Source organism: Enterococcus sp. DIV0546, assembly GCF_051712785.1.
Classification (GTDB): domain Bacteria; phylum Bacillota; class Bacilli; order Lactobacillales; family Enterococcaceae; genus Enterococcus; species Enterococcus faecalis.
In genome coordinates this window covers 952,844-1,068,186 of record NZ_JBIOPO010000001.1, presented here as the reverse complement: position 1 = coordinate 1,068,186, position 115,343 = coordinate 952,844, and the positions used below count along the sequence as shown (strand labels likewise).

Genomic DNA, 115,343 nt, shown 5'->3' with positions numbered 1-115,343 from the left:
AATATATTCATTCTCATTGTCGGTTAGTTCCACCCATTGCATTTCTGCAATAAATTCATTTTTAGGATCATCTAGCGGCATGGTAAAATCTAAACTGCCAATTTTGTTCTCTATTTTTTCATAACTGACTTGATAGGCATTGTCCAAAATTGCCGTATATGTTCTTTTCAAATCCAACGCCATTAACATTTAATCACCCTCCTACACAAATCGGTTAGGATAGCGAATCGTCAAGCGGAAGTCGCTATCTTTGGCTTGAATATACAGCGGTTCATTGGGATATAGATAAAAATCGTTCATTGGTCGAATCATCGGTGCACCATTTTTTGTCAGATAAAAATTTTCAGTATCGATAATAATTTCCGAACGATCAAAGTCTCCTAAGTTAATTGTATCGTTCCGTGTTTTAATCCAAACACCACGTCCGGTTCCTGTTAAAATAATGGTCGGTTTGACTTTTAATCCTTCGACCGTAGGATAAATTTCAATTGGCCGAACTTCTTTGCCTAAATCCCCCATCGTGTAGGTCCGATTTTGAAAGGTAATCATGGTTGATCCCCAATAAGCCCCGCCTTCAATTAAAATTGGAAAATCAACTGCACCTGAGCCTGTATTCCCCATTAAGTAATTTGCTTGAAATGTAATGGTTGGCGAACCCCACATCACACTAGTCGCATCACTCCGTGTGTATTTATACGGATCAGAAAACAATAAAGTAAAGGTGCCTGTTACTTGGTTAACACCTTCGGGTACATCACTCACTGAAGACTTACTGCCAAACCACAGCATTTCCGGTTCATCGTTAAACCAAATAGAAACGTCTTTTTCCGTAAACAAAGCAACATTTAAACGATTAAATGCATCTCGAAACGCTTCATTATTCACAGCTGAAAGCCGATATTTGACTGTTAATTCTCGTTCTGGAATCCGCGCATAAACGTGACGTTTGCCATCACGAATCCCTAATTGATAGCTTTCAATTTCGCTTGGAACTAATTCTCGTCCTGAAACTGATAATGTTTGATAACCAGGGATGACTTTTTCTAAAAATTGGCCGTTAAAATTCAACGCTTCTGAAGGAAGAGGCGTTGAATGAGTTGCTTGATTGGTATCAACAAATTTATACATGTTATCCTCTCCTTCCTAAGCGGTTATTTTGTTTCACTTGTTGTCGTTGTAACTCCGTTGCTAAATAAGGCGCCGTAGTAGCTGCGACAACTTTTCCATCTAACGTTGACTCTACTGTCACAAATAATGGTCGATTGTATGCATCATTTTCTAAACGATGGTCAATCGTTGCCGTGAAGTTTCCTCGACCAGCTAAGTCCAAGGCAAAATCATTTAACAGCGGTAAGTCTAAAATAGAAGCCATTGCTCTACTAACGGCTGTTTCGCCTGCATAAATCCCCGTGGCAATCGTGCCACCGAAATTCAATTTATGCAAATCAGATAAGGGACCTTCTTTTGCTGGTGAAAATGGTAAAAAGTTACGAATTTTACTGACGACCCCATCGATTGCTTCTTTGGCTTTTCCAATTGCGCCTGTAATTCCATCAGCAATCATGCCGACAATATTCGCACCGGCATCGGTGAATTTTGAAAACCAACCTTGGATTGCTTGCCAAGCACCTTCAATTACAGAACCAATGGCATTTTTTACCTGATCGGCTGCATTGGTAACCCCATTTTTGATATTTTCAACTAACTGTCCGCCCGAAGCTAACAGTTGACCAAAATAAGAACCAATCTTCGTGATCATTTGTGAGATTAATGTTCCTGCTGCGGACAGCAAGGCACCCAATAGACTGAGTACACCATTAATTAAGGCTTGAATCAGTTGAATCCCAGCACTTAACAACTGTGGCAACGCATTGATTAACGCACCCATTAAAGCGGTAATTAGCGTAATTGCTGCAGTAACCAGTTGCGGTAAAATTGAAATAATCCCTTGGATCAAAGCCATTAGCAATTTGACGCCTGCGCTGATGATTTGTGGCAAGGCACCAATTAAGGCATTTACCAATGTCAAAATTAAGGTAATAGCTGCCGCAACTAAGGTTGGTAAAATCGAAATAATTCCTTGAATTAACGCCATTAACAATTTGACACCTGCGCTGATAATCTGTGGTAAGGCACCTATCAACGCTGTCACTAACGCTAGAATAATCGTCAGCGCTGATTGAATTAACTGAGGTAAAATCGTCATAATCCCAGTGATTAATGCCATCAAAATTTGTAAACCAGCAGTCAAAATCAACGGTAACATAGTAACAAATGCATTGACTAAGGCCGTGATAATTGAAACACCTGCTGTAACTAGCATTGGTAACGCTGTGACAAAAGCTGTCACTAATGTAGTGATGATATTAATCGCTGCAGTTGTAATTGTTGGCAAGGCGGTGACAATCGCATTAACTAAAGTCATTAATAAGCTCAAACCAACTTCTATCAACATTGGTAAGACTGTTGTAATCCCCTGAATCAACGTAGTAATAATTTGTGTTGCCGCTTCAATTAAGACTGGCAAATTGGCAACAATCGCACCAACAATTAACGTAATTAAACTAGATAACGCGGTTACGATGCTTGGAATAGCTTCTGTTATTTTCCCGAGAATACTGGTTAAGACGGTTGTAAAAAGTTGTATAACTTTCGGTAGATTAGCCGCAAGCATTGTTGTAACAGATGTAATCGTGTTACCTAGATTATCAAAGACTTGGGTAATACCACCCGCACTCAAATCACCGGTTTTCATCCAGGCCGTCACGAATGAAACAATCAAGGAAATAATTAGACCAAACGGCCCAGAAATTCCTAATGCAGCCAGTGCAACTTTTGTCAGAACTTTTACCAAAAGACCAACCGCTAAACCAGCTTTGTCAAAGGTGCCACCAAATTGCCCTAATAAGTTACTACCTAATTGCAAACCGCTGGCAAAAACGCCTGCTAGCACACGACCAATTGTTGAAAAAATAGTCGCCATTTTCTCTAACCCTACTGCAAAAAATTGTTTAAAAACTGCCATTACTTGCTGAAAGGCCGGCTGGATCTGTTGTAGCAATCCTACCAATTTGCCAAACGCCGCTGAAACAGCTCCTTGAATGGCACTAGCTAAGCTATTGATACTATTTCTAAATGTTTCATTGGTTTTATAGAAATAAATAAACGCTGCTACCGCTGCTAAAACGGCTGCTACAATTAAAATTAATGGTCCTCCACCTAAGGCACTAAAACTAGCACTTAGTTTTGATAAGCCACCACCTAACTTCCCAATGTTTCCTTGTACAAGAGCCAAGCCCGCACTAAACTGTTGAAATTTTTGCTGAGCCATCGTTACCATAATCAACATGGGCCCAATGGCGGCTAAAATGCCCATAATGGCAACAATAAAAACTTGGACGGGTTTTGGTAATTTGATAAATAAATTCACCAAAGCTGTAATGCCTTTGACGACTGTGATAACCACTTGAACCAAAATTTCCATTCCTGGAGCCATCACGCTTTGAATCACTTGTGCTGCCGCTTCAAATGATTGATTCATCTGAGTCAATGCCCCTTGCAACTCGCCTTGCAATGAATCAGAAATCCCTCCTGCACTGGCCATAATCAGTCCTTGCATTCCTTGAAATTCGCCACTGACCCCAGCACCGACGCCCATAGCTGTTTTTAAAACGTTCAGCATAGGTAAGGAAACGGCACTAGTCATGGCCGTCCCAAAGCTCAGCATATTATTTTGTGCATTAGTAAAGCCATCAGAGGTTTCTTTCCCCGCTTTTTTAGCTGCTTCACCGGCTTGTTCAGCAGAATCTGTTAACGCTGTGTTCATTTGATCTGCTGCCTTTGCTGTTTCGTCTCCTGTTTTTTTCACTGTTTCTCCAGATTGTTGCATGACGGTTTTAAATGTGTTCATGACCGTGGCTGACTGATTGACACCCGCACTAATTTTCCCTAAATATCCACTTAATAAGGCATACTCACCGCTCATACTTTTTAATGCTTGTTGGACGCCTGCAAGGCTTTTCTTTGCCTCCGATAACGGCGTTTTTTCTTTGTCATTCTCCATCTACTCTCCTCCCTTCTCGATAGCGGCGTAGACGCTCTGCCACAGTGGCAAGTTGCGTTTTTTTCCGCTCATTTAATTTTGTTCGTTGTGGCTGGTTAGCTGCCAGAACTTCAGCAACTCGTTTTTCATAATCATAAAAACTTTTAAAGCTTTCAAAAACGGGTTTTCCTTTTTTGTTTGTCGCTTGCGCTTTAACATTTAAGTAGGCAAGCTCGTGCCTTTTCCGCTCTTCATCTACTTCTGCTAAATTAAAAGCAATCATTCGTAATTCAAATTCAGACATGGTCATCCGATCCACTTCTTCAAATGAACGACAGCCTAAGTAGCGAAAAGCAGAAAGAGCGATGTCGTGATACACGTCATCGCTCGTTTTAATTAGTTGGTCGCTTGCGCTTCTGCTTTCTTCGCTTCTTTGCTGAACTGATCGATCATTGGTTTTGTAAGAGGTTGCTTTCCCATTTCTTTAAGCAAATCATCTGAAAGTTTTTTGACATCTTGGGTCATTAACCATGCTTCAATTTCCGACTTGCCTATTTTTAATTGCCCACTTTGTAAAGCTTCCATGATGTCAACTAAGATTACTGGATTGTATTGGCGTAAATAAATCATTGCTGAACTGATGCCCATACCGAATTTGGCAGCGCCATTTTCAATTTGGTAACGTTTATCTAATTCGCGAATCGCGCCAATCGTAAATTTCACTTCAATTGTTTTTCCGTTAATCTCTAAATTCATTTTTTATCCTCCTAAAATTCAACACTTTTTGATTATTCGCCAGGTTGTGGTGCTTTCTCTGGAACGGTATCTTGGAACGCATATTGTGCTTCTGCAATAATATCTGCTTCTACTGTTGCAAAACCATCTTGTGGTTTGCCATTAATAGAGGCTTCTGTTTCAATTTCTACTAATTCTTCTACATTGGCTGGTAAACTCCATGAATTTACATAACCTTGGGCATAAATTGCTGGATATTTACCTTCCGCATTTTTTTCACCTTTTAAATCAACATCCCAAAATTCCATTAAGATGCCATCTTCAACTGCGTCTTTCATGTATAAATTTTCATCATCTCGAGAGGCTAAACCGCTTAACGATAACGTAACTTCTAAACCAGAAACAGCATTCGCAACGCCATCTTTTGTTTGCGTACCGCTCGATTCACGTGAGAATTCCCATTCATGTTCAATTTGAAATAAGGGTTTCATTGCTTTCTTTGTCGCTGCTTCATCCAAGCGACGAACTAATAAAATACGGTCTTTTCCTTGCATAACTTCTCCCATTGATAATTCCTCCTAGTAAAATTGCATGTGTAATGGTAGTACAGCATGCCAAATTGTTTTTTTCATTTGTTTGGTATCTTTTACCATTTGTGCTTTGACTTCTTGATGTTTGATACCCCAATTAAAATGAGCCGTTCGTTTTAAGTTACTGGTTGCCTGCCGTAAAATCGTTCCTTTAATTGTAGAAATTTGTTGTCGTTCAGATAACGCACCATAAACATGCATTATTAATTCAATTTCACCCAAAATAGCTGATTTAGTTGGCTTAGATAATTCTTTACTATCACCTAAGTAAACAAATGGCTGATCTGGTAAATCTGTCGGCAGTTCCTCTAGCAACAAAAATCCTGACGTCTGGCAGATTGCAACAAGGGCTTCATATAACTCTTGTTCCGCTTCATTCATTTTTAGCGCCACCTTTCCATTCAAAAAATTCAGGATTGGTTAACAAATTGGCTCTCTTCTAGTCAAAATGAAGGATCTTGAAAGTAGCCGGCATTTTCTGCTCCTTCATAGCTGACACAAGAAAGCAGTCAAAATCATAGAATTCCGTGTCTTCATTTTTTTGGTTGCCTCACGTTTATCTATCTCTTTCGACACTATTAATTTACCATGTTGACACCTGAAAAAATTCCACGCTTTTTCCATGTTTACATGCCTAGTTCATCCGCCACCGCTTCAAAGAAATGATTTCTTAATTTATAGGCTTGGCTTTTACTAATAAATAATTGCTGGGCAAGTCCAATTAATGTTAAAGAGGGCCGTTTTTTCATATATAGTTCTTCAATAATCACGCGCGTTTGTTCATCCGCTTCAGCTAAACAATTTTTGATAATGTCTCGATTTCTCTCTAAGTTCCACAGACGACGATCCATAGCTATCGTAATCGCCATTCGTTCGGTCACTACAGAGTGAAGTCCTTGTCCTCTAATACCAGCATTTAAATCTGCTTCTTGATAAGGGTGCCGTAATTCTTCTTCCCGTTGACGGATATACTCATCTGTTTTATAAAAGTCTGCTAAAATATCTTTGATATAATTAAATGTTGACGTACGCATTGGTTAATCTCCTTTACTTTTATTCATTTAAAAGTGTTAATCTATAAATAAAATAACACTCTTTCGACATGTCTAAGCCGTGACGAATCGCTTCATCTGAATAACCGAGCCAGATTAAATAGAGATACTCGCTTTTTGTAAACGATGCGGCCTTGATGGATTGGATGGGTCTTGATTGATCCATCGACCAATTACCGATTGCTTGTCCTAATTCTTGAATTTCCTGCATAATAAGTTTATTTTTTTGACTTGCCCAATCGGGATATTGATTCATTAGTTGTAAGAGTCGTTTTCTTTTTTGTGCTTTTTCGCTTTGTTGCTTTGAAATATCTTTAAATACAACGCTTTTCATTTCAAATAAATCTTTTTTACGTTTTGTTAAATTACTCATGTTTACGGCCTTCTCTTTCACCAATTAGATAACCTAACATTAGTGTCATTGTCCAAAAGATAAACCCAATAATAATTGTTAACATATTTATTTCACACTCCTCATTCGTTTGTCTGTTGTGTCTTTATATTGGAAAACATAGCCACTGGCGTGCTTCATTAGACGAGAAATAATGCGTGTTCCATAGGCCTCCACCAGTTGTTTTCCAGAAAAATTAGTAGTAAAAATAGTTGCTTTATTCTGTCTAGCTTCTAAAATTCGGTTTAAGATGTCATTGTTAAAATCCGTACTAACTTTATTTTTAATTCCTAATTCAGCACCTAAATCATCTAAGACCAAAACGTCTGCTTTTTTCATTCTAGTAATATACGCTTGAGCCTTTGCTTGGCTTTTGGCCGATTCATTCATGGACATTTTTAGTTTTTCTAATAACTCAGAGTAGCTGACAAATAAACAATACTTTTGATATGCAGAGCGTTCTAAGACTTCAACTAAAATACTGATAGCCAAATGACTTTTACCGACACCAGGTTTCCCTGAAAAAATAACGTGGATTGGCTTTCCTTCAACAATCGCTGAAACTGCTGCTAAGGCCCGTTCTTTTGCTTGTCTTGTTTCTAATTCAGTGGTTTGGTAATTGGTTAAACGACATTGCCGTAGCGCATCATCAGCAATTAAGGACCCTTGATGAAAAAATTTTTGTGTACGTGCCATAAAACTCTCTTGAGAACGTTGTTGATTGGCTTGTTGTTCATGTTTTTTTAGCATTTTATACCCACACGACCAACAAGTTGGGGCACAACGTTCTGTGCCATCTTTATTTTTTTGTTGCCAAACATATTGTTCACTGCCACATTCAGGACAACGGTCTTCAACTTTTTCTAACAATTGACTCAATAGTATTTGAAAAGTTTGATCTGTCGCATGCATACTGATTTCCTCCTTTCTTTAAAAACCTAACTCTTGATATTCTTCTGTCATTTGCAGCGCATGCTCCAACACTTGTTTTTTATCATTTACCAGAACTTCATGTACGGATAAATAATTTTGTTGCTCCCAACTTTTCAAAATAGCATTTACATAGCCGTAATTCCGTTTATTTCGATCGACGGCAATTCCTAAAGCATGCAAGATTAATTGGCATGCTTCCTCTTGGCTAGCCCCTTTTTGTATAAAATCTTGCAACCAATACTTAAAATCTTGGCTTGTTTTTGAGGCCAGTGTACCAAAGCCGTTTTCCTCATAAAAATGATAAATCATCTTTAAACAATCGTTTTCTGAACTACTACCTTGACTCTGACCTAAATTAGACTGGCCTATGCTTTCCTGTGGTAACCGTTGGTAGTCAGCTGGTTGACCACCGACAGACGATTCTGCTTTAAACGTATAAGCTTTGCTATTTTTTTCAACAATCTGATTTTTCTCTTCTTGATACAAGGTTGGTTTGTAACGATCACTGCGAATATAATTATGAATTTTCCAATGTTTGATAACGATCACACCACTTTCAAATACTAGAATAAATTTTTTAACCATTAGCAATTTTAGATCGTCTTCCCCACAACCAACCATTCGCTGCAATTTTTTGGGATTATTGATAAATCCATCATCATCGGTACGCATCGCTAAATGAAAATACAGAGCCTGACTTGATAAGGGCATATCTAAAAATGCATCACTATCAATAATCGTTTTTGCAAACATGCGTCGTTCTGCCAATCCTCTTCTCTCCTTTTGACTAAATTATTGTTACTCTGTTAGTAATTCCATGAGGCCAATCATACCAATCACGATGGCCCCAATTTTTATTGAGACACTGCTTATTAATAAAATAATTGCTAAAAGTAACATATCCGACAACGTTTTTTTATAGTTCTGACTCATTTCTTCACCCTTTCTACAAAAATACGGTTTTCCGAACAAAGTGTTCAAAAAAATAGTTCAGTTAACCGAACATTTGAATGGCTCTATCTTAGCATCAAATATTTTCACTGTCAACTCATAAGTTCGGTTTTATGAACCTCTAATTTTAATTGCGATTGTTACTTGCCTTCTCTAAACAGATATAGTATACTTTGAGGCAATAGGAGGTTCGGAAATATGAACATTTTTGCTGTCCGTTTAAAAGAGGCTTTAACAGCCAAGAACATCAAACCTAGTGATTTAGCGAAAAAAACTGGCATCGGTAAATCTTCGATCAGCGATTGGCTAGCTGGTCGTTACGAAGCAAAACAAGACAAAGTTTATCGCATTGCAGATGCATTAGACATTAATGAGGCCTGGTTGATGGGACAAGAGGTTCCCATGGAAAAAAATGCCTCAACTATCGACCGCATTTATAAAAAATTAGAACCCCAACGACAAGCCATCGTTTATCAATTTGCCGAACAACAATTACACGAACAACAAACGCAAGCAGAAATTCTCTCATTCCCTCGCCGTGACGAAATGACACTGGCTGCCCACGCTGGGGATCCAGAAAAGATATTTTCAAAAGAAGAAATCGAGAAAATTCACGATTACTTGGATGAAATTGATGCCAAATATCAACAATCGATTTCTTCTGACAAAAAAGAGGATTAACTTCCCATCTACTCTTTTTATTAAGTAATGGCAGGTGAATGGTAAAGTGAATGATTATGAAAAACTCGTCAGTTCCATTCAAAAGGATGTGACGGTTTTAGAAATTGATTTATACAATCAAACAGGTTGTTATGGGTTGTATCGAAATGGCAAAATTTATATTGAAAAAACATTGAGTACCCGTCAAAAGAAGAATATTTTAGCCGAGGAATACGGGCATTATCAAACATCCGTTGGCACTATTTTAAATCAAAATTGTACAGAAAATCGGAAGCAAGAGTTGAAAGCCCGCAATGTGGCCTTAGAGCAATTAGTTACATTAGACGATTTAATTCGTTGCTCTGAAGCTGGCTTAAGTAACCATTATTCTTGTGCTGAATTTTTGGAAATCGATGTTGAAACATTAAAAAATGTGATTACGTACTATCGACAAAAGTATGGCGCCACTTATCTTTATAAAGGACGAATTTTTGAATTTAGGGATTATTCTGTGATGGTATTAAATACCGGGTTAACTTAAAAAGCATGGAACAAAATCCTTATTGATTTTGTTCCATGCTTAAAAGTATTCTGGAAAATTCAAGAGCGGTTTTTGTACCAATGGTTAATATGTCCGACGCCAAGCATAAGATTTGGGACAAGTATGAGGACGAATATAAATGACGGCCAAAATCCGATGAACTGAATAATATGTTACCGCATACTATGTAGTACAAATAAGAAAAGAAAAAAGTACAGGGAACTCTTGCCTGAACCCATTTCTTTTAAATAACGATCTCCATTTTTATAGAAAGCAACAATTCTTTTCATCTTTGCACCTCCATGACTATTTTATCAAGAAGTAAATATCCACCCGCATAGCGGGTGGCTATTTAATAGCCCTAGAAGGGCTCGCTACCTGCTGCTCCCTTTAAGGGAGCTTTTTTAGAGACCGCCAACCGCTACCTTTCTATTCTTATCTAGCTGTTACTTCCTAAATGGATCTTTATACTCTCTTTTGTTTATACTATCCCTTACTCGATCTTCTGCTTCTTGTTCTCGTATACACTTTGCTATCGTTTTTTGGTTCAGTCCTACAGTGTTCACATAATAACCTTTTGACCAAAAGGATCGATTTCCATAATTGTATTTTAAATTCGCATGACGTTCATGAATGATTACTGCACTTCTTCCTTTTAAGAAACCCATAAAACCTGATACACTCAACTTCGGTGGAATTCTTACCAACATATGGATATGGTCGGGCATTGCATGCGCTTCAATGATTTCGACTTCTTTCATCTCACACAATTTTCTTAGTATTTTCCCTATATCTCGCTTCAATTGACCATAGATTACTTTTCTTCTATATTTTGGTGTAAACACAAGATGATACTTACAATTCCAACGAGTATGTGCTAAACTTTTATCGTCGTTCGACATTCAAAAACTCCTTTCGATTTGATAACGGTTGGTAGCCTTTATCTATTATATCGAAAGGAGTTTTTATCGCTAAAGTTCTGACCTCCACGCGCAGTACGCGTGGTTTTTTTGTCGAAATCTCTTTAGAGATTTCAACTGACTAAAGTCATTAATCATGAAAAGAAAAAGCACACCATTCGTCTGGTGTGCTTTTTCTTTTTAATTATTCACCTTGATTCAACTTACGAATCAACTCATCAATGTGATTTCCGTATTGGACAGATTCGTCTCTTTCAAAAATCAACTCTGGTGTTTTATACAAGGTTAACCGTTGTCCTAATTCTTTACGAATCAGTCCTTTGGCTTTGTCTAATCCTTGTTGAGCTTTTTGTTGTTCGGAAGCTAAATCAGATAACAAGCTGTAATAAATCGTTGCTTGTTGTAAATCACCGGTCACACGAACATCTGTAATAGTGATGCCTTGGACGCGTGGATCTCTGATGCGTTTGTTCAAGATATCATTCACTTCACGCATGATTTCTTGACCTACACGACGGTCACGATAATTTGCCATAGTGTCTTCCTCCAATTACTAAAATTATTGTTTGATTTCTTCCATAATGAAGCCTTCAATCGCATCATCTACACGTAAATCATTGAAGTTTTCAATCATAGCGCCACATTCAAAACCAAGTTTGACTTCTTTCACGTCATCTTTAAAGCGTTTCAAGCTTGCTAATTTACCTTCATAAATAACAATACCATCACGAATGACACGCACGCCACTATCGCGGCGAATAAAGCCTTCTGTAACATAACAGCCAGCGATTGTGCCAACTTTAGATACTTTGTACAATTCACGAACCGTCATTTGACCCGTAATTTTTTCTTCAAATTCTGGATCTAATAACCCTTTCATCGCTGTTTCGATTTCTTCTAGGGCTTTATAGATAATACGGTGTAAACGAATATCAACTTCTTCTTGTTCTGCTTGTTGTTTCGCTTGTGGTGTTGGGCGAACGTTAAAGCCGATAATAATCGCATTACTTGCTGCGGCTAAAGTTACGTCGCTTTCATTGATGGCCCCAACTGCCGCGTGAACAATTTTCACACGAACACCTTCTACATCAATTTTTTGTAAACTTGCTGAAACAGCTTCGGCAGATCCTTGTACGTCTGCTTTGACAATAATATTAACTTCTTTTAATTCGCCTTCTTTTAGACTTTCAAATAAGTTATCCAATGTCACACGGCTACTTGCTGAACGTTGTTCAAGTAACGCACGTTTAGCTCGTTCTTCCCCTGCTTGACGTGCTGTTTTTTCATCTTCAAAGACTACAAAACGATCACCCGCTTGAGGAACATCATTTAATCCGGTAATTTCCACAGGAGTTGCTGGTCCTGCTTCTTTATCACGGCGGCCCATGTCATTGGTCATCACACGAACACGTCCGTAAGTATTACCAACAACGATTGGATCACCAACATGTAAAGTTCCTTGTTGAACGAGTAATGTCGCAACCGGACCTTTACCTTTATCTAAGCGCGCTTCAATCACTGTTCCAATTGCTTTTTGCGTTGGATCAGCTTTTAAGTCTTCTACTTCAGCAATCAGTAAAATATTTTCCAATAGTTCATCAATGTTTTGATTGAATTTCGCTGAAATATTGACGAAAATCGTATCTCCGCCCCATTCTTCAGGAATTAATTCATGTTCACTTAATTCTTGTTTCACATGATCAGGGTTCGCACCAGGCTTATCAATTTTGTTAACTGCTACAATAATCGGCACTTTTGCCGCTTTGGCATGGTTAATCGCCTCGATTGTTTGTGGCATTACTCCATCGTCCGCTGCAACAACTAAGATGGTAATATCAGTGATGCTGGCACCACGCGCGCGCATACTTGTAAAGGCCGCATGTCCTGGTGTATCTAAGAACGTAATTGGTTTGCCATCAATATCTAACTGATAGGCCCCAATATGCTGCGTGATTCCGCCCGCTTCACCTGAAGTCACACGAGAATGGCGCAATGTATCTAATAATGTTGTTTTCCCGTGGTCTACGTGTCCCATGATTGTGACAACAGGGGGACGTGTAGTTAAGTTTTCTTCAACAACTGCTTCTGGTTCGAAGAATTTATCAATGTCCGCAATATCAACTTGGACTTTTTCTTGCGGTTCCATGCCATAGTCCACAGCTAATAATTCAATTGTATCTTTATCTAGGGCTTGGTTTTGGTTAACCATGACACCCATCATAAATAATTTTTTGATGATTTCCGCTGGTTCGCGGTGGATTTTTTTCGCAATATCCGCCACGTTCATACCTTCTGTATATTCTAAAACATCTGGTAATTCACGGAATTTACGTGCTGGTACTGCTGGCTTCGCTGATTCTTGTTGATGTTTGCCTTTTTTCCCTTTTTTATTGAAACGATTGCGGTTTTGGTTATTAAAGTTATTCCGGTTATTACGATTTTGACCGCCACCAAAATTGTTGTTGCGGTTTTGGCCGCCACGGTTTTGGTTGTTCCCGCCATTGTTATTTTGGCTGGTCCGATTTTGATTCGTTGTAGAACCGTTATTGTTTTGGGTATTGCGGTTTTGATTGTTTGTATTTGTTTGATTGCTACGGTTTTGTGTGTTGCTTTGGCCGTGACGATTTTGGTTGTTGTTGTTTCTTTGTTGTCCATTCGTTGATTGATTGTTTGGACGATTTTGGTTATTTCTTTGTTCACCAGGTTTATTGTTCATTGGTTTCTTATTGGCTGGTTTATTTTGTGTTGTTTGTTGCTTTTGGTTGTTTGTTGCTTTTGATTGAGTATTTACGGTACTTCCTCCTCCGAATGCTTGACGAAGCTTTGTTTCTTGCTCGGAACTAATTGCGCCCATATGGTTTTTAACATCCATACCTAATTGATGCGCTTTATCGACAACGTCTTTGCTTGCTTTATTCATTTCTTTTGCTAGTTCATAAATTCTTTTTTTTCCCATGCAATCACCTTCCTAACCTTTTAGTAATTCCTTGATTTTGGTGGCAAATCCTGCATCAGTTACTCCGATAACCATTCGTGGTCGCCCAATCGCTTGGCTGAGCTCGAATTGACTGAACAGTTCGCTAACAGGAACATTATAATAAGAACTTTTGTCCTTGATTTTCTTTCTAGTATTCTCACTGGCATCTTGCGCAACAAACACAAATTTCGCTTTGTTTGCACGAATATCTTTAAGGGTTAATTCCTCGCCTGTGACTAATTTACCGGCGCGCATTGCTAAACCTAAAAGGTTCAAAATTTTGGTTTTATTTTCCATCGCCAAACAACTCTTTGCGGGCTTTTTGATGTGTTACATAATCCAATAGTTCTTGATAAAATTCATCACTTAATTTTGTTTCTAAGACACGATCAAGAATTTTTTTATCCCAAGCTTTTTGGACTTCCGCAGGATCCAAATCAACGTAAGCGCCACGTCCAGGCAATTTACCAGTTGGATCTAAGGCCACTTCGCCTTCTTTGGAGCGAGTAATTCTGACTAATTCTTTTTTCGGTTTCATTTCGCCTGAAACAACCGATTTACGCATTGGAATTTTTCTCTTTTTCATTTTTTCACCCTCCAAAAACGTTATTCTTGTTCAGGTAATTCTTCTGTAATTTCTGCTTCAACAACTGCTTCTTCAGCAGCCAAGTTTTCGTAATCATCTGCCGTCATATCTGAATGGATAATTGCTTCATCCATTTCTTCTGCTACTTCAGCAACTTCTTGATTGGCTTGTTGTTCATAAAATTCAGCCATATCAGATTCTGATTTGATATCAATTTTATGGCCCGTTAATTTAGCAGCTAAGCGCGCATTTTGACCACGTTTACCAATTGCTAATGACAATTGATAATCAGGTACAACGACTGTACATGCTTTGCTATTTTCTGGATCAAAAATAACATCTAATACTTGAGCTGGATTCAAGGCATTACTAATATAAATAGCTGGATCTTCGTTCCATTCCACAATATCCATATTTTCGCCTTTTAATTCATTCACAATCGCTTGGACACGTTGGCCTTTTGGACCAACACAGGTACCCACTGGATCAATATTAGGATCTGTTGAACGAACGGCTACTTTTGAACGATCGCCAGCTTCACGAGCGACGCTTACGATTTCAACAATTCCATCATAAACTTCTGGAATTTCTTGTTCAAAAAGACGTTTTAGTAAATCTGGATGACTACGGCTTACAAAAACTTGTGGGCCTTTTGATGTGTTTTCAACACGTGATACGTAAACTTTAATCCGATCATGCGGTTGGTAAAATTCATTTGGCATTTGATCTTGTTTTGATAAGACTGCTTCGATTTTACCTAAGTTTACATAGATATAACGACGATCTTGACGTTCAACAATTCCTTGCATGATGTCATTTTCGTATTCGCTAAATTCATTATAAATAATTGTTCTTTCTGCTTCACGGACACGTTGTAAAATTACTTGCTTTGCTGTTTGGGCAGCAATGCGGCCAAAGTCTTTTGGTGTAACTTCAAAACGAATTTTGTCGCCGATTTCATATGCCCCATTTAATGCAACGGCATCTTTTAATGAAACTTCCAATTGTGAATCAAATACTTCTTCTGTTACTTCTTTGACAGCATACACGTGAATATTGCCTTTTTTTGGTTCAAATTCAACTTCGACGTTGCTTGCTTGTCCATAATGTCTTTTATATGCAGAAACTAAAGCTGCTTGTAACGCTTCAATCACCGTATCTTTAGGAATCCCTTTTTCAGCTTCTAATACGTCTAATGCATTTAACATTTCTTTGCTCATTGTTTTTCTTTTCCTCCTATGGATTCGTTAAAGCTGAACGAGTGGTTCTTCTTCCAAGGGAAAAACTTCTCGTTAAAACTTGTCACAGGCCCGGCTAAAAGTAAAACTTTTAGTGGACCCTTTTTTACATTCGAGTCTGTTGATTAAAATTGAATGGCTAAACGAGCTTTTGCGATATTTTTACGTTCAAAAGTCATTTCCTTCACTCTGGTTTTAATTTTTACACTTAATGTTAATTGTTCTGAATCAAGATGGACTAAGGTACCCTCAATCTGTTTTTCTCCATCAACTGCTTGATAAAGAGAAATATGAATGTACTTACCTACCGCTTGTTCATAATCGCTTTCTTTCTTTAACGGACGTTCTGCTCCCGGAGAAGAAACTTCCAGAAAGTACGCTTGCGGAATTGGATCTGGATCCATTGCATCTAGTTTTTCACTTAATTTTTCGCTGACAAAGGCACATTCCTCAATATCAATGCCACCTTCTTTATCGATAAATACTCGTAAAAACCAATTTTTTCCTTCCTTAACAAACTCTACTTCCACAAGTTCAAAATTTTGTTCTTCTAAGATTGGTGTGACTAACTTTGTTACAGTTTCCACAGCACTACTCAAAATTTTCGCCTCCTTCGAGATTGATGTAACGAACCGTGTCCTGATGACTTTTCCATCAAAAAGAGTGAGCAGAAATCCGCTCACTCCCAACTAGTATCATTACGCTAAAGATAGTATAGCACAGAACCATTCCAAACTCAAATGAACAAGCTAAATCTCTCGAAATTTGCACATTTTGTCTCGATTACTGAAACTATCTAAGCGATTATTTTTTCGTTTTAAAATAGATAAATAATCCTTGAATCAAAAGAAGGCTACCTAAGAAAAGAAACGCGTTTTCTTTTGTTTCTCCTGTTTTTGGCAATTCCTTATTACGAATCGCCTGTTTTTCAATGGTTATTGAAGTAGTTTCTGTGGTTGAATTCGTGGTAGTATCTGTTGTCCCACTCGTTGGTGGCGTGGTACTTTCTATAGGTTTTTCTGGCGTATAGTGATTAGTAAATACTTGACCTCCATCATACTGAATAGTCGCCACGAGATTTCCTAAAAGCGCCTCGACGGTTACTTGAACTTGAAGGTTGTGCGTATCGTAGGAAACACCTGCCTGTCGCGTGTTTACTTCCCGAATGGTGTATTGATAGTTTCCGGGAGTTTCAAAGGTTAATGGTGAAAATTGAATTTTCCCTAAAGTATCGTTACTAACCGTTTCTAGTACTGTGCCTTTCTCATCTAACAATTCAAATTGAAATTCAGCATCCTTCAGTGGTTTTCCTAAAAGAACTTTTCCAGCTAAAAATGAAGCAGCGACTGGTTGATATGAAATCTTATGATTCACAACAGTTTTCAGTGCAACTAAGTTTTTACCAAAGTCTTCAGGTGTTATTGGAATCTTGTTTTGCGAAAGTTGGTAACCGGTAGGTGCTTTGGTTTCTACTAAAGTATAGTTATCTTTTAACAAGCCTTTAACAATCGCTGTTCCGTTTTGATCTGTTGTGATTTTAGCCACTGTTTGATTGGTTGAGTTTCGAATGAGTTCAAATTCTGCACCTGCTAAACGCTGGCCCGCTTCATCTTCTTTATGAATTTCGACAACATATTGTTCACCATTGGCTTCTCCACCACCCGTTTGTGAGACACGACTCACTTCGACTTCTTCCACCACCGTTTGATTTTCTGTTAATTTTGCATAATTTGTGAAGGTTTCACCTTTTTCGGGAAGATGATCGATTTTGGTTTTATAGGTGATACGATATTCGTTAGTCCCAATATTGCCAAAATGCACCGAAAAATTGCGGTCACCAGGACCATACTGGACAGCCAACTGACCAGTTATATCTTCCTCTGGCGTGAACTGCCAAATAGCATTTCCATCCAGTGTCCATTGTCCTCGTTCAATTTTCATAGTGTCTTTGATATAACTTAAACTTGCTGTTTTTAGCACATCTTCCACTTCTAAATCAGTATACGTTTGCCCTGTTGGATTAATCCGTAGTACATTGTAAATTTCGGTTGGATCGTCTTCGATAAACCATGAATACTTGCTAAATTTTTCGTTAACATCATCGCCTTCACCTTGGTAATCAAGATCGCCAGCAAATATTTTTTCCCCTTCAACAGTGACGTAAATAGGAATCTTGGATTCATTTTCCACATTTTCGAAATCAATCAAACTTGTAAAATATAAAGACCCACTAATATTGGCATGGTTTTCTACGTAATCTGTATACGTTAACGTGACCGTTTTATTTGCTACATCGGTCTGTGCGATTGCAACCACAGCACCTGTATCATCTACTACATTAAAGGTCATATTTTTCTCGAGACGTAGCTCTTCGGGCAAAGTAATCACACTCGTATCCCCACTATTAACGGTATTATCCGGTAAGTTGAACTCAATTCGGAGGTAGATGTCGGTATATTGATTAATGGTCCCAAGTGGGTTTCCCTCTTTGTCCGTTAGTTGAATCGCTGTCACAATGTTGCCCACTTGTTTACGCGGTACTACGTTTGGCGTAGCAGAAATTTGATTGGTTTCACTGGTACTAGTTGGTTCCGTTTGCGCATATCCTGTTTCAAGTTTCAGAAAAGGCGTTATCAGCGTCGACAAAAGAATGAAAAACATTCCCCAATAGACAAAACTTCTTTTTTTCATTTTTATTCAATCCTTCCTATCTAAAATAATTGGTTAGGTTTATACTATCAAGGATTAACTAGGTACAAGTGTTTTTATTTTTCCCAACAATAAAAAACAAAAAACACCGAACCAAAATAATTTTGGCTCGGTGTTTTGCTCCTAATGTCTTTTCTTATAAAACCATAATTGAACTTTTTCAGAAATAGTTGATAAATGTTGGAAAGTTGAGTCTGCTGCAAAGAAAAGAATGGCTAAAAGTAACAAGGCTGTTGGCGATACCGAAGTTAACGAGAACAAGTTTTTCATGGAAATACTTGTAATAACCATTCCGATTAAACAGCCAATCATTACGCGCTTGCGGTAACGATTCATTGGTGAACTAATTTTATAAAGAACCATAAAGCCGACTGAAACTAGCAACAATGTTGCAGTCGTTGAAATGTCCGTTTTTTGAAGTGCAAGAATATCACCACAAATTAGTAAGGCACCGACTACTAACATATCCGTTAACCCACCAGGAATTGCTTTTGATAACACATTGAAAAGAAATTTCCCTTCAATGCGACGATGATTTGGTTCCAAAGCTAGAAATGTCGAAGGAATCCCAATTGTAAATAAACTAATCAATGTGACTTGTGTCGGTTGTAAAGGATATGTCACGGCAAAAATCATAGCAAAGACAGACATTAGCAAGGAGAAAATATTTTTTACAAGGAATAAACTTGAAGAGCGTTCAATGTTATTAACTACTTGGCGGCCTTCAAAGACAACCTCCGGCATCGTTGAAAAATCAGAATCTAACAACACAACTTGCGAGGCTTGTGCTGTAGCTTGATTTCCTGAAGCCATGGCAATACTACAATCTGCTTCTTTCATGGCTAAAATATCATTGACTCCATCCCCTGTCATCGCCACTGTATGATCTAATTTTTTCAACAATAGTACAAATTGTTTCTTTTGTTCTGGCGTGACACGACCAAAAACGGTGTATTTTTCTAAAGCTTCTGTCTGGGCTTCCATTGTAGTTAATGTTCGCGCGTCCACATAATTTTCAGCACCAATAATGCCTGCCGCTTGTGCTACATTGGATACTGTTAAAGGATTATCACCAGAAATGACCTTAATAGCCACATTTTGTTCAGCGAAATATTCAAAAGTTGCTTTGGCTTCTTTACGAATCGGATTCCAAAGAAGAATGTAGCCTAGAGGTTGAACCTCTGCTGCCAACGTTTCCTGAAATTCTCCTAAATACTTTCCGAACACCAATAAGCGATAGCCTTGACTTGTATAATGTTCCACTTCAGATTGATACATTTCATAATTGTCTCTCAAAATCATCTCTGGCGCCCCAAGAATATACGTCGCTTCTGGGAAAGTCACGCTACTAAATTTTTCGACAGACGAAAACGAGGTGTAGCTAACGGCTTCCCTCTGATTATTAGTAACAAAAAATTCTTTCATCGCTTTCATCGTATCGTTGTCAGCTGACATTGTTCGGCAAAAATCGCCAATTAATTTTTCGACATTGGTTAAGTCTGTACCATCATTTTCGATACTCACCACAGGAACCAACTCTTGGACTTCCATCGTGTTTTCAGTAATTGTTCCTGTTTTATCTACACATAACACATCAACACGTGCTAAGGATTCGATACTTTTCATGTTGTGCAATAAAACGCCGCGCTTCGCTAAGCGCATTGTGCTGGCAGCTAATGCAACGGTTGTTAAAAGGTACAACCCTTCTGGAATCATCCCAATCAAGGCAGCTTCCATGGAGACAATGCTGTCATGAAGCCCTTGATGGTTGATGAAATAACTTTGGAAAAATAGAACACAGCCGATCGGGATAATAATAATCCCTACCCATTTCACCAAACGGTTAATGGAACCAACCATCTCTGATTGTTCCCCTTTTTTAATTGACTTCGCTTCAAGCGTTAATTGATGAACATAGGCCTCAGCGCCAATTTTATCAATTCTTGCATAACAAGAACCTGACACAATAAAGCTACCTGACAAAAGTTGGCTATCTGCTACTTTGGTAATCTCATCAGATTCCCCAGTTAACAAGGATTCATTCACACGGACTTCACCAGATAAGACAATTGCATCCCCAGAAATCTGTTCACCCGATTTAAAGAGCACCACATCATCCAAAACCAGTTCATCTGGCGAAATTTCTTGTTCTTGGCCATCCCTTACAACGGTTACTTTTGTAGCGTTTAGAATATTTAAGCTATCTAATACTTTCTTCGACTTAATTTCTTGGTAAATTCCAATGACCGTATTAATGATTACTACTGGCAAAAAGGTCATATTTTTATAAGATTGTACCAGCATTAATAACACACCTAGTACCACAAAAATTAAGTTGAAATACGTAAATACGTTATTAATAACAATCTGTTTCGTTGTGATAAACTCTGTATCGACGGCGGCATTGACTAAGCCTTTTCGCTGTCTTTCTTCAACTTGTGCGGCCGTCAAGCCTTGTTTATCTTCTGGATAATAGCGTTCCGCGTTAGCAGTCACTGCTATTGGTTCATTTTCTTGCATTTCTTTTTTTCTTCTCAAACACATCACCCCTTGTTCTAGTCGACTCTTTCATCGTCTCCTTCTCTCCCACAGTATAGCACTGAATAAAAATTTAGATAACAACTAGCGCCCAACTATAGAAAAAAATTATACATTTCCTAAACATTATCATTTTCAGGAACAAGCTAACGCAAAACCTTTTCATTTACTTGTTTTTCCTTTACTATAGTAAAGAAGAAATATCAAGAAATGAGGAACAATTGATGGCACAGAATCACGTAATTAAAGTTAGTAAAAAAACATTAGCAGAGATGACCACTGTTTATCAACCCAATCGTTTAAATAAAACGGTCCCTTATACTGTCTTTGTGGCCAAGGTTGGTACCACTACCATCACTGCTTATCAATCAGGTAAAGTCATGTTTCAGGGACCTCAAGCTGAAAAAGAGGCCGCTCGTTGGGAAGGAACGAATACCACACCAAAGAAAAAAATTTCTCCCCAGACTACTACACTGCCTGCTGATTTTGGCAACTGGTCTGTGATAGGTTCCGATGAAGTCGGTAATGGTAGCTATTTTGGTCCAGTAACTGTCTGTGCTGCCTATGTTGACAAAAGCATGATTAGCAAACTAAAAGCATTGGGTGTTCGTGATTCCAAAGAATTAACCGACCCACAAATTATTCAATTGTCACATGTCATTAAAGAACTGATTCCTTACAAGTTATTAATCGTTGAACCAAAAAAATACAATGAGATCCAACCAAACTACAATGCTGTACACATGAAAGTCGCTTTGCATAACCAAGCGATTTATCTGTTGCTACAAGAATTGGCTCCCACAAAGCCAGAAGGGATTTTAATTGACCAGTTCACCCCTGAAAATAATTATCGGAAATATGTTCGTAATGAAAAAAATCAAGTCACTGAAAAATTGTTCTTCGTCACTAAAGGAGAGCAGTATCATGTTGCCGTTGCTGCCGCCTCTATTATTAGCCGCGCTGCTTTTTTAGAAGAGTTAGACAAAGAATCTGCAGAATTGGGTTTCTCTGTGCCCTCTGGTGCTGGCAGCAAATCAGACCAAGTAGCCGCCCGTATTTTGAAAAAAGGCGGCCTAGACTTATTAGCAAACTACGCGAAGCTGCATTTTGCAAACACTCAAAAAGCCCAAAAGTTACTATAAAATAAACACCAAGCAAAAGTCCCAATACCGATTAGCGGCGCTGGGACTTTTGCTTGGTGTAAAAAATTATTTTTCAATTTCGATAAACAGGACTTTTAAGTAATTACCTTCTGGAAAATTAGGATTCACTTGAAAGTCTGCCGGTAATTGATACGTGTCCGTAATCTTGTAACGGACATTTTTCTCTTGCAAGGCAGTAATCACCATTTTTTGATATTTGGCTAAGGATAAATTTGCCGCATTGGTTGAGGCAATAAGCGTTCCCTTATCCGTTAAAATATCAATAGAATCTTTCACTAGCTCCCCATAATTTTTAGCAACGGAAAAAACTTTCTTTTTGTTGCGAGCAAAACTTGGCGGATCCAAAATGATCATGTCATAACTCAAGCCTTTACGTGAAGCATATTTAAAGTAGTCAAAAACATCCATGACAATAATCTTTTGCGCGGCAAGATTTAAATGATTGACTTCAAATTGCTCAGTCGTTTTCGGTAAGCTTCGTTTAGCTAAATCCACACTAGTGGTGGCCACGGCACCCCCCATAGCGGCAGCTACTGAAAAAGCACCTGTGTAACTAAACATATTTAAGACTGTTTTACCTACTGCAAAACCATCTACTAATCGACCACGAACTTCTTTTTGATCTAAAAAGATGCCTGTCATTAATCCTTCGTTTAAATAGGTAGCAAATTGAACGCCATTTTCAGTGACAAGTAATGGCTCGGGTGCTTGTTCGCCATACAAAAACTGTGATTCGGGTAAATTTTTTGTGGAAAAGCGAATCTTTTCGTAGGCACCAATAATGTCAGGGTAAACTGTGCGAAACGCCGTCAAAAGTTCGGCTTTTTTCTGATAAAGGGTTTCATTATACCATGAAAAAACGGCGTAATCTGCATAGCGATCGATGATTAGACCCCCAATGCCATCCCCTTCTCCATTAAATAATCGATACGCGGTTGTTAGCGAATCCTTTTCAAAAGACGTCCGCTTCTCACGACTTATTTCAAAGAGTTGTTGAAAAAAAGATTGATTAATTGGTCCATGCCATGACAGCAACCAACCAATTCCTTTATTTTGTTCGCCTAAATATCCTTCAGCTAAACGCTGGCCTTTACTATCAATCAAAGTAAGCCAATCTGTTGGCAACGGTGCTGGCACTTGTTGCAAATCTTCTTTTTGAATTAAAGGATATCCTTTTTTAAATTTATGTTCTGCTTTTTTAGTTACTTGAAGTTTCATTCTGTACACCTACTTTTCAAAGTCCTATCTAGTATAGCAAAAAAAGGTCCATCTGTCTTTAAAGGATTCAAGCTTCACGTCATTTAACGAACTAAAAAGTTTAAGGAAATAGTAAGTTTTCTTTAACATCACCATTCCTCACTTCGGTAAGAATTGACATAAAATTTGTGAAAGAGTAAAATTAAAGCGATATTGTAAAATACGAAATTTACCTAATTTTACTTTTATAGAATCATCGTTTAGAAAGGACGTTTATTTTGAAAAAATTATTTAAAACAAATATTTTGAACACGCGACTGGGGTTATTCTCGCTAATCGCCATCTTACTGTGGCTAAAAAACCTCTTTGCGTACGCCGTTGATTTCCATTTACGTTTGGAAAATATTAACGAGTATTTCATACTCTTAATTAATCCAATTGCTACAACGGTCTTTTTATTAGCCATCGCTTTGTATGTTCGCCGTAAAAAAGCTTCTTATATTACAATGATGATTATTTACTTCTTGATGAGTTTACTGCTCTTCTCAAATGTCGTGTATTATCGAGAATTTACTGACTTCATCACAGTTAATACGATGCTTGGTGCTGGCAAAGTAGCTAGCGGTCTTGGCGAAAGTGCCTTACGTCTCTTTAGACCTTATGACGTCATTTATTTCTTAGACTTCATTATTATTGGCGTATTATTATTAACGAAAAAAATTAAAACAGATGCGCGTCCAGTCCGCGCACGTGTAGCAGTCTCTGTCACACTCCTTTCTGTTGTCTTTTTCTTATTCAATCTATTTATGGCTGAAACAGAACGTCCCCAATTATTAGGACGTCAATTCTCTCGTGACTATATCGTGAAATTCTTAGGCTTAAATGCCTTTACCGTATACGATGGCATTACAACTTACCAAACAAACCAAGTCCGTGCCGAAGCTAGTGCTAACGATATGAAACAAGTTGAAGATTACGTGAAACAACAATATGCGGCACCCGATGATAGTAAGTTTGGTATTGCAAAAGGCAAAAATGTAATTTATATCCATTTAGAAAGTTTCCAACAATTTTTAGTTAATTACAAATTAAAAGATGAAAATGGCGTAGAACACGAAGTCACACCATTTATCAATAGTCTTTACAATAGTAAAAGTACCTTTAGCTTTGATAACTTCTTCCACCAAGTTGGTCAAGGAAAAACAAGTGATGCCGAAACATTACTTGAAAATTCACTATTTGGTTTAGACCAAGGTTCACTCTTTACACAAGTTGGTGGGAAAAATACGTTTGAAGCAGCACCCGATATTTTAAAACAAACGCAAGGTTACACTAGCGCTGCTTTCCACGGAAATGCCGGTAACTTCTGGAATCGAAATGAAACCTATAAACGTTTAGGCTATGACTATTTCTTTGATGCTAGTTATTATGATGTTAATTCAGATAACTCATTCCAATATGGGTTACACGATAAACCATTCTTTAATCAATCCGTTCAATATTTAGAACATTTACAACAACCGTTCTATTCTAAATTTATTGCTGTATCCAATCATTATCCTTATTCTCAATTTACAAACGATGAAGCAGGATTCCCAATTGCAAAAACCTCTGATGAAACAATTAATGGTTATTTCGCAACAGCGAATTATTTAGATAAAGCGGTCGAAGAATTCTTTAACTACTTGAAATCTTCAGGTCTCTATGAAAACTCAGTCATTGTTCTTTATGGCGATCACTATGGGGTTTCTAATTCAAGAAACCAAAACTTAGCAGAGTTAGTAGGTAAAACCAAAGCAGATTGGAACGATTTTGACAACGCCAATATGCAACGTGTTCCTTATATGATTCACGTTCCTGGTCAAGAAAATGGCGGTGTGAACCATACGTATGGCGGCCAAGTTGATGCCTTACCAACCCTTCTACACTTGCTTGGTGTCGATACGAAAAACTACATTCAGCTAGGCCAAGATTTATTCTCTAAACAACACAATCAAATCGTTGCTTTCCGCAACGGCAATGTTGTAACACCTAAATATACTATTTTAGGTTCTAGCATTTACGATACTAAAACAGGCACTTTAATTACAGAACCAACCGAAGAAGTTAAGAAAGAAGTCGCTGATTTAAAAGCCAAAGCGACGAAACAATTAGAAACGTCTGACCAAATTACTAACGGTGACTTGCTTCGTTTCTATACCAATAGCGGCTTAAAACCAGTTAACCCAGAAGACTATGATTACAAGAACCAATTGCAACAACTGGAAGCAATTGAAAAAGAAAAAGGTGAAAAATCAACGAGTGTTTACAGTAAAAACAATAATAAATCAACCGTTGATGAATATCATACTGACAGTTATCAAGGCTATCAAAAAACTGGTAAATAAATCTTCAAAAAGCTTGAGCAATTTGCTCAAGCTTTTTTGCTACTTTTTCATAATTAATTCATATTATTTCACTATACTAAAGATAGTTTAGAGAGGTGAAAGTTGATGAGAAGTGTCCGTTACGCTACAGCTAGTAGTTTTTATCATAAAAAAATCACGTTAATCACTGCACTCTTCTTCTTCCTGTTCTCTTTCTTATTGACTGGGCTGTTTAACTTAATTGATTTTGAAAAAGAGTTTTTACGAACGATGCCAGACTTTGTCGATATTGAAAAACAAACTAGTTACCATTACCAACTGATCCAATACTATTGGCACCTCTATCTAGGTAGTGTCATTTTCTTTGGTGTTACTTTTCTTCTGTTGATGTATGTGACATTACGCATAAAAAAGGAAGAAATACATACATGGTATCACATGCACTTTTCAAATATGTATGTCACCAAACAGCTCTTACTAGAGTTATGTTTACCGGCTCTATTAGGAATTTTCAGTTTTTTACTTTTCACTTTAATGTTTCAAGAAACGTATAATACTGTTCTTTGGGCTGCTCGTGATGCTATTTTACAGTGGTCTCATTTGGAAACTCCAGCATTTTTTGCTAAAAGTACCGACCAGGATGTCACGATTACAAATATCCAGCATTTAGGGATTCAAACGATCCAAGCGTTTTCTTTTGATTTTAAAAGTATGCAGTCGCTTTATACAATCCGTAACTGCTTTGTTAACTGCTTAATCTTGCTTGGTATTCCTCTTGTTTGCGGGACTCCTTTCACATTGATTTATTTACGCACACATCAGAAATAAGGGAGGGATTTTCTATGAATGTCACACCATCATTCAAAAAAACAACCGAAAAAAAATCCTCATTCGACGCGTTAGCTTTGCGAGAAGTTTATGGAATCATTTATTCTGCTCCAGAACAAGAACTCGCATTGGCCGATTTTTTCCAAACAAACCAATTAACCATTACTAGGCTTTCTTCTAGTGAAACCTTTTTGCCCTACTTGCCATTAGAAGAAAATTTATTTATCGCTAGTACAATCAAAGAACGGGATCGAAAAGTAGTTCTAGCCGAAGCTTTCCAGTTGTTCCAATTAGAACCTGCCTTACTTGGTCGTTCCTTTACTTCTTTTACGACTTTTGAAAAAATTAAAATGCGCATAATACAACTTTTGCTTTCAAAAACAAGTACGTTAGTGATTGATGACATCTTTTCTTCATTAACGATTGGACAACGTCAAGAAATTTTACCTCAATTAAAAACAGCAGTTCAAAAAAGAAACAAGCGCTTGCTATTTCTGACAAAAGAGCCACAAATTATTGATAGTCCCTATGTGCACCCCCTGTCTCTACATGCGTTATTAAACTAAAAAAACGTCTGGCACTGATTGTGACCAGACGTTTTCTTTAGTTTTCAGTAATTTCAACGTCAGGAAATGAAATAATAAATGTGGTGCCTTTACCAGGTTCACTTTCAACATTGATTTTTCCTTTATGCAAGCGGACCAATTGTTGAACGATTGGTAAGCCTAATCCTGATTCTCCATATTTCGTATTTTTACGGGATGGATCTACTTTGTAATAACGATCCCAGATATTCAGAATTTGCTCTTCCGTCATGCCGATTCCTGTATCAGAAATACGGACAATGGTTTCTAAATAGCCTTTTTCTAAAGCAATATGAATTTCGCCATTTTCAGTAAATTGGATAGCATTTTGAACAATATTGACAACCACTTGAACGAAACGATCATAATCGGCATACACATCAATTGGTTCGGTGGTGTCTAAATACAATTGATTACCTGCGGCTTCAGCTTTGGCCGTTAGTTGAGTCACAATATTTTCTAAAGCTTCTGTTCCGTTGAACTTCTTCACAACAATTTGAATCTGGTTGGTCCGAATTTTTTCATAATCAAGATTTTCATTGACTAAGCGAATCAAGCGAGCGGTCTCATTTTGCATCAGTTTAATCGCATTCTCTTTTTGATTTTCAGGAATAGCATTATACTGCAATCCCTCTAATAAGCCATTAATAGTTGTTAAAGGCGTCCGCATTTCATGAGAGGCATCCGCCATAAATTGACGACGACGCTCTTCTTGCCGATTGATTTCTTCTTGTGATTCTTTTAAAGACGCAGCCATTTTATTAAAATCTTCTGCTAGGTCATCAAATTCATCTTTGTCATGAACCGGTAATTGAATATCAAAATTTCCACTAGTAATTTCTTTGGTGGCTTTACGCATCCGATTAATTCGTTTCACTTGGAAAGTCGCAAATAGATAACTTAGTAACAAGGCAATCACACCAGAAAAAATAAAGCCTTTAATCAAGTTTTGTGTCACTGACTGAACACTTCGGTCAACGTTTTTGGCAGGTTGTGTAATAACGAGTGAACCAATAATCACTTTTTTATCAGAAGACTGATTTGATGCATACACCGGTAACATTACATAGGACGAAGTATTTCGGGCCCCGTAAATATCAATGTTTTCTGTTGCATAAACACGATTGCCTTTCATGATTTGATCCCAATTTTTATCGATTAAGGAAAAGTCTAATTTTTTTGTGCTATCAACTGGTGGGTACTGCACTTCGCGGTCCTTGTTAATAAACACAAATTGCACATCTTGCTTCTGGAGTACGCGCTCAGTCAACTGAAATGAATAGGATAAAACATCTCGATCTGAAACACCTGCAACATTAATAAAAAAGTCACGTGTTTCTAAAGCCGATTCTGCATAACCATACAGCTGTTCATAGTTATTTTCTTGCATTGTGCGCTTGGTCAATTGTGTGAAAGACGTTCCGACAATGAGAATAATCAGAGCAATCACACCTATAAAAGCAAGTAATTGTTGATACAAATACTTCATTAAGCAACACCTGAATCGTCGAATTTATACCCTACGCCCCAAACCGTTTGGATGACTTGAGGACCCACTTTTTCAATTTTTTGTCGTAATTTTTTGATATGGGCATCAACTGTCCGTTCATCGCCAAAGTATTGATAGTCCCAAACCAATTCTAGTAGTTGTTCGCGTGAAAAGACTTGGCGTGGTTTTTTTGCTAAAGTGTATAGCAAATCAAATTCTTTAGGTGTTAAGCCTTCAATTAATTGATTATCTAAATATGTTTCTCGTGTTTTCGTATTCATTTTAAAATGATCCGTAATCACATCAAACGTTTCATCTGTATTCTCAGACGTATCATGCGCAGCCTCTGCCACCTCGGCACGACGATGTAGAGCTTTCATCCGTGCAATCAAAGTTAATGGACTAAATGGTTTTGTCACATAATCATCCGCACCCATTTCAAGGCCAATTACTTGGTCACTTTCAGAATCACGAGCGGTCAACATAATAATGGGAACATTGGCTGAAACTTTGCGAATTTCACGACAAACAGCCATCCCATCCATACTAGGTAAGTTTAAATCTAACGTAATCATGTCCCATTTTTCTGGCGAAGCAAGAAAAGTCGCCAATCCTTCTTTGCCATCATCTTTAAAGGTAGCTTCCCACCCTTCATTTAAGAAAAACATTTGCATCATTTCTGAGACGGATTCATTGTCTTCAATCATTAATATATTCATTTCATTCACTCCTTATTCACTTTTCATAAAAACTGCTCTATTGTAGTATACTCTAAAATTGAATTTGTACCAACCGATTCTATATTTCTTCAAAAATCCTTTACAGAAGCATCAAAAATCACTTTTTTTCCTGCTCTTTTAAAGAAAACGAAGGGAACCCATTGTCTTTTCAGAAAAGTTTGTTAAAATAACAAGCGTAGAGAGGATGTTAGGGTATGGATAAAATGAAAGCTATTACTTTTTTTGATTTAGATGGAACTTTGTTAGATGGAACCTCACAAATAACTCCTGAGATTACCGCAGCAGTGGCGGCCTTGAAAGACAATCAAATTTTACCTTTGATTGCGACAGGTCGGACCTTGTGTGAGATTCAACCAATTATGAAAGCCAGTGGCATTGACTCAGCGATTGTAATGAACGGGCAATTTATTCATTATGAAGGAAAAACGATTTATTCAGATGAATTTACAACAGAGGAATGTGTTTCACTGCATGAACATGTCAAACAGCGTGGTCATGAATTGGCTTTTTACAATGAGCGCCGTATTTTTTGTACAGGGCATACTGGCACAGTGAAACAAGCCTATGATTATATTCATTCAGCTGTTCCAGAAATTGATCCCACAGGTTATGAGAATGATGCCGTCAACATGATGTTGGTCTTAAGTCAACATGGCGATGATGATGAATATTACTATGAGCGGTTTCCTGAATTGACCTTTTATCGCAATGGTCCTTTTTCAATTGATATTGTTCGTAAAGGGGTCTCTAAAGGCTCTGGTGTCAAAAATCTTTTTAACACCTTGGGATTAAACGGCATTCCCACTTATGCCTTTGGTGATGGCATCAATGATTTGGCGCTGTTTGAGGCCTGTGATTATGGAATTGCCATGGGTAATGCGCGAGAAGAACTAAAAGAAAAAGCCACCTTTATTTCAACTAAAAATACTGAGAATGGCATTGTTAATGGCTTGAAAAAATTTGATTTACTATAAGAGAAAACTACCTTCTTCTATTGATGTACTTTAGAAGAAGGTAGTTCTTTTGTATGTTCATTTTTCTTTTTCTGCTGTGCACAGAGAGCTACTCCCACTACTTGAATCAGCAAAATCGCTCCCAACAAACAACTTAATACGATGTTTCCTGATAGGATTGTTCTTCTGATTAAAATAATTAATACAACACTGCTAATTCCGTAGAGTAACCATTGGTTGTCCATTTTTATTGACCCCTTTGTTTTTCTATGTTTAGGATAGGATGTTTCCTACTAAAATGCAAGGAAAGATCCTAGATTCTTACAACTAACCCATAATTTTTACTAATTCCTTATTTGTTTTCATTTATTCTTAAGATTCGTTTCATTTTTGTAAAAAATCACACTTTTTTTCTATCTCTGTTTTAAATTGCGTACAGTTCTTAAAAAAAATGATACACTAAAAGTGAACTCGAAATGAAAGGAGCCATTCCTTTGGTTAATAGCGAAAAAAGAAAACAATTAATTATTGATACATGCATTTTAGCTGGAAAAATTATGCTGGAAAGCGGATCTGAAGTATATAGAACCGAAGATACAATTACTCGGATTGCAGCAAATGCTGGCGAGCCAGAGAGCGTTTGTTACACGACGGCTACAGGGATTTTCGTGGGCTTTCGTTCCAGTAATTATACGCAATTAGAAAACATCCCCCAGCGCTCGATTAATTTGGAAAAAGTTAGCCTTGTCAATCAGTTATCAAGAGAATTTGCGCAAAAAGAGATTACTTTACCAGAGCTTTATCAGCGCTTAACTCTATTAGAAACAGATACCCCCACTTTTTCAATCTCGTTACGCTTGTTAGCAGCTGGGATTGTTAGTTGTACGTTAATGTACATTTTTGGTGGCACTTGGCAAGATTTTATTGCAACTTTTTTTGTTGGCGTGATTGGGTATGCTAGTTATCTTTTTACCCAAAAGTTATTCCAAGTTCCTTACCTCGATTCATTCGCAGCCGCTTTTGTCATTGGTTTGTTGGCCTATTTGGCTGTGCATTTTCACTTAGCGGTCAACATCGATAATATTATTATTGGTGCGGTGATGCCGTTAGTTCCAGGTGTGGCGATTACGAACTCTTTTCGCGACATTTTAGCCGGCCACCTCATCAGCGGGACGGCGCGAGGGACAGAAGCTATTTTTATTGCTGGGTCTGTTGGCCTGGGAATTGCCTTGATTTTTAAATTATTTATGTAAGGAGTGTTCAAATGGAACTAATTTTTCATCTTCTCTTTAGTTTTTTAGCGACTGTGACGTTTGGTATTATTACGAACATTCCTCGTAAAGCACTGGTGGCTTGTGGCATTACTGGCATGACAGGCTGGATGATTTATTATGTCTTAACGCAAACTTTTGATGCTAGTCAAACCTTTGCAAACTTTTTAGGAACGGTCGGGTTAGGGATCGCTAGTATCTTTTTTTCTCGTTACAAAAAAATGCCGATGATTATTTTTTACATTCCGAGTTTGGTTCCTTTAGTGCCAGGAGGCCCTGCCTATCAAGCGGTTCGGAGCATTTTGTTAGGAAATATTGATGACGGTTTGCAGTTGATTTTAAAAGTTGTCTTTACTGCTGCAGCTATCGCAGCGGGCTTTATGGTGACATCGCTACTGGAACGAATTGTCAAACGTTTTTTCCCAAAGCGACTCTTCCGATTGGTCAAAAAATAAAAAAACAAGCTCATTTTCTGAGCTTGTTTTTTTACTCTACTTCTTCAAAGAACAGCAACAAATCTTGTAGCGTTAATTGTGCTTTTTCAGCAGCGTTTAAATCTTGAACAATTTTACCTTTTTGTAAAACAATTAAACGATTGCCATATCGTAAAGCATCTTCCATTCGATGGGTAATCATTAAACAAGTTAAGTTCCCTTCTTCAATCCGTTGTTCCGTTAAGTGCATCAACTGCTTGGATGTTTTGGGATCTAAGGCAGCAGTATGTTCATCTAAAAGTAATAATTCTGGTTTTGTGATAGTGGCCATTAATAAACTTAAGGCTTGGCGTTGACCGCCAGAAAGGTTACCTGTCGGTGTATCCAGATGATTTTCCAAGCCATTGCCAACTTCTTGGCAGATTTTTGTAAACAAGGCGCGTTGCTCATTTATCTTCCGTAATGTTAAGGGACGTTTTTGTCCGCGTTTCATGGCAAGCAATAAATTTTCTGCCACAGTCATTCTTGGTGCTGTCCCCATTTTAGGATCTTGAAAAACACGCGCTAGAGATTTGGCCCGTTTGACTTCAGAAAGATTGGTGCGATTGACTCCTTCAATTAAAAATTGTCCTTCTGTTAGTGTCAAAGTTCCTGCTAAACTATTGAATAGAGTACTCTTGCCTGCGCCATTTCCACCTAAAACAGTAATGAAGTCCCCAGGATAAATGGCTAAGTTCACATGATCCAAAATCACTTTTTTTTCATTCATCCCATTATCAATGATTTTTGTCGCATTTTTTAATTCAACAACTGGTTTCATTTCGTTTCCCCCTTATCAGAAAAGCCGTGTAGTCGTAATGCTTTTTTCAATTGTGGGATCATTAAACAGATTGCTAAAATCACTGCTGAGAAGATTTTCAAATACGTCGTATCAAAGCCTAATTTAATCACTAATAAAATCAATAGTTGATAAATAATACTCCCTACAACAATCGCCATCAACCGTTCACCAAACGTTAATTCTCCAAACAGTACTTCACCAATAATGAGTGAAGCCAAGCCAATCACAATGACACCGGTTCCTTTACTTACATCCGCATATCCATCATTTTGAGCAATCAAAGCGCCAGATAAGCCAATCAAGCCATTCGATAAAACCAATCCTAAAATTTTCATGCGATCCGTTTGAATGCCAATCGAGCGAGCCATTTCTTCATTGTCACCTGTCGCAATATAGGCTTGTCCTAAACTAGTGTTAAAGAAAAATAACAGTAAAATCATTACCACAGCCAAAACACTAATCCCTAAAAAAATAGTATCATAATAATCTGGTAAGGCCATTTTTTGAAAAACATCTTGAATCTTCGGTTGGTTTAATAAAGACTTATTTGGCGATTTCATCACAAATAAAATCACGGAATTTAAACCAGACATCACTAAAATTCCTGCTAAAATAATTGGAATTTTTCCTTTTGTAAATAGTAAACCAGTCACTAAACCGGCAAGCATTCCTGCTCCGACCCCTAAAAGAGTCGCTACAAATGGTGAAACCCCTGTTGTAATGGCAGTTACACAAACCGCCCCTCCTAACGGAAATGAACCTTCTGTGGTCATATCTGGAAAATTTAAAATACGATAAGTCATAAAAATACCTAGTCCTAACAAGGCCCATAACATTCCTTGTCCAATTGCTGAAACAATCATCGCTTCTCCTACTTTCTTTGATAATTAGTTAATCAATTTCGATTTTTTTGCTAACTCTGCGGGAATCGTAATCCCTAACTTTTGAGCTTGTTTTTCATTGATAATTGTGTCGCCTGTATTAAAGGTATAAATGGGTGTAGTTGCTGGTTGACTTTTCCCAGACAGAACCTCTGCTGCCATTTTGCCGGCTTGTACCCCCAATGCATGTTGATTAATCCCTACAGTTGCTAAACCGCCTTGTTCTACCATTGTATCCACCGAAGGAATAATCGGCGTCTTGGTTCGATTTGCTTCTCCGACTACCGTTTGCATGGCATTAGCAATCGTATTATCAGTTGGTATATAAATCACATCTGTTTCCTTAGTCATCACTTGAACCGTTTGTGCAATTTCATTACTTGATGGCACAGCATATGTTTTCACTGTCAATCCTTTGGCTTCAGCTGCTTTCTGCGCTTCAGCTACTTGGTATCGAGAGTTTTCTTCTGAGGAAGCATAGAGAATACCTATTTTTTTGGCAGCTGGTATCAATTCTTTTAGTAAATCCATCTGGGCTGACAAAGGTGATTGATCACTAACACCCGTGATGTTACCGCCTGGCTTTTGATTGTCTTTCACCAATCCAGCACTAACAGGGTCCGTAATGGCGCCTAAAATGATTGGGATTTCTTGGGTAGTGTTGGCTAACGCTTGCGCAGCTGGCGTGGCGATGCCAATTAAAACGTCTGCCTTTTTTTGTACTAATTGTTGACTCATGATTGCTAACTTACTCTGGTCGGCTTGACCATTTTGAAAAATAATTTCTAAGTTTTTGCCTTTGTCATAGCCATTTTCCTTTAACCCTTCCTCAACACCTTTATAAATTTCATCCAATGCGGGGTGACTGACAAACTGCAAAACCCCTACAGTAACTGTTTCTTTCTTTGAATTCGTCACTTTTTGATTCACAAAAAAAGCACCAATTAAATAAATAGCTAATAAAGACACGACAAACGTTAAACGTTTATTTTTCATTTTGCATTCTCCTAACTGCCCTTTTGTTTGGCAACTTTTTCTTTTTAATAATAAAACCATTATCTATAGGGCGTTTCTTCCGTTGAAAGTGAAACTGAGATTCGTAATCCTCTGCTTAGTCAAAATCCTAGGAACACTTTTTTACAAATGTCAGGATTTAGCTGCGACGAGGCTCGCAATTTTGGTGAGAATCGCAGGAGCACTTTTTCTACGAATGTGACAACGTTCTCTTCGTTCACCTTGTGCTACTCATCACTCTTGAAGGCCAAACTGCGGCGAGTATACGCAGCCTGCATCTACTCTGTCACTTTGTGCCAATCGTAGTGCTTGTCAGGATTTAACTGCGACGAGGATCGCAACTTTGGTGAGAATCGCAGGAGCACTTTTTCTACGATTGGGACAACGTTCTCTTCATTCTCCTTGTACTACTCATCACTCTTGAAGGCCAAACTGCGGCGAGTATGCGCAGCCTGCATCTACTCTGTCACTTCGTGCCAATCGTAGTGATTCGTAGCAAAAAAACAACGACTTATCCTAAGTGTTTAGGAGTGGTCGTTGTTTTTATGCAAAACAAAAACCACATAGATGGGTCCTCTATGTGGTCGTTTTTTCTTCTTGAATATAACCAGCATAGATACACTTTTTAGAATAAGTCTTCTAAAGTTGTATCTATGAAAGAATCATACATACAACTATCTACGCCAGTTTTGCCATGATTGGTGCATTTCTTTTACGTTAGATAATTGTGTCATGTATTTTCCCTCCTAGTTATGTTGTTAAAGGTAGTCTACACTATATTGATTTTGTTCGTCAAGAAAAAGTTTTTATTTTCTTGCATTTCTTTTACTTCTAAAAACGAGCCACTCTTATGAGAGGCTCGTTTTTCTTTATTTCAGCATATTTACCACTTAATTGTTTCGGTTTCTTTCAATTTTCACGGGAACTTTAACTGCTTGTTTTTGCGATTGAATCAGCCATAAACTTACTAAAATCGTCATTGAAATTACTAATGCCATCGAAAATCCCCTCTTTCTAATTCCTTAAAACTTTCTACAATCTAAGTTTAACATAGCTAGCTATTATTCACCAGTTTCTGGTACTGTATCAGTGCTTTCTGTCGTCGTTTCAGTAGATTGAGCAACGCCAGTCGTGCTGGTCGTCGTCTGTGTTTCAGCGGTCTTTGCTGCTTCTTTTTCAGCTTCTTGCGCCGCTTTTTGCTGGTCTTTCAAAACGCCAGCCATTGGTAATCGATTTAATTCTGGTATTAATTGTGTTTTTAAATCCATAGATTTTTCGACAACCGTCCGTGTCTTTTCTTTGCCGTTTTCAAAGAAAACAAGCGTGATCTCATCGCCGCTAACATTGTATTGCTCTTGTGCTTTGCCAGCATTATAAATTAACGGATAGATATACAGCGATCGATGAAATTCATTCATTTTATCTGAATTAAACAGCTTCACCATTTGATCGTATTGCTTGCCAGATGGTTTAGCAAACATGACTGACATGGCTCCTGTTTCTTGGATTTTCTTGTCTGCTGTTTTGTAATCTAAGACACTGACTTTCTCTGATTTGATGGGTCCTGCGACTAACGATTCAACTTGAGCAGCTCGAATATTTTTTTGCATCGTTGGAATAAAAATGATTGAGCCAATTATTAATACTAATGCTACAATAGCGGTAATCATTAACAGTTTTCTTTGTCTTAATTCATAAAGTGCCTCTTTTAGTTCTTCCATAAAATTATTCAACTTCTAATCGCTCCTCGCTTTTAGTTCTTATCTATTATACTAATCATTTTCTTTCTTGCCTACCCTTGCGCTTTAATTACTAAAAAAACCAGCAAACTTCCCCAGCTTTCTAAGGAAAACCCAACTCCTTTTTAACAAGCTTCTTTCTTAAATTCAAAAACTCCGCTATAATAAAGCTATTAGTCGGAAAGAAACGAGGGATTTATTATGTCATTTGATGGCGTATTTACTCATAGCATGGTTCATGAGTTGACAGAAACACTCGTAAGTGGCCGGATTTCAAAAATCCATCAGCCTTATGAAAACGAAGTCGTTTTAGTCATTCGTGCGAAAGGTAAAAACCATAAATTATTATTATCAGCACATCCTAGTTATGCGCGCATACAACTATCTACAATTACCTATAGCAATCCGGAAACACCTCCTAATTTTGTGATGATGTTACGAAAATTTCTGGACGGTGCCATTTTAGAAACGATTCAACAAATAGAAAATGATCGCGTGATTCACTTCACCTTTTCAAAAAGAGATGAACTAGGTGACTTACAAAATATTGTTTTGATTGTTGAATTAATGGGACGTCACAGTACAATCGTTTTAGTTAACCAATCTTCTGGAAAAATCTTAGATGCGATAAAACACATTGGAATGAGCCAAAATAGTTATCGTTCGTTGCTTCCTGGAGCAACTTATATTGAACCGCCAAAACCAATGGGACTTAATCCGCTCACGGCCTCAAAAGAAGAAGTCTTTGCGCTTCTTTCTACAGCTCCTGAATTAAACGGACGCTATTTACAACAACATTTCCAGGGTCTAGGCAAAGATACAGCAGACGAATTAAGTGCCCGTTTACTTGCACAACCAAATGAAAAAATGGCCATCTGGACAGAATTTTGGTCCTCAGTCACTGAAGCTGTTGTACCGACATTAACCGTCACTGAAAAAAAAGAATATTTTACGCCCATTCCTTATCAATCATTAGTTGGTGAACAAACAACGTATCCGACACTCAGTGAATTACTAGATGCCTTTTATTCTGGTAAAGCAGAGAAAGACCGTGTCAAACAACAAGGCGGCGAACTAATTCGCAAAATTGAAAATGAACTAAAAAGAAATCAAAAGAAACTTAAAAAATTACAACAAACCTTAGCCGATACAGAAAACGCTGAAAATTACCGTCGCGACGGAGAACTATTAACAACCTTCATGGCACAAGTCCCAAAAGGAGCCACCGAGGTGGAATTACCAAATTATTATGAAGAAAATGCACCGTTGCGTATCTCGCTAAATCCTGCACTTTCACCTAATCAAAATGCACAAAAATATTTTCAAAAATATCAAAAATTGAAAAATGCTGTCCGAGTTGTTAAGACACAAATTCAGCAAACGCAACAAGAAATTTCTTATTTAGAGTCAGTTGTGGCACAACTTGAAATTGCGACACCAATGGACATTGAAGTGATTCGTGAAGAACTGATTGAGCAAGGCTATTTAAAACGTAAAAAAAATAAAAAACAAAAACAGCCGAAAAAAAGCCAACCCGATCTTTTTTATGCCACAGATGGCACACCTATTCTCGTTGGAAAAAACAATTTGCAAAATGATCAATTAACTTTACGAACCGCTAAAAAAACTGATTATTGGCTCCATGCCAAAGATATTCCTGGATCTCATGTAATTATTCGTGACGCACATCCTAGCGAAGAAACCCTTACTGAAGCCGCACTTCTAGCAGCTTATTTTTCAAAATATCGACTTTCTTCACAAGTGCCTGTTGACTATGTCCAAGTAAAACATGTGCATAAACCCAATGGAGCAAAACCAGGTTATGTGATTTATGAAAACCAACGAACGTTATATGTGACGCCAACAGAAGAATCGATCAAAAAAATCCAGCAAAATAAGGCTTCTGCTTCCTAATTATATTAAACTAAAAAACAACGTACTGCCGATTGATCGTACGTTGTTTTTTTGCATTTGCAAAGACATTTATCAAGTGATAAATAACACAAGTAAGCTCAATTAGTTTACAAACTAGCTATTTCTCTCTATACTGACTGTTGGAGGTGAAATTCATGGTCTTTTTACACATTATTTTTGGGATGTTTGCCTTTATTGGCGCTTTAGGTTTAGGTGTCGCCTTCCGCGATAGCTTTACAGAACTTTCAACACCAAAGAAAGCAGCGATTATTTTATCTTACGTAGGTGCGATTGGTTCAACAGTCCTAGGGTTCACATCAGCAACAAAAAATCCATTTGTTTTAGCTGCAACAGTTGTCTTAGTTGTCGCCTTTTCTATTGCTCTTTTCAAAAAAAGCAGTAAAGAAACAAGCAAATAACAAAACCTTTGAAGAGCGGCATAGCGACAAGCTACCCTCTTCCTTTTACATACTATTTAAAGGAGTGAGGCAAATGTCTCTGACTATTTCTGAAGAAGTAAAACAACGTTTAGCCCCTTTCTTAACTGAAACGAACACCTTCTTATTGGTAGCAAATGACGGCTCTAATCCTTATTCTTCCGCAGAAGGTTGTTGTATGATTGGCGATCGTTTCATTATCGTTCCTGTTGATCAAGCAGAAGCGCCTTATACCGAAACAATTGCTAATGATTCTTTTCACGTCTATACTTCGACGTATGACCAAATGTTTTTAACAGGGCATTTACAGCTAGTGATTCATCCGAATGCGGGAACCATTACTTTAAAAAATGAAAGTGGCATATTAGATAGTAATGTGGACATTTATCAACACTAAAAAAGCAAACAAAACGTTTACGCGTTGTAGTGACCCCAAAAAGTTAGACTTTTATAGAGTGGATTTTTCCACTCTATTTTTTATGCAGTTTTTTGATTGAATTGTCGAAATTCTACTGGGCTTTTCCAGTTAAGTTTTTCCTTGATTCGGTGATGATTGTAATAATAAATGTAGTTCTCAATTGCTTCTCTCAATTCATTTTGACTTTGATAGATTTTTCCATAGTACACTTCTTGTTTTAGGATACTGAAGAAATTCTCCATAGGAGAATTATCTAAACAGGTTCCTTTTCGAGACATACTTTGAAAGATATTGTTGTCCTTTAATGTTTGTATATAGACATTCATTTGATAAGCCCAGCCTTGATCAGAGTGAAAGGTGCGCCGATAGGGACAATCATTTGTTTGAGAAATTGCTTCTTTCAGACCTCCCATAACTGTTTTACCATTTGGTTGAGTAGAAAGGCTATAGCTTAGAATTTCACTATTATACATATCCATAAATGGATCTAAGTATAGTTTTTTCTGACGAAAGATGCCTGCGTTATCTGCTTCAAAGTACTTAAATTCAGTTGTATCAGTTGTAATTTTTTGATGAGGAACAGAAGTTTTAAATCGGCGACGAATCAAATTTTTAGCGATTTTACCAACGGTTCCTTTATAGGAATTATATTTTCTGGATTTCTTAGTAAAAGCTTTGACTTGTAACTTTAACTTTTGTATTAATCGCTGGACTTTCTTTTTATTCACTTGAAATCCACGTCGTTTCAATTCTTGGGTCATCCTTCTATAGCCATAATGTTGATGTTTTTTACGAATCGCTTGAATTTCTTCTTCAATGATTTGTGTTGAAGCTGTTCTGTCGAGGCGTTTTTGCCAGTACATGTAAGTAGATTTTGGAAACCTTAGGGTTTCCAAAATATCTTTTAATCGAAAGTGTCTTCGGAGACTGTGAATGATTCGTGCGATTCGTTCATTTTTTGTTCGTCCTCTAAACGCAGTCTCCTCAATTCTTTTAAATAGGCATTCTCAATTTTTAACATTCTATTTTCTTTTTCTAGTTTCTCTACTTGAGATCGTTCACTTGGTAGTGGTTGGGGTTCATTTCGTTTCTTTTTAGACATGGTAGGTGGACGTCCTTTCTGTTTAGAGAGTCCCTCTATACCAAACTTCTGATACGTTCTAAGCCAATTCGCAATCAATGATGGATTGTTCATTTTTAGAAGATTAGCTACTTCTTGATAGGACAACTCTGTTGTTAAATATAACTCTAACGCATCTAGCTTAAATTGAACAGAGTAATTCTTATTTTTTCGACTGCGAAGTAGGCCTTCTTCACCAAGTTCTTTATAGGCATTTATCCATTTGCTTATTTGAGAACTATCTTTAAACCCATACTTCTTTGCGAGAAACCTTAGACCTCCTTGACCAGATAAGTAGTCATGAACAAGTTTAAGTTTAAATTCAAAACTGTATTTTGCCATACAAAAAAACCTCCAAAAGTTAGATTTCTAGGTCTAACTTTTGGGGGTCGGCTCACGTTTTGTTTGCTTTTTTAGTGTTGAAAGGCTTGAAAGGTAGTAATGATTACGTACATCATCCCCGATGCAATAATCGGACCAGCTGCAATTCCTTTTAAAAAAACGACGCCAAGAATCGTTCCAAAAACTAAGGCCACCGTAATCTCTGGCGATTGATTAATTAAACCTACTCCTTTTGAGGATAAAACAGCCACCAGAATTCCACAAAGTATCCCCAGCCACCCCATCGGTGTTTTGAATGATTGAATTAAATCCTTTAAGCCAATTTGTCCTGTAGCAATCGGGACTAAAATGGTAATTGAAATAATTGTGACGCCTAAATTAATGCCTTTATCTGACAACCACGACATGATTTTCGCACTATTTGGTAAAGCTTTTAAAGCAAGCACAACAACTGACGCAATTAATAAACTTTGATTTTTTGCAACAAACGCAATCAAGGCAATCAGTAGTAAAAAAAGCCAACTTTCCACTGGTTGTCCTCCTTCCTGATTTGTTTCTTTCGTTAACCAAACTTTCTTGTCTTTCCTATTTTAGCAAAGAACCTCTTTAATTACCATTCAGCTTCAGTAATTATTGTCTTTTTCACCTAAATCTTGCTTAGAAAAAACGAGTTAAAAATTAATTTTTTCTCATAACAAGCCTTTTTCTCTTTGAAAAATTATTTTATGAAGTATACTAATATTAACTATAAAGTAGTTTACTTGCATTTATACTGGATATTCGATATCCTATTTAAGGCTCTTCAATTGAGCGAGCATCACAAAAGACATTTTAGTAGCAATTCTTGGGGAAGTAGTGCTACTAAGATGTCTTTCCTTTTTTTATTTTTACTAACAATATACGTTTCTTATATTAAAATTCACAACTCTTTATAAATAAAAGCGCCTGCCCCACAGTTGTCTGGACTGTGGGGCAGGCGCTTTTCAAGTCATTTAAACACGCTTTAGTTTTCTTTCAAGCGATAAACACTTGGACTTGGGTTAAGAAAACCTGCTTCTAAAATTTCGATGTTAGTTAATGCTTGCTCTTTAGTTACTAGTTGCGGTGCACCATTTTTCAACGTTTCATAGACGGCATCATAATAACGACCGTAATCACCTACAGGCGTTTTAATTTGTTTTTTAATCCAGTCGCCATTGCCATTACGGTAAGTCACTTCTCCATAATACATTGGTGAATCTTCTCCAAAGCCTGGTGCATCCGGCATGATTCCGGCTTTTAAATCATTTTCTTGTTAATCTTCGCCATATTTGATGAACGAGCCATTGCTGCCATGAACAATAAAACGTGGATACGGACTAGCGACAGAATGATTCGTTTTAACTTTTACTTTTAATTTTGAACCATAATGTAAATCGACGTCAAAATAATTATCGACTGCCTCACTCACTTCATTATTACGAATATCATAAGTGACTTGATCTGGACGCCCGAAAAGAGCAATCATGCGATCCATTAAATGAATGCCTAGTCCGTAAAACGAACCATTTTCTTTAGGTCCTTGTTCCGTGATACTTCCTGGTCGATAATAATCAATATGTGTTTCCACTTCATTGATTTCTCCTAAAAAGCCTTGCTCTACTACTTGCTTCATCGCTAGGTAATCGCCGTCGAAACGTCGATTTTGATAAGGCATCACTACTACCCCTTTTTCTTGCCCTAAAGCAAATAATTCCTCTGCGTGTTCTAACGTATCACAAAATGGTTTTTCCACAATCACTGATTTACCAGCTAAAATGGCTTGTTTGGCTAAATCATAATGTGTATGCGCAGGCGTACAGATTGTGATCAATTCAATTTCTGGATCCGTCAATAATTCATTAAGGTCAGTGGTAAAATTTACGCCTTTTTCTTTAAAGGGCGCTGCTGCTTTTTCATTAACATGTAAATCGAAAATTGTTTTCACTTCTAGTGTTTCTCGAATCATTACGTAAGGTAAATGGTAACGATTGGCACTTTTACCAAATCCAATAAACCCCATTTTTACTGTCATATTTTCCACACTCTTTTCTTATAATTAGATTAGTCCATTTGTTTCAATGACTTTTTGATACCAATAATAACTGTCTTTCGGGATTCTTTCTAAGGAACCTTTTTGTGTTTCATCTTGATCCACATAGACAAAACCATAACGCTTTTGATAGCCGTTAAGCCACGACAGTAAATCGGTGTAACTCCATGTACAATAACCAATAACTGAAACGCCATCCGTAATCGCCTCTTGAATCGCTTGGATATGGCTTCGCAAATAATCAATGCGATACGTATCATGAATTTGTTTATCTTCTGTTAAGGTATCATATTCGCCTAACCCATTTTCAGTAATTAAAATAGGCACTTGATAGCGACTAGCTAATCGTCGTAAGGCAATTCTCAAACCTTGCGGGTCAATGGCCCAATCCCAGTTCGTTCGTTCAACATATGGATTATTTACTTTTTTAAATAAACCCGGTACCCCAGATTCCGTTTCAGAACCCTTTTCACCCGTTGTATTCATCTTCCCTATTCCGACGCCATCTAATGGATTAGCAGCAACCGTATCCGTCCGATAATAATTAATACCTAGAAAATCAGGTTTGGCTGAACGTAGTAACGCTAAATCGCCCTCTTTTATCGTTGGGGCCACACCTTGCTCCTGTAAGTAATTTAATGCGGCAACTGGGTATTCTCCCCAAAGATAGACATCTAACCAAAAATGCGACAGCAAATCTTCTGCATTTTCAGCCGCTAAAACATTGGCAGGATGCGCATCAACGGCATAAACAGGCGTATAAGCAAAGCTAGGGCCAATTTTGCCAGGCATTTCTAATTCATGAAACGCATTAATCACTGCTGCATTGGCTAAATTAGCAATATGATTGGCCTCATACATCCGTTTATTATCTGTTACGCCGGGAGGATGCACGGCTAATTGATAACCTAACGAAGTAAACACATTTTGTTCGTTTAAACTAATCCAATAGCGAACTTTGCCACGGAAAGCGTCAAATAAAATTTTCGCATAGGCCACAAAATCAGCAATAATTTTTCTTGATTCCCAGCCACCATATTCTTTTTGCAAAACAGCTGGCAAATCCCAATGATATAAAGTTACCATTGGTTCAATTCCTGCCGCTAACAACTCATCAATTAAATCTGAATAAAATTTCAGTCCCGCTTGATTTACTTGACCACGTCCTTCAGGTAAAATTCGTGTCCATGCTATCGAGAAACGATATGCTTTTAAACCTTGTTGTTTCATTAAAGCCACATCTTCTTTGAAACGATGATAATGATCGACGGCTAAATCACCAGTTGTCTCTTTGAACGTTTTTCCTGGTAGCCGAACAAATTCATCCCAAACAGATGCGCCTTTGCCGTCTTCACTCCAAGCACCTTCTACTTGATAAGCTGCCGAAGCAGAGCCCCATAAAAAATCTTGCGGAAATGCTTTTAGTTGATGATGTTCCATTGTCATACCTCCCTCTTTTCTGTGCTGCCCTTTTATTGTAAAAGGTTTTCACAAAAAGTACCAATCAGATCAATAAGTTCTTCTGTTTACTTTTAAAACTATATAGTTTTAAAAAGAATAAGTCAACTACTTTTATTTAAGTACTTGATTATTAAGTGGTTACGTTAAAAATAAATATATAGTTTTAACATGTTAAATTCATGGTATAATGAGAGAAATACTGGTGATAAAGGAGGACTCTGATGCGGACAAATACACGTTATAAAGAAATTTATGCAGCTATAAAACAGGATATCGAAGCAGGTGTTTATCCCATTAATCAAAAGTTACCCCAAGGTCGTCTTCTTGCAGAAAAATATCAGGTCAGCGAACTAACCATTACAAAAGCCTTACATTTGCTTGTGCAAGAAGGTTATGTTGTCAGACGACGTGGCTCGGGCAGCTTTGTTCAAGACTTTCAAAATCGAACCATTACTAAATTTTCTCCGTTAACCGGCACTTACTCAACCTACGATGGAAAAGTTGAATCCGTGGTTTTAGGCTTTGCAACAGAAGTACCTGAGCCTTGGGTGACTGAAAAATTAAGTATCACAGAAGAAGAGTTAGTCTACAAAATTATTCGTTTACGGATTATCGAAGATGTGCCCTCAATTATTGAATACACTTGGATGCCCGTTGCTTTAATTCCGAACTTGACAATGAAAGAATTGAAAGTCTCCATTTATCAATATATTTCGGAACAATTGCATCAAAAAATTCAAAGTGCGCGGGTCAGCATTTCTGGGATCCGTCCTTCTGCGTTGGAAAAAAAATATTTAAACTTAACCGATAATGATTTCCTGATGCGTGCAGAACAAATTGCTTACCTAGGCAATGGACATATTTTTGAATACTCAATTGCGAATCATATTCCTAGTGAATTCACTTTTGAAACTGTCTTAATTGCAGAAAAATAGAAAACTTTTATGTTGCCATTTCTCATTTCTAACAAAACGATCTCTTTACTTTGAGCCAATACTTTTTGTTAGAAATGTTTTTCTGCTAGTTAAAAATATTTTTCAAATTATATTTCCAAACATGAATTTTGATAAAAGTATTGCTATTTACTAGAACTACGATTAAAATATTGCTTGTAGCACTCTTTTTTATATAGATACAAGCAATTTGTTTTTTACATAGTCAATCAACCAAAGTGAGGACTTTATATGAGGAAACCCTACATTTTAATGAGCTTACTCGTTCTAAGTACCTTATTAAGTGCTTGTTCAACTGTAAGTGGCAGCCCAGCAAGTCAAAGTGCGCCCGCACCTGATGAAGTGTTGGCGACAAGTATTGGGACGTATGAAAATCGAACATTGTTGGTTCCAGATGGTCGTTTAGCCTTAACTGCCTTGCATAAAGGAAAAGATTATCAAGGCAAACCAATGTTTTATGTCCTGTTTGAATTAACCAATACAACCGAAAAAACACAAAATATTCAGCTAATGATTCAAAGTTTTATGGAAGTTAGTCAAACTGTCCACGGAAAAGCCCAAAATTTACAATATGCAGTCTTAACAGATTCACCTTTCCAAGACAAATTAGATCGTTTAGCAGATGAAATCAATCCTGGTGAAACAATCCAAGGCGCTTACCCGTATGAATTTATTAATGAGAATAAGCCGGTCCATTTTAAATTTAGAGATCGCCTTCTCAGTCTGGATGAACCCATTGCATCAGAAGAAATTACCATTACAGAAAAAAGTTTGGTCCGCTAGCTTAGCTAGCATTGGACCAAACTTTTTATTTATTATTCAGACGGAAAAGATTCTCCTTCTATAAAACGAGTGTAAATGTGTTCGCTCTCAGCAGGTTCTCCCCGCATTAAATGAATAATTTTCTCTGCAGCCACCATGCCCCATCGATGTTTAGAATAGGCAATTGTTGCTAATCGCGGTTGCACAAACGCACCTAGTTCAGAATTATCAAAACCAATAATCCGAATGTCTTTCCCCATTTGGTAATTTGTTTCTGCAACATATTTATAGACACCGATCGCCATTTCATCATTAAAAGCAAAAACATCGACTGGTTCTGTCTGTGGTTGACTCAAAAATTTTTTAGCAGCCGCATAGCCAGAAGGTTCGGTAAAATCGCCTTGGATAATTTCATAAGGTATCCCAAAACGAGTTAATTCTCGTGTACTAACAGCCAATCTTTCTTGGCTATCATAACCTTTTTCTGGTCCAGAAAGCAGAAGAACTTTTTTTGAACCCACATTGACAAATTGCTCAATTGCCTGCGTGGCACCGCCACGATTATCCAAGAGAACTTGCCGAATATTCCTATGCTCAGTGGTTCGATCAAGGACAACGATCGAATGGCCTCGTTCAGCAAACTTTTCAATTTCTTTTGTTGGAAATGTCCAATCTAAAATAATTGCCCCATCCACCATTTTTTCAGGAATGAAAAGATGTGACTTTTTACCGCTGCAGACAATCATCTCATAATCAAACAGTGCTAAGCCTTTCTTAATTCCCTCCAACAATTCACCATAAAAACTACCGCCATAATCGGCCAAATAGACACCAATAATATTGGTTTGACGACGTTTTAATGTGCGAGCGGCCATGTTAGGAACATAGTTTAGCTCTTCAGCAATTGCTTGGATGCGCGTTCGTGTTTCTTCAGTTACCTTTGAACTACCATTCAATGCGTAAGAAACGGTCGAGATTGATACGCCTGCTTTTTTTGCAATATCTTTAATTCCTACCATGGACTACTCTCCTTTCTAATGGTAAATTTCAATAACACTTGCTTCATTTAATAATGAAAGCACCTCGTCTTTTTGAACTTCCATTCCCCCTTCTCGATAAGGGTTTTCTTCAAACTTAAACGGAACTTCTTGACCATCGATAACTATTTTCGCTGACTGATTTGGATAAAATTTATATGTGACAGGTTTATCAAACAATTGGTAAGTTAGTGCTAAACCAGACAATTTTTCTGGTAACATGGGATCAAAAACCACGCTTTGGGCCTTTTGCCGAATCCCTAAAACAGCTGTAATTAATTGATTTAAATAAATTCCCGGCCCGCTTGAATAAATTCGCCAACCACCTTTTACCCCAATACTTCCATCTTTTAGTTTACCAAAATTTTCTTGTGATTCATACCTTGTTTTAAAATCGCCATCGGAACTACTAAAATAGGCATTGGCTTGACGTAACTCTGCATTGTGAACCACTTCTTTTAATTGAACTGGATTGATTTGCATTAATGCTTGCCAGGTTTTGTCTCGCTGACCAATTTTCGCCATCGCTTCTGTATAGCGAATGTGCGCATGAACATACTGTAAGCCAATTTCGCGACCAAAATTAGCCGCCTGTTCTGCTCGTTTAAAATTAGTGCTCACACCGCCTCGATAGTTCGCTGGTTTGTTCATTAAGCGCACGCCATCAGGAAACGTTAATTCTTTTTCAATAATTTCTAAATGATGACTTACTTGTTCCGGTGTTAATAATTCAGCTAACATACTACGAGTCATTGGCAATAATCGATATTGAATCCCTGTTTTTTGGTCATTTGGGTGAATCATTTGTTCAAAAGTTTCTGGCGTTTCCATATAAATAAACCCTGGAATCGTTTCATCCGCCAACATATATTTTTGAAAATCGTTCTTTATTCCTGCGACTAAAATTGTTAAGTGCTGACTATAAGTAGCATCGATTTCCGTAATTAAAGCCGCAAATTTTTTCAACACTTGATACGTTAAGGCAACGGTCCAACTACTAGCCATTTGCTCTTTAAGACGATTATCATAAGGTTGTAACGTGTCATCCCAATCGCCGTCACCATAACAGGATAGAAAAGTTTCTGGTAAAAAATGTTGTTCAATATAATTTATTTCTTTTTTCAAATGTTCAAATAAAGATGCTGTTTCTTTTGTTTTGTGATTATCTTTGCGACTTGTATAAGGGATTTCCGTAGCTAAGATTGAATAATCTGCGGTTTGTTCCAAATAATCAGTCACTACTTTCAATGGCCAGACGATAATATCGCCATGGCTTTCACTGGCTTTTTGTTCTTCGTATCGGTCAAACATAAACCATTGCGGCCAGTTGCCATCGTCCTCAAATTGATTTTCAAATAGATGCTGAATAATGGAGGCCACGATCTTAGGCTGTTGCGTCGCAAAGAAAAATTCTGTCGGTCCTTGCGACACATCTCGTGTGCCCCAAGCTGCTCCACCATACTGTTCTAAGCCATGTGGCGACAAATAATGAACGAGCATATTATGAGTATACCAACGAGTTAATTGATTCATTTGCTGCACACTTAAGTCTGTGTGTGTTAACTCAAAATGATGCAACAAGCCATTAATGAATGCCAAATATTGACTTTCTGCTTTTTCAAAATCTAATGGTGTATTGACTAATGCTTGGTCCTCTATACTGCCCGTAATAAGTAGTGAAAATTTTTGGGTCTTTTCGATTGCCAAGACTAATAAGTCCGCTTCAGCTCCACCAAATAATGTGCTATCGGTTACTTGAAATGATTTATCAACTGTCAATGCATAGGTTAGTTCTGGGTAATAATTTTCTGTAGCAGAATGATTTCCCGTCACTCGAAGTGTTTTGCCAGTTTGTTCTAATTGATAGGTTGGTACTTCTTCAGGTCCTAATAACAAATGGTTAGAAACAGCCCACATATACGCATCCTTTTGACTGGTCACTTCCAATTGAATCACTCTTGAATCAGGCGAAGTGAAGGTGCGTACCCGAATTGTATCCTTTGGCAACTTATAATACCACGTAGCAGAGTTCAACCCCATTTCAAAAGCAGAAGGCATTGTTAGTAAGCGCCATAAGCCATTCTCTAAAATGTAGATTCGTTGACCAGAGCGTTTCATAACGTTTAAAGCGTTTCGGCTATTACTCATTAATTTGTTCATGGTTGTATTTCCTAAAACCACTTGTGAATTGAAAACGCCATACATATACACTGTCGTACTAAGCAAGGGTTCGTCAACCGTTAAGCCTTTACCACTTAATAAAATGTGGCCATGCGCTCTTTCCATGGCAATTTCTTTTTCTTGAAGAACAACGTGATGGTAATTTTCCGTGAAAAAGGAATACGTCTGACCTGCTACTTTTTCAATTTGTGTCTGAAAGGGATAAAGTGCGGCCAACTCTTCTTCTGTTAATGGATTTCCTGTGATAGGTTCTCCTAAAAGTTTCGGAGGAGAGTCCTGTGTTTCTTCTAATGAATCGAATGTCACAGTTTCATAAATAGCTTGTAAGTCTTCTTTCGATAAAAAAGGTTCAGCTAATGCTTGCGGATGTGTTTCTGTTACCGCACCATAAAAAACAAATTCCTTACTTTCATTCGTTAATTGGACGGCTTCCGTTTGTAAAGCGGTGTAAGCAAATTCATATTGATAGACTTCATTTGCTAAATATCTTTTCCCCAATGCTTCTGGTGTGTTTGTTTGTTTAAATGAACGTCCGAAAAATTGATAGCCGTCCGTTGAGTAGCCTACTAATTTTTGAAAACTCCCTTGAATAAGGGCTGGAAACTTCTCATTTTGCGGTTGATTTTGTCTTGATAAAACAACAAGCTCTTCGCCCTCTTGCCAAATGTGATGATCAAGATACTGCGACACATACGCTTCATTTGACTGAACGGCTCCTTTTGTCGCTAAGCCAATATCTTGACCATAAACAATATCTACTAAGCCAGTTCCAGTGACATTAACCCGCCAGAACCATTGATTGCTTGGCCCCAAACGAAAGTCAACTTGGTAACGAACCGCTTCAAATTCACCCCGCCATGTCAATTGGTTATCTGAAAGATAAAAATCACTTTGACTGTTGGAACCAATCATTGGTCGATAATTAATTGTGTCCCCTGTAATTATCCGCAAATAGAGTTGGTTCATACTGCCGTCTAAAGGATTGCCTTCTAATTGATTAATCATCATGCCACAGCTATTCAATTCTTTTAAATCACCTGTCTCTAGAAATGTAGCGACTGTGTCTGCTTGCTTAAGCTTCTTTATCTGCATAACTTATCCTTCCCATCTTATTCATTTAACGTGACTGTTGCGGTTTGTACATCGCGACTATTTCCACCAATCATTACGATAAATTCACCTGCATCACTGGTTACCTGATTATCTGAATGAACATAGCGCACCATATCCTCTGAAAGAAGAAACTGAACTTCTTTTTCTTCCTTTGGTTCCAGCCAAACTTTTTGGAAATCTTTTAACTCTTTAATTGGGCGAACCACTTGTCCCACCAAATCACGTACATAAAATTGCACGGTTTCCTCTCCAGCGATTGGACTGTCATTTCTTACTAAAACAGAGACCGTGATTGGTTGTTCTTTGGTAAATGTTAATGCACTTAGTTGAATTGGTTGATAAGAGAAATGACTATAACTTAAGCCAAATCCAAAGGAATATTTAGCGTAATTGGAGACATCTAAATATTTAGAAACATATTTTTCTTCTGGTGCTGACTCATAAGGACGCCCAGTATTGTCGACATTGTAAAAAATTGGCACTTGACCAACCGTTTCTGGGAACGACATACTTAAACGACCACTTGGATTGTACTCTCCCCACAAAATTTCTGCTAGCGCATTGCCCCCTTCTGTTCCAGGTTGCCAAGCTTGCACAATTCCTTTTGCAACATCTATCCCTTGTAAATCTAAGGGCCGGCCACTGTAGACCGTGACAACAACATTGGGATTTTTCTCAATAATTTGTGCCACCACTGCTAATTGTTTTTCGGGTAGACGAATATCACTGCGACTGGCAGCTTCCCCACTCATCCAATCTGTTTCGCCTAGTGCCACTACTACTTTATCTGCTTGACTAGCTAACGTTAAAGCCTCTTCAATGGCCGCCGCGGTCGGTTCAAAGTAATCAAAGGGTTCTTGGGCAACTAGAAGATTTGTGGTTAATTTTTGGGCCCCAGCCACGAGTGAAATGGCTTCTTCTTTCTTTCCTTGCCATGACCAAGCCCCTAAAATATCTTGTGATTGGGCCCCTGGACCGACAAGCGCGATTTTTTCTTGCGGTGTAAAAGGCAAAATATTTTCATTTTTTAAAAGAACCATTGATTTTTGAGCAATCTTTTTAGCTATTTCTCGATGTTCTTTGCTTAAAATCACTTCTGCTTCCGCTTGTTCATCCGCACCACGATAGGGATTTTCAAATAAGCCTAGCTCATTTTTTAGTTTTAAAATTCGCATAACTGCTTCATCAATAAGTGTTTCAGCAATCCGGCCTTCTTCAAGTAATTCTTTTAAATAATCTGGATAACACGTGGTCATCATTTCAATATCTACACCAGCTTTGATAGCCAATTCTGCTGCCTGTTTTTCATCTTTGGCAACGCCATGAGGAATTAATTCTTTAATCGCTCCCCAGTCTGAAATCACAACCCCTTCAAAGCCAAATTCATTTCGTAATACGTCTCTAAACAGCCATTGGTTGCCTGTAGCAGGAATCCCATCCACTGTATTGAAGGACGTCATGACAAGTTTTGCACCCGCATCTAATCCAGCTTTATAGCCAGGTAAATACATTTCTCTTAGCTGCCGTTCAGACATATCTACCGTATTATAATCCCGACCAGCTAAGGCACCACCATATGCCGCAAAGTGCTTCACGCACGCGGCTACTCGCCAATTGTCCTCTTTTAAATTTTCTCCTTGGTAACCTCTAACCATTGCAGCAGCTAAGCGACTGTTGAGTAATGGATCTTCACCTGTTGACTCCATGACACGTCCCCAACGTGGATCGCGCACTAAATCAACCATTGGTGAAAAGGTTACATGTAATCCTGAAACAGCAGCTTCTTTTGCTGAAATCTCCGCCATTTTTTCAACCGCTGCTTCATCCCAAGTGCTTCCTAAAGCCAAAGGAATCGGAAAGATGGTTCTGAAACCATGAATAATATCCGCCATTAAAAGTGTTGGAATATTTAATCGATGATTTTGCATATATTCTTTTTGAACACGTTTTGCTTCATTTGCACCGGAAACACCCAGTGTTGTCCCCGCCGTATCAATCGTTTCTTGACTTAGTCCTAGCTCTGACATAGGGCCGGTCTTTTCTTCTGCTTTATCTGAATAAAACGCTGCTGCTAATTGTAATAATTGATTAATTTTCTCATCAATTGTCATTTCTTCGACTAATTGAATCAGTTGATTTTCTTTCATACTCTCACCTTTCTTCAATACATACTTCTGCTTCTAAAGGAAAATGGTCGGAGGGAAAACGTCCATCGATACTATCTGTTAAACTTGCGGTTTGCTGTACTTGCCAACCTTTTACATAAATATAATCAATTTCTTCTAATTCCGCCCAAGGTTTTGTGTAAGTAAAATTTTGAAATGTTCCTCTTGGGCCATAATGAGTAGCTAAATTTTTGCTATCTTGAAATTTTTTTTGAACAAGTTGATGAACCGCTTCCTCCGACTCTGCATTAAAATCGCCCATTAATAAAGTTGGATACTGTGCAATTTTGTCATGTAACTCCTCTAAGATAACGGTCATTCCTGCTAAACGAGCATGAGCTGAAATATGATCCAAGTGAACATTGATGACTAAAAAAGGGGTATTTTGAGTCGTTTCCTTAAATAGTCCCCACAAAGCAATTCTTGGACAGCCAGCTTCAGGATGGATACTTGGCTGCTGAGGTGTTTCAGATAACCAAAAATACCCTGTATCAATAGCCTGAATTTTTTGTTCGTTATAGAGAATCGCTAGTCCTTCTCCTTGACCATCCCCTTCTCTTTCCGCAGAAAGACAGGTGAATGTTGTATACGCCTTTAAATCCCTGACTTGATTCGGTCGTGCTTCTTGAATACAACAAAGGCTCCAATCATGAAAATTGATTAACTGACAAACAGCCTCTTTACGAAAAGACCATTGCCAATCTTGGTCATACTCTGTATCTACCCGGACATTATACGTAGCTATTTTCATTTTTAACCTCCTGCAATAGTTGTTGAATTTGACGCATTTCACGACGGATCTGAGTTGTTTCACCGCCACCATGGCCTTTTTTCCAATACACTCTGACTGCTTTTCTTGCCTTTATCTGATGATAAGAAGGGAAAAAATCTTTCATTGGACATATCGGATCATGACTCCCAACAGAAGCAAAGACTGGATTTTTAATTTGCGAAACAAAGTGACGACTATCAAAATAAGGAAGAACCGCGGCAATTTTTTCATGCGCTTGGGGATGCTCTTGTAAGTACTGATGAATAATTTGATACGACCCCGTTCCTTCTGCTACTCTATTTTCTAAACAAGAATGACTTGGAACATCTGCAAAAGTAGCTAAAATCGGGAAGTCGACTAAACTGTTCACCATTAACACTACGCCACCCCCTTGGGAACCACCACGAAGAATGATTTGGTCCTGATTAATTTCAGTAAAGGTCCGCACCACTTCTACGCTACGTAAATGGTCGGCAAACAAACGGCGTTGGTACCAATCTTCTTTGTCTAGAAATCCTCGTCCCATTGGTGCTTCATGCCAAATTGTTTGGTATGGCACGCGATCTTTGGTTAATCCCCCTTGACCTCGATTATCAATGACAAAACAAGCACAACCAATTTGTGTCCAATGAGCAAATTGCCAAGGTTCTTGAATATGATTCATATAGCCTAAACAATCAATCACTATTGGCTGTTTCCCCGCCGTTTTAGGAAGTAACAAATAGCCAAAGATGCGCTCACCTAGGAAACTTAAAAAGTCGACCTGTTCCACTTGAACATTTTCCAATGGATAGTCAATGACCCGCCGATGGATATCTAGCGGTATTTTTTGAAGTTCTTCCTTAGTCTTTTCCCAAAACTCAAAATACTCATTCATGTTCCACACCTAACACTTTCTGAAAAAACGCAACTTGAAGAAAAGCCGTTGTCCCGAATCCTAACGCAATATATAAAAACAAATTAAGCTTATAGAAAAAAACAAACGTTAAAAGAGGTAAAATAAACAAAATAATCGCATTGGCACTATTACTTAAGACCACATAAACCGTCTCACCTAGTGTCTTTTTAACGGACCAATTAAAAACGGAAAAGAGAAAAAGAAAACTCGTCAAAAATAATGCAACAAAACTTAATAGAAAAATAGCTAAGAAACCTAAACTAGTGGCTATTTTAAATAAACTTGTTACGACAATACCGCCCAGTAAAAAAGCAACGAACAAGACACCTGTTAAAATAAAACCTCGCATGATATTATTTTTTAATGCTGTCCAAAACGTTCGCAAAACAGGAATATCTTTTTCACGATACAAACGATAAATCGTTCGATACAACGCAATTAAGCCGACACCGCTAAAGATGCCTGTTATACAGGTAATTAAAAAGAGAAAATTAATAATGATTAGGTTGGCAATAAAAGAAAAAATCCGATAATACCAACCTTCATATGCAAATAGCTTATTCATATTAAAAGAGAAAAGCGGATTTCTCGTTGCTTTATCCGCTTTTCTCTCCTCCTCTCTTACTTAAGTTTGTCTCTGTTTTCCGCCATTTTCTCAGATTTTATTTTTTCAATTGCATCCCATTTATTTGATTTTAAGAATGCTTTGTAGTCTTCTAAAGATTTGTCAAAGGCTTTATCATCTTTCGCACGAATCATTGAAATAACGGTTGTATTTAGTTTGGTTTCAATCGCTTCATTCGCCCGAGCTTCCGGCGTTCCTGCATCTGGATTAATATTTTCAATTACGAAATGTGGGACCAATTTTCCTTTGCCCCATTCTTGCATTTGCGTTAAAGCACTTTCCATTGGCACTTTTAGTTTATTAACACGGTCATTGTTAAAGTATAGGAAACGACTAATGCCATATTTTTTGTTGTAGGCATCATTGTCTGTTTGTTCTAATTTTTTCACTTCTGGTAAATAATCAATTTTTCCTTGATCATTGTACGCATAAGTAACTCCTTCAACGCCATATTTTGTTAAAATTTGTCCCGGTTCATCAATTAAATATGTGAATAGTTGAGTGACTTTCGCTGGATCTTTCGCATCTTTCGTAATGTAATTACTTAACCAACCTGAAATCCCGGTTTGATTTAATGTTGGTTTTCGGCCAGAAGTACTACTTGGTCCATCAATGGCTATATAACGTGTGCCAGATTTTTTCATAAATTCTGTAAAGTTTCCACCTTGACCACTAGTTCCAGCAACGAGCATGGTTGCATAATTTCCTTGTTTCACTTTTTCATCAAACGTTGCTCCATCATCTGTGAAGCTATCATCACTAATATTGCCTGCTCGGTAAACATCATTAAATGTTTTTAACCATTCTAAGTATTCTTTATCTAAATTTCGATCATAGTATTTACCATTTTTATCCTCTAAAGGAACACCTAAGAAGTCTTGTAATTTGTCTAAAAATGGTCCTGCACCATCGCCCACTGTGGTGAAGCCCATTGGGGTCATCTCAGGATATTTTTCTTTAATCTGTTGCATGACTTTTTCAAAATTTTCTGGTATTGAAACGTCTGGCTTGCCTAATGCATTATAGACATCTTCACGAATAACAAAATTATCATTTACTGGGATATTTCCACTTTCATAATCCGCTTTTGTATTAGAGTAATTAGGGTAACCATATGTTTTTCCATCCTCTAAGGCATACCATTTAAACGTATCTTGGTTAACAACTTTCATTAAATAGGGGTCATATTTTTTAGCTAAATCGTTTAAAGAATAGGCCCAAGAATCTGCTTTCAATGCTGCTTGTCCAGTTTTTTCAGTTAATGTCACGATATCAGGCATATCTCCACTTGAAATCATGGCATTTAATTTTGAATCATCGCCGGAAATAAATTCAATATCCACATTTAAATCTTTTTTAATCTGCGCAGTGGTCACATCTTTTCCAAAAGGCAATGCCGTCCAATCTGAGTTAATATACCATTTAATCTTGGTCGGTTCTTTCTTCTTATCTAACTTCCAAGCAGGCGTCTTTTCATCTAATTCATACCGATCCTTAATTGAGACATCTGAGCTAGCTTTCTTTTCCCCTCCGCTACAGGCCGCTAAACTAACGACCGCCGTTGCCACCAATAAACCGCCTAAAACTTTTTTCATATTGTTCCCTACTTTCTTTATTCTTTTACTGCACCGGCCATCATACCGCCGATAAAGTGTTTTTGTAGTAATGGATAAATGATTAAAATTGGTATCGTTGTAATGACAATTGTTGCCAGCTGAACACCACGTGTTGTTGCCTGTACCACCATATCTGTACTACCGCTCTCTGTCATGGTACTCAAGTTGGATTGAACAATAATTTCATAAATTTTCATCTGCAATGGATACAAATATTCTTTGGTAATGTATAATTTCGTGGTCATAAAGTCATTCCATTGACCAACCCCATTAAATAAAATAATGGTGGCTAATGCCGGTTTTGTTAAAGGTAAAAAGATTTTATAAAAAATTTGAAATTCACTGGCGCCGTCTATTTTGGCGGATTCTTCTAAAGATGGTGGAATTTCTCGGAAAAAGTTCATTAAGATAACTACATCATAATAGCTAAATAAAGCTGGAATGATATATACCCAGAAGGTATCTAAGAGTCCTAATGACTTAATCAAAAGATACGTGGGAATCATGCCCCCACCAAAGTACATTGTAATGACACCCATCGTTGTATAAATATTACGCCCGACTAGTCTAGATTTACTAAGTCCATAAGCAACAATTGCACAGAACAGCGTATGCGTCGACGCACCGATGACTGTTTTTAAAACAGAAATCAAAAACGCTCGCGGAATGCTACTATCCGAAAAAACTTTCCGATAATTTTCTAGCGTAAATCCTTTCGGCCATAAAACCAAGCCTTTACCGGCTAAACCCGAACTTGACGAAACTGAGGAAACTAAAATATTCCAAATTGGCACGATAATTAATAAAGAAAACAACACAAGAATTAACGTATTGAAAAAGTAAAACCATTTGTTTTCTTTTGATTTTCTTTTAATCACAGCTGTTGCCTCCTTTATAAAATAACCGACCGACCATTGTTCATTTTTCTAGTAATGCGATCTGTAATGACTAATAAAACAATTGAAATAACAGAAATCCCTAAACCAACTGCCGTCGCATAAGAAAAGTCCCCTTGCGTTAGCCCCATACGATAAACAAATGAATTAATTACTTCTGATTTGTTTTGGTTTTGAGCATTCATTAAAACCAACGTTTGATCTAAGTTCGATCCCAATAAACCGCTAACATTTAGAATTAAGTTCAACGAAATAATCGGCGCTAATAAGGGCAAAGTAATCGTTCGGATTTGTGTTAATTTTGAAGCACCATCAATTCTCGCCGCTTCATAAAACGTTGGATCAATACGAGACATGCCAGCAAGATAGAGAATCGTGCCCCAACCTACTTCTTTCCACAAATCAGAAAGAACAGCAATCCACCAATACTTATCAGGATCTAACAAATGATTGACGCCCTGATTCATTAAGCCTAACGACATCATGACTTGGTTGATAAAGCCATTTGTTGAAAGCCACGAAATCAACATCCCGCCTAAAACGATCCAAGAAAAAAAGTGCGGAATATAAGAAATTGTCTGAATCACTTTTTTTAAATGTCCATCTCTCATTTCAAAAATCATTACCGCTAAGATAATCGGAATAGCGAATCCTAAAAAAAGTTTCATTAAACTAATCGCTAAGGTATTACGAACTGCTTCCCAAAAAAAACTATCTTCCATAATGATTCGAAAATTTTCAAGTCCAACCCATGGTGCAGAAGAAACCGTATCAACAATCGTATAATTTTTAAAAGCAATGATAATTCCATAAATTGGAATGTAGTTAAAGACAATCATGAATGCTACACCCGGAAGTACCATCCAATGCAATTGCCGCTGATCATAAAACTTTTTTAGTTTTTTCATAAGCAGGGTTCCTTTCTTTTTAGTGAAACGTTTCTACAAACAGATTATACATTCACTTCAAACGGTTGTAAACCCTTACATTATGGTTTTGTTTAAAAATAACAGCATTAAAAAGCGCTATAGACCATTTATAATGAAATTATTTTCCCTGCTTCTTTTTCCATAAAAATACTCTTTTCTAGATATTTTAAAGCATTTTATAGAAACGTTTCACCAAAATATGTACATCTTTTTCTTAAAAATAATTCTGTTAAATAACAGAAAAAAGTCTGGTCGGATTGACCAGACTTTTTAAATATAGATAGTAAAATGTGTAATTTCAGGGATCACCCCAAAACGGGCATGAATGGCGGTCGTTCCTAAGCCTGTATTAACATATAGTTGCGTTTCTTGGTCCAACTGATACAATCCTCTGGTATACTTTTCTGCTAAAACATTTGTGATTGGATAAAAAGGAATCCAAATTTGTCCGCCATGGCTATGTCCTGCTAAAACTAACTGTGTACCCGTACCAACAAATGCATCCGCGACATCTGGTTCATGGGTCATTAATAACGCATAGTCATACGTTTCTCGATAGGATAATGTTTCTGAAACGGAAGGATTTCCTAATAACGAGTCATCTAAACCACCAATAAAAAGACGGCGTCCATCTGCTAAGGTTACTGTTTCTCCTTGGTTTTTCATAACGGTAAAGCCACTGGCCTCCATGACTTCATCATACACCGCAGAAGCACCGCCACCATAATCATGATTTCCCCAAACTGCATATTTTCCAATTGTCGCTTGCAACTGTTTTAACTTTTCAATCATCGGTTCTTTTTGTTGCGGATTTTTGGCATAATTGTCAAATAAATCACCTGTAAAAACGATAATATCTGGTTTTTCACGATTGACTTTTTTTATGACTTTATCTAACCGCTTCGTCTCATAAAATTCTGAAACTTGTATATCCGAAAGTTGCACAACATTCAATGGTTCTCGTTGATTTTTCTTTCCCAAAGTCACCTGATTAACGTGAACTAAATTCGGCTCAATCTTCCACGCATAGATTGGGAGTGCGATAATTAAGAAAAAAAATAAGAGCATTATACTTAAACCAATTTTTTTAACCACATCACTCGCTCCTTTCTTTTCTTTGATTTCCGAAGACTTAGTATAGAGAAAAATCTTCTTAACCACAATCTAAAACAAAGGAAATTAAGGCTTTGTTAAACAACCTAAAGAATTTCCACAATCTCTTATCCTTTTCTTAGCTTTTTTATAAAAAAAGCTAGATAATTTCATCTGTCGATGAAATTATCTAGCTAGAACATTCTTCTCTTAATGATGATGTTTTCGAAACGTTTGATAACCAATTAAGCAAAATAAAATCCCCAATAAAATCATTCCAGTTACTGAAAATAAGCCTGCTAACATCTTTCGCATCCTCTCTGTTGCTAAACTTCCTTATTTGTAGTCACTATTTCTTGTTGTAAAATTGGTTGAAATAGACGACGTTCTGCTAATTTTCTTGCTAAAATTGCTTCACTTTTTTTCGTAAAGATACCTAAGTTATGGCGCTTGCCTTTCAAAGAGATATAAGCCAGCCATTTCCCAGAAGCGGTCTGGCTCACCCCTTTGTGTCCACTGCTATTATTTTTGGGGCGTTTACTTTGTAACTTCCCTGGAATTACGCCAGCAACTCTTTGTCGGTAATCCTTCTTTTTACGATGACCGCAACTTTTGGTATGGCCATTCAACAAATTTTCACAGCGAACCCAGCAAGATTGTCCGCACGAACACAGACAATACGCTTTCATTGTCTGTTGAATACTTTCGATCCGTACCACGACTAATTCATGATAGTTTTTTTTCAACATTGTTTGATAGCGATGGTGCGCACATTTGGTTCGATACCCACGAATTAGTTGTCTTCTTGAAGCTTCTGTATAGCTCCCACAAGAACAGCGACAGGTCCAAACAATTAGCCCTTCTTTTCTTTTTGCCGTTGGTGCTACTACTGTCAACTCACCAAACTTTTGACCAGTTAAGTCTTTATAGTTAACTGCTTGTCTCAATTGACTATCCTTCGTATTCTTGTTCTCGCCACATCTCGATTGGGTCTCTCTCATAGTGCTCATTTTTCTGAGTCTCTCCCTTTCTTAGTTCTCTGACCACCTCAGCAAATACTTGCCAATCTTTTGTTTCCGGCAAATGACGCCATGTCAATTGACGACACCGTACTTTCGAACTATAAAAATCGGACAAATACAAATCGGTTTCTAAGGTTAATTTGTGATCAATCATCACATCCATATAATTGAAAGAAGCAATAATTTTTGCAATAAAGCGGTTATAATCCTCCCCACCAGAAAAATCAACAAATACATGAATCGTTTTTTCAATTGCGCAAAAAGACCGATCATTTAACAAACAAAACATAAAATCATAGTATAGATGCACGCGTTCATACATTAAAAATCGTTTTTGATACAGCGACTCTGTCTTTTGTATAAAACCATCTAAGGCGCGATGAATTTGAGGAAACCGCTCTTCAAAGAAACTGCTCTGCTTGGCGGGAATAAATGCAGCCACTGAAAAGTATAGGTGGTCCCAGCGATAACAAATCAACTTTAATTTTTCTTTTGTTTCCACCGTAATTCGCTTTTCAAAGAAAGGAATAACACTATTCATATGATCAATAAATTCGTCTAACATGGTTAACTTATCTGGAAAAACAATCGGACTATCAATGTATTCATTTAAACTTAAAAAAAGAAAAATATATGAAGTCTCTTTGCCAAAATCCTCTTTAAAAAGAGGGGTTTCGCTTGTATAAATTTTTTCAAACGCATGCTGTAAACAGCTAGGCACATGAACTTCCGTAAAAGAGTCCACTACATGATCAGAAAATACACGAAAACGTTGAATCGTTAAAAGAATAAATAGTTGTGCGCTTTGATTAAGACTAAACGTTCTTTGATACATCAATTGTAGATCGTTTATAAATTGTTTAATGCCAGGACTATTTTCCAGCAAAATGTTAGGCAGCCTTTCTTGATTACTTCCATAAAAATAATACAAGCATTGAAAACAAAAACTTCGGATATTTTTCTCTTCTCCAACCAAGCCTGTTGACTTTAATTTAATACGCCAATTAGCTAAAATCAGATTTAGTTTATACGAGAAGGCATAAATTTTGCTTTTGCTCATAAAATGAATTTGAGAAAATTCTTGAATCGTGTGCTTTTGATAGAGGCCCACATCAAGAAGCAACTTGGCCATTAGTGATTGATCAAAATAATATTTTCTTAAGGCTTGATAATCAATTTGCGATAATTTTTGCGCACTAATCAGTCCTTTAGCTGGAAAAAGAATTTGACTCCTTGAAGAAATCTGTGTACATTCATAATTTATTTGACGGCACAACGATTCTAACTTTTGAGTGGATAAATCAAAATATCCATAAAATTCTTCTTTTAATAATGGACCTTCACTATTCATAAAAGTTTGATAAATAAGTAATTTATCTCGGAATTCTTGGTCTAATAATTCATCTAACAAAGTAGTCACATTTTCAACTCCAAACTATCACGCCTTAAGTATCTATTTTTTTAACAAGACGTGAGTGTCAATCTTGCTTATTTTTTCCACAAATTTAAAAATGATTCTTTCAATATTTAGGAATCTTCATAGAAAAGTATTATTTTAACCAAAAAAAGCCCCCTTGCGTCACCAAGGAGGCTTTTTTTGTTATTTTTTTACTTTAAATTTAAAGAAAAGCTGATTTGTTTGACTAATTTTCTGTTTCTTTTCTAGCCTATTCGTCAAAAATGATTGAAACTTTTGGTTCGTCTTCTATACTATCTTCCTATAAAGTTCTTACTCTTTTAAGTATCAGCTTCTGTCAATAAAAGTCCTCATTTGGCATTGCTAATCTGAATACAGTATGACTACTTGTTGCCGCTATTTTTTGCTGTTATTTTACTCTTTAATTGAAGCGCTAGAAACGCTGTCAACTGTTGGCTTTTCGGTCGCTGACTCTTCTTCATGGACTGATGCACTTGAGACACTATCTGCCGTTTCTGGCGCTTCTTTTTTGGAGGCACCACTGACTGCATCGACGTTTTTTCCACCGACTAATTCTTGCCCAGTTTGTTTTAAATACCAATCAACAATTGGTTTAAAGTCTAAAATATACTCATTAATTCCCGCGTAATTTCCATTATCATCATACATCGCTTGATAGTTATGCACTACATAGGTATCTGGTCCGTGCATTGGAACATGAACGCGAATAGCATCTGTTTTTCCTGACCGTAATTGTTGAATCACCCATTCTACATTTTTCAATGCTTTTGGCGGATGGCAATTCGCTAATGGATTACCAACTTGTCCTGGTTGCCGTTTAGCAAACATTTCTTCAGCAGCCATTTTTTTATTGTAATATAAAAATTGATTGTTACTGTCTGCATAAGTCAATTCCATTGGCATTGATTTTAAGAAATAATTTAGCTGATCTACGGTTAAAATGCCTCGATCTAATTTTACATATGTGTCGCCTTCCACAGCCTGAACCACTTCTGCTGCTTGTTCTACCCAATCATCTGCTGCCATATCAACCCCTTCGATCGTTGTTTCAATGGTTCCTTTTGCATGTAAATCCTCAGGTAAGTCTTTTGGCTTAGCTCCTTCTAATTTTGAAATCACATCAATGAATTCCACGAATTTTTGTAATGTGCTTTCTAAAAATTGACGTGTTCCCTCCGCAATTAAGTTGCCGTTTTCATCAAATGCTTCTTTAGCTTTCCCTAATAAAAACTCGTTCCCAGGCATCACGATTGCATTGACACCAGGTGCATCAAGAATTTGACGGAGATGTAATTGCGCACGCGAGGTTCCTTGATCATAATAAGAGCAACCAACAATCATTACTGGTTTATTTTCCAGCGGATGAATTTTGAATGATAACCATTCTAACACACTTTTCAAACCGGCAGGAATGGTATGGTTATGTTCGGGCGTCGCAATAATTACGCCGTCTGCTTGTAAAATTTTGCGATTCATATTCTGAATCAAGACACTGTTCGTTTGATCCTTACTTTGATTAAACATTGGAATATCTTTAATTTCTAAAATTTCCAAGTCGAACATTTTATAAAACTCTTTGCCAATATATTGCAGTAGTAACCGATTATAAGAAGAATCAGCGTTTGATCCGACGATCCCAATTAATTTCATTTTATTCACTCCATTTCGTTAAATCGTTTCCCATGAGAAATTTTCTGCTTCTTTTTTATTTTGCGCATGCGCATGTTTCAGCTGTTCTGTAATTTCAATAAATACACAAAAATCTGCAAACAAACCAGCTAGTTTATCTATTTGTTCTGAATCTTTTAACGCATTGTTTTCATCAAAAGCTTGTAAGGAATGCGCTAATAGAAATTCAGAGCTTGGCATAATTCGTGCTTTCAATTCAGGAGCATCTAAAATTTGACGTAGATGCGCTTGTGCTCTAGAGGAACCTAACGTGCCATAGGATGCACCAGTAATCATAACTGGTTTATCAACAAACGGAAAAATCCCGTAAGATAACCAACTTAGGGCATTCATCAAAGAAGCCGGCACCGCATGGTCATATTCAGGCGTACTGATAATGACGCCATCTGCTGCTTCAATTTTTTCAGCAACCGTTTTAACTATTTCTGGCAAAGCTTTGTCTTCTGGCTTGTTAAACATAGGAAAGTCAACAATTTCAACTAGTTCAATGTCAGCCTCCTGCGCAAAATAGTGTTGCATAAATTGCAAAAGTTGACGATTGGTTGATTGCTCTGAGTTCGTTCCTACTAAGCCGATAATTTTTTTCATAATGAGCTGTCCTTTCTTTTTCGGTTCTATGAATGGATAATGTGAAGAGTATCTGCTAACCCGCTGCTATATAAAATTTGCTGGTCTTGTGTAATGATGACTCCTTCAATCCCATCTAGTTGATTGAGGATTTCAAGCGCTTCTGGAATTGGATAACCAAATAAACGCGTTGTCCAAATCTCACCATCCACTGAAGCATCCGAGATAATTGTGATGCTGGCCATTTCAGTTTCCAATGGGTATCCGGTTGTCGGATCCAACAAATGGTGATAGACTCGCCCAGCTTCGGTTAAACTTCTTTCATAAATGCCCGACGTCACAACCGATTGATTAGCCACTTCGACAAGTAAGCTGATTGTTTCTCTGGATTCTTGCGGATTGCGAATACCAATTCGCCATTTTTTGTTTTGATGCATAGAGGGCCCCAACGTCACAATATTGCCGCCCAGATTAATCAAAGCAGACGTCACATGGACTTCTTTCAAATAGGCAATTAGTAAATCAGCGATATAGCCTTTTGCTAAAGCCCCCAGATCTAATTTCATTCCTTCTTCTTCCAAAAAAACCGTTTGTTTTAAGGGATTTAAGTGAATCTTTTCTGGATTAATTTTTTTCAAACAGGCTTTAATTTCCTCTTCTGACGGGACACGGGCATCTTTAAAACCGATTCGCCATGTTTGAACTAACGGGCCAATGGTAACATTCAAATGACTAGCTGGATCACAACTATGTTTTTTCCCTAATGCAATTAATTGATACAACTCTGGATGAACGCTGACTGGTTTTTGCCCAGCTTGTTGATTGACAGCCATCAGTTCCGAAGTGGAATCATTTGCACTAAAGCGTTGTTCATAAGTGATCAATCGTTGATGCACTTCTTCTAGAATTTTTTCAGGTTCTTCATGGTCTACAAATACATCTATTACTGTGCCCATCAAATAAATAGTTTGACTTTGTTGCACCTCAAGACTTCCTCTCCACGAAAGATTGTGTTTTATTTCACATTTATTCACAAATGAATCATACGCCTTTATTTGATGCCAGTCAAGTCGTTTATATATTTTTTTATATAAAATAACGACCTTAAAATTTTCATTTAAGGTCGTAACATGTCTTGAACTCTTTTAAAAAACGCTTTTTTTATTATATTTTGAAAATAAATATATAATTTTCTATATAAACTAATTATTCTTAGATAAAATTGTTTCTTTCAATGTTTGAATTGCTTCCAACAAGATGCGGTTTTTATTGATTTTTGCATACGCGCGGGCATCTTGTAGTAGTTCTAAAATTTGCTCTTGCGGCTTTTCTTCAGCTAAGGCATTTTTCGCAAGTTGGAAAGCTGCTCTTGCCAAGTAATACGTGACGTGATTATCAGAACAGATGGAAATCGCATACTCTAACAAAGCATCACTTGTTTCTAAATCGCCTTTTTCTGCATAAAAAACACCACAGTGAAAGACAACATTTAATACTCGCCAAGTATCTTCCATTGATTGAATAGTATAGAGATAAATTTCCTTGAAGACCTTATTGAAATAAAATTCGGCTTTCTCAATTTCGCCTTCTTTGGCATAGGCCATGCCAATTCCAGTAAAAGCTAACAAACGGTAAATATCGCTCGTGTATTTTTGCTCTTCAAACAGAAGTTTTTCAAAGGTAAATAAGCAATCCATCAACGAAGCATTTTGAAAAATCATGACAAAGCCTTGTAAATAATAATATTCTAATAACAGTTGGGAATCTTTGATTTCATCAAAAGGAATATTTTTTAAAATTGTTTGCAATTGGTCATGTTCGCTGGTAATCAAGAAGAATTCTGCTTCTTCCATTTTTTCAAGAATTTCAGGTTGTTTAATCCCTACGCGCGGGAAGAGTTCCCCCAAAGGTAGCTCTAAACGATTACATAGTTGGATCAATATTTTTAAAGTTGGGACTTGACCATTCTTTTCAAAGCGACTAACCGTAACTTGCGTACAAATCCCTTTAGCTAATTCACTTTGCGACAAACCACGTGCTTTGCGTTTTTCTATAAACCGTTGTATATTCATTGCTTTTCCTCTCATTCTCATCTTCTCAAACTTACTATAATACAACTTACCTTAAAAATATATATAGAAAAAGAAAAATGTTTATAACAAAAAAGAACACAGACAACTCTTTCATTAAAAGTTTGTCTGCGCTCTATTAGAACCTGAATCACTAAACGTCAATCCAGCGTTATTTAATCAATCCGATACGTCCTACTTGTTCTGTTTAGAGAGCTGCTCTTTTTTTAGCTTCTTTCACAAACGTATTCATGGCCTGATATAATTTTTCCTTGATTTCTTTGAGATTAGCTTGTTGTAATTCTTTATTGGCAACTAACTGTTGACCGTTCACCCAAACGGCTTCAACATTGCTAGCATTTGCTGAATAAACCAACGCTGAATAGGCATCAAAAATCGGAAACATATTAACTGATTGCGTTTCAATTAATGTTATATCCGCTTTTTTGCCCACTTCCAATGAGCCGACTTGCTCCGCCAAGCCTAACGTTTTAGCGCCCCCCATCGTTGCCAGATAAACAATTTCTTTAGCAGGAAACAAAGAGCGATCTTGGTGTGCTGTCTTATGAAAATTCGCAACCATACGCATTTGGGTGAATAAATCTAATGTATTCCCACTACTAGGTCCATCCGTGCCTAAACCGACAATAATCCCTTGATCAAGCATTTGCTTAATCGGCGCTACGCCTTTGGCTGATTTAGTATTCGCACCAATACAATGAGCGACACGCGCTTTTCCATTAGTAGCAGCTAAACTCGCAAGATCTTCATCTGTTGCCAAAATACAATGCGCTAAAATAAACGGCTCGCTCAAATAACCCAGTTCTTCTAAGAAAGCAATTGGTGTTTTTTGATAGGCTTTTTCAAACTCAGCCATTTCATAAGTCATTTCAGCAACGTGCATGGTCACAGGAACTTGGTATTGCCGACTAAGTTCAATAATTTTTGCCAACACTTCTGGTGAATTGGTATTCGGTGCATGTGGCGCAAGTATAGGCGTAATCAACGGATGGCCTTGCCACTTGCGAATAAAGGTTTCCGCGTAAAAAAGACCGCCTGAAGGCTCTGGACTATCACAAGTGGGCATATCAATGATCGTCTCTCCGAGCAAAGCACGAACACTCATTTTTTCACAACTTTTAGCAATTTCATCTTCAAAATAATACATATCACAAAAGCTCGTAATACCACTCAGTAACATTTCAGCAATTGCATAATCACTACTGCATCCTACTAATTCTTTTGTCATGAATTGTTCTAATGGAAAAAGAAAACGCCGGAGTCGATCTGGCACATCGTCTCCTAACGAACGAAACGGAATCATGCCTACATGGGTATGGGTGTTAATCATCCCAGGTATTAAAATTCCATTTTGGCCATCGATTACTTGATTTGCAGCCACTCGCTTTTCATCAAGTGTGGTCATTGATGCTAATTCCACAATTGTGTCTTCTTCAATCACTAAATAGCCGGCTTTGATTTCTGAAAATTGCTCATCCATTGTTAGTATATGCACATTTTTAATGAGTGTTTTCATGCAAAAGAACTCCATCCTCTGGAAAAACTAATGGATAGAAACGTTGTGACTTCGTATCCATCATCCCAAAATCTGTCACTTTAATGGCTGGCGAGACAGGTAATGATAGTGTAGAAAAGGACATGATTTCATTCATATTTTGATAACCTAACGCTTGCATAGCTTGTCGGACTTTTTGTAAAGAAGCGCCTAATTGTTCAATCGGTGCTTGCGATAAAATCCCACCAATTGGTAAAGGACAAGTTGCCATCACTTGCTGATCCGAAGCAACCAAATAGCCGCCTTGCATCGCTAATAATTCATTCTGCGCTAACAGAATATCCTCAATCGTATTACCCATCACCATTAAATTATGATGATCATGGGCCCAGGTTGTCGCAATGGCTCCTTTCTCGGAAAGAGGTTGATCCATTAAAGAAAAAGAAATATTACCATTTTTTCCGTAACGTTCCATCACAATTAATAAGGCGCAGTTGGCTTTTTGCCATTGCAACAATCCATTTTCAACAGGAATTTCTTTTGTAATTCGTTCTGTAAATGTGCCAATTTCTTGTTTTTGAATCACATTACAACGAACTGTTTCTTTTGTTGTAGCCACCTTTAAAAGTAAATCTTCTTCTGTTAACTTTTTACATTGGATGGTTTGTTGGTAAGCGGCTGGAAACTCTTCGATTTTTTCTGGATAATGGAAGGGCTCGCCTTTTTCAAAAACGACCTTTCCAGATTTATAAACCGTATTAATATCAAAACTTTCTAAGTCATTTAATAACAAAAAGTCAGCTTTTTTACCAGGTGCAATTTCGCCACGATCATGGAGACCCATTCGTTTGGCCGGCGTATAAGTTGTCATATAAATGGCTTTTTCGATAGGCAACCCTGCTTGAACGGCTTTTTTGACATTTTCATTTAGATGACCTTTTAGCAAATCATCAGCCATCACGTCATCCGTGATAATACTTGCATAATTGTAGAAGTCATTGTCTACTATCACCTGAATGTTTTCAGGAGTGATTGATTTATTTTGAAATTGAATAAAGACGCCCGCTTCAATTTTTTCTTTTAACGTTTTAGGAAATTGATGGGTATGATCTGAAGTGATACCACTATATAGAAAATCTGCTAACTCTTGATCTTCGATTTTAGGACAGTGGCCTTCTAAAGGCATGGTTGGTCGTTGTTTTTGGCACAAATCGATAATTTGACGAATTAAAGAATCTGGCTCATAGGAAATCCCTTTAAAATTCATGGCTTCCCCTAAACAAATCACTTTTGGCTCTTTGAGTAATTCTGCTACTTCTGCTAAGCCGATAATCCCACCAGTTGTTTCTAATTCGGGAGTGGTCGAAGGAACCGAGGAAGGAATTGCGTGAAAGATATCTAGTTCTGTTTCAGCGGCCATAAAAGCTTTTAAGCCTTCTAAGCCAAATACGTTAGCCATTTCATGGGCATCGGCAATCACCGTTGTCACACCGTAACGCACTACTGCTTTGGAAAAAATAGTAGGTGTCGTCATGGAACTTTCAATATGCATGTGTGCATCAATTAAGCCGGGAATCATCCATTGATTCTCGGCATTAATTGTTTTTTGGGGCTGCAAATTGACGTTCTCTTCTTCATAAATGTAATAAAATTTATCATTTTTAATCGCAACATTTCGTTGAACGAATGTTTGAGTGACTGTTTGATACAGCCACACATTTTTTAGTAATACATCGACGTTCATTTTGTCCCTCTTTTCTAAAACTATTGATTCATCGTCCGATTCCATTGATCAATCCAATCCGCTAGTTGACTATTAATAAAATTAAAATCGACTGTTTTGGCACGTTCGGCAATGGCACCATATGTTTTATTTTTCGCTTCTTTTTCGCTTAACGTTACTTGTTGATTTGTAGGTCCTTCATTTAATGAAATCGCTTTGGCCTTTTGTGATTCTTCACTAATCCGTGCGTTAACAAATTTAAAGGCGGTTTCTTTGTTTTGTGCTTTTTTAGGAATATTGACTGTATTATAGTTGGCATACGTGCCGCTTTCTGGGACGACATACGTCACGTTTTCTGCTGCGCCTTGAATAATATCAACCGCAAAATCAGCAACCACAGCTGCTTCAATTTCACCAGATTGGAACATATTAGCTAAGTCTGACGATTTTGAATACGTTTTAACAACGTTTGGTTTTAATTCTTTCATCGCTTCAAAAGCGGCCTTCCCGTTATCTTTTGTAATATCTTGACCAGCATGTTCACTGGCAACGTATAACATTAAAGGACCTGCTGTCGTGGCAACGTCTGGAACAGAAATTTTACCTTTCAAATCAGCTGACCATAAGTCATCCCAGTTTTTAATTTCTTTGCCTAATTTTTCTTTGTTGTAAACAATCCCGATACTGTTTACAGCGATTGGTACGCCAGCACCACTTTCAAAAACCTCTTTTGCTCCCGGCGTTAACTGACTTAAATTAGGTACTTCTTTTTCTGTAATTTTTTCAAATAACCCTTCTTTTCCACCTTGTGCTGCATTTGCTTGTGCTAATTCAATGACATCAATTCCCGCATTGGGATTATTTTTTAATTTCGTAAAGCGGTCTGCGCTATTGCCTACTTCTAAGGTAACTTTCGCTTCATTCTCTTTTTCAAATGGAGCGATAATGTCTTTTTTGACAATATCTTCACTTAATCCGAAAGTTGAAACGACTAAAGCATTACTTCCACCTTTGCTCTCGCTTTTCGTAGTTGCTTCGCTGTTTCCACAAGCAGTCATTAATAACGTTGCAGCGACTAATGTCCCTAAAATTACGCGTTTTTTCATTTTTAAATCTTCCTCCAAAATGGTTTTTATTTTTCTAAAATAACTAATTTCTCAGCTGGAAAAGCCAAGTGAATGGTTTCGTTTGTTTCATATAACTGTTCACTTGTTCCATTAACCAGCAATGTACCTAACGCTGTTTCCACTTCATATTGATAGCTTTTCCCTAAAAATGTTCGGACAGCGACAGTACCTGCGACAGTATTAGTAGCAGCTTCTGAAACAATCTCAATGTCCTCTGGACGAATCGTTGCCACCGTCGTTGTAACATTTGGTTCAGGATTAGTCGTTTTCACTATTTGATTTGTTTGTGTCCGATAATGACCGGCTTCCATTTTTTCGACAGAGAAAAAGTTTTCAAAACCGATAAATTCTGCAACAAACTTAGTACGAGGCAAACGATAAATCGTTTCTGGTGAATCATATTGTTCAATCACGCCATTATTCATAATGGCCACTTTATCTGAAATAGAAAAACATTCTTCTTGGTCATGTGTGACAAAAACTGTCGTAATGCCTAATTGTTGTTGAATCCGTTTGATTTCAATCCGCATTGCCACTCGCAATTTTGCATCTAAATTACTCAACGGTTCATCTAGTAGTAATAGTTTAGGTTCAATAATCAGAGCACGTGCTAGCGCAACCCGCTGTCTTTGACCACCAGATAATTGTTTTGGATAACGGTCGCCCAAGCTTTCTAAACCACATACTTTTAGCATTTCTGTGACTTTTTGGTCCATGGTTTGTTTATTTTCTTTGCGTAATTTCAGCCCAAAAGCGACATTTTCTGCAATCGTTAAATGGGGAAATAACGCATAGCTTTGAAAAACCATCCCGAAGTTTCTTTTATGGACAGGAACCTTTGTTAGTTCTTCTTGGTCAACGAAAAACTGTCCGTCGTTTGGCTTAATTAATCCAGCAATCACTCTTAGCGTAGTCGTTTTACCACAACCACTCGGTCCTAATAAAGAAACTAATTCTCCTTTTTCCATTGAAATATTTAAATCTTTTAAAATATCTTGTTTTCCGTCATAGCTGACGCGAATATCTTTTAAATCCACAAAAGTCAAAATTTTCTCCTCTTTCTATCTCGTGCTTCTTCCATGTTTTAGGCAATGGAAGCTAGTCCCAACGTTTTTTCAATTAAAAACATTAAGCCCATTGTTAGTAGCATCAACAATACAGAAATTGCTGAAACAGTTGGATCATAATTGTATTCCATATAACTTAATAAAGAAGTAGGCAGCATCGTCACACCGGGACCTGATAAAAACATCGATACAGGAACATTGTTAAACGAATTGACAAATGCTAACATAAAGGCTGCAAAAATTCCTGAAGACACATTGGGTAAAACAATTTGAATAAAAGCTCGCAATCTTGTACAACCTAATGTCCAAGCTACTTCTTCCATTGAATAATCTAGTTGTTCCATACTTGATCCAACCACTCGAATAATATAAGGCAAACTAATTAAAAAATGCCCCATTAACAATCCTTGAAAGACAGGCAAACCTAATTTAATAACAATATATTGAAATAACGTATACCCGACCACAATTCCTGGAATCACAGTTGGGGATAAGAAAAAGCTTTTAATAAAGTTGCGCCCGCGAACGGAATAACGTGCCAGCGCATAGGAAGCCGGAATCCCTACTATTAATGCTAAAACAGTCGCTAATACCCCAATCAACAAACTTAACTTAAAACTGTCCATAAACGTTTCCGATTGTAAGGCTTTGGCGTACCAATCTAAAGTAAATCCTTTAATCGGAAATTGAATCGCTGCGGCTGTTCCAAAAGAAGTCACCACAATCAAACATAATGGTAAAAATAAAAACAGAAAAACTAGAATTGCAATAACAGATAGTCCTTTTTGCTTACGCATGATTTGCTTCTCTCCGATCTACTTTCTTAGCGACCATGTCTAGGCCTTTCATCACAATTAATGTCGTTAAAATCATAATAAATGCAAGAACACTCGCCGATTGCCAATCACCTAAAGTATTAGCCTTTTGATATAAGAAGGTCGACATCATCATTTTTTGGTTACCACCTAATAGCTGTGGCGTCGTATAAGCCGTTAAAGTTCCTGTAAACACTAATATACTTCCTACAATGGTGCCTGGAATTGATAAAGGTAAAACAATTTTCCGAAAAGCCGTCATTGGATTGGCGCCTAGCGTCTCAGCCGCTTCTAGCATTTCTCCTTCAATGTTTTCCATAACCCCAACTAAGGTCATAATCATTGTTGGTAAAAATAAATACACTGAACCGATAATAATTGCAAATTCTGTATACAATAAATTCAGCGGTTGCTCAATTAAGCCTGTTTTTAATAACAACGTATTCACTACACCGTTTTTTCCTAAAATGTTAATCCAAGCAAAACTTCGAATAACTGAATTGGTTAATAGTGGAAACAAGGTCATAGCCATTAAAAAGCCACGCCATTTTTTGGAAACTCCAGCAATAAAGTATGCCGTTGGAATGCCCAACACAATTGAAATACCCGTCACAATTAACGAAACTCTTATCGTTCGCCAGAAAATTGAAACATTATAGTCATCTTTAAAAAAAGTAACATACTGATTTAGTGTCAAGCCATGATCAGTAAAAATGGTTGGCAAAATGCTAGTAATTAATGGAATCATTAAGAAAAATAATAATAGTACTAGCCCCGGTGCCACAATTAAATACGGAACTTTCTTGTTCATTCGTACACTCCTCGTTCGTTTTTTCACTTCATCAGTATACGCAAGGAAAACGTATATTTCAACACATTTTCATCTTTTTGTTCGTTTTCAAACCCGAACGTTCGTATATTTTTTCGGAAAAGGTTATTAAAAAATAAAACACGAACATTAAACAAAAAAACACAAACAAGACTGTTTGTGTTTTTTGTCAACTTTTTTATTTATCACTTAATTTTCTTGGAACGTTTGATCCTTTTCCATCATTTTCACTATAATACCATCTTGATACACCTGATAATATCCGAACAATTCATTCTCTTTTGAGACACTATTCTTTTCAGATATAATTTGAACAACATAACTTCCTTTATTTGACTGCTTAAACGTATAATGAAACGCCGAGTCATTCGTTGGTATCCCTAAACCATTTTGTAAAAATTCAATCGCTTCCTGTTTAGTATAAGATTCTGCTTCTAATTGCGTTCCTAAATGCGGATTTTTTTGATCAACAAATTGTCTTGCTTTGTCATTATTAGCAGACTTTTCTATAACGACTTCCTGTTGCGAATTCCTACTTCCTGAACAGCCAGTTAATACAAATAAAATCACCAACAACCCCAAACACTTACTCAAAGTTTTCTCCTCCTCTCCCTTTTCATTAGTGATACCTGATGATTTCTTTTATATTTTAGCATGCTTGATATAACGAATGGTGCTCAAAAAAGACAGAATCAACAAGTAAAAATTGTCGACTCACCTTTCTCAACTAATATTAAAAACTATCTGTCTCAATATTTTCGAATTTCCTGTAAATTACTGATAAATAAAAACAGCTCCTTTTGCGTATACTTATATTATCAGCACCTAAAGGAGGAACTTTCTTGAAGCAAAAAAATCTACTCACTTATCAATCACTTGCAGCCTTGTTGCTAGTATTCAGTCTCTTTAGTTTTGACCCATCGGTTTCTTTTGCCACCCGTTCTGGAAAAACGCCTGTTTCAGTTGAACTAGAAATTGGAGGGCTGCCTGGTGATGAATCGGTTGACGATGCCATTGATCCTGATTTAGAAAATCCTAACACTAGTTTTGACTTGCTCTTTATTCCGAAAGAATTTACTTTTGAAACCCAAGCGATTTCTGGTGATTTAACGGCAGTTCCTATACGACCTTCTGAAGGCAATACTCATACAATGAGACACTTCGGGATGGGGGATGTTCGCGGAGCCTTAACTGGTTGGCATGTCACTGCTGAAATCCCACACATGCGAAACGAAGCTCATTCTTTACTAGGCATCATTACGTTTCAATTAACAGGCGGCTATGCTCGCTATGACAAAACGTTAAGGCGTTTCTTTATGACAAATACAATGTATGGACTGGATTTTTCAGAAGATCCTGCTGCACCCGACTTCCCGACCAACCCAATTATTATCGGTAACGGTGCCACTTTAATGAGTAACGCTGGTGATAGAAAAGGACAAGGAATGTGGAGCGGCCGCATGACCGATATTTCTCTTGCAATCCAAACCCCTGTTTCACAATTATTTCCTGGCGCATATACAGGTTCGATTATCTGGAATTTAATCTCTGGACCTGCATAAAATAAAAAAAACGCTTAGAAAACTAGCGGAATCACTACTCTTCTAAGCGTTTTTTTATATCATAAGGACTATTTGCTCCTTCTATTTGTCTAAGCATGCTTTACCACTTTTCGTTTAACGAATCACTTGGCCCCAACGGTAATCAAACTGATACTCTTGATTACCATTATTCAGGTTAATTTTGTATAAATAACGCGGGACTTTAATGAATAACGCATCCTCTACTTGAAAAGCTTCAATAGGTACATTTTCTTTAGTTAAAAGCAACGGTGTTTGCCACTCGTATGTTTTTTTCTGCCAATTGTATAAGCCAACTATCGCTTGATTACTTTGTCTTTTCTTGTATGACAGAACATAATAATTTGCTTCATCTTTCTTGCCTAATAAAACTGGTGCTATTAGTTGCTCTTCTAGTTTTCCTTGCACTGTTGTACGCTCTTCCGATGACAGCTCTTGACCAATTTGACTCTCATTTGAATCTACCGTCCATTTAGGCGCTTCTTGTGTTTGAAAGACTTCTTTGAAAGTTGGGTCTTGTTTTAACTGCCAATTTTTCAAATCTAATTGATAATATCGATTGTTTAATCCATAAATATAGAGATAGCGATTATCCATAAAACGATAATCAACGAAATCAGAGCTTAAACAGTCTTTTAATTCAGGGAATTTCTTCACTAAATCCGCTTCAGAAAACTGTTTTTTCCCTGTTTTTGTATCTAGTAAGTAAATGGCCTCGTTATCAGCATTATTCAAAACCACATATTGATCTGTTTGACCAATTAAATAATCACGCCAGCCTAAACGTTTACTCCACATTCGTTCGCCCGTCTGACTATTAACAGAAATCACTTGAAACAATGAGTTACTAGTGCTAATGCCATTCGTTCGTCCATTTGGGATAATCATTCGCTCGATAGAAGTTAATCCTTTCGTTTTTTCAGAATAAAACGTCGCACTTTTCTCTTCAATCGTTACTGAACGAAACATTCCGAAAAAGATTAAACCAGCAAAATGTACCACTGCAAGATAAACCAACAAAATTAACGCATAGGGAACCAGTCTCCTTGTACTCCGTCTTATTAAGGAAATAACCAAAATACCACTAATTACTATAAAAATAATTGCTACAATGATGACAAAAATATCATGATAGAGCCAACCAGATAATTGCCAACTTCTATAAAGTGTGTCCATTACGCCATCCTTTCCAATTGTTATTTGCTTATTATAAAAAGGATACTATTTTTTTTTGAAAAATAACAACAAAAAGCGACGAACAGCAATAAGCCCATTCAAGTTGACTAACTAGGTCAACTTGAATGGGCGTGGAGAAATGTGCCTTGTTATTCAGTTATTCCGCTTCTTCAATTGCAGACAAAGCTTTTGCAATATCAATTTCTTTATTCCGATAATCAGCATCATGAACTGGAAAATGCTGCCGCAATTCTGCTGCTTCCATCCACGAAACAGTCCCTTGTTTAATGCCAAAATCAAGAATGTGCCCACCAAATTGGTGATCCTCACTGATAAAGTGCAAATGAAACCCTGCGGCAGAGGCACCATGAAATAATTTAGGTGTAAAGAACCCTACAACTGTTCCCTGAATATTCTCCGCTGTAAATTCAGGTTGATTGCGTGCGGCTTCTACAAATGGTGGATACGGTTTTTCTTGTTTAGGTGCCACACGGACATGCATCTTCGCAAAAAGACCGCTAATTTTAATTGCCGCAAAAAAATTAGGACTAATTTTTTCTAAAATTTGTGCTTTAATATTTTCATCGGTTTCTGTTGATACAGGGAATGCGCCATCTTCTTGAAAACGAGTAACTGCGGCATATGGCGTTAATTCTTCGCCTTCTAGAATAGCAATTTCGCCAGTTTGATTTGCATGATACAATGTACCGTCCAATAAAATAATTTCGCCATTTGAGCCTTCTAATGTCCCAATTCCAAAATCACCTTGCGTGAGTAACGTACCAATTTCTGCCGTTCCTGCCATCAAACTTTCCATTAAACCGCCTAGCGTACCATGTTGATAAACATATTGTTCGCTCATTTTTCCATCTCCTAATAAAGTTGATCTGGTAACAATGTTTTACCTAATTCTTGATTATCTGAATAATCCACAGGAACATCAATAATCACTGGGCCTTCTGTTTGCATTCCTTCTTCTAAAGCTGCGGCAAATTCTGCTTGTGAATGTACTCGAACCCCTTTGGCTCCAAAAGCTTCAGCATATTTCACAAAATCAACTGGACCAAAATCTACGCCAGAGGATCGATTATATTTCATTTCTTCTTGGAATTTAACCATATCATAACTACCATCATTCCAAATAATATGCACGATATTTTGCTTTAAACGAACCGCTGTTTCTAATTCTTGCGCCGAAAATAGGAAACCGCCGTCCCCAGAAACAGAGATAATTTGTGTATTCGGACGAACCAGCGCAGCCGAGATTGCCCAAGGCAAAGCGACACCTAATGTTTGCATACCGTTACTAAATAATAAATGACGCGGTTCATAACTTCTAAAGTGGCGAGCCATCCAAATGTAATGGCTCCCTACATCAACAGTAACTGTCATTTCATTCGTGGTTTTTTCTTGAAGCGTTTGAACAATTTCTAATGGATGTAATCGATTTTCAATTGTACTTGTTTTTACTTCTTTAATCGTTAATTTTTCTTGAAGCGTTTCTAAATAATCTTGCGCATCTTCTGTTAATATTGGTTCACTAAATGCTTCTGATAATTTCAAAATATTTTTAGACATATCACCAATTAGCTCTTCTTCCGGTTGCATATATTGGTCAATTTCCATTTGAACTTCATCAATAACAATAACGCGCGCATCTTTTTCTGCATTCCAATTACGTGCCTCATATTCAATTGGGTCATAACCAATCGCAATCACTAAATCACTTCTTTTTAACAAACGATCCCCAGGTTGGTTTCGAAATAAACCAACACGCCCAAAGAAATGTTCTTCTAATTCTTTTGAAATAATTCCTGCTCCTTGGAACGTTTCCACGACTGGCAAACCAGTTATAGCAACCAATTCACGAATGGCTGCGGTAACTTTTCGTGCAGAGGCCCGCATTCCTAAAAGTAAAACAGGTAATTTCGCTTGCTTGATTCGTTCAGCTAAAGCTGCGATTGTTTCTGCTGATGCATGGCCCAGTTTCGGAGCCGACAAAGGCTTAATTGCTTCGCCTGTCACCGGACTATCTGTGACATCTTGTGGGATCGATAAGAATGTTGCGCCTTTTTTCGCTGTTTTGGCGATACGGTAAGCATTGGCAATATTTTCAGATAATGTTTCTGGATCTTGAATTTCTGTACTGAATTTTGTTATTGGACTAAATAATGCAGCATTATTCATGCTTTGGTGAGTTAATTTTGACAAATCGGACCGTTTCACCTGTCCAGCCAATGCTAAAACAGGGTCCCCTTCTGCAGTCGCAGTTACTAACCCAGTTGCTAAATTGCTGGCACCAGGTCCACTAGTTGCAATAACTAAGCCAGGCTCTCCCGTCAAACGACCAATCCCTTGTGCCATAAAGGCTGCATTTTGTTCATGTCGAGCTAAAATTAATTCTGGACCTTTGTCAACTAATGCATCAAAAACCCCATCAATTTTTGCACCGGGAATCCCAAAAATATAGGGCACTTCGTGATTGATTAAACTTTCTACTATGATATCTGATCCTTTTTTACTCACTGTTATACCTCCGATTAAAATCTGTACTAATTACAAATACAAAAATACCACTAAAATTCTAATTAATCAACAATGAAACACCTTGAAAACGTGTAATATACTAATTCGCATATTTTAATAGAATTGAGATATTTCAAAAGATTAAGCAAAAATAATGCAAGATACCTTAAAGTTTTATAGTCTTTCAACAATTATTATATACTTCTTCACTAAAAATTAGTAAGATTAACCTATAAGAAAAAAATCACAACCTGTGATAAATTATTGGAGGAAAAATATGTCAAAAGGGAAGAAAATTTTTGCCATTATCTTTGGAATTATCTTGGTTCTATTTCTTGCAGTTGTTGGAATGGGAGCAAAACTTTATTGGGATGTTTCTAAATCAATGGATAAAACCTATGAAACAGTAGAACGATCTAAAAAAAGTCAGGTCAATTTAAACAATAAGGAGCCTTTTTCTGTTTTATTATTAGGGATCGATACAGGCGATGATGGGCGTGTCGAGCAAGGTCGTTCGGATACAACAATTGTTGCAACAGTTAATCCTCGTGACAAGCAAACAACCTTAGTCAGTCTTGCTCGCGATACCTATGTAGATATTCCAGGTCAAGGAAAACAAGATAAATTGAATCACGCCTATGCTTTTGGTGGGGCATCTTTAGCAATGGACACAGTTGAAAACTATTTAAACATACCTATTAATCATTATGTTTCAATTAATATGGCTGGTTTAAAAGAATTAGTCAACGCGGTTGGCGGAATCGAAGTGAACAATAATCTGACTTTTTCTCAAGACGGGTATGATTTTACGATTGGTAAAATTTCATTGGATGGTGAACAAGCACTCTCCTATTCAAGAATGCGTTACGAAGATCCTAATGGTGACTACGGCCGCCAAGAACGTCAAAGAAAAGTGATTGAAGGCATCGTCCAAAAAGTCTTAAGTCTTAATAGCGTGAGCAACTATCAAGAAATTTTAACAGCTGTTTCTGATAATATGAAGACAGATTTAAGTTTTGATGACATGAAAAAAATTGCCTTAGATTATCGCAGTGCCTTTGGTAAAGTGAAACAAGACCAACTTCAAGGTACTGGTTTTATGCAAGATGGTGTTTCCTATCAACGTGTGGATGAACAAGAATTAACTCGTGTCCAACAAGAGTTGAAAAATCAATTGAATACAAAATAAAAATAAAACCCACGAGTACTATAAATACTCATGGGTTTTATTTTCTCTTCTATTAACGTTCTTGTTTCACCGCTTCTAAAGCCGCTGTATTAATAATGTTCCAAGGTTTGTCAAACGCTGGTTGGAAGAAGAAGTCCGCATAGGCTAAGTCTTCAATCGTCATTTTGGCTTGAATCGCTAATGAAATAGCATTAATGTTTGCAGTTAAATCTGCTTTTGACATTAATTGAGCGCCTAAAATTTGTGTTGTTTCAGGATCATACACTAATTTAAACCAAGCTTTTTGTTTGTCTGGATTAAAGTCCATCAAGTAGTCTTCTACTACTGTCACCGCTTTTGTTTCTTTTCCTAATTTTTGAGCCATGACTTCGTTAATCCCTGTTGAAGCAAATTTATAATCAAAGACGGCCAAGCCAGAAGATCCTTGAACACCAGGGAAAGGTTTAACTGGTTCCTCTAGGTTTTTCACAGCAAAGCGACCTTGTTTACGAGCATTCGTTGCTAAGGCAATATTTACTTCTGCGTCTGCAGGATTGTATTTAATTAACGTAGCATCCCCTACTGCAAATACATCCGGCTCACTTGTCCGCATGTATTCATCCGTCTTGATTAGGCCATTCGGATGTAATTCCAAGGTACCTTTTAACCAAGCAGTGTTTGGACGGACACCAACCGCTACAACGACCAAATCAGCATCGTACGCATTTTTATCTGTAACGACTTTTTGCACACGACCGTCGCCTTCGTAACGTTCAACTGTTTCACCAGTTGCAATGGTAATATTATTAGCTTCCATCTCTTCTGTTAAAACATCTGTAAATTCTTTATCTAGATATACCCCTAATGGACGATCTAAAATGTCAATAACAGTAACCTTTTTGCCGGCTTTTGCAAATGCTTCGGCAGCTTCAATCCCAATATAACCACTACCAATCACAACCACATTATTGACTTCTGGATCTACTGTTTTTTGTTTTAATTTAATGGCCCATTGACGACCACGCATCAAGTAAATATTATCCAAATCTTTACCTGGAATATCTAATTCAAATGGGACAGCTCCGGGACTGATGATTAATTTATCATAATTTTCAACACGTTCTTCACCTGACACTAAATCTTTCACTGTCACTTGATGTTCTTTTGGTTGAATCGCTGTAATTTCAGTATTAGAAAAGACATTTACACCACGGCTCTCCATTTTTTCGCCAGTCATATAGCGAACAGAATTAACATCTTTCACTTTTCCTTCTAGGTACAACTGCATGCCACAAGACAAGAATGAGATAAAATCACCTTTCTCATACCATTGAATTTCTGCATCAGGATGAAGATTTAGTAATTCCTCTACCGCTTCATAACCTCCATGTGATGATCCTAAAACAATAACTTTCATCGCTCGTTCCTCCCATATAATATTATTTCTTACATAATAAAGAATATCATATATTCTCAAAAAATAACAAATAATATCCTCTTTTCCATTCTCAATTAAGATCTTTAAATGAGAATAAAAAGGAGTATCCTCTGTATTTCGCCACTTTTCAATTACTTTTTAATTTACTAAAAAATAAAAAATACTAAATTCTCCGATACGATTGATAGGGACGCCCCACTTTTAAATAGCTATTTTTACTTTCTAAAAGGTTATTTTTTTCTAGAAACAACACATATTTGCGAACAGAAACATGTGAAAGCTGACTCGCTTCTGATAATTCTTGAATCGTAAAATAGTCGGTAAATTCGTCTATTTTTTTTAACAATAATTGTAATGTTGCTTGTGTTAGTCCTTTTTCTAAGGACATGTTTTGAAGAGTTTGTTCATTTTTACGTGCGTTTGTCTGTGAAGAATGAAACAATTGGTCCACTTTTGTTTGCGAAAGCTCCTTCGTTTCCAGCGTGAATTGAGCAGCTTTTTTCTGATAGTTTTCGATACTTTGTTGAAATCGTTCAAAAGAGAAGGGTTTAACTAAATAGTCTAAAACGCCTAAATGTAAGCTTCGTTTAACGTTTTCCAACTCGTTGGCAGCCGTAATCAGGATGACTTCTGTGTCAATTTTTTCATCTCTAATTGTTGCCAGATAGGTCAAGCCGTTGCCATCTTTCAAATGAACGTCTAATAAAACAAGTGCTGGTTGTTTTTCTTTCGTTAATTGTAGACCTTCAGCAATTGTTGCAACCGTAAAAATAGTCGGTTGGTGAATTAATTTTTCAAGATATTTTTGATGTATATATGCAACCATAGGATCGTCTTCAATAATCAATAGGTTCATTTTCCTCTGCTCCTTCGTAATGAACATTTATGCGAAGGACAAGCCAATTGTTTTGTTGGTTTTCCCAAGTCAATGTCGCTTCCGCATTCTCTAATAATCTTGCCAAATAAGAAGTGAAAAACTCTTGCTCAAAGCGTTCCAGTTGTTCTTTTGGATAAGCAAACGAATAAGTCGTCGTCAAACTTCCTGGCTGATAATCAATGGTTTCAATGATCTCTTCTGGTAACGGTTGTTCCATCAGGAAACGATGAATATAACGGTAGATAGCAATCAAATTTTGCGTATCTTCATCTCGTTTATTTGGTGGAATTTCTGGATAAATTTCAATAGCTAATTGTGTTTTAATTTCTGCAAACTTGATTCTTTCCCCACTTAAAAAACCTGCTAGAATAGGATTCCTAACCAAAATAGCTAAGCGCTGTGCAAATTCCTTTTCTGGTTTCAATAAATCGGCTAGATAATGTTTTAGCGCCTCATAATCTTCTAAATCGACTAAGCCATAAATGACATGCATCTTATTCATAAATTCGTGTGATTGACTTTGTAATGCCGAAGCATATGTTGTTGTGCTGACAAGCTGTTCTGCGACAATAAACGTTTCCGTCGCATTTTTCAGAAAGATAACATGCCCAATTGTTTTTTTACGGACATTAATCGGGGCGATTGAGACGAAATAATCCTGGCCATTTTGACGATAGAATTGCTCTGTTTTTGAATGTACGATTAATTTTTCAGGAGATAAAACCAATGCTGAAAGTTTCTTTCCTAGTAAATTTTCTTCACTATTTGTTATATTATGATACATTTTAGTTGCTTCAATATTTGCTAATAAAATATTTTGATCGGTATCAATCACAAGGATTGCGTCTTTCGTTTCCTCAAGCATGGCGTTTCGCTCTTCTAATAGACGAGCAATTTCTCTTGGTTCTAAATCGTGTAGTTGTTTTTTTAAATAATAAGAAACTACGATGGCTAATATAAAGCCAAAACCAACACTTAAAAGGACACTCACTGTGTAATCATTTTTTGTTCGTTCAATCAATTGTGAAAGCGAGGTCATTTTAATGCCCATTGCCACAACCCCAATTTGTTTTCCTTGATCATAGACTGGGACAAAACCTCGTAATGATTCTCCTAAACTCCCTTGACTAACAGATAAATGTTCCTCCCCTTTTAATGCTCGCACTTCATCGCCACCTTCAAAATGCTTACCTATTTTTTGGCGATCAGGATGTGTTAAACGAATCCCTTGCATATTCATAATCACGATAAAATCCAACTGATGGATTTCACCTAAACGAACCGTATACGCTTCCAATTCATCTGAATAGTGATCATTCTTTAAGGCTTCAATAACATTCGGTTCAATAGCCAACTGTTCCCCGACGGCTAAAAGTGCTTGCTCTTGGTTTTTACGAACTTCTTTAATTGTTTGAACCGTCGTTACTCCGTAAAAGAAAGTAATCATAATAATTAATGTTGCAATAAAAATCACTGATAAGAAGCACCATAATTTCCCGCCACGCTTCATTCCATCCCTCTTTTCTCTTCAAATAAAGTATAGCATAGGAAGATTTGGTTAAAAAACTTTTCTTTAGTTAAATTAATTAAATAATCTACTCTACAGAAAACGTTTACATTATGATGAATATAGATTAAAGTTATAGGAGGAAATAGCATGGAAAAGAAATTGCACGCAACAGCTGCTAATGAAACAGATTGGCGCAACAAATTAACCAAAACGAGGATTGGTTCGGTTACGTTACCTGTTTATCTTGTAACAGCTAGCATTATTCTTGTTACGGCTCTATTAGAACAACTACCAGTCAATATGTTAGGTGGTTTTGCCGTAATTTTAACAATGGGTTGGTTACTTGGAACAATTGGTGGAAATATTCCTATTTTGAAACATTTTGGCGGTCCCGCAATTTTATCTTTATTAGTACCATCAATTATGGTCTTTTTCAATTTACTCAACCAAAATGTCTTAGACTCAACAGATATTTTAATGAAACAAGCAAACTTTCTCTATTTCTATATTGCATGTTTGGTCTGTGGAAGTATCCTTGGAATGAACCGCAAAATTTTAGTCCAAGGTTTAATGCGCATGATTGTCCCGATGGCATTAGGAATGATTTTAGCAATGGGCGTTGGGACCCTTGTTGGAACGCTGTTAGGTCTCGGTTGGAAACATAGCCTTTTCTATATCGTCACTCCTGTTTTAGCTGGTGGAATCGGTGAAGGCATTCTTCCTTTATCCCTTGGTTATAGTGCCATTACTGGATTGCCAAGTGAACAATTAGTGGGGCAATTAATTCCCGCAACCATTATTGGTAATTTTTTTGCTATCATGTGTTCAGGTTTACTTAGTCGTTTAGGAGAAAAACGCCCTGAACTTTCTGGACAAGGTCAGTTGATCAAAATTACCAATTCAGATGATTTAAGTGATGCTTTAGAAGAAGACAAAGCACCAATTGATGTAAAATTAATGGGCGCTGGTGTTTTAATTGCGTGTACCTTATTTATTACAGGCGGTTTATTGCAACACTTAACAGGCTTTCCTGGTCCTGTTTTGATGATTGTTGTCGCAGCCTTTTTAAAATACTTAAATGTAGTACCGAAAGAAACCCAACGCGGATCAAAACAGCTTTATAAATTTATCTCTGGCAATTTTACGTTCCCGTTAATGGTCGGCTTAGGTATGTTATATATTCCTTTAAAAGATGTCGTAGGAATGCTTAGCTGGCAATATTTTGTTGTGGTAATTAGTGTCGTTTTCACTGTTATTGCTACAGGATTTTTCGTTTCACGCTTCATGAATATGAATCCCGTTGAGGCTGCCATTGTCTCCGCTTGCCAGAGTGGTATGGGTGGGACTGGCGATGTGGCTATTTTAAGTACAGCCAATCGAATGAACTTAATGCCGTTTGCACAAGTTGCGACACGATTAGGCGGTGCCATTACAGTAATAACAATGACTGCTATTTTTAGAATGCTTTTTTAACTATAAGTGAATTATTTAGGAGGAAAATGATATGTCAACAAAAGATGTAAAAGAATTAGCGATTGAGCAAGCAAAAAAATTTGGGGGGAAATTAGAAGTCTGCCCTAAAGTTCCGATTGAAACAAAAGCAGATTTAGGAATTGCCTACACACCAGGTGTTGCGGCTGTTTCTTCTGCCATACATGAAAAAAAAGAACGCGCTTACGAATTAACGACAAAGAAAAACACCGTCGCCGTTATCAGTGATGGTTCAGCAGTTTTAGGTTTAGGTAACATTGGTCCTGAAGCAGCGATGCCTGTCATGGAAGGAAAAGCTGCATTGTTTAAACGCTTTGCTGGTGTAGATTCGATTCCCCTTGTTTTAGATACACAAGATACCGAAGAAATTATTCAAACGGTGAAATTTTTGGCTCCAACCTTTGGGGGAATTAACTTGGAAGATATCAGCGCTCCTCGTTGTTTTGAAATTGAACAGCGTTTAATCGATGAGCTAGATATTCCCGTTTTCCATGATGATCAACACGGGACAGCGATTGTTGTTCTAGCGGCTTTGTACAACAGCTTAAAATTAATCAACAAGAAAATAGAGGACATTCATGTGGTAATCAACGGCGGTGGCTCCGCTGGTCTTTCAATTACAAGAAAATTTTTAGCTGCTGGCGTAAAACATATTATCATTGTTGACCGTGCAGGGATTCTGAGCGAAACAGATACAGCTCTGCCACCACACCACGCAGAAATTGCGAAGTTAACCAATCGGGAACATCGTACTGGTGATTTAGCTACTGCTCTTGAAGGCGCTGATGTCTTTGTTGGTGTTTCAGCACCAGGTGTTTTAAAACCCCAGTGGATTCAACAGATGAATGAGCAGCCAGTTATTTTTGCAATGGCTAACCCGGTTCCTGAAATTTTTCCTGATGAAGCTTTAGCGGCAGGCGCTTATATTGTCGGCACTGGTCGTAGTGACTTTCCGAATCAAATTAATAATGTGTTGGCCTTCCCTGGTATCTTCCGCGGTGCCTTAGATGCTCGGGCGAAAAAGATTACGATTGAAATGCAAATTGCCGCTGCCAAAGGTATTGCAAAATTGATTCCCGATAATGAACTCACGCCGACCAATATTATTCCCGATCCATTCCAAGAAGGAGTCGCAAAAGTCGTCGCCGACAGCGTCCGTAACGCTGTCAAAGAAACAAATTAAAAAGAGAAAAAAAGAACAACCTAACTCCTCTTGAGTTAGGTTGTTCTTTTTAAAATCTGAAACGATAATTCATTATTTAAAACTGATGTTAAACTCTTGCATATCTTTTTCAATATAAGTAAGTAATTTTTTATTTTCAAAGAAACGTGTAAAGTAGTACGCAATACGATAATCTTCAACAGCATCTAGTCCTAGCATTTGTTTATTAAACGCTTTTTCGTATAATAAGCAATCTAAAGAGTAAATAGAACTGTGCGTCCGATTAATTTCGATTCCTTTATCACTTAATTCAATACTCTTTGCATAGTCTTTAATTAATGAATAGAATTTTGCGGTATTATAATAAATACGGCATTGCTCTAATGGATAATCTAATTTGAATTCGCTTAGCAATTGTAAAGATTTATCGTAATAAACTTTTGCTTTTTCAATATCATCTTCTAATTCATATAAAATACCGATCGCATTCATACTCAAAATATTATAAATATTAATATCACGACTAATTTCAGAACCACGATGTAAATAGAACAATGCTTCGCTATTATTTTTCTTACCTAATAAACTCGTAATTCCTTTATAATAGAAAAATTTTGTTTCTAAAATTCTGTTTGAACTTTCGATATCATCTGGATAGTCTTTCAACAAATCATAGGCTTCATCGTGCTTAAAGTAAAAGCATAATTCTTCTACTTTATTTAATAAGCTTTCGAGTTTTTTCTCACTAGAACCTTCGATACATTCTTCCACTTGTAAGTCTAAACGTAGACATACAGATGAGAAAATGTCTAAACTGTCACACACATTTTTGTTTTCAATGTTACTAATTGTTGCTTGTGTACAAATTCCTTTTGCCAATTCAGCTTGCGATAATTTTTTCTTTTTACGCGCTGTTTTGATTTTTTCTCCCGCTACTCTCACAGTCAAAACTCCAATCTTTCTATTTTTTTTGTATTAAATATACCATCATTTTACAGATAATGTTATAATGAAGCTATCATAATAAAGGAGGTGAAATATATGTTTGATTTACTTGCTTTATTAACTGGAATTTCAGTTCGTGGCAATGCACCACACCAATAATTACGTGTTTGTTTAACTGAATTTCTGACGGCTCTACCTATGCCAGTAGGTGGAGCCATTTTTTTATTTAATATTATAAAATTAACAGTATTTCTGAAACCTCACACTTAGTATAACACAAATTATAAATTATGCTAGATAGTTACCAAATTAACGTCATTACAAGGATGTTACGTTTTTACAACATCTTGTAAAACTAGACAATGCTGTCCTTCTTTATCCACCACACTCAATGATAGTGATAGTATCTTATGATAGAAACAACATGTACATTATAACAATTATTATTAAGAAAGCTACTTCTCAATAGGAGAAGTAGCGCTTCTCTCGTTACAGTTTTACTCTTCTTCTTCAGCCATGAATGTATTGAAAACTTCTTCAATCATATCCCATTCAGCGTCTGTTTCGATTTGCTGTAAATCGCCTTCTGTACCTTCTGCGTTTTCCACATATGAGTAAGCTTGCAATTCAACATCTTCATCCTCAGGAATTCCTGCTGGATATAATAAAACATAATTTTTACCGAATTCTTCTTGACCGTCAACAGTTAGTAAGATCTCGTATAATGTTTCATTTCCTTGTTCGTCTACTAAAGTAATGTGTTCATGTCCTTCGTGATCATGATCGTGGTTGTGTTCTGTCATTCTTCTTCTCTCCCTTGATGTATTCAAAGCTCGATAATTATCGGCTATGTGCATCTAAATAATTTTGTAGAATCATTACTGCCGCTAGTTTATCAATGACTTTTTTTCTTTTGGCTCTTGAAGCATCTGCTTGCTCCACCAAGAAACGCTCTGCTTGGACAGTTGTTAATCGTTCATCTTGATAGTCAACAGGTAATTGAAATAATTCTTGAATCTTATCACCATATGCCATAGATGCTTCAGCTCTAGGACCGATGGAATTATTCATGTTTTTCGGTAAACCTACGACAAATTTTGTGACTTCGTATTCTTTCACCAATTCACCTAATCGCTCAAAGCCGAAGTTCTCTTCCTCTTCGTTGATGCGAATAATTTCGATGCCTTGCGCTGTCCAACCTAATAAATCACTAACAGCCACACCGACTGTCCGTGAACCTACATCTAGCCCCATGATCCTCATTTGATATCGATTCCGTGGTTCGCTAAGTAATATTTGGTTAATTCTTCCATGATTTCATCACGTTCATGACGACGAATTAAGTTTCGAGCATCTTGATAACGAGGAATGTAAGCCGGGTCCCCAGAAAGTAAATACCCTACTATTTGGTTAATAGGATTGTATCCCTTTTCTTCTAATGCCCGATATACGGTTTCTAACGTTTCACTGATTGCTTTTTTTCGATTATCATCAAAATCAAAGCGTACTGTTTCGTCTGTAAAACCCATTTTACTACACCTCACTTCTACTTTTATACAATTTCATTTTACTAGAAAAGAACCGAAACTACAAACAAAATTTCTTCTCCTTCTCTCTTTTTTGTTATTTCTTAGTCTTTTATTAATAAAGGCTTCGTAAAAAAATGACAGCCATCGATAATTTTAAAATTATAAAAACAAATACACAACTTTATAAAACAAGAATAAAGCTCTGCTAAATCGCCAGAATATCACCTTTCCCTTCAATTCATTTTGTGAAAAAATCGACGTTTTTCTTTTGAAAACTTTTAAATATCTATGATTAAATAATATCAGCCTTTTAATGTTACAATTCGCTAACAATCTGTTTACGATGTAAATTTTCGATTGCAGCTGTTATTTATTTCCTCTTTTTGGTTCGTTTGTAGTACACTAGAAGAAAATACATAAAGTGAGGCTTGCTCAATGACTCCTGCTCATTTGGATTTACTTTTAGAAACCTGTTTGTTAGCTGGTAAAATTATGATAGAAAGCGATGCAGAAATGTACCGTGTTGAAGATACAATGAGCCGAATTTCGCTTGCTTCTGGCAACTATCGAATGGTTAGCTATGTGACACAAACCGGGTTATTTGTTGGCATAGATGGAACCTCCACGATTCGTATGGTTCAAGTAATGAAACGTGGCATTGATTTAGAAAAAATCTCTCGTGTGAATCAGCTGTCTCGTGCTTATGTGGCTGGTGATTTTTCTTTAGAGGAATTACTGAATAAACTAAAAGTGATTGATAGTGAACACCGACATTTTCCAATTAGCGCACGCATTGTTAGTGCGGCCGTTGTCAGCGCTACAATTATGATTCTTTTTGGTGGTGTCTGGTCCGATTTATTCTTGACTTTTCTGATTGGTGGTTGCGGCTATAGTCTTTATTATTTTAGTTTAAAGTTTCTCAAGATTAAATTTTTATCTGAATTTTTAGCTTCGCTGTTCATTGGTGCAGCCGCTATTCTTTCAGTCAAATTGGGACTCGGACAATCACAAGATTTAATCATCATTGGTTGTGTCATGCCTTTAGTGCCTGGTGTGCAAATTACCAATGCTCTTCGCGATTTGCTAGCCGGACACTACTTATCGGGTGTTTCTCGTGGGACTGAAGCATTAATGACTTCAGGAATGATTGGTTTTGGCATTGCTTTTGTCTTTCAACTTTTCTATTAAAAGGAGTGACTTACTTGCTAGGAATCGTTTTGGTACAATTTATCTTTAGTTTTTTAGCTTCTGCGGCGTTTGCAATTATTATTAATGTTCCTCGACGATCACTGGTGGCTTGTGGTCTAACTGGTAGTGTAAGCTGGATGCTTTATTGGGTAATCGTTGAAGTTTTTAGTGGAAATGCAGCATTAGGTTCCCTCATCGGTGCTGTCGGTGTTGCGGCAGTAAGCTACCTATTCTCGAAAATATTGAAAATGCCTGTCACGATTTTTAATATTCCTGGTATTGTTCCATTGGTACCTGGTGGCTTAGCTTATCAAGCTGTTCGGAATATCGTAATTGGCAATTATGAAAAAGGCGCCTATTTTACCGTGCAAGCTGTAATGATTGCTGGGGCAATTGCGTTAGGCTTAGTCGCTTCTGAGGTTTTCAATCAGAATATCCGCAGCTTTCGAGAAAAAAGAGAATCTTTGGGTTTTATTCGTCGTAAGCGCAACAAAATTAAAAAATAGATAGCAAAAAAGTTGGTTGCTTCCATTTGATAAGGAAGCAACCAACTTTTTTTAAAAGGAACGATAGACATATTGATTTTTTGGTGCTTGATCTGCTTTGACTTTCTCCACTTGCACAGTTGGTATTTGTCGTTTAAACGGTGGATAATAGGACAACTCAACGGTTCCAGTAATCGTTACCCAATCATTGTTTTGAAATTGAGTATGTTCAGGAAAATGAACCAACAAGCCAAAAACGCCAGAGTCAGCGACACAATGAATAATCCCAAAACGGAAGACAAACTGGTCAACACTTTCTTCTCTTTTTGAATTATAGACAAAGCCTTTATAAGAAATCCTTTTCCCTACAAATTGACTTGGATAATTATAGATTAGTTCCATAATTTCCAAATAGTTTTCATCCGTAATTGAAATCACAGATTGGCCATCATATTGTTTCATGGCTTTTGCCATCTGTTTGTCATAATCCGTCTTATTGAAATACATACTTGTATCAGGTTTCAAATATTGCGTTTGCATATCAGGATCCCCTACTGATTCTTTACTTACTGGAAAGTTAAATCCTTTTGCTTCAACGATTGTTGTGTCTAAACTAACTGTCGGAAATAATAAGCCAACAATCAACGGTAAAGAAAGTAGTAAATAGGCAAGCCCTCTTTGGCTGGGTTTTTCCAAATTATGCTGATGGCCATGATGTTCATGTCCCCCATGTTGGTGCATGTCTTCATGTTTTTTTTGCATTGATGGATCTGCTTGGTTCCACAAAATCAATTGGACAATCGCCATAATAAAAGCTAAAACCATTGATAAAACAGCTAAGTAATTATAATGAATATTGATATATTGGTTCAGTTCACCTGAAATTTGAAGATACATCATCAACCCCATATATCCAATTAAAATAATAAATCGTATCATCGATTGTAGGCCTCCTTTCTAAACTACTGCCGCATAAATAGTTACGACAAGCGCCACTATCAAAACAAATTGTACAATGAATGACATTTTAAAATAACGTTTCATCATCAATAAATTTTTAATATCTACCATTGGACCAAAAACTAAGAAGGCGACAATTGGTCCTGTTCCAAACAAACTCAAAAGAGAAGAACCAATAAATGCATCTGCTTCTGAACAAAGTGATAGAGTGGCAGCGATGACTAGCATGACTAGAATCGCTAAAATCTTTGAGTGGCCCAATTGCATAAGCGCACCAGTTGGAATATAGGTTTGCATGATTGCTGCTAACAAAGAACCAAAAATTAAATAACGACCCGTATCAAAAAATTCATCAATACTATGGGTTAACGCTGACCAGCCGTTTTTCCAAAATGAACGAGCTTCATCAACGTGTTCATGCGTATGAGCAACCTGCTCTTCTTTAATCTGCGCCAACTCTTTTTCTGTTAAAATTGATTCTTTTCGAAAATAAGCTAACCAAATGCCGATAACCCACGCGACAATCATACTGCCTAAAACTCGCCAAATCACAAATTTTGTTGCGCCACTAAAGGCTACGTATGTTGAGAATAGCACAATTGGATTAATGATTGGTGCCGTTAACATAAAAGCAAAAGCGGTATGTGTTGGTACATCTTTTTTAACAAATTGATGCACAATGGGTACGATCCCGCATTCACAAGAAGGGAAGAAAAACCCTAGGAAACTACCTACACAAATTGATAAAAATTTATTTTTAGGTAACACTTTTTTTACTCGTTCTGGTGTTAAAAAAACATGTAAAGCGCCTGAAATCAAGCAACCTAACATGACAAAAGGCAATGCTTCGATAATAATCGAAAGAAAAATAGTGCTCATCTGTAAAACAGAGTTTGGTAAAAATTGAAACATCATAGACCTCCCACTAGTAAAAATCTAGTTAACTATACTCCTAACACCAGACAAACACAAGTATTTGTCAAAAAATTAACTAAGAGTTTAAAAGTATTATCACCGATGTCTCTGTCAAACCAGCTGGATAAAAGAACAAAAAATGAGCATGGGACAAAAATCACTTTGGATTTTTGCTCCACACTCAAAAACTGATAGACCACCATTATTCTAAATTTGAAATAACTCTGAGGCTGAATCGGGGTCTGTATCATATACCTTAAATGCTTCACCGACGCCTAAATCCTTTTGCTTCAAAGTAGACTCCATGGCCATTCGCGCATGAAGTTTCGTATTATTTTCTTTGCTAAGATGACCTAAATAAATGCGTTTTGTTTTATCACCTAATACATCCGCCATCACAAGAGCACCATCATCATTGGATAAATGGCCTTTATCTCCTAAAATCCGTTGTTTAAGACTCCATGGATAAGGTCCTGCTCGCAAAATTTCAATTTCATGATTGCTTTCGACTAAATAAGCATCTGCATTTTCAATCGTACCACGAATATGATCGCTACAATAACCTGTATCCGTTAGAACAACAAAGGAACGATTATTGCGATGAAAACGATAAAATTGAGGCGCAATCGCATCATGTGAGACACCAAAACTTTCAATGTCCATATCTCCCAAGGTCAAAACTTTGCCCATTTCAAAAATATGTTTTTGAGCGACATCGACTTTGCCAATCATGGGATCCATCGCTTGCCACGTTTTTTCATTAGCATAGACATCTAACTTATATTTTCGCGCTAACACGCCAACGCCGTGAATGTGATCCCGATGTTCATGTGTAACTAAAATCGCATCTAAATCTTCTGGTTTGCGATTGACTTCTGCTAACAGTGAAGTGATTTTTTTGCCACTTAAACCCGCATCTACTAATACTTTCTTTTGGTTGGTTTCAATAAAAAGGGAATTGCCTGTACTGCCACTGGCAAGAACACTGATATTAAAAGCAAACTCTGAATCCATTTAAAACTCTTCCCTTCTACATTACAACATTAACGTGTTTCATTATACAACGGACCTTAATGTTTTTCCACCTTTGGCACAGTATTATTTGTGATGATGGTATTACTTACGGCATTCACCTGTTCAATTTCAACTGAATCTTCACCAGTAGAAATTCCTACAAACCAGACTGGAACGTATACATTTTTCTCACGAATTTTATAAATTCTTGAATAGGCCAATTTAATGAATGTTATTTTGGAATTACTAGGAATCCGGTTATTCATATAGAGCGTGTCTATCGCATCACGATTGGAATATAAATCCGTTTTGTCTCGTAACTCTTCAATATTTTCAATGTGCGTTTGCGAATATTTACTAATTTTCCATAATTCACCTGACGTATCTGCTAAAATACTTAATTTTGCCGTGTCGTCTCTAAAGGGAATTCCTTTATACGATTGTGCAGCCACAATTTCTGCCGTTGGCTCTTTTAAATGAGAAAATTCTGGTAAGTATTGATATTCGTCTCCGAATAATAAAGCATTTTTTTCATTTAAAAAGGTACTTAAATCTTTATCAATTTTCTTAGGATCAATAAAATAGTTTTTACTAGGTACACTCGTTAAAGTATTATCCGCAATTTGCAGCCCATTTCTCAAAAAATTTTTATTCTTTTCACGTTGGATTTTTAAAGCAGCAGAAAAATTGGTTTGTTCGCCACTTAAATAATAGCCTTCCAATCGTTCTGAAGAAAGTGTCCCTTTATACGAGATGTTATCTTTTTCCAACCGACTTTCAATCGATTCTGTTTGGCTGGAAGAAGAGACGTTGCTCTCTTCTTGTTGACCTTCCCGATAAATTCCAAATAAAAAGATATTTAATCCTAAAAATGCTAAGAAGAAAATCCACTCAATTCGTTTAAAATCCATTAGCCCACCTCCAAGCTTGGTAATTGTTTTACCAAGTCCGTTGCAGTGTACCAATTGTTGTTATAAAGGACATACCATTCCGGACTTAAATCAACGACTTGTTTGACTTCTTCAATTGTCTGCCACGTATAACCGATAACAGCCGATTGGATTTTTTCCTTTTTAGCACCAGCCGTTTCTAAACGCTTAATCAATTTTTCCGTGCTTTCCAGCGTCACTTCTTCTTCTGAAGGAATCGGTACTTGGATTGTATTCACACTTGTGTTAATGGTTACGCTTGGTGCAGCACCATCGTTGTTCGTGATGCGAATATCCACTTGGCCTTTTAAATCATTACTGAACACTGGGAAACCTTCCACAAAAGTCCGATAATTGACACTATCTTTCGTTCGATCAAAGTAACGTAAATTCCCCATATTGGTTCCTAAACGTTTTACATAAGAAAAGCTTTGATTATAGATTGAATCCCGTTTATTCTCTTCTGGCAAGGTCCCTTTAAAATCGATTTTCCCCAGTTTTTCTTCTGCAAACAATCGTTCTTCTTTACTCGTGTAGGTTAAGTCTTGACTGTCTTCATTGGTTTGGATATCTTCCGTTTCATTGAAAAAAGCATTCCTAAAACGAGTAACTGGTTGCGAAGCTAAAATATAACTGTACTTTTTCAACTTCATATCATTGGTTAAATAACATTGCCCTTGTTTGGTTAGCGTATTTTCGGAAACGTCTTGATATTGCAATCCCTCTTTATTGATAATTCCCATTAAGCGCGCCTTATTGACAGTCATGGGCGCTTCATAGACGTTGGCTTGGTCATAATCTAAAAAACGTATCTTATTTTCGTTAAAATCCAATTGAATTTTCGTAAAATACTGGTCCGTCAACTCATTAAAGTTAGTAAAATTAATGGATAGATTATAAATCGAAGCATAGTCCGAGATTAAAAAGGGACCTTGATAAAGAAGTTCAATGCCTTGTTCCATTTGGTTGTAGCGCTTAAGTTGCTCTGCATTTTTTGTCACAACTTGTGTCAATTTACCAAACGTAGCCATTTTAATATCATTTTGAACATTACTAATTAATGTTTCACGATTACTTTGCATCGCTTTTCCATCAGTTATTCGAATCAATTGCAAAGGTAAATAGACATCGCCAATGGCTTTTTCATTGACAGCTGTTGTGACTTGGCTTCCCGACTTCATTTCTGGTATTTTTTTGGCAGAATTCAGCCAGATATTGACTGAAAAATATATACTTAAAATGACCATCAAAATCAAGCCAATTCTTGTAATCCATTCTGATAATTTCATCATTCCCACCAATCCTCTTCATAAGGTTCATATGGTAGTGAAATATAGAAAGTCGATCCTTCACCTTCTGTACTTTCCACCCAAATACTCCCGTTATGGGCCCGAATTACTTCTTTAGAAATTGCTAAACCTAAACCAGTCCCACCTTGTGCTCGCGCACGAGCTTTATCCACACGATAAAAACGCTCGAAGACTTTCCCGAGATCTTTTTTAGGGATGCCCAAACCTTGGTCCGAGATACTAAAGACGACATTATTATGTGTTTCAACTAGTCGGCAGGTAATGACGCCGCCATCTGGCGAATACTTAATCGCATTGTTCAAAATGTTGTCTAAAACCTGAATTACTTTGTCTGTATCTAACTCTACCCATAAATCGCGTTTAGTAAATTCACGGCGAATTTTGTAATTTTTTTGCTCATTTTCAATCATCATATCAAAGCGATCCAAGACAAAATTAATCAATTCGTTAAAATTCACATACTCTAATTGAAGATGTGTATTCCCAGAGTCCATCCGAGATAAATTCAACAAATCATTAATCATACGAATCATCCGGTCGGTTTCTTCTAACGTGACTTTTAAGAAATTCGGCGCAATCTCAGGGTTTTCCCAAGCCCCTTCACTCAAAGCCTCTATATAACTACGCATACTTGTCAAAGGCGTTCGCAACTCATGAGAAACATTGGAAACAAATTCCCGTCTTTCCCGTTCGTTTTTTTCCTGTTCTGTAACGTCATGAAGTACGCAAACTAAGCCAGTAATAAATCCTGATTCCCGACGAATCATCGTAAAGTCTACCCGGATAATCATTTGGTCTTCTTCACGATCAGACGTTGAGCGATCAATCAGCAGTTCATCTGGCTCTTCTAACAGCTTCCGCAATGTGTAATCTTCTTCAATATCTAACAACTCTAATAACGAGGTCCCAATCACATTTTCATTTTTTACATTTAATAATGAAAGGGCCATTTCATTAATCGTAATTACCTTTCCGCGGCGATCCGTCGCAATGACACCATCTGTCATATGCGTTAAGACACTATCTAAACGATTTCTTTCTGCTTCCATTGTTTCTTGTGCTTCTTCAATCCGTTCTGATAATTGATTAAATGTTTCTGCTAATTGGCCTAATTCATCTTTTCCATGGACTTCTACTTTTCCAGCGTAATCACCACGAGCGATTCGAATGGCTTGCTCGCGCATTTCACCAATCGGCTTCGTGATTGATCGTGCAATCAGTAAGGTCACAATAATCGAGATTGCTGCGGCAATAATAGAAGCAGTGAAAAAGATACTTGCTGTGTTGGTAATTTCTTGGTATTTATTTTCTAAATTACTTTTCACATAAAGGACGCCAATCACTGTTTCTCCAGTAGGCGATTGAATCGGCTGAACATTCACATACACACGTTTATCATTATCTAAAGCTTGATATTTTTTACTCGTAAAGTCATTTAAATCACGATAATCATTCTTTTTCCCAATAATATTTTGTTGATTTAAATCATTGGTTGCCCGAATAATCCCTTTATCATCGACAATTCTCGCTTCAGAAATGTCTGCATTTGAAAAATCAGATAACGCTTTTTTCAAATTTGCATCAACGTCACTACGTTCGAGATCTTTGTTGCTCATCTGCGTACTTAACGTATTTGACAATTGGACAACCTGAGAATCCATATTTTTCTTAAAATCGGAAATTGTAGTGGCTTCCAATTCACGAATGAAATAGCCACCAATGATTTGAATCGCGATTAGTAACAGCAGAATAAATGATAAAGCAATCTTAAAATTAACAGATTGAAAAAAGTGAACTTTTTTCTTCATACCTGATTACTCCTGTTCAGGATTTCTTAGATAATAACCAACCCCACGACGAGTAACTAAATACGTTGGATGACTTGGACTATCTTCAATTTTTTCTCTTAAACGACGTACGGTTACGTCCACTGTCCGCACATCACCAAAATAATCATAACCCCAAACGGTTTGTAATAAATGTTCACGAGTCATCACTTGTCCGATATGTTTTGCTAAGTAATAAAGTAACTCAAATTCACGGTGGGTTAATTCAATTTTTTCACCCCGTTTTGAGACCATGTATGCATCAGGATGAATGGTTAAATCACCAATCGTTAATTCAGATTGCGTTGTCACCTCGGCTTCTTTCGCATTGGTTGCACCTCGCCGTAAATTGGCTTTTACACGAGCAACTAATTCACGATTTGAAAATGGTTTCGTTACATAGTCATCGGCTCCTAATTCTAATCCTAAAACCTTATCGATTTCAGAATCTTTGGCAGTCACCATAATGATTGGCATATCATGTGTTTTGCGCACTTCTCGCGCGACTTCTAAGCCATCCATTTTAGGGAGCATTAAGTCTAAAATAATTAAGTCTGGTTCCACTTCTTCCACTTTTTCAAGTGCTTCTTCTCCATCGTAAGCAGTAAATACTTCATATCCTTCTTTAACCAAATTATATTTAACGATCTCTGAAATTGGCTTCTCGTCATCAACTACTAAAATTTTCTTCACAAAGAGACACCTCTTTTTCCTTCTAATCTTATTTGATACTTTCCTATTATACCTTATTTTGATGATGTTTTCATCTTTGGTTAAAAATGCGCCTTTAGGTTCTCCTAGTATAACAAAAAAAGAATCTCTGACAACAATTGACGCTTGTTATCAAAGATTCTTCTTTCGCTAATCTATTCTTCCGTATCTAAGACGAATTTTGCTACAAGAGCGGCTAATAATCCACCAATTAATGGCGCAACGATAAAAATCCACAACTCAGATAACGCTGAACCACCCGCAAAAACGGCTGGCGCGATGCTACGAGCTGGGTTGACAGAAGTACCTGTCAAAGGAATACCGACTAAGTGAATCATTGTTAGTGTTAACCCAATTACGATTCCTGCTAATGAAGCATTGCCTTTCTTAGCACTTGTAACTGTCATGACAACTAAAACAAAAATAAATGTTAAAATAATTTCGACTGTCAATGCACCAGCAACACTTAATTCCCCTACGCCATTTTGACCTAAGTTCTCAATACTTTTACCAGCACCTTTTAGAATGCTTAATAATGCAAATGAGGCAATCAAGCCACCAACAATTTGTCCCACTACATAGTAGATTAATTCCATTGTTGTCATTCGTTTATTAAGCCACATTCCTAGAGAAACAGCTGGATTTAGATGTGCACCTGAAATTGTGCCAATACTATAGGCAGCAGCAACGATTGTTAACCCAAATGCTAAGGCAATCCCCGTTGTTCCAATCCCTTCCATACCATTTCCTAGAACGGCTGTTCCTGTCCCAAAAAAGACAAGAATAAATGTTCCTAAACATTCTGCTATTGCTTTTTTCACAAAAAATTCCCCCTTTGTAGATGAATTGTAACACATTTGTGAAATTTTCAATATAATTTTCGTTGTTTTTTCATTTAATTAATCATTTAATAACTGTATACCAACACCTAAAAGTCCTGGTCCTGTATGAACAACTAATGCCGGACTAATCGTTCCAAAGTAAATTTCTTCTGCTTGTGGAAAAGCCGCTTTCAAGCGTTCCATCATTGCTTTTGCTTCTTCCTCTGCCGCACCGTGAGCGACTGCCAAACGAAAACGGGGTGCCTCACCTATAAAGTTCGTCACCAACTCAAACGTTTTATCAAGACTTTTTTTACGGCCGCGAGACTTAGCCACCGTATAGTAAATGCCTTCTTCATTACAAGAAATAATGGGGTTTAATTTTAGCGCATTCCCTAAAATAGAAGTGACTAAACCAATTCGTCCACCTTTTTGTAAATATTCTAAAGTGGCTACATTAAAAAATACTTTTGCGTTGGCTACTTCTTCTGTTAATTTTTGTTGTAATTCTTGCCATCCTAATCCTGTTTCAATTAATTCTGCTGCTCGTATCGCCTGAATGCCAGCCCCGATACCAATGTTCTTTGTATCTAAAACAAATACATCTAGTCCTTCGGTTTGTTCTCCAAGCAAGCGAACCACATTATACGTTCCACTTAAACCACTAGAAATGGTCACCGCTAAGACTTTTTCGTAACCCGCTTCTTTAATTTTGTCAAAAATAGCTTGGATTGTTGCGCCATCTGGTAATGAAGTACTAGGGATTTCTTTCTCTAAACGTTGATACACTTCTTCTGGTGTAATATCTACCTTATCTGTATAGGTTTTTTCAGGATAAATAATCTGTAAAGGCAAGACATACATGCCGTATTGTTTGACTAATGCCTCTGGAACATCTGTCCCAGAATCAACCAGTAGTGCGATCTTTTCTTTATTCATGTGTCATCTCATCCATTTCTTTTAAGTATTCTTGTTCCAATTCAATCACTTTTTCACTAAACATTTTAGTAGCAAAAGACATTGTCGCTGCTTTTACAGCCAAATATTCAATCCCCATAGGTTCTTGTGATTTGGCCTGAACTTCTTTTTCTTGCGCTTGAGCAGCAATCACATAAATCGCTCGTTCCTGTTCTTGACAAAATAAATTGTACGCTTCACGAATACCAACCGTGGCTCCTTGGAATAAAATGCCTTGCTTAATTTCTGGCAATGTTAACACTTGTTTCAACAACGTAATCGCAATTAAAAACGCTAAATGCTTTTGATTGTAGCGCTTTTTCACTGGGGCCGGGATTAACCCGTGTTTGACATAATTATTAACCATTGAGGACGTTAACAAAGTATGTTTTTCCAGTGTAATCAATGGGGATAAGTATTTTTCTATCAGAGTAATCACTTGATCCATATATAATTCAATGTCTGGTAACTCATGCCATCTTGGCAAATGAACGTTTTCCAATTGTTGGCCCCAATTTTGTAGTGATTTTTCTATCTCGTCCATAAAAACCCTCCTAACCATTTCTAAAAAAGAATATCATACTTTTGACAATTATTCAATCTAGTTTTTAAAACTAGATTGAATAAAAAAGAAAAGCGAGCAATTTTGGAATTGTTCACTTTTCTCTTTTTATTTTTTTAAAGAACGTTTTCCGATTAAAATACCTATCAAAAACAGGCCTTCTAATAAAACAAAAAACAAGATAAAACAATGCATAAAGTAGGCTTCAGGTAAGGCATTGATAATCGGATCAGTCAGCGGATTAAATAACCAAGCATCGTTGTTAAAAAATAATCCATGAAACGCAATAAAAAATTGATCAAAGCCAATCAGCATGAAAAAGCCAAAAAGCACAGGCAAAAACATTCCCCACTGAAATGGCCGTATCAATGTCCATAAACGCTGATTTTTTACCAAATATTTTAAATAAAGGACACTAGGCAACAACGTAACTAGTAATACGCCGTAGCACAATAAAAACAATTTTTTCACTTCATAAAAATGAAAAGCCGCGCTATCAGACATTGGGAAATCAGGAAATACTAATGTTTTTTCAAAAGGATTGTTTAAGTACATCATTAAATGATCGTAATTTTTAATCAAGGTCACACGATCAACCTCTACGTCTTTTAAAATATTTAAGTGTTGGATATCAAAAAGATACAATGGACGAAAATTAATCGTGATCGTGATACTTAAAGCCACAATCGTTAAAAACAAACAAATGAGTCCAAGTGTTTCCCTTAAACGCAATTTCGACCTCATCATACTCAAAAAGTCCATTCATCTAAGGAATCAACAACATAGGTTGGTGGCGTTGGTAAAGTTGGAACAGCTGACTTAGGGGTAAAACCTGATGTAACTAACAAGCTATCAATACCATTTTGAATCCCTGATTGAATATCGGTTTCATAATTATCTCCAACCATAATTACTTGCTCTTTTTCCACGCCTAAATGCGCAATCGCTCGTTCCATGATAATCGCTTTTGGTTTGCCAATATAAACTGGTTTTGTTTGAGTAGCTGTCTCCACAAACGTCACAACTGAACCTGCACCAGGTAATAAGCCTCTTTCTGTCGGAATGTTCTTATCTGGATTGGTCCCAATAAACAACGCCCCTTTTTGAATGGCTAAGGTAGCTAAAACCACTTTTTCGTAAGATAATTCTGTATCAAGTCCCACGACAACATAATCAGGGTTTGTTTCATCCCATTCAAAACCTGCTTCTAAAATTAAGTCAATTAAACCAGCCTCGCCGATGACAAAGACTTTCTTGCCCCGATTGGTTTCTTTCATGTAATCAATCGTCGCTAAAGTCGCTGTATAAACAAGGGATGCTGGGACATGGATATCAAATTCATTTGCTAAACGTTGTGCCACTGTTTCAGGAGATTTAGTGGTATTATTCGTTACAAATAAAAAAGGCAAATCTTTTTCCTGTAACTGCTCGACAAAACGTTTTCCGGCTGGAATTGGTTCTTTTCCTAAATAAATCGTTCCATCTAAATCAATTAAATATCCTTGATAGTCTTTTTTCACTCTGTTTACTCCTCACGTTGACGAATCGTAAAGCCTTTGCCAGATTTTTTGGGACTAGGCTGTTTGGGTGTAGTCGTTTTTTTATTTTCTTCTTTTCGCGTACGAATCACTGGCTTGCTATTTTTATTAGCGGGCGCACTCTTTTCCTCGACAAACGCGTTAGAACGATTATTTTTTTTATGGCGACGACGACGATGCGTTGTTTTTTCTTTACGTTCCCCTGTTCGTTCAATTACAAAATAGGCACAGCCAAAATTACAATATTCATACAAATAGTCTTCTAGTGTATCAATGCGTTGATCCGGCGCTGCCCGACGATTAGAAGTATCAAAAAAACCACGCAAGCGTAACTGTTCATAGCCCCAGTCTCCTACGATATAATCATAACGCGCTAATACTTCACTAAACCGTTCACCCAAGCGTTCAGGATCAAAAGCATCACGATGATTTTTAACAATTCGGTACTCTCTTTCACCAATTTGAATATCTGTTTCATTCACAATGGTGACAATTTCCCCTTTTTTCTTTTCTTTTACAGGTTCTTCTTTTATTTCTTCAAGAACTGCTGTTAGTTCTTCTGTAAAGGTTGCAGCAGTTTCTGTTTCTTTTTTTTCGGTTGTCTTTTTGTCTGTCATTTTTTCACCACCTAGTTTTTATTATACCTTGTTTTTATTTGATTGGATAGTGGGCATGCAGATAGTTCGCCACGACAGTTCTTAAAACGTCTGGAAATAAAAATTCGACTTCTCCAACTAACTCAATCGTTGGGAAAAACGGAACAAATTGAAAGTGATCCACTGTTGTCAGCGTATATTTCTGCTCTGGCTGAATAGGTTTCCCTTGCCAAAAAACGGTCTGGCCATTTTGCTCAAAACGAATCCCATCATAACATAATTCGCCAAAAATTTTCCCGCGGAAGCCCATCCCGCGAATCGGAAATTTCCGCAGAAATTGACGACTTTTTTCCATTTCACGAATCAAACGGCTCATGTCTGACCCTTTCAAGGTAACCTTGATTAAATGCATTGGATGAGGCAAGGCCTCATGTAATTGGTCTGCATTGATTATTCCTTCTGGTAAATCTGCTAAAAATAACCCGTTGTTCAACACAGCCGCTTCGGTCTGCCCCGCTTCTTTTAACGCCTTCAAGGCAACAGTTATAAAGGCATGCGGTTGCCGTAAGTCCGTTGACAAGGTTTCAGGGATTTGTGCAATTTGCTGCGCTTGCAATAGTCGATGACCTTCCGTTAAGTAACCCGCAATTTCCTTGGCATCAGTTGCTTGCTCTTCTAAACTTGCTGTTTCCATCGTTTTTGCATAACTTGTGACTTGCTTCGTGTTGGCATCCACAAACAGATGCACTTCACCAATATACTGTCCATATTTGCCAGCAGCTGCTAGTTGCACATGATTAATTTTTTCACCATCTTTAAATAAATGATGTGTATGGGAACCTAAAATCACTTGAATTTCAGGATAATTCGCCGCAATCATAAAATCAGTATCTATCCCCAAGTGACTAAGCAAAATGAGAACATCACATTGAGGCGCAACTTCTGTAATCAGTTGAGGAAGGACTGCTTCCACTTGTTTGATTGTCCAGCCATTGGGATTATACGTTAAAGGAAATGGTGCGGTTAAGCCAATAAACCCTAACTTTGTGCCTTCTTTAGTTGTCATAATTTTATATGCTTGACAAAAATCTGGTAACGTTTGGGTTTTTGGGTCTTCTAAATTAGCTAAGACCACTTCAAATGTTGCCTGATCATATAAATGCTCTAATTGTTTCTTTGAATTGCCGATTCCTTCATTATTTCCAATTGTAACCAGGTCATACGCCAATGTATTCATTATAGCTACATTTGCTCGACCATCTGTTGCTTCGGTCAAAGGATGACACCGATCTGAAAAGTCACCTAAATCAATGGTTACGACTGTTTTGCCCTCTTTTTGGTACAGCGAACGTTTGGCTTTAACCAGACGCCGTATTTTGGGCCAATTTTCAAAGTGAGAATGAAGATCATTGCTATGGAACAACACAATCTCTTCCACTAAAATCGCCTCCTTTATTCAGCGCTCTGATTAATAGTACCATATTTATAGAAGAAAGTTACAAAAAAGAACAGATGACTTTAGAAGAATTTCTCCTAAAATCACCTGCTTTTATCGGGACGAACTATGCGTTATTTTTGGGACGCTTGCGTTGCGTCGCTTCCATGATAACTGGTAAGATCACAGGACGACGTTTGGTTTGTTCAAATAAATAACGGCTTAAGTTTTCGCGGATTTCTTGTTTCAGTTTGCTCCATTCAAAATCGTCACTTTCTAAATGTTTTTCAACAATTTCTGTAACAATATTGCTACTTTCTTTCATTAGGTCTTTACTTGTTTTAACGTAAACAAAACCTCTAGAAGTAATTTTAGCTGGTGAAACAATTCGTTTTTCTCGGCGATTAATTGTCACAACAGCCACAAAAATACCATCTTCGGAAAGAATACGACGATCTCGTAAAACGATATTACCAATATCGCCGACACCAATCCCGTCAATCATAATATTTTCGGCCGTTGTGCTGCCAGCTACCGACATTCTACCTTTTGTATACTCTAAAATGTCCCCACGACCTGTAATAAAGATATCTTTATAAGGCATGCCAATTTCGTGTGCTAAGTCCGCATGCGCAGCTAACTGACGGTATTCACCTTGGACAGGAATGAAATATTTTGGTTTCATTAAGTTCAGCATCAATTGCAAGTCATTCGGATTAGCGTGACCAGACACACGTAAATTGTCGGAAATTTGCTTCACCGTAGCACCGGCCCGATAGACAATATCCTCTGTTTTGGCAACCGTTGTTTCCATGGCCGTTGTCGGCGTTGTCGTAATATAAACTAAATCGCCTTCTTCAATTCGAACGACACCATGTGTATTATTAGCCATTTTTTGAAGTGACTTAATAGGTTCTCCCATCCGGCCTGTTTCTAAAATTAATAACTGTTCGGGTGCATATTTTTTCATTTCTTTTGGTTTCACTAATAGATCTTCGCTTGGCAATTGTAATTTTTCCAATTTCATCGCCGTCCGAATAATCCGTTCAAAATCTTGGCCTGTCAAAACGACTTTACGACCAGAACGATCCGCTGCATTCAATACTTGTTGGACCCGTTGCAAATTACTTGCCACACATGCCACGATGATTCGTCCTTCCCAATAGCGAATCGTGTCGAACACTTCATCAGCGATTTGGGCTTCCGATGCAACTTGGGCTGGGTTTTCAGCATTTGATGAATCACTAAGTAACGCCAAGACGCCTTCTTTCCCAATTTCAGCTAAGCGGCCGTAATCGGTTTGATACATCTCAATCGCACTTTGATCAAATTTAAAATCACCAGTATAAACAATGTTGCCTTCTTTAGTTTTGATGCTAACGCCAATCGAATCTGGAATGGTGTGCGTTGTTTTAAAGAAGCTCACCGTTGCTTGACCAAAATCAATTTCTGTATGCGGGTCAATCACATGGAAATCTTTAAATTTCTTCGTTTCCGCATGACTGTTGACACTTAGTTTTGCTAGTTCAATCGTTAATTCTGTCCCAAAAACAGGCACTTGAATTTTTGAAAGCAAATACGGTAAGGCCCCAATTGCATCTGCATGGCCATGTGTTAAAAAGACCCCTGCAATTCGTTCACTATTTTCTTCTAAATACGTAAAATCCGGAATGACAACGTCAATTCCTAAAAGTTCGTTCTCTGGATATTGTAATCCACAATCCAGTACAAAAATTTCATCTTCCACTTCAGCAACGTACATATTTTTTCCATTTTCACGAACGCCGCCTAATGGAACGATTTTTATTGTACTCACTCTTTTCACCTCTCTATGATTACACGTTCTTTAAATCTCTAACGTGCGAATAATTCTTTGCTCTTCTTCTGGTGTACAAGCAACTAGAGGTAAACGTAAATTTCCAACAGGAATACCTAAATGATTTAAGGCCGCTTTCACGGGTGCCGGCGAAGGCACTGAAAACAATGCGTTCATTTTTGGTAATAACTGTCGTTGAATTTTAGCCGCTTCCGGCAAGTTCCACTGCTCCAGCGCTTGATACATCTCATACATTGACGAACCGAAGACATGACTGGCTACCGAAATAACCCCTTGTCCGCCAAGTGCCTTGGTGGCAAAAGCCAACCCGTCTTCTCCAGTATACACTAGAAAGTCTTTTGGCGCTCTTTCAATCAACTCAGTAATTGCATCTAACCCTGCACATTCTTTAATCGCCACAATTTTTTCCAATTGTGCTAAGCGCAAAGTAGTTTCCACCTCTAGAGATGCAGCCGTTCTACCAGGAACATTATACAAAATAATTGGCAGTTCACTTGCTTCTGCGATGGTTTTAAAATGTTGATACATACCTTCTTGATTTGGTTTATTATAATAAGGAACAACCGCTAAAACAGCATCAATACCAGCGATTGTCGCTAACTCTTTCACAAAAGCGACTGAGTCACGTGTATCATTTGTACCCACACCACAAATAATCGGAATACGTCCATCGATCAGTTCAATAATTCGCTGGAATAATTGTAATTCTTCTTCATGAGTTAACGTGGGTGATTCACCAGTTGTTCCTGCTAAAATAACGCCTTCTGTATGATTGGCCAATAAATAGTCTACCAATTGCGGCAGTTTACCAAAATCTATTTCTCCCGATTCTTGAAACGGCGTAACCATTGCCGTAATAATTGTTGCATTCGTTAAATCCATCCTATTCCCTCCCGAGTATACAATACAAACCTTCTAGTCGTTTTCAGGTACACGAAGTAAATTCATTTCGTGTAGCGTTTCAGCAATTTGGACCGAGTTCCAAGCAGCTCCTTTTAATAGGTTGTCTGACACAATCCATAAATGGAAACCGTTCTTCACGTCAACGTCTTGACGAATACGGCCGACAAATGTTTCTTTCTGGTTGACGCTATTTAGCGCTTGTGGATATAGTTGTTCACTTGGCTCATCTTGCAAAATTACACCTGGAGCTTGCGCCATTAATTCTTGGATGGCTGAGACCGATGCATCTGCTTGTTTCACTTCTATATAAACAGATTCAGAATGTCCTGAAATTACCGGAATACGGACACAGGTGGCAACGACTTTTAGCTTGTTGTCTCCCATGATTTTTTTTGTTTCATTCATCATTTTCCATTCTTCGTAGGTATACCCTGCTTCTGAAAAAACATCAATTTGAGGTAACGCATTAAAAGCAATTGGATAATGTTTTTTGTCACTGCCAGCTGGCAAAATTTCAGCTGACCATTCGCTGACAGGTTTTCCCTCTAAAAAATCTTTGGCTTGTTCTTTTAGCTCATTAATTGCACGGATACCTGCGCCACTCACAGCTTGATACGTTGAAACGATGATTCGTTCTAAGCCAAACGCTTGCCGAATTGGTTCCAAGGCCACCATCATTTGAATCGTAGAACAATTGGGATTTGCGATAATTCCCTGATGATTTTTCAAGGCTTCCGAGTTCACTTCTGGAACAACTAAAGGAACATCTTTTGCCATTCTAAAATGGCTAGTGTTGTCAACAACGACAGCTCCGCGCTTAACTGCTTCTGGTGCAAACTTTTCGGAAATACTCCCACCAGCACTAAATAATGCTAAATCGATTCCTTCAAATGATTCCGGGACTAATTCTTCCACGATAAGAGGTTGCCCTTTAAACTGAATCTCTTGTCCAGCAGAACGCTTAGACGCCAATAACCTCACACTGGCAATTGGCAAACTTGTTTCTGCTAACAATTCAATCATTCTTGTCCCGACAGCACCTGTTGCTCCTACCACGGCAACATGATATTCTTTTCCCATATTTTCATACTCCCCTCTTACCTTCTTGTAAAAGCTACTTGTCCTATTTTACCATAGTATTGAAAAAACCTACATAGTCAAAAAAATGATTTTTTGATTTTCCCATGATATTTTAAAACTATTACCCATCAAAGGACTATCCATTGACTTTTGACTTAAATTTGTTATAGTTAAAACGAATTTAATTATAAAGGGAGCGAAATTTCATGGCACGCGTAGAAAGTTTTGAATTAGATCACAACACAGTAAAAGCACCATATGTTCGCCTTGCTGGCACAGAACAAAATGGTGATGCGTTAGTCGAAAAATATGACTTACGTTTCTTACAACCAAACAAAGATGCCCTACCAACAGGCGCATTACACACGTTGGAACATTTATTAGCAGTTAACATGCGTGATGAATTAAAAGGAATCATTGACATTTCGCCAATGGGTTGCCGCACTGGTTTTTATATGATTATGTGGGATCAACATTCACCACAAGAAATCCGTGATGCATTAGTCAACGTTTTAAACAAAGTAATCAATACAGAAGTTGTTCCAGCAGTCTCTGCAAAAGAGTGTGGAAACTACAAAGATCATTCTTTATTTGCAGCGAAAGAATACGCAAAAATCGTCTTAGACCAAGGAATTAGTTTAGATCCATTTGAACGTATTCTGTAATCTTTAGCAATTAACGACAGAGAAACCCACTATTAAGCTTGTGGGTTTTTCTGTTCTCTTTCTTAATTTAAACGGAGGTTTTTTATGAATCAAACAATCGAACAATTACTAAGTCACCGTTCCGTTCGTCATTTTAAAAAGCAAGCGTTAACGGACAAGCAGAAACAACAGTTAATTACTGCAGCTCAAGCAGGGTCAAGCTCCAATTTTTTACAAGCTTATACAATTATAGAAATCAAAGATCCTGAGCTACGCAGAGAATTGGGACGTTTAGCGAATTGTGAAGACTATGTTGTTAACACTGGTGTGTTCTATGTTTTTGTTGCTGATTTGTATCGTCATGCAACGATTTTGTCAAAAGAGGGGCAATCATTAGAACCCTTAAAGACACCAGAATCATTATTAGTAGCTGCCGTTGATACAACGATTGCTGCGCAAAACATGGCCATTGCGGCTGAATCTATGGATTTAGGGATTTGTTATATTGGCGGCATTCGAAATGACTTAGACACAGTAGCCCAACGCTTATCTTTGCCTGAATTAACTGTACCACTTTTTGGATTAACAATCGGTGTACCAGAAACGTTAAATGGTGTAAAACCACGGATGCCTTTTGAAAATATTTTAAGCGAAAATCGCTACCAATCAGACAAATTGACAGATATGCACGCGTACGATGAATTATTAAAAGATTACTATGCCAGCCGCTCAAGTAACGCCCAAACAGCGGATTGGTCACAGAAGTCTTTGTCCTATTTTTCTTATAATCGTCGCCCAGAAGTAAAAATTTTCTTGCAAAAACAAGGATTTGATGTCTAAACAAAAGAGGGTGGGCTTACGTTGAAATAACGTAAGCCCACCCTCTTTTGTTAATTTTTATTTATCTTTACTAAATTTGTCTTTTAAGTCTTCAAAGCCTTCTTTAACTTTATCAGTTAATTTTTCAGCGCCTTCTTTAAGGTCGTCGCCGGCATCACGTGCTTTGTCTTTTACGTCAGCAAAGGTTGATTGAGCTTTTCCTTCAAGTTCTTTGCCTTTATCATCCGTAACTTTGCCTTGCGCTTCTTTTGCAGTACCTTCTACTTTATCTTTTGCATCGTCAAAACGTCCTTTTAAATCTGCCATGCTAATCCCTCCTAAATAATTAATTACATAATAAGAGTATCATTCTTAGCCATTTCCTTCAAATATAATGCATGAACTACGAATAAATGGTTAATTTTGAGCCATTAAAGCTTTTTTTGCCAAGGCAAAGCAACCAATTGTTCCTGGATTATCTTCTAAAAGAGGCGTCACCAAGTATTTTTCTAAAGGCGGTGTTTCCACGTATCCATTGACTAATTCAGCAAATTTTTCACGAACTTTCGGCATCAAATGACGTTGTTTCATGACGCCGCCGCCTAAAATGATCACTTCTGGCGCTAATAATAAAGTAGTATTGTACGCTGCTTGCGCTAAATAATAAGCTTCTAGTTCCCAAGTTTTATGATCCTCTTCCAATAAATGACCTTTTTTACCAGAACGACCTTCAACTGCTGGTCCTGCTGCAATCCCTTCTAAACAATCTCCATGATAAGGACAATTTCCTGCATACGTATCTTCAGGATGACGACGGACTAACGCATGCCCCATTTCTGGGTGGCTAAAGCCTTCAATAAACTCACCGTTTTGAATCGCTCCAGCGCCAACACCAGTTCCAATTGTATAATATACACAACTAGATGTATGTTGCCCATTTCCAGCAACATACTCACCATATGCCGCAGCATTCACATCCGTTGTCCAAGCCATTGGCACATCAAAATGTTGTTTCATAGTCCCTAACAAGTCAAAGTTACGCCAAGCTAATTTTGGTGTAGAAGTGATATAACCATACGTAGGAGAATCAACGTGAATATCAATCGGACCAAACGAACCAATCCCAATCGCTTTTAAAGGATATTGTTGGAAAAATTCTATTACTTTTTTCATTGTTTCTTCTGGGGTTGTTGTGGGAAAACTGACACGTTCCATAATGGTCAAATCATCTGTCCCAACGCCACATACAAATTTTGTGCCACCGGCTTCGATACTTCCTAAAAGTTTTTCTGTCATTGCAATATGCTCCTTCGTTTCCATTTTATAAGTAAGCGGATACATTACTTTTGATTAAATAACTAACATACACGTTTAGTTTACCACTTTTTTTCCGTTTCGACAGAACAATTTAACAATTTCAGTCAGGTTGCCCAATGAAATCTGGCAAGTTGCTAAAGAGCATTTTCCTAAAACAAAAAAACGAGCATTCACGGTTATCTAACAATGAATGCTCGTTTTTTGTTTATTGGTTCTTTAGCGAAAAATATAACAATAGTCCGATTGTAATCCACCCACCACTAAGTAAAAGCATTAACCAACTCAAAAGCGTTTCTTTTAGAATACTTCTGGGTTCTTTTGCATGCTGAATAAAACTCATACTAGTCAGCAAAGAAAAGAGGAAAAACATAAAACAAATGACCGCTAAACCGCCAGACAACCAAAACCAACTAGCCATTATTCTCACTCTCCTTTTCGCTTGTTTTTTGATAATTATTGCGCCAAATGACACTATAAATTGCCCCAATTGTGATTACTAACAACGTGTAGAAAGTCGGTAACCACCATGTAGGTAGGACCCATTTGACCGTAGCTTCTTGATTCAATTTTTTTGCTTCACGAGTGTTAATCGTAAATTCTTGTTGAAAAGGCCAAGACTGTTGTTCATCTTGTTGTAAAATAGCACGTCCTGTAAATATATAAGTCCCAGCATCTAGCGGTTGTTTACCCAAATCAAGATGAAAATTCATGGAACTATTTGGGGCAAAGCGAACATTTTTTAGTGTCCGTTGTGCAATTTTTTTAGAGGATCCTTTTTTTATCACTTGACCTTCTAAACGAACCTCTGGAAAAATAGCAGCATACGGATTTTGAATGACCGCCTTTAGCGATTTGGCCCCTAAAGCAATTGTAGGTGTTACTTTCGCTAATTTCAGTTGGTTCACCTCTGTTAAAGGAGCATTCTCAGCACTCCTCATGGCAATCGCAACATTAAACCCGTAGCGACTGGTTAATCCCGTTGTTTGGTTCTCTCCCTCTGTTTTTTCATCTTTGAGATGCGCATAAACCCCGCCTAAAACAACTCCTTTGATAGGCTGATCAAGTCCCTTCACCTTCATCTTTGCTGATACTGTTTGATGAGGCGGCACACTCACTTCCTCATTTTCTAAAGTAACCAAGTCTGTCAGCGGAACCTTTAACGATGAATCAAGTGGTTTATCAAAATCATTGTACACAATCAACCCATTATCATTTGTTGATGCATTTGCTAGAGTCAATACGATGGACAATTTTTCGTCTGTCTTATTTTTTATATCTAAGACAATAGTGGAAGATTGCTTTGGTGCCAGAATTAAATCATAATAACTTGATGTTCCTGACACTTGATTTTCTGGTAAAACAGGCGTTACTGTAAATTTAGTCTTCATTTCTTCTGTAGCTTCTACTTTTGGAACAATAATAAAAAATGTGAAAAACAGAAATAGACAGAAAACACCGACTTTTTTTCTACTCATTTCTTCAAGATCTCCTTTATAAAGCTGAATGTACCTACTAGTCTAACAAATCAGCGAAACAATGCTGATCAATCTTTGTCCTTTGGGAAGGATAATCTTGAAAAGAAAGAGGAAAAGATTGGTAAGTTGCTTTATTTCTTTTCTCTGAATTAAAACTACATATTTAACGCAAAAATAGAGGTTTCCCACCACAGTGGAAAACCTCTATAAACCTTGTCATAACAATGTTTTGAAAGACTATGCGTCTGGATTTGCGTTTTCGTCTTTGAGACCGTATTTTTTGTTGAAACGGTCCACACGTCCGTCGGCTTGTGTGAATTTTTGACGACCAGTGTAGAATGGGTGTGAGTCTGAAGTAACCTCAACACGTAATAATGGATAAGTGTTGCCATCTTCCCATTCAACAGTTTCTGAAGATCCTTTAGTTGAACCTGAAAGGAATTTGAAACCTGTTGTTGAATCCATGAATACTACTGGTTGGTAATTTGGATGGATATCTTGTTTCATACGTTTTTTCGCTCCTTTGCCCTGATCCATTTGCTGTATCAGAGTTATTTTGTCGGTATACAACAATGCTATCTTACCATGTTTTCAGTTGGTATGCAATTATCTTTTTGGATTTCTTTTAATTTGTTTGCCAAACGAAACATCATGGAAAACTTCAAATAATTGTTGATTATTTTGGGTTCGTTTCAACATTTTTATGAATTGATCCGTATATTCCAGCGAGTCTCCTGACATATTATTTCTCAATTTCCACGTTTCTTCTAGTTGTTCTGGTGTCATTAACAACTCTTCTTTTCGCGTACTTGATTTTTTAATATCAATTGCTGGGAAAATACGGCGCTCTGCTAATTCACGAGATAAATGGAGCTCCATGTTGCCTGTGCCTTTGAATTCTTCATAGATGACATCATCCATTCGGCTACCTGTATCCACCAATGCCGTGGCTAAAATAGTCAGACTGCCCCCTTCTTCGATATTTCTGGCAGCACCAAAAAATCGTTTAGGTTTGAAAAACGCAGCTGGATCTATTCCGCCACTTAAGGTTCGACCACTAGGCGGGACCACTAAATTATAGGCCCTTGCTAAACGAGTGATGCTGTCCATTAAAATAACTACGTTCCGTTTGTCTTCAACTAAGCGCATTGCTCGATCCAGAACCAATTCAGCAACTCGCGTATGATTTTGTGGTTGTTGATCAAAAGTTGAAGAAACCACATCTCCTTTAACGCTTCGCTCTAAATCAGTCACTTCTTCAGGACGCTCGTCAATTAACAACAGAATCAATTCCACATCAGGATGATTTTCTGTAATCCCATTAGCAATTTCCTTTAAAACACTTGTTTTTCCCGCTTTTGGCGGCGCTACAATTAAACCACGTTGCCCAAAACCAATTGGTGCAAATACATCAATCATTCGTGTTGATAATCTGCCAGCCGTTGTTTCTAACGTTAATTGTTTTTCAGGATACAACGGTGTTAGCGCTGGAAAATGTGGCCGCTCTTTCGCTTCTTCAGGATCTTTCCCATTGACACTTTCAACATGCATGAGTCCATAGTAACGTTCTGATTCCTTTGGCGGACGCGCCTTGCCAGCTACTTTGTCCCCATTTCTCAATCCGAAACGACGAATTTGAGAAGAAGAAATATAAATGTCTTCTGCACTTGGTCCATAATTAATTGGCCGCAAAAAGCCATAACCATCCTGAGAAACAATATCTAAAATTCCTTCCATGAAGAAAAACCCTTGCTTCTCAGCTTGTGCACGAATCACAGCTAAAGACAATTCTTTTTTGTTCATTTGGCTATAATAAGGAATTTTAAACTCTTTCGCGTACGCATAAATATCTTTTAACGTACTGTTTTCCAATTCAGCCATTGTTAAATAGTCGCTCATTGATCCACCTCAAACGGACCTTCTTGTTCTTCGGTTTCTAGCATTTGAATATCAGCACCCAAAGCAGTTAACTTTTCGATAATGTGGTCGTACCCACGTAAAATATATTCTACATTATAAATCGTGGTCGTACCTTCAGCCATCAAGCCGGCAGTGACTAGGCAAGCGCCTGCCCGTAAATCAGAGGCGACTACTTCTGCACCATGTAATTGATTTGGACCATTTAAAATAATCATATTGCCTTCAACCGAAGCATCGGCCCCCATCCGCACCAACTCAGGAATATGCTTATTTCGTTGAGCATAAATTGTATCAATAATTTCACCAGTTCCTTGCGCTTTTAAAAGTAATGGCGTTAACGGTTGTTGCAAGTCTGTGGCAAACCCAGGATACGGATAGGTTTTCACCGTCGTCATTTTCAGATCATGTGACGGATGAACTTCAATCATGTCTTCTTCAATTGTCATCTTAACGCCCATTTCTTGCAATTTCGCAATGAAGCTTTCTAAATGCTCATAAATAACATTTCGAACTTTGATTCCTTCACCCATAGCTGCTGCCATAGCTAAATAAGTCCCAGCTTCAATTCGATCTGGAATAATCGAGTGACGACAACCATGTAATTCTTCGACACCTTCAATCCGAATAACGTCCGTTCCAGCTCCTCGAACTTTTGCACCCATGTTATTTAATAATGTAGCAATATCAATAATTTCTGGCTCACGCGCAGCATTTTCAATAATCGTTTTGCCTTTGGCTTTAACTGCGGCTAACATGACATTGATTGTAGCGCCAATAGATACCATATCCATAAAAATTCGTGTTCCTTGTAAGCCAGCTTCGTCTGTTCTCAAGTACATCGCCCCATGTTCGTTGGTTACATGAGCGCCTAATGCTTCAAATCCTTTGATATGTAAATCAATTGGACGAGGTCCTAAGTAACAACCGCCAGGTAAGCCGACAACGCCTTCCCCAAATCGACCAAGAAGTGAGCCCATAAAATAATAGGACGCACGTAAGCTATTGATTTTTCCTTTTGGCATTGGCACAGAAACAACTTCTGTTGGATCAATAATTAATGTATTATTTTCAAAAGTAATTTTAGCACCCATAATTTCTAAAATTTCAATTAATGAGTGAACATCCTGAATGTCAGGAACGCCATCTAAAGTCACGGGCGAATCTGCTAAAATAGCAGCTGGAATTAAAGCGACTACACTATTTTTGGCGCCGCTAATGGTTACTTCGCCCTTTAATGGACGATTCCCATTGATTACGATTTTTTTCATTTATATTCTCACCTATCTGTAATATACGTTTTCTAAATAAACTACCCAATCATTCTATCATAATCAAGCTTAAGAAAAAAGAAAACTTCTCAGGTATTTTAATAGAATGAAAAAATAACAAAAAATAAAAAAGACAGCCACGTGCTGTGGCTGTCTTTAACGTAACTAGTTGATTAAGCTTTGTTAGCTGAACCGAACCAATCAATGTGTTCTTCTGCATCTTTGATGATTGCAGCTTTACCTGGTGCTAATAATTTACGAGGGTCAAATCCTTTACCTTCTAAATCTTTACCAGCTTCAATATATTCGCGCGTTGCTTTAGCGAATGATAATTGGAATTCTGTATTTACGTTAACTTTTGAGATACCCATTGAAATTGCTTTTTCAATTTGTTCTTGAGGAAT

Annotated in this window: 111 protein-coding genes and 2 pseudogenes (2 of these 113 running past the window's edge); 22 read left to right on the top strand and 91 right to left on the bottom strand. The window is 37.3% G+C overall.

Translation table 11 applies throughout. The features are described from left to right. The 12 genes from IGJ24_RS05190 to IGJ24_RS05135 all read right to left on the bottom strand — a co-directional run. Positions 1-189 carry the beginning of a phage tail protein gene (locus IGJ24_RS05190; RefSeq protein ID WP_192411197.1) on the bottom strand. It extends 1,269 nt beyond the left edge of the window, so only the first 189 of its 1,458 coding nucleotides appear in the window; its start codon is at positions 187-189; the stop codon falls past the left edge of the window. 12 nt (positions 190-201) lie between these two features. Then, complete coding sequence (locus IGJ24_RS05185; protein WP_289865760.1) at positions 202-1,128, bottom strand: distal tail protein Dit; 927 nt, start codon at positions 1,126-1,128, stop codon at positions 202-204. A gap of 1 nt (position 1,129) precedes the next feature. Further along, a complete protein-coding gene (locus IGJ24_RS05180; RefSeq protein ID WP_010822746.1) occupies positions 1,130-4,063 on the bottom strand; it encodes a phage tail protein in 2,934 nt (977 codons plus the stop codon). Then, positions 4,053-4,421, bottom strand: a complete 369-nt coding sequence (locus IGJ24_RS05175) for a hypothetical protein (RefSeq protein WP_002361692.1) — start codon at positions 4,419-4,421, stop codon at positions 4,053-4,055. The genes IGJ24_RS05180 and IGJ24_RS05175 overlap by 11 nt, the downstream gene beginning before the upstream one ends. 17 nt (positions 4,422-4,438) lie before the next feature. Further along, positions 4,439-4,798, bottom strand: a complete 360-nt coding sequence (locus tag IGJ24_RS05170; RefSeq protein ID WP_002357848.1) for a tail assembly chaperone — start codon at positions 4,796-4,798, stop codon at positions 4,439-4,441. 32 nt (positions 4,799-4,830) lie between these two features. Beyond that, entirely contained in the window at positions 4,831-5,343 is a 513-nt protein-coding gene (locus tag IGJ24_RS05165) for a phage major tail protein, TP901-1 family (protein ID WP_002369526.1), read from the bottom strand. A 12-nt stretch (positions 5,344-5,355) separates the two neighbouring features. Further along, complete coding sequence (locus tag IGJ24_RS05160) at positions 5,356-5,772, bottom strand: hypothetical protein (protein WP_279260164.1); 417 nt, start codon at positions 5,770-5,772, stop codon at positions 5,356-5,358. 221 nt (positions 5,773-5,993) lie between these two features. After that, positions 5,994-6,401, bottom strand: coding sequence for a RinA family phage transcriptional activator (locus IGJ24_RS05155; RefSeq protein ID WP_002360491.1), 408 nt, complete (start codon positions 6,399-6,401; stop codon positions 5,994-5,996). A 19-nt stretch (positions 6,402-6,420) separates the two neighbouring features. Continuing rightward, the gene (locus tag IGJ24_RS05150; protein WP_002360492.1) at positions 6,421-6,813 is read right to left on the bottom strand and encodes a hypothetical protein; all 393 of its coding nucleotides are present in this window, start codon (positions 6,811-6,813) and stop codon (positions 6,421-6,423) included. Between the two features lie 66 nt (positions 6,814-6,879). Next, entirely contained in the window at positions 6,880-7,722 is an 843-nt protein-coding gene (locus tag IGJ24_RS05145; RefSeq protein WP_002379370.1) for an ATP-binding protein, read from the bottom strand. 18 nt (positions 7,723-7,740) lie between these two features. Beyond that, positions 7,741-8,496 carry a DnaD domain protein gene (locus IGJ24_RS05140; protein WP_438775416.1) on the bottom strand — a complete coding sequence of 252 codons (756 nt, stop codon included), beginning with the start codon at positions 8,494-8,496 and terminating at the stop codon, positions 7,741-7,743. Between the two features lie 45 nt (positions 8,497-8,541). Beyond that, complete coding sequence (locus IGJ24_RS05135; RefSeq protein ID WP_078127098.1) at positions 8,542-8,724, bottom strand: hypothetical protein; 183 nt, start codon at positions 8,722-8,724, stop codon at positions 8,542-8,544. A 168-nt stretch (positions 8,725-8,892) separates the two neighbouring features. Here IGJ24_RS05135 and IGJ24_RS05130 point away from each other — a divergent pair, with 168 nt between their 5' ends. Both IGJ24_RS05130 and IGJ24_RS05125 read left to right on the top strand, forming a co-directional pair. Beyond that, positions 8,893-9,375, top strand: a complete 483-nt coding sequence (locus tag IGJ24_RS05130; protein WP_002360496.1) for a helix-turn-helix domain-containing protein — start codon at positions 8,893-8,895, stop codon at positions 9,373-9,375. A 34-nt stretch (positions 9,376-9,409) separates the two neighbouring features. After that, positions 9,410-9,895 carry a toxin gene (locus IGJ24_RS05125; RefSeq protein ID WP_002382232.1) on the top strand — a complete coding sequence of 162 codons (486 nt, stop codon included), beginning with the start codon at positions 9,410-9,412 and terminating at the stop codon, positions 9,893-9,895. Between the two features lie 446 nt (positions 9,896-10,341). Here IGJ24_RS05125 and tnpA read toward each other — a convergent pair whose 3' ends face one another. The 9 genes from tnpA to IGJ24_RS05080 form a co-directional block, all read right to left on the bottom strand. Then, positions 10,342-10,797 (bottom strand): IS200/IS605 family transposase, encoded by a 456-nt coding sequence (gene tnpA, locus IGJ24_RS05120; protein ID WP_289865758.1) that lies wholly within the window; start codon positions 10,795-10,797, stop codon positions 10,342-10,344. 202 nt (positions 10,798-10,999) lie between these two features. Continuing rightward, complete coding sequence (gene rbfA, locus IGJ24_RS05115) at positions 11,000-11,350, bottom strand: 30S ribosome-binding factor RbfA (protein ID WP_002360497.1); 351 nt, start codon at positions 11,348-11,350, stop codon at positions 11,000-11,002. A gap of 24 nt (positions 11,351-11,374) precedes the next feature. After that, the gene (gene infB, locus IGJ24_RS05110; RefSeq protein WP_002357859.1) at positions 11,375-13,771 is read right to left on the bottom strand and encodes a translation initiation factor IF-2; all 2,397 of its coding nucleotides are present in this window, start codon (positions 13,769-13,771) and stop codon (positions 11,375-11,377) included. Between the two features lie 12 nt (positions 13,772-13,783). After that, entirely contained in the window at positions 13,784-14,089 is a 306-nt protein-coding gene (locus IGJ24_RS05105; RefSeq protein ID WP_002357860.1) for a YlxQ-related RNA-binding protein, read from the bottom strand. After that, positions 14,079-14,378, bottom strand: coding sequence for an RNase P modulator RnpM (gene rnpM, locus IGJ24_RS05100; protein WP_002363794.1), 300 nt, complete (start codon positions 14,376-14,378; stop codon positions 14,079-14,081). Before rnpM ends, IGJ24_RS05105 begins: the two co-directional genes overlap by 11 nt. Positions 14,379-14,398: 20 nt before the next feature. Continuing rightward, a complete protein-coding gene (nusA, locus tag IGJ24_RS05095) occupies positions 14,399-15,598 on the bottom strand; it encodes a transcription termination factor NusA (RefSeq protein ID WP_002357862.1) in 1,200 nt (399 codons plus the stop codon). A 143-nt stretch (positions 15,599-15,741) separates the two neighbouring features. Then, positions 15,742-16,215 carry a ribosome maturation factor RimP gene (rimP, locus tag IGJ24_RS05090; protein WP_002357863.1) on the bottom strand — a complete coding sequence of 158 codons (474 nt, stop codon included), beginning with the start codon at positions 16,213-16,215 and terminating at the stop codon, positions 15,742-15,744. A 205-nt stretch (positions 16,216-16,420) separates the two neighbouring features. Continuing rightward, positions 16,421-18,307 carry an Ig-like domain-containing protein gene (locus tag IGJ24_RS05085; RefSeq protein ID WP_104846105.1) on the bottom strand — a complete coding sequence of 629 codons (1,887 nt, stop codon included), beginning with the start codon at positions 18,305-18,307 and terminating at the stop codon, positions 16,421-16,423. Between the two features lie 141 nt (positions 18,308-18,448). After that, complete coding sequence (locus IGJ24_RS05080; protein ID WP_002384650.1) at positions 18,449-20,869, bottom strand: cation-translocating P-type ATPase; 2,421 nt, start codon at positions 20,867-20,869, stop codon at positions 18,449-18,451. Positions 20,870-21,087: 218 nt separating this feature from the next. Between IGJ24_RS05080 and rnhC the strand changes: the two genes are divergently transcribed. Then, positions 21,088-22,005 (top strand): ribonuclease HIII, encoded by a 918-nt coding sequence (gene rnhC / locus IGJ24_RS05075; protein WP_202250923.1) that lies wholly within the window; start codon positions 21,088-21,090, stop codon positions 22,003-22,005. Between the two features lie 66 nt (positions 22,006-22,071). On the opposite strand, the gene IGJ24_RS05070 is transcribed toward rnhC, so the two are convergent. After that, positions 22,072-23,244, bottom strand: a complete 1,173-nt coding sequence (locus IGJ24_RS05070) for a class I SAM-dependent rRNA methyltransferase (protein ID WP_202254307.1) — start codon at positions 23,242-23,244, stop codon at positions 22,072-22,074. A gap of 257 nt (positions 23,245-23,501) precedes the next feature. Between IGJ24_RS05070 and IGJ24_RS05065 the strand changes: the two genes are divergently transcribed. From IGJ24_RS05065 to IGJ24_RS05055, 3 genes are all read left to right on the top strand, one after another. Beyond that, a complete protein-coding gene (locus IGJ24_RS05065) occupies positions 23,502-25,610 on the top strand; it encodes an LTA synthase family protein (protein WP_002357869.1) in 2,109 nt (702 codons plus the stop codon). Between the two features lie 105 nt (positions 25,611-25,715). Further along, complete coding sequence (locus IGJ24_RS05060; protein ID WP_128704706.1) at positions 25,716-26,417, top strand: hypothetical protein; 702 nt, start codon at positions 25,716-25,718, stop codon at positions 26,415-26,417. A 14-nt stretch (positions 26,418-26,431) separates the two neighbouring features. Next, a complete protein-coding gene (locus IGJ24_RS05055) occupies positions 26,432-26,983 on the top strand; it encodes a hypothetical protein (RefSeq protein ID WP_128704707.1) in 552 nt (183 codons plus the stop codon). A 37-nt stretch (positions 26,984-27,020) separates the two neighbouring features. Here IGJ24_RS05055 and IGJ24_RS05050 read toward each other — a convergent pair whose 3' ends face one another. Together IGJ24_RS05050 and IGJ24_RS05045 are read right to left on the bottom strand one after the other, a co-directional pair. Beyond that, positions 27,021-28,490 (bottom strand): sensor histidine kinase, encoded by a 1,470-nt coding sequence (locus tag IGJ24_RS05050; protein WP_002366540.1) that lies wholly within the window; start codon positions 28,488-28,490, stop codon positions 27,021-27,023. After that, positions 28,490-29,209, bottom strand: coding sequence for a response regulator transcription factor (locus IGJ24_RS05045; protein WP_002381953.1), 720 nt, complete (start codon positions 29,207-29,209; stop codon positions 28,490-28,492). The genes IGJ24_RS05050 and IGJ24_RS05045 overlap by 1 nt, the downstream gene beginning before the upstream one ends. Before the next feature lie 215 nt (positions 29,210-29,424). Between IGJ24_RS05045 and IGJ24_RS05040 the strand changes: the two genes are divergently transcribed. After that, positions 29,425-30,204: a Cof-type HAD-IIB family hydrolase gene (locus IGJ24_RS05040; protein WP_002363786.1), complete on the top strand. Its 780-nt coding sequence runs from the start codon at positions 29,425-29,427 to the stop codon at positions 30,202-30,204. 17 nt (positions 30,205-30,221) lie between these two features. Here the strand turns inward: IGJ24_RS05040 and IGJ24_RS05035 are convergent, their stop codons facing one another. Further along, positions 30,222-30,428 (bottom strand): hypothetical protein, encoded by a 207-nt coding sequence (locus tag IGJ24_RS05035; RefSeq protein ID WP_002357875.1) that lies wholly within the window; start codon positions 30,426-30,428, stop codon positions 30,222-30,224. A 231-nt stretch (positions 30,429-30,659) separates the two neighbouring features. Between IGJ24_RS05035 and IGJ24_RS05030 the strand changes: the two genes are divergently transcribed. Together IGJ24_RS05030 and IGJ24_RS05025 are read left to right on the top strand one after the other, a co-directional pair. Beyond that, positions 30,660-31,436 carry a threonine/serine exporter family protein gene (locus IGJ24_RS05030; protein ID WP_002378231.1) on the top strand — a complete coding sequence of 259 codons (777 nt, stop codon included), beginning with the start codon at positions 30,660-30,662 and terminating at the stop codon, positions 31,434-31,436. 11 nt (positions 31,437-31,447) lie between these two features. Continuing rightward, a complete protein-coding gene (locus IGJ24_RS05025; RefSeq protein ID WP_002357877.1) occupies positions 31,448-31,909 on the top strand; it encodes a threonine/serine exporter family protein in 462 nt (153 codons plus the stop codon). A gap of 31 nt (positions 31,910-31,940) precedes the next feature. Here IGJ24_RS05025 and IGJ24_RS05020 read toward each other — a convergent pair whose 3' ends face one another. From IGJ24_RS05020 to IGJ24_RS05005, 4 genes are all read right to left on the bottom strand, one after another. Then, positions 31,941-32,708 carry an ABC transporter ATP-binding protein gene (locus IGJ24_RS05020; protein ID WP_002357878.1) on the bottom strand — a complete coding sequence of 256 codons (768 nt, stop codon included), beginning with the start codon at positions 32,706-32,708 and terminating at the stop codon, positions 31,941-31,943. Further along, complete coding sequence (locus IGJ24_RS05015; RefSeq protein ID WP_002357879.1) at positions 32,705-33,592, bottom strand: ABC transporter permease; 888 nt, start codon at positions 33,590-33,592, stop codon at positions 32,705-32,707. The genes IGJ24_RS05020 and IGJ24_RS05015 overlap by 4 nt, the downstream gene beginning before the upstream one ends. A 24-nt stretch (positions 33,593-33,616) precedes the next feature. Next, entirely contained in the window at positions 33,617-34,606 is a 990-nt protein-coding gene (gene trpX, locus IGJ24_RS05010) for a tryptophan ABC transporter substrate-binding protein (protein WP_002391629.1), read from the bottom strand. Between the two features lie 1,079 nt (positions 34,607-35,685). Next, positions 35,686-36,345: a hypothetical protein gene (locus IGJ24_RS05005; RefSeq protein WP_002386659.1), complete on the bottom strand. Its 660-nt coding sequence runs from the start codon at positions 36,343-36,345 to the stop codon at positions 35,686-35,688. 219 nt (positions 36,346-36,564) lie between these two features. Between IGJ24_RS05005 and efbA the strand changes: the two genes are divergently transcribed. The 3 genes from efbA to IGJ24_RS04990 all read left to right on the top strand — a co-directional run bounded on the left by efbA (position 36,565) and on the right by IGJ24_RS04990 (position 39,111). Further along, positions 36,565-38,277 (top strand): fibronectin-binding protein EfbA, encoded by a 1,713-nt coding sequence (gene efbA, locus IGJ24_RS05000; protein ID WP_002407011.1) that lies wholly within the window; start codon positions 36,565-36,567, stop codon positions 38,275-38,277. A 155-nt stretch (positions 38,278-38,432) separates the two neighbouring features. After that, a complete protein-coding gene (locus IGJ24_RS04995) occupies positions 38,433-38,696 on the top strand; it encodes a hypothetical protein (RefSeq protein ID WP_002381957.1) in 264 nt (87 codons plus the stop codon). 73 nt (positions 38,697-38,769) lie between these two features. After that, positions 38,770-39,111, top strand: a complete 342-nt coding sequence (locus IGJ24_RS04990) for an iron-sulfur cluster biosynthesis family protein (RefSeq protein ID WP_002391631.1) — start codon at positions 38,770-38,772, stop codon at positions 39,109-39,111. Between the two features lie 80 nt (positions 39,112-39,191). Here the strand turns inward: IGJ24_RS04990 and IGJ24_RS04985 are convergent. From IGJ24_RS04985 to IGJ24_RS04970, 4 genes and pseudogenes are all read right to left on the bottom strand, one after another. Beyond that, positions 39,192-40,594 (bottom strand): annotated as a pseudogene (locus tag IGJ24_RS04985) (IS3 family transposase). A 71-nt stretch (positions 40,595-40,665) separates the two neighbouring features. Next, entirely contained in the window at positions 40,666-41,124 is a 459-nt protein-coding gene (locus IGJ24_RS04980; RefSeq protein WP_002357887.1) for a DUF441 domain-containing protein, read from the bottom strand. Between the two features lie 473 nt (positions 41,125-41,597). Continuing rightward, positions 41,598-42,647, bottom strand: a pseudogene (locus IGJ24_RS04975) (oxidoreductase). A 24-nt stretch (positions 42,648-42,671) separates the two neighbouring features. Then, positions 42,672-44,105 (bottom strand): glycoside hydrolase family 1 protein, encoded by a 1,434-nt coding sequence (locus tag IGJ24_RS04970; protein ID WP_016614978.1) that lies wholly within the window; start codon positions 44,103-44,105, stop codon positions 42,672-42,674. Between the two features lie 242 nt (positions 44,106-44,347). Here IGJ24_RS04970 and IGJ24_RS04965 point away from each other — a divergent pair, with 242 nt between their 5' ends. After that, complete coding sequence (locus tag IGJ24_RS04965) at positions 44,348-45,061, top strand: GntR family transcriptional regulator (protein WP_002366529.1); 714 nt, start codon at positions 44,348-44,350, stop codon at positions 45,059-45,061. A gap of 270 nt (positions 45,062-45,331) precedes the next feature. Continuing rightward, entirely contained in the window at positions 45,332-45,862 is a 531-nt protein-coding gene (locus IGJ24_RS04960; RefSeq protein WP_002384665.1) for a DUF5067 domain-containing protein, read from the top strand. A 32-nt stretch (positions 45,863-45,894) separates the two neighbouring features. Here the strand turns inward: IGJ24_RS04960 and IGJ24_RS04955 are convergent, their stop codons facing one another. From IGJ24_RS04955 to IGJ24_RS04845, 23 genes are all read right to left on the bottom strand, one after another. Next, positions 45,895-46,860, bottom strand: a complete 966-nt coding sequence (locus IGJ24_RS04955) for a LacI family DNA-binding transcriptional regulator (RefSeq protein WP_289865574.1) — start codon at positions 46,858-46,860, stop codon at positions 45,895-45,897. A 15-nt stretch (positions 46,861-46,875) separates the two neighbouring features. After that, positions 46,876-50,151 (bottom strand): GH36-type glycosyl hydrolase domain-containing protein, encoded by a 3,276-nt coding sequence (locus tag IGJ24_RS04950; protein WP_289865576.1) that lies wholly within the window; start codon positions 50,149-50,151, stop codon positions 46,876-46,878. A 17-nt stretch (positions 50,152-50,168) separates the two neighbouring features. Continuing rightward, complete coding sequence (locus IGJ24_RS04945) at positions 50,169-52,319, bottom strand: glycoside hydrolase family 3 N-terminal domain-containing protein (protein ID WP_289865577.1); 2,151 nt, start codon at positions 52,317-52,319, stop codon at positions 50,169-50,171. 4 nt (positions 52,320-52,323) lie between these two features. Continuing rightward, positions 52,324-53,088 (bottom strand): endonuclease/exonuclease/phosphatase family protein, encoded by a 765-nt coding sequence (locus IGJ24_RS04940; RefSeq protein ID WP_129193578.1) that lies wholly within the window; start codon positions 53,086-53,088, stop codon positions 52,324-52,326. Beyond that, a complete protein-coding gene (locus tag IGJ24_RS04935) occupies positions 53,069-53,986 on the bottom strand; it encodes an acetylxylan esterase (protein ID WP_002385975.1) in 918 nt (305 codons plus the stop codon). The genes IGJ24_RS04940 and IGJ24_RS04935 overlap by 20 nt, the downstream gene beginning before the upstream one ends. Continuing rightward, positions 53,979-54,572 (bottom strand): DUF624 domain-containing protein, encoded by a 594-nt coding sequence (locus IGJ24_RS04930; RefSeq protein WP_002357898.1) that lies wholly within the window; start codon positions 54,570-54,572, stop codon positions 53,979-53,981. Before IGJ24_RS04930 ends, IGJ24_RS04935 begins: the two co-directional genes overlap by 8 nt. 56 nt (positions 54,573-54,628) lie before the next feature. Continuing rightward, entirely contained in the window at positions 54,629-56,227 is a 1,599-nt protein-coding gene (locus IGJ24_RS04925; protein ID WP_289865578.1) for a sugar ABC transporter substrate-binding protein, read from the bottom strand. Positions 56,228-56,244: 17 nt separating this feature from the next. Beyond that, positions 56,245-57,126 (bottom strand): carbohydrate ABC transporter permease, encoded by an 882-nt coding sequence (locus IGJ24_RS04920; RefSeq protein WP_002357901.1) that lies wholly within the window; start codon positions 57,124-57,126, stop codon positions 56,245-56,247. Between the two features lie 14 nt (positions 57,127-57,140). Then, positions 57,141-58,052 (bottom strand): ABC transporter permease, encoded by a 912-nt coding sequence (locus IGJ24_RS04915; RefSeq protein WP_002382199.1) that lies wholly within the window; start codon positions 58,050-58,052, stop codon positions 57,141-57,143. Between the two features lie 291 nt (positions 58,053-58,343). After that, complete coding sequence (locus IGJ24_RS04910) at positions 58,344-59,234, bottom strand: metallophosphoesterase (protein WP_002384670.1); 891 nt, start codon at positions 59,232-59,234, stop codon at positions 58,344-58,346. A 257-nt stretch (positions 59,235-59,491) separates the two neighbouring features. Next, entirely contained in the window at positions 59,492-60,166 is a 675-nt protein-coding gene (locus tag IGJ24_RS04905) for a hypothetical protein (RefSeq protein WP_174125799.1), read from the bottom strand. Then, on the bottom strand, positions 60,117-61,607 hold the full coding sequence (locus IGJ24_RS04900) for a helix-turn-helix domain-containing protein (protein ID WP_289865579.1): 1,491 nt from the start codon (positions 61,605-61,607) through the stop codon (positions 60,117-60,119). The genes IGJ24_RS04905 and IGJ24_RS04900 overlap by 50 nt, the downstream gene beginning before the upstream one ends. Before the next feature lie 411 nt (positions 61,608-62,018). Then, positions 62,019-63,275: an NADPH-dependent oxidoreductase gene (locus IGJ24_RS04895; RefSeq protein ID WP_002369562.1), complete on the bottom strand. Its 1,257-nt coding sequence runs from the start codon at positions 63,273-63,275 to the stop codon at positions 62,019-62,021. Between the two features lie 18 nt (positions 63,276-63,293). After that, positions 63,294-63,902, bottom strand: coding sequence for an NADPH-dependent FMN reductase (locus IGJ24_RS04890; protein ID WP_002363762.1), 609 nt, complete (start codon positions 63,900-63,902; stop codon positions 63,294-63,296). Positions 63,903-63,928: 26 nt separating this feature from the next. Next, positions 63,929-64,864 (bottom strand): FAD:protein FMN transferase, encoded by a 936-nt coding sequence (locus IGJ24_RS04885; RefSeq protein ID WP_002369563.1) that lies wholly within the window; start codon positions 64,862-64,864, stop codon positions 63,929-63,931. 219 nt (positions 64,865-65,083) lie between these two features. Beyond that, entirely contained in the window at positions 65,084-65,974 is an 891-nt protein-coding gene (locus IGJ24_RS04880) for a helix-turn-helix domain-containing protein (protein WP_002382193.1), read from the bottom strand. Positions 65,975-66,158: 184 nt separating this feature from the next. After that, positions 66,159-67,487, bottom strand: coding sequence for an amidohydrolase (locus tag IGJ24_RS04875; protein WP_002404489.1), 1,329 nt, complete (start codon positions 67,485-67,487; stop codon positions 66,159-66,161). Next, a complete protein-coding gene (locus tag IGJ24_RS04870) occupies positions 67,471-69,255 on the bottom strand; it encodes an adenine deaminase (protein ID WP_173968607.1) in 1,785 nt (594 codons plus the stop codon). The genes IGJ24_RS04875 and IGJ24_RS04870 overlap by 17 nt, the downstream gene beginning before the upstream one ends. Beyond that, positions 69,231-70,295 carry an ABC transporter substrate-binding protein gene (locus IGJ24_RS04865; protein WP_002357914.1) on the bottom strand — a complete coding sequence of 355 codons (1,065 nt, stop codon included), beginning with the start codon at positions 70,293-70,295 and terminating at the stop codon, positions 69,231-69,233. Before IGJ24_RS04865 ends, IGJ24_RS04870 begins: the two co-directional genes overlap by 25 nt. A 26-nt stretch (positions 70,296-70,321) precedes the next feature. Next, a complete protein-coding gene (locus IGJ24_RS04860) occupies positions 70,322-71,362 on the bottom strand; it encodes an ABC transporter ATP-binding protein (protein WP_002413403.1) in 1,041 nt (346 codons plus the stop codon). Between the two features lie 38 nt (positions 71,363-71,400). Beyond that, entirely contained in the window at positions 71,401-72,180 is a 780-nt protein-coding gene (locus IGJ24_RS04855; protein WP_002357916.1) for an ABC transporter permease, read from the bottom strand. Further along, a complete protein-coding gene (locus IGJ24_RS04850; RefSeq protein ID WP_002382189.1) occupies positions 72,173-73,009 on the bottom strand; it encodes an ABC transporter permease in 837 nt (278 codons plus the stop codon). The genes IGJ24_RS04855 and IGJ24_RS04850 overlap by 8 nt, the downstream gene beginning before the upstream one ends. Before the next feature lie 207 nt (positions 73,010-73,216). After that, entirely contained in the window at positions 73,217-73,621 is a 405-nt protein-coding gene (locus IGJ24_RS04845) for a hypothetical protein (RefSeq protein ID WP_002369569.1), read from the bottom strand. A gap of 206 nt (positions 73,622-73,827) precedes the next feature. On the opposite strand from IGJ24_RS04845, the gene IGJ24_RS04840 reads away from it, so the two are divergent. Further along, on the top strand, positions 73,828-74,589 hold the full coding sequence (locus IGJ24_RS04840) for a WxL domain-containing protein (protein ID WP_002380188.1): 762 nt from the start codon (positions 73,828-73,830) through the stop codon (positions 74,587-74,589). Positions 74,590-74,703: 114 nt separating this feature from the next. Here IGJ24_RS04840 and IGJ24_RS04835 read toward each other — a convergent pair whose 3' ends face one another. The 3 genes from IGJ24_RS04835 to alsS form a co-directional block, all read right to left on the bottom strand. Beyond that, positions 74,704-75,783: a PA2928 family protein gene (locus IGJ24_RS04835; protein ID WP_438775363.1), complete on the bottom strand. Its 1,080-nt coding sequence runs from the start codon at positions 75,781-75,783 to the stop codon at positions 74,704-74,706. Between the two features lie 157 nt (positions 75,784-75,940). Then, complete coding sequence (budA, locus tag IGJ24_RS04830; protein WP_002369572.1) at positions 75,941-76,645, bottom strand: acetolactate decarboxylase; 705 nt, start codon at positions 76,643-76,645, stop codon at positions 75,941-75,943. 11 nt (positions 76,646-76,656) lie between these two features. Next, positions 76,657-78,309 (bottom strand): acetolactate synthase AlsS, encoded by a 1,653-nt coding sequence (gene alsS / locus IGJ24_RS04825; RefSeq protein WP_002357923.1) that lies wholly within the window; start codon positions 78,307-78,309, stop codon positions 76,657-76,659. A 277-nt stretch (positions 78,310-78,586) separates the two neighbouring features. Here alsS and IGJ24_RS04820 point away from each other — a divergent pair, with 277 nt between their 5' ends. Beyond that, the gene (locus IGJ24_RS04820; protein ID WP_002385983.1) at positions 78,587-79,498 is read left to right on the top strand and encodes an LCP family glycopolymer transferase; all 912 of its coding nucleotides are present in this window, start codon (positions 78,587-78,589) and stop codon (positions 79,496-79,498) included. A 52-nt stretch (positions 79,499-79,550) separates the two neighbouring features. Here the strand turns inward: IGJ24_RS04820 and IGJ24_RS04815 are convergent, their stop codons facing one another. The 3 genes from IGJ24_RS04815 to IGJ24_RS04805 form a co-directional block, all read right to left on the bottom strand. Next, positions 79,551-80,894, bottom strand: a complete 1,344-nt coding sequence (locus IGJ24_RS04815; RefSeq protein ID WP_289865581.1) for an NADH peroxidase — start codon at positions 80,892-80,894, stop codon at positions 79,551-79,553. A gap of 184 nt (positions 80,895-81,078) precedes the next feature. Continuing rightward, positions 81,079-81,771, bottom strand: coding sequence for a response regulator (locus IGJ24_RS04810; RefSeq protein WP_174125759.1), 693 nt, complete (start codon positions 81,769-81,771; stop codon positions 81,079-81,081). Continuing rightward, positions 81,752-83,302: a Spo0B domain-containing protein gene (locus IGJ24_RS04805; RefSeq protein WP_048949595.1), complete on the bottom strand. Its 1,551-nt coding sequence runs from the start codon at positions 83,300-83,302 to the stop codon at positions 81,752-81,754. The genes IGJ24_RS04810 and IGJ24_RS04805 overlap by 20 nt, the downstream gene beginning before the upstream one ends. Before the next feature lie 147 nt (positions 83,303-83,449). Between IGJ24_RS04805 and IGJ24_RS04800 the strand changes: the two genes are divergently transcribed. Further along, positions 83,450-84,775 (top strand): 2-hydroxycarboxylate transporter family protein, encoded by a 1,326-nt coding sequence (locus IGJ24_RS04800; protein ID WP_002357930.1) that lies wholly within the window; start codon positions 83,450-83,452, stop codon positions 84,773-84,775. A gap of 31 nt (positions 84,776-84,806) precedes the next feature. Next, a complete protein-coding gene (locus IGJ24_RS04795; RefSeq protein WP_438775362.1) occupies positions 84,807-85,976 on the top strand; it encodes an NAD(P)-dependent malic enzyme in 1,170 nt (389 codons plus the stop codon). A gap of 72 nt (positions 85,977-86,048) precedes the next feature. Here the strand turns inward: IGJ24_RS04795 and IGJ24_RS04790 are convergent, their stop codons facing one another. From IGJ24_RS04790 to ireB, 4 genes are all read right to left on the bottom strand, one after another. After that, positions 86,049-86,897 carry a helix-turn-helix domain-containing protein gene (locus IGJ24_RS04790; protein ID WP_002385984.1) on the bottom strand — a complete coding sequence of 283 codons (849 nt, stop codon included), beginning with the start codon at positions 86,895-86,897 and terminating at the stop codon, positions 86,049-86,051. 500 nt (positions 86,898-87,397) lie between these two features. Beyond that, positions 87,398-87,703 (bottom strand): DUF1292 domain-containing protein, encoded by a 306-nt coding sequence (locus IGJ24_RS04785; RefSeq protein WP_002357933.1) that lies wholly within the window; start codon positions 87,701-87,703, stop codon positions 87,398-87,400. Between the two features lie 37 nt (positions 87,704-87,740). After that, positions 87,741-88,163 carry a Holliday junction resolvase RuvX gene (gene ruvX / locus IGJ24_RS04780; protein WP_002357936.1) on the bottom strand — a complete coding sequence of 141 codons (423 nt, stop codon included), beginning with the start codon at positions 88,161-88,163 and terminating at the stop codon, positions 87,741-87,743. Continuing rightward, positions 88,160-88,429, bottom strand: coding sequence for a regulatory phosphoprotein IreB (gene ireB / locus IGJ24_RS04775; RefSeq protein ID WP_002357937.1), 270 nt, complete (start codon positions 88,427-88,429; stop codon positions 88,160-88,162). The genes ruvX and ireB overlap by 4 nt, the downstream gene beginning before the upstream one ends. Before the next feature lie 435 nt (positions 88,430-88,864). Here ireB and IGJ24_RS04770 point away from each other — a divergent pair, with 435 nt between their 5' ends. Together IGJ24_RS04770 and IGJ24_RS04765 are read left to right on the top strand one after the other, a co-directional pair. Then, positions 88,865-89,617, top strand: coding sequence for a threonine/serine exporter family protein (locus IGJ24_RS04770; RefSeq protein ID WP_174125761.1), 753 nt, complete (start codon positions 88,865-88,867; stop codon positions 89,615-89,617). A 5-nt stretch (positions 89,618-89,622) separates the two neighbouring features. Then, complete coding sequence (locus tag IGJ24_RS04765) at positions 89,623-90,123, top strand: threonine/serine exporter family protein (protein ID WP_002382172.1); 501 nt, start codon at positions 89,623-89,625, stop codon at positions 90,121-90,123. Positions 90,124-90,174: 51 nt separating this feature from the next. Here IGJ24_RS04765 and IGJ24_RS04760 read toward each other — a convergent pair whose 3' ends face one another. The 17 genes from IGJ24_RS04760 to IGJ24_RS04680 form a co-directional block, all read right to left on the bottom strand. Continuing rightward, entirely contained in the window at positions 90,175-91,041 is an 867-nt protein-coding gene (locus IGJ24_RS04760; protein ID WP_267591715.1) for a TIGR03943 family putative permease subunit, read from the bottom strand. An 18-nt stretch (positions 91,042-91,059) separates the two neighbouring features. Next, positions 91,060-91,974, bottom strand: a complete 915-nt coding sequence (locus IGJ24_RS04755) for a permease (RefSeq protein WP_002357942.1) — start codon at positions 91,972-91,974, stop codon at positions 91,060-91,062. 210 nt (positions 91,975-92,184) lie between these two features. Further along, complete coding sequence (locus IGJ24_RS04750) at positions 92,185-92,991, bottom strand: MBL fold metallo-hydrolase (RefSeq protein WP_002357943.1); 807 nt, start codon at positions 92,989-92,991, stop codon at positions 92,185-92,187. A gap of 56 nt (positions 92,992-93,047) precedes the next feature. After that, positions 93,048-93,902 carry a two-component system regulatory protein YycI gene (locus IGJ24_RS04745; RefSeq protein ID WP_002365516.1) on the bottom strand — a complete coding sequence of 285 codons (855 nt, stop codon included), beginning with the start codon at positions 93,900-93,902 and terminating at the stop codon, positions 93,048-93,050. Beyond that, complete coding sequence (locus IGJ24_RS04740) at positions 93,902-95,212, bottom strand: YycH family regulatory protein (RefSeq protein WP_002385989.1); 1,311 nt, start codon at positions 95,210-95,212, stop codon at positions 93,902-93,904. Before IGJ24_RS04740 ends, IGJ24_RS04745 begins: the two co-directional genes overlap by 1 nt. Then, on the bottom strand, positions 95,209-97,038 hold the full coding sequence (walK, locus tag IGJ24_RS04735) for a cell wall metabolism sensor histidine kinase WalK (RefSeq protein ID WP_002357946.1): 1,830 nt from the start codon (positions 97,036-97,038) through the stop codon (positions 95,209-95,211). Before walK ends, IGJ24_RS04740 begins: the two co-directional genes overlap by 4 nt. 6 nt (positions 97,039-97,044) lie before the next feature. Continuing rightward, positions 97,045-97,749: a response regulator YycF gene (gene yycF, locus IGJ24_RS04730; RefSeq protein ID WP_002357947.1), complete on the bottom strand. Its 705-nt coding sequence runs from the start codon at positions 97,747-97,749 to the stop codon at positions 97,045-97,047. Between the two features lie 173 nt (positions 97,750-97,922). Beyond that, a complete protein-coding gene (locus tag IGJ24_RS04725; protein ID WP_174125762.1) occupies positions 97,923-98,624 on the bottom strand; it encodes an MIP/aquaporin family protein in 702 nt (233 codons plus the stop codon). A 42-nt stretch (positions 98,625-98,666) separates the two neighbouring features. Further along, complete coding sequence (locus IGJ24_RS04720; RefSeq protein WP_002357950.1) at positions 98,667-99,527, bottom strand: DegV family protein; 861 nt, start codon at positions 99,525-99,527, stop codon at positions 98,667-98,669. Next, positions 99,520-100,089, bottom strand: coding sequence for a DUF1836 domain-containing protein (locus IGJ24_RS04715; protein WP_002357951.1), 570 nt, complete (start codon positions 100,087-100,089; stop codon positions 99,520-99,522). Before IGJ24_RS04715 ends, IGJ24_RS04720 begins: the two co-directional genes overlap by 8 nt. A 126-nt stretch (positions 100,090-100,215) precedes the next feature. Then, a complete protein-coding gene (locus IGJ24_RS04710) occupies positions 100,216-100,869 on the bottom strand; it encodes a TIGR01906 family membrane protein (protein WP_002382167.1) in 654 nt (217 codons plus the stop codon). Beyond that, complete coding sequence (locus tag IGJ24_RS04705; protein ID WP_002357953.1) at positions 100,857-101,627, bottom strand: TIGR01457 family HAD-type hydrolase; 771 nt, start codon at positions 101,625-101,627, stop codon at positions 100,857-100,859. Before IGJ24_RS04705 ends, IGJ24_RS04710 begins: the two co-directional genes overlap by 13 nt. 5 nt (positions 101,628-101,632) lie before the next feature. Beyond that, entirely contained in the window at positions 101,633-102,262 is a 630-nt protein-coding gene (locus IGJ24_RS04700; RefSeq protein WP_002357954.1) for a YutD family protein, read from the bottom strand. 34 nt (positions 102,263-102,296) lie between these two features. After that, on the bottom strand, positions 102,297-103,679 hold the full coding sequence (locus tag IGJ24_RS04695) for a bifunctional metallophosphatase/5'-nucleotidase (protein ID WP_010819926.1): 1,383 nt from the start codon (positions 103,677-103,679) through the stop codon (positions 102,297-102,299). A gap of 124 nt (positions 103,680-103,803) precedes the next feature. Continuing rightward, entirely contained in the window at positions 103,804-105,492 is a 1,689-nt protein-coding gene (locus IGJ24_RS04690; protein WP_002357956.1) for a ribonuclease J, read from the bottom strand. A gap of 30 nt (positions 105,493-105,522) precedes the next feature. Next, positions 105,523-106,395: a 4-hydroxy-tetrahydrodipicolinate synthase gene (gene dapA / locus IGJ24_RS04685; RefSeq protein WP_289865583.1), complete on the bottom strand. Its 873-nt coding sequence runs from the start codon at positions 106,393-106,395 to the stop codon at positions 105,523-105,525. A 33-nt stretch (positions 106,396-106,428) separates the two neighbouring features. Continuing rightward, positions 106,429-107,496 carry an aspartate-semialdehyde dehydrogenase gene (locus IGJ24_RS04680; RefSeq protein WP_289865584.1) on the bottom strand — a complete coding sequence of 356 codons (1,068 nt, stop codon included), beginning with the start codon at positions 107,494-107,496 and terminating at the stop codon, positions 106,429-106,431. Between the two features lie 206 nt (positions 107,497-107,702). Here IGJ24_RS04680 and IGJ24_RS04675 point away from each other — a divergent pair, with 206 nt between their 5' ends. Next, positions 107,703-108,161, top strand: a complete 459-nt coding sequence (locus IGJ24_RS04675) for an S-ribosylhomocysteine lyase (RefSeq protein WP_002357960.1) — start codon at positions 107,703-107,705, stop codon at positions 108,159-108,161. A gap of 84 nt (positions 108,162-108,245) precedes the next feature. Then, entirely contained in the window at positions 108,246-108,980 is a 735-nt protein-coding gene (nfsA, locus tag IGJ24_RS04670) for an oxygen-insensitive NADPH nitroreductase (protein ID WP_016626425.1), read from the top strand. A gap of 57 nt (positions 108,981-109,037) precedes the next feature. Here nfsA and IGJ24_RS04665 read toward each other — a convergent pair whose 3' ends face one another. From IGJ24_RS04665 to IGJ24_RS04630, 8 genes are all read right to left on the bottom strand, one after another. Next, entirely contained in the window at positions 109,038-109,286 is a 249-nt protein-coding gene (locus IGJ24_RS04665; RefSeq protein ID WP_002357962.1) for a YtxH domain-containing protein, read from the bottom strand. A gap of 90 nt (positions 109,287-109,376) precedes the next feature. Next, the gene (gene scrK / locus IGJ24_RS04660) at positions 109,377-110,255 is read right to left on the bottom strand and encodes a fructokinase ScrK (RefSeq protein ID WP_289865585.1); all 879 of its coding nucleotides are present in this window, start codon (positions 110,253-110,255) and stop codon (positions 109,377-109,379) included. A 226-nt stretch (positions 110,256-110,481) separates the two neighbouring features. Then, positions 110,482-110,694: a hypothetical protein gene (locus tag IGJ24_RS04655; RefSeq protein WP_002357965.1), complete on the bottom strand. Its 213-nt coding sequence runs from the start codon at positions 110,692-110,694 to the stop codon at positions 110,482-110,484. Next, entirely contained in the window at positions 110,687-111,751 is a 1,065-nt protein-coding gene (locus IGJ24_RS04650; protein ID WP_289865586.1) for a DUF916 and DUF3324 domain-containing protein, read from the bottom strand. Before IGJ24_RS04650 ends, IGJ24_RS04655 begins: the two co-directional genes overlap by 8 nt. A gap of 237 nt (positions 111,752-111,988) precedes the next feature. Then, positions 111,989-112,258, bottom strand: a complete 270-nt coding sequence (locus IGJ24_RS04645) for a type B 50S ribosomal protein L31 (RefSeq protein ID WP_002357967.1) — start codon at positions 112,256-112,258, stop codon at positions 111,989-111,991. 99 nt (positions 112,259-112,357) lie between these two features. Then, a complete protein-coding gene (gene rho, locus IGJ24_RS04640) occupies positions 112,358-113,650 on the bottom strand; it encodes a transcription termination factor Rho (protein WP_129193558.1) in 1,293 nt (430 codons plus the stop codon). Next, positions 113,647-114,939 carry a UDP-N-acetylglucosamine 1-carboxyvinyltransferase gene (locus IGJ24_RS04635; RefSeq protein WP_002357969.1) on the bottom strand — a complete coding sequence of 431 codons (1,293 nt, stop codon included), beginning with the start codon at positions 114,937-114,939 and terminating at the stop codon, positions 113,647-113,649. Before IGJ24_RS04635 ends, rho begins: the two co-directional genes overlap by 4 nt. Before the next feature lie 173 nt (positions 114,940-115,112). Beyond that, positions 115,113-115,343, bottom strand: partial view of a class II fructose-bisphosphate aldolase gene (locus IGJ24_RS04630; RefSeq protein ID WP_002357972.1) — the 3' end only. The gene runs 639 nt beyond the window's last position; only the last 231 of its 870 coding nucleotides appear in the window; its start codon lies off the right edge, out of view; the stop codon is at positions 115,113-115,115.

Excerpts from the sequence above, each read along its gene's own strand:
- IGJ24_RS05185 (WP_289865760.1), bottom strand. The coding sequence starts at position 1,128 with ATGTATAAATTTGTTGATACCAATCAAGCAACTCATTCAACGCCTCTT.
- IGJ24_RS05180 (WP_010822746.1), bottom strand. The coding sequence starts at position 4,063 with ATGGAGAATGACAAAGAAAAAACGCCGTTATCGGAGGCAAAGAAAAGC.
- IGJ24_RS05170 (WP_002357848.1), bottom strand. The coding sequence starts at position 4,798 with ATGAATTTAGAGATTAACGGAAAAACAATTGAAGTGAAATTTACGATT.
- IGJ24_RS05165 (WP_002369526.1), bottom strand. The coding sequence starts at position 5,343 with ATGGGAGAAGTTATGCAAGGAAAAGACCGTATTTTATTAGTTCGTCGC.
- IGJ24_RS05155 (WP_002360491.1), bottom strand. The coding sequence starts at position 6,401 with ATGCGTACGTCAACATTTAATTATATCAAAGATATTTTAGCAGACTTT.
- IGJ24_RS05145 (WP_002379370.1), bottom strand. The coding sequence starts at position 7,722 with ATGCATGCGACAGATCAAACTTTTCAAATACTATTGAGTCAATTGTTA.
- IGJ24_RS05140 (WP_438775416.1), bottom strand. The coding sequence starts at position 8,496 with ATGTTTGCAAAAACGATTATTGATAGTGATGCATTTTTAGATATGCCC.
- IGJ24_RS05130 (WP_002360496.1), top strand. The coding sequence starts at position 8,893 with ATGAACATTTTTGCTGTCCGTTTAAAAGAGGCTTTAACAGCCAAGAAC.
- tnpA (WP_289865758.1), bottom strand. The coding sequence starts at position 10,797 with ATGTCGAACGACGATAAAAGTTTAGCACATACTCGTTGGAATTGTAAG.
- rbfA (WP_002360497.1), bottom strand. The coding sequence starts at position 11,350 with ATGGCAAATTATCGTGACCGTCGTGTAGGTCAAGAAATCATGCGTGAA.
- infB (WP_002357859.1), bottom strand. The coding sequence starts at position 13,771 with ATGGGAAAAAAAAGAATTTATGAACTAGCAAAAGAAATGAATAAAGCA.
- IGJ24_RS05105 (WP_002357860.1), bottom strand. The coding sequence starts at position 14,089 with ATGGAAAATAAAACCAAAATTTTGAACCTTTTAGGTTTAGCAATGCGC.
- rnpM (WP_002363794.1), bottom strand. The coding sequence starts at position 14,378 with ATGAAAAAGAGAAAAATTCCAATGCGTAAATCGGTTGTTTCAGGCGAA.
- nusA (WP_002357862.1), bottom strand. The coding sequence starts at position 15,598 with ATGAGCAAAGAAATGTTAAATGCATTAGACGTATTAGAAGCTGAAAAA.
- IGJ24_RS05085 (WP_104846105.1), bottom strand. The coding sequence starts at position 18,307 with ATGAAAAAAAGAAGTTTTGTCTATTGGGGAATGTTTTTCATTCTTTTG.
- IGJ24_RS05080 (WP_002384650.1), bottom strand. The coding sequence starts at position 20,869 with ATGTGTTTGAGAAGAAAAAAAGAAATGCAAGAAAATGAACCAATAGCA.
- rnhC (WP_202250923.1), top strand. The coding sequence starts at position 21,088 with ATGGCACAGAATCACGTAATTAAAGTTAGTAAAAAAACATTAGCAGAG.
- IGJ24_RS05070 (WP_202254307.1), bottom strand. The coding sequence starts at position 23,244 with ATGAAACTTCAAGTAACTAAAAAAGCAGAACATAAATTTAAAAAAGGA.
- IGJ24_RS05060 (WP_128704706.1), top strand. The coding sequence starts at position 25,716 with ATGAGAAGTGTCCGTTACGCTACAGCTAGTAGTTTTTATCATAAAAAA.
- IGJ24_RS05055 (WP_128704707.1), top strand. The coding sequence starts at position 26,432 with ATGAATGTCACACCATCATTCAAAAAAACAACCGAAAAAAAATCCTCA.
- IGJ24_RS05050 (WP_002366540.1), bottom strand. The coding sequence starts at position 28,490 with ATGAAGTATTTGTATCAACAATTACTTGCTTTTATAGGTGTGATTGCT.
- IGJ24_RS05045 (WP_002381953.1), bottom strand. The coding sequence starts at position 29,209 with ATGAATATATTAATGATTGAAGACAATGAATCCGTCTCAGAAATGATG.
- IGJ24_RS05040 (WP_002363786.1), top strand. The coding sequence starts at position 29,425 with ATGGATAAAATGAAAGCTATTACTTTTTTTGATTTAGATGGAACTTTG.
- IGJ24_RS05035 (WP_002357875.1), bottom strand. The coding sequence starts at position 30,428 with ATGGACAACCAATGGTTACTCTACGGAATTAGCAGTGTTGTATTAATT.
- IGJ24_RS05030 (WP_002378231.1), top strand. The coding sequence starts at position 30,660 with ATGAAAGGAGCCATTCCTTTGGTTAATAGCGAAAAAAGAAAACAATTA.
- IGJ24_RS05025 (WP_002357877.1), top strand. The coding sequence starts at position 31,448 with ATGGAACTAATTTTTCATCTTCTCTTTAGTTTTTTAGCGACTGTGACG.
- IGJ24_RS05020 (WP_002357878.1), bottom strand. The coding sequence starts at position 32,708 with ATGAAACCAGTTGTTGAATTAAAAAATGCGACAAAAATCATTGATAAT.
- IGJ24_RS05015 (WP_002357879.1), bottom strand. The coding sequence starts at position 33,592 with ATGATTGTTTCAGCAATTGGACAAGGAATGTTATGGGCCTTGTTAGGA.
- trpX (WP_002391629.1), bottom strand. The coding sequence starts at position 34,606 with ATGAAAAATAAACGTTTAACGTTTGTCGTGTCTTTATTAGCTATTTAT.
- IGJ24_RS05005 (WP_002386659.1), bottom strand. The coding sequence starts at position 36,345 with ATGGAAGAACTAAAAGAGGCACTTTATGAATTAAGACAAAGAAAACTG.
- efbA (WP_002407011.1), top strand. The coding sequence starts at position 36,565 with ATGTCATTTGATGGCGTATTTACTCATAGCATGGTTCATGAGTTGACA.
- IGJ24_RS04995 (WP_002381957.1), top strand. The coding sequence starts at position 38,433 with ATGGTCTTTTTACACATTATTTTTGGGATGTTTGCCTTTATTGGCGCT.
- IGJ24_RS04990 (WP_002391631.1), top strand. The coding sequence starts at position 38,770 with ATGTCTCTGACTATTTCTGAAGAAGTAAAACAACGTTTAGCCCCTTTC.
- IGJ24_RS04970 (WP_016614978.1), bottom strand. The coding sequence starts at position 44,105 with ATGGAACATCATCAACTAAAAGCATTTCCGCAAGATTTTTTATGGGGC.
- IGJ24_RS04965 (WP_002366529.1), top strand. The coding sequence starts at position 44,348 with ATGCGGACAAATACACGTTATAAAGAAATTTATGCAGCTATAAAACAG.
- IGJ24_RS04960 (WP_002384665.1), top strand. The coding sequence starts at position 45,332 with ATGAGCTTACTCGTTCTAAGTACCTTATTAAGTGCTTGTTCAACTGTA.
- IGJ24_RS04955 (WP_289865574.1), bottom strand. The coding sequence starts at position 46,860 with ATGGTAGGAATTAAAGATATTGCAAAAAAAGCAGGCGTATCAATCTCG.
- IGJ24_RS04950 (WP_289865576.1), bottom strand. The coding sequence starts at position 50,151 with ATGCAGATAAAGAAGCTTAAGCAAGCAGACACAGTCGCTACATTTCTA.
- IGJ24_RS04945 (WP_289865577.1), bottom strand. The coding sequence starts at position 52,319 with ATGAAAGAAAATCAACTGATTCAATTAGTCGAAGAAATGACAATTGAT.
- IGJ24_RS04940 (WP_129193578.1), bottom strand. The coding sequence starts at position 53,088 with ATGAAAATAGCTACGTATAATGTCCGGGTAGATACAGAGTATGACCAA.
- IGJ24_RS04935 (WP_002385975.1), bottom strand. The coding sequence starts at position 53,986 with ATGAATGAGTATTTTGAGTTTTGGGAAAAGACTAAGGAAGAACTTCAA.
- IGJ24_RS04930 (WP_002357898.1), bottom strand. The coding sequence starts at position 54,572 with ATGAATAAGCTATTTGCATATGAAGGTTGGTATTATCGGATTTTTTCT.
- IGJ24_RS04925 (WP_289865578.1), bottom strand. The coding sequence starts at position 56,227 with ATGAAAAAAGTTTTAGGCGGTTTATTGGTGGCAACGGCGGTCGTTAGT.
- IGJ24_RS04915 (WP_002382199.1), bottom strand. The coding sequence starts at position 58,052 with ATGAAAAAACTAAAAAAGTTTTATGATCAGCGGCAATTGCATTGGATG.
- IGJ24_RS04905 (WP_174125799.1), bottom strand. The coding sequence starts at position 60,166 with ATGAGAGAGACCCAATCGAGATGTGGCGAGAACAAGAATACGAAGGAT.
- IGJ24_RS04895 (WP_002369562.1), bottom strand. The coding sequence starts at position 63,275 with ATGAAATTAATTGGGATCGTCGGATCAAACGCTGATTCTTCTTATAAT.
- IGJ24_RS04890 (WP_002363762.1), bottom strand. The coding sequence starts at position 63,902 with ATGAAAAAAATTATCGGCTTAGTAGGAACGAACTCAGAGCAATCAACC.
- IGJ24_RS04880 (WP_002382193.1), bottom strand. The coding sequence starts at position 65,974 with ATGAGAATGAGAGGAAAAGCAATGAATATACAACGGTTTATAGAAAAA.
- IGJ24_RS04875 (WP_002404489.1), bottom strand. The coding sequence starts at position 67,487 with ATGAAAACACTCATTAAAAATGTGCATATACTAACAATGGATGAGCAA.
- IGJ24_RS04870 (WP_173968607.1), bottom strand. The coding sequence starts at position 69,255 with ATGGAATCGGACGATGAATCAATAGTTTTAGAAAAGAGGGACAAAATG.
- IGJ24_RS04865 (WP_002357914.1), bottom strand. The coding sequence starts at position 70,295 with ATGAAAAAACGCGTAATTTTAGGGACATTAGTCGCTGCAACGTTATTA.
- IGJ24_RS04855 (WP_002357916.1), bottom strand. The coding sequence starts at position 72,180 with ATGCGTAAGCAAAAAGGACTATCTGTTATTGCAATTCTAGTTTTTCTG.
- IGJ24_RS04850 (WP_002382189.1), bottom strand. The coding sequence starts at position 73,009 with ATGAACAAGAAAGTTCCGTATTTAATTGTGGCACCGGGGCTAGTACTA.
- IGJ24_RS04835 (WP_438775363.1), bottom strand. The coding sequence starts at position 75,783 with ATGGACACACTTTATAGAAGTTGGCAATTATCTGGTTGGCTCTATCAT.
- budA (WP_002369572.1), bottom strand. The coding sequence starts at position 76,645 with ATGAGCGAACAATATGTTTATCAACATGGTACGCTAGGCGGTTTAATG.
- IGJ24_RS04820 (WP_002385983.1), top strand. The coding sequence starts at position 78,587 with ATGTCAAAAGGGAAGAAAATTTTTGCCATTATCTTTGGAATTATCTTG.
- IGJ24_RS04815 (WP_289865581.1), bottom strand. The coding sequence starts at position 80,894 with ATGAAAGTTATTGTTTTAGGATCATCACATGGAGGTTATGAAGCGGTA.
- IGJ24_RS04810 (WP_174125759.1), bottom strand. The coding sequence starts at position 81,771 with ATGAACCTATTGATTATTGAAGACGATCCTATGGTTGCATATATACAT.
- IGJ24_RS04805 (WP_048949595.1), bottom strand. The coding sequence starts at position 83,302 with ATGAAGCGTGGCGGGAAATTATGGTGCTTCTTATCAGTGATTTTTATT.
- IGJ24_RS04800 (WP_002357930.1), top strand. The coding sequence starts at position 83,450 with ATGGAAAAGAAATTGCACGCAACAGCTGCTAATGAAACAGATTGGCGC.
- IGJ24_RS04795 (WP_438775362.1), top strand. The coding sequence starts at position 84,807 with ATGTCAACAAAAGATGTAAAAGAATTAGCGATTGAGCAAGCAAAAAAA.
- IGJ24_RS04785 (WP_002357933.1), bottom strand. The coding sequence starts at position 87,703 with ATGACAGAACACAACCACGATCATGATCACGAAGGACATGAACACATT.
- ruvX (WP_002357936.1), bottom strand. The coding sequence starts at position 88,163 with ATGAGGATCATGGGGCTAGATGTAGGTTCACGGACAGTCGGTGTGGCT.
- ireB (WP_002357937.1), bottom strand. The coding sequence starts at position 88,429 with ATGGGTTTTACAGACGAAACAGTACGCTTTGATTTTGATGATAATCGA.
- IGJ24_RS04770 (WP_174125761.1), top strand. The coding sequence starts at position 88,865 with ATGACTCCTGCTCATTTGGATTTACTTTTAGAAACCTGTTTGTTAGCT.
- IGJ24_RS04760 (WP_267591715.1), bottom strand. The coding sequence starts at position 91,041 with ATGATACGATTTATTATTTTAATTGGATATATGGGGTTGATGATGTAT.
- IGJ24_RS04755 (WP_002357942.1), bottom strand. The coding sequence starts at position 91,974 with ATGTTTCAATTTTTACCAAACTCTGTTTTACAGATGAGCACTATTTTT.
- IGJ24_RS04750 (WP_002357943.1), bottom strand. The coding sequence starts at position 92,991 with ATGGATTCAGAGTTTGCTTTTAATATCAGTGTTCTTGCCAGTGGCAGT.
- IGJ24_RS04745 (WP_002365516.1), bottom strand. The coding sequence starts at position 93,902 with ATGGATTTTAAACGAATTGAGTGGATTTTCTTCTTAGCATTTTTAGGA.
- IGJ24_RS04740 (WP_002385989.1), bottom strand. The coding sequence starts at position 95,212 with ATGATGAAATTATCAGAATGGATTACAAGAATTGGCTTGATTTTGATG.
- walK (WP_002357946.1), bottom strand. The coding sequence starts at position 97,038 with ATGAAGAAAAAAGTTCACTTTTTTCAATCTGTTAATTTTAAGATTGCT.
- IGJ24_RS04725 (WP_174125762.1), bottom strand. The coding sequence starts at position 98,624 with ATGTGTTACAATTCATCTACAAAGGGGGAATTTTTTGTGAAAAAAGCA.
- IGJ24_RS04720 (WP_002357950.1), bottom strand. The coding sequence starts at position 99,527 with ATGAATAAAGAAAAGATCGCACTACTGGTTGATTCTGGGACAGATGTT.
- IGJ24_RS04715 (WP_002357951.1), bottom strand. The coding sequence starts at position 100,089 with ATGGACGAGATAGAAAAATCACTACAAAATTGGGGCCAACAATTGGAA.
- IGJ24_RS04710 (WP_002382167.1), bottom strand. The coding sequence starts at position 100,869 with ATGGACTTTTTGAGTATGATGAGGTCGAAATTGCGTTTAAGGGAAACA.
- IGJ24_RS04700 (WP_002357954.1), bottom strand. The coding sequence starts at position 102,262 with ATGACAGACAAAAAGACAACCGAAAAAAAAGAAACAGAAACTGCTGCA.
- dapA (WP_289865583.1), bottom strand. The coding sequence starts at position 106,395 with ATGGATTTAACGAATGCAACAATTATTACGGCAATGGTTACGCCGTTT.
- IGJ24_RS04680 (WP_289865584.1), bottom strand. The coding sequence starts at position 107,496 with ATGGGAAAAGAATATCATGTTGCCGTGGTAGGAGCAACAGGTGCTGTC.
- IGJ24_RS04675 (WP_002357960.1), top strand. The coding sequence starts at position 107,703 with ATGGCACGCGTAGAAAGTTTTGAATTAGATCACAACACAGTAAAAGCA.
- nfsA (WP_016626425.1), top strand. The coding sequence starts at position 108,246 with ATGAATCAAACAATCGAACAATTACTAAGTCACCGTTCCGTTCGTCAT.
- IGJ24_RS04665 (WP_002357962.1), bottom strand. The coding sequence starts at position 109,286 with ATGGCAGATTTAAAAGGACGTTTTGACGATGCAAAAGATAAAGTAGAA.
- scrK (WP_289865585.1), bottom strand. The coding sequence starts at position 110,255 with ATGACAGAAAAACTTTTAGGAAGTATCGAAGCCGGTGGCACAAAATTT.
- IGJ24_RS04655 (WP_002357965.1), bottom strand. The coding sequence starts at position 110,694 with ATGGCTAGTTGGTTTTGGTTGTCTGGCGGTTTAGCGGTCATTTGTTTT.
- IGJ24_RS04650 (WP_289865586.1), bottom strand. The coding sequence starts at position 111,751 with ATGAGTAGAAAAAAAGTCGGTGTTTTCTGTCTATTTCTGTTTTTCACA.
- IGJ24_RS04645 (WP_002357967.1), bottom strand. The coding sequence starts at position 112,258 with ATGAAACAAGATATCCATCCAAATTACCAACCAGTAGTATTCATGGAT.
- rho (WP_129193558.1), bottom strand. The coding sequence starts at position 113,650 with ATGAGCGACTATTTAACAATGGCTGAATTGGAAAACAGTACGTTAAAA.
- IGJ24_RS04635 (WP_002357969.1), bottom strand. The coding sequence starts at position 114,939 with ATGAAAAAAATCGTAATCAATGGGAATCGTCCATTAAAGGGCGAAGTA.